Origin of the sequence: uncultured Sphingomonas sp. (assembly GCF_937871615.1) — a bacterium.
Classification (GTDB): Bacteria; Pseudomonadota; Alphaproteobacteria; order Sphingomonadales; family Sphingomonadaceae; genus Sphingomonas.
The window spans coordinates 166,954-278,051 of record NZ_CALMPA010000046.1; the positions used below are offsets into that span (position 1 = coordinate 166,954).

Annotated in this window: 111 protein-coding genes, 2 tRNA genes and 2 pseudogenes (2 of these 115 only partly in view); 75 read left to right on the forward strand and 40 right to left on the reverse strand. The window is 65.8% G+C overall.

Features of this window, described 5'->3' with window-relative positions; translation table 11 throughout:
- The 6 genes from Q0316_RS13735 to Q0316_RS13760 all read left to right on the forward strand — a co-directional run.
- Window positions 1-91 carry the 3' end of an NADH-quinone oxidoreductase subunit M gene (locus Q0316_RS13735; protein WP_298673472.1) on the forward strand. 1,451 nt of this gene lie to the left of the window's left edge, so 91 of the gene's 1,542 nt are visible here — the last part of the coding sequence; its start codon lies beyond the left edge, outside the window; it ends in the stop codon at window positions 89-91.
- Complete coding sequence (nuoN, locus tag Q0316_RS13740) at window positions 91-1,551, forward strand: NADH-quinone oxidoreductase subunit NuoN (RefSeq protein ID WP_298673474.1); 1,461 nt, start codon at window positions 91-93, stop codon at window positions 1,549-1,551. The genes Q0316_RS13735 and nuoN overlap by 1 nt, the downstream gene beginning before the upstream one ends.
- 5 nt (window positions 1,552-1,556) lie before the next feature.
- Window positions 1,557-2,252 carry a biotin--[acetyl-CoA-carboxylase] ligase gene (locus Q0316_RS13745; protein WP_298673955.1) on the forward strand — a complete coding sequence of 232 codons (696 nt, stop codon included), beginning with the start codon at window positions 1,557-1,559 and terminating at the stop codon, window positions 2,250-2,252.
- A gap of 13 nt (window positions 2,253-2,265) precedes the next feature.
- A complete protein-coding gene (locus tag Q0316_RS13750; RefSeq protein WP_298673477.1) occupies window positions 2,266-3,048 on the forward strand; it encodes a type III pantothenate kinase in 783 nt (260 codons plus the stop codon).
- A gap of 74 nt (window positions 3,049-3,122) precedes the next feature.
- Window positions 3,123-4,760, forward strand: coding sequence for a ribonuclease J (locus Q0316_RS13755; protein WP_298673482.1), 1,638 nt, complete (start codon window positions 3,123-3,125; stop codon window positions 4,758-4,760).
- Window positions 4,761-4,764: 4 nt separating this feature from the next.
- Window positions 4,765-5,040, forward strand: coding sequence for a DUF1467 family protein (locus Q0316_RS13760; protein ID WP_298673484.1), 276 nt, complete (start codon window positions 4,765-4,767; stop codon window positions 5,038-5,040).
- Between the two features lie 15 nt (window positions 5,041-5,055).
- Here Q0316_RS13760 and Q0316_RS13765 read toward each other — a convergent pair whose 3' ends face one another.
- Window positions 5,056-7,371 (reverse strand): hypothetical protein, encoded by a 2,316-nt coding sequence (locus Q0316_RS13765; RefSeq protein ID WP_298673487.1) that lies wholly within the window; start codon window positions 7,369-7,371, stop codon window positions 5,056-5,058.
- Window positions 7,372-7,518: 147 nt separating this feature from the next.
- Here Q0316_RS13765 and Q0316_RS13770 point away from each other — a divergent pair, with 147 nt between their 5' ends.
- Genes Q0316_RS13770 through Q0316_RS13780 form a run of 3 tightly spaced genes read left to right on the forward strand, consistent with a single transcriptional unit; the run spans window position 7,519 to window position 11,149 of the window.
- On the forward strand, window positions 7,519-8,724 hold the full coding sequence (locus Q0316_RS13770) for a hypothetical protein (protein ID WP_298673489.1): 1,206 nt from the start codon (window positions 7,519-7,521) through the stop codon (window positions 8,722-8,724).
- Window positions 8,725-8,759: 35 nt separating this feature from the next.
- Window positions 8,760-9,815 carry a DUF2336 domain-containing protein gene (locus Q0316_RS13775; RefSeq protein ID WP_298673491.1) on the forward strand — a complete coding sequence of 352 codons (1,056 nt, stop codon included), beginning with the start codon at window positions 8,760-8,762 and terminating at the stop codon, window positions 9,813-9,815.
- Window positions 9,812-11,149, forward strand: coding sequence for a HAMP domain-containing sensor histidine kinase (locus Q0316_RS13780; protein ID WP_298673493.1), 1,338 nt, complete (start codon window positions 9,812-9,814; stop codon window positions 11,147-11,149). Before Q0316_RS13775 ends, Q0316_RS13780 begins: the two co-directional genes overlap by 4 nt.
- Here Q0316_RS13780 and Q0316_RS13785 read toward each other — a convergent pair.
- From Q0316_RS13785 to gltX, 3 genes are read right to left on the reverse strand one after another with little or no spacing between them, the layout of a single operon-like run.
- The gene (locus Q0316_RS13785) at window positions 11,135-11,341 is read right to left on the reverse strand and encodes a hypothetical protein (protein WP_298673495.1); all 207 of its coding nucleotides are present in this window, start codon (window positions 11,339-11,341) and stop codon (window positions 11,135-11,137) included. The two genes, Q0316_RS13780 and Q0316_RS13785, sit on opposite strands and share 15 nt — an antisense overlap.
- On the reverse strand, window positions 11,341-12,624 hold the full coding sequence (locus Q0316_RS13790; RefSeq protein ID WP_298673498.1) for a citrate synthase: 1,284 nt from the start codon (window positions 12,622-12,624) through the stop codon (window positions 11,341-11,343). Before Q0316_RS13790 ends, Q0316_RS13785 begins: the two co-directional genes overlap by 1 nt.
- 19 nt (window positions 12,625-12,643) lie before the next feature.
- Window positions 12,644-14,071: a glutamate--tRNA ligase gene (gltX, locus tag Q0316_RS13795; RefSeq protein WP_298673500.1), complete on the reverse strand. Its 1,428-nt coding sequence runs from the start codon at window positions 14,069-14,071 to the stop codon at window positions 12,644-12,646.
- 68 nt (window positions 14,072-14,139) lie between these two features.
- Between gltX and Q0316_RS13800 the strand changes: the two genes are divergently transcribed.
- Window positions 14,140-15,891, forward strand: coding sequence for a ComEC/Rec2 family competence protein (locus Q0316_RS13800; protein WP_367179696.1), 1,752 nt, complete (start codon window positions 14,140-14,142; stop codon window positions 15,889-15,891).
- A complete protein-coding gene (locus Q0316_RS19740) occupies window positions 15,785-16,264 on the forward strand; it encodes a hypothetical protein (RefSeq protein WP_367179697.1) in 480 nt (159 codons plus the stop codon). The genes Q0316_RS13800 and Q0316_RS19740 overlap by 107 nt, the downstream gene beginning before the upstream one ends.
- A gap of 14 nt (window positions 16,265-16,278) precedes the next feature.
- On the opposite strand, the gene Q0316_RS13805 is transcribed toward Q0316_RS19740, so the two are convergent.
- The 3 genes from Q0316_RS13805 to Q0316_RS13815 are packed head-to-tail and all read right to left on the reverse strand — an operon-like array spanning window position 16,279 to window position 18,680.
- A complete protein-coding gene (locus Q0316_RS13805; protein ID WP_298673503.1) occupies window positions 16,279-16,743 on the reverse strand; it encodes a PaaI family thioesterase in 465 nt (154 codons plus the stop codon).
- Window positions 16,744-16,773: 30 nt separating this feature from the next.
- Window positions 16,774-17,439, reverse strand: coding sequence for a transcriptional repressor LexA (lexA, locus tag Q0316_RS13810; RefSeq protein ID WP_298673506.1), 666 nt, complete (start codon window positions 17,437-17,439; stop codon window positions 16,774-16,776).
- A 56-nt stretch (window positions 17,440-17,495) separates the two neighbouring features.
- Window positions 17,496-18,680 carry a molybdopterin molybdotransferase MoeA gene (locus tag Q0316_RS13815; RefSeq protein ID WP_298673508.1) on the reverse strand — a complete coding sequence of 395 codons (1,185 nt, stop codon included), beginning with the start codon at window positions 18,678-18,680 and terminating at the stop codon, window positions 17,496-17,498.
- An 82-nt stretch (window positions 18,681-18,762) separates the two neighbouring features.
- Between Q0316_RS13815 and Q0316_RS13820 the strand changes: the two genes are divergently transcribed.
- Complete coding sequence (locus tag Q0316_RS13820) at window positions 18,763-20,172, forward strand: RNB domain-containing ribonuclease (protein ID WP_298673510.1); 1,410 nt, start codon at window positions 18,763-18,765, stop codon at window positions 20,170-20,172.
- Here Q0316_RS13820 and thpR read toward each other — a convergent pair.
- Entirely contained in the window at window positions 20,154-20,699 is a 546-nt protein-coding gene (thpR, locus tag Q0316_RS13825) for an RNA 2',3'-cyclic phosphodiesterase (protein ID WP_298673512.1), read from the reverse strand. The two genes, Q0316_RS13820 and thpR, sit on opposite strands and share 19 nt — an antisense overlap.
- Window positions 20,700-20,820: 121 nt before the next feature.
- Between thpR and Q0316_RS13830 the strand changes: the two genes are divergently transcribed.
- The 5 genes from Q0316_RS13830 to Q0316_RS13850 all read left to right on the forward strand — a co-directional run bounded on the left by Q0316_RS13830 (window position 20,821) and on the right by Q0316_RS13850 (window position 25,937).
- Window positions 20,821-21,567, forward strand: a complete 747-nt coding sequence (locus Q0316_RS13830; protein ID WP_298673513.1) for a Bax inhibitor-1/YccA family protein — start codon at window positions 20,821-20,823, stop codon at window positions 21,565-21,567.
- Window positions 21,568-21,733: 166 nt separating this feature from the next.
- On the forward strand, window positions 21,734-22,042 hold the full coding sequence (locus Q0316_RS13835; RefSeq protein WP_298673514.1) for a PilZ domain-containing protein: 309 nt from the start codon (window positions 21,734-21,736) through the stop codon (window positions 22,040-22,042).
- A 224-nt stretch (window positions 22,043-22,266) separates the two neighbouring features.
- A complete protein-coding gene (locus Q0316_RS13840) occupies window positions 22,267-23,556 on the forward strand; it encodes a 3-methyl-2-oxobutanoate dehydrogenase (2-methylpropanoyl-transferring) subunit alpha (RefSeq protein WP_298673517.1) in 1,290 nt (429 codons plus the stop codon).
- 60 nt (window positions 23,557-23,616) lie between these two features.
- Window positions 23,617-24,621, forward strand: a complete 1,005-nt coding sequence (locus tag Q0316_RS13845; RefSeq protein ID WP_298673957.1) for an alpha-ketoacid dehydrogenase subunit beta — start codon at window positions 23,617-23,619, stop codon at window positions 24,619-24,621.
- 5 nt (window positions 24,622-24,626) lie between these two features.
- Window positions 24,627-25,937, forward strand: coding sequence for a dihydrolipoamide acetyltransferase family protein (locus tag Q0316_RS13850; protein ID WP_298673518.1), 1,311 nt, complete (start codon window positions 24,627-24,629; stop codon window positions 25,935-25,937).
- A 48-nt stretch (window positions 25,938-25,985) separates the two neighbouring features.
- Here the strand turns inward: Q0316_RS13850 and Q0316_RS13855 are convergent, their stop codons facing one another.
- Entirely contained in the window at window positions 25,986-26,129 is a 144-nt protein-coding gene (locus Q0316_RS13855) for a lmo0937 family membrane protein (protein WP_298673519.1), read from the reverse strand.
- Between the two features lie 108 nt (window positions 26,130-26,237).
- Entirely contained in the window at window positions 26,238-26,879 is a 642-nt protein-coding gene (locus tag Q0316_RS13860; RefSeq protein WP_298673521.1) for a DUF2490 domain-containing protein, read from the reverse strand.
- Window positions 26,880-27,020: 141 nt separating this feature from the next.
- Between Q0316_RS13860 and Q0316_RS13865 the strand changes: the two genes are divergently transcribed.
- Both Q0316_RS13865 and Q0316_RS13870 read left to right on the forward strand, forming a co-directional pair.
- Window positions 27,021-27,344, forward strand: a complete 324-nt coding sequence (locus tag Q0316_RS13865; RefSeq protein ID WP_298673522.1) for a helix-turn-helix transcriptional regulator — start codon at window positions 27,021-27,023, stop codon at window positions 27,342-27,344.
- Window positions 27,345-27,401: 57 nt separating this feature from the next.
- A complete protein-coding gene (locus tag Q0316_RS13870) occupies window positions 27,402-27,923 on the forward strand; it encodes an SRPBCC family protein (protein WP_298673523.1) in 522 nt (173 codons plus the stop codon).
- 96 nt (window positions 27,924-28,019) lie between these two features.
- Here the strand turns inward: Q0316_RS13870 and Q0316_RS13875 are convergent, their stop codons facing one another.
- Entirely contained in the window at window positions 28,020-28,715 is a 696-nt protein-coding gene (locus Q0316_RS13875) for an NTP transferase domain-containing protein (protein ID WP_298673525.1), read from the reverse strand.
- Window positions 28,712-29,818: an inositol-3-phosphate synthase gene (locus tag Q0316_RS13880; RefSeq protein ID WP_298673526.1), complete on the reverse strand. Its 1,107-nt coding sequence runs from the start codon at window positions 29,816-29,818 to the stop codon at window positions 28,712-28,714. Before Q0316_RS13880 ends, Q0316_RS13875 begins: the two co-directional genes overlap by 4 nt.
- 136 nt (window positions 29,819-29,954) lie before the next feature.
- On the opposite strand from Q0316_RS13880, the gene Q0316_RS13885 reads away from it, so the two are divergent.
- Both Q0316_RS13885 and Q0316_RS13890 read left to right on the forward strand, forming a co-directional pair.
- Window positions 29,955-30,815: a CDP-alcohol phosphatidyltransferase family protein gene (locus tag Q0316_RS13885; protein ID WP_298673529.1), complete on the forward strand. Its 861-nt coding sequence runs from the start codon at window positions 29,955-29,957 to the stop codon at window positions 30,813-30,815.
- A 63-nt stretch (window positions 30,816-30,878) separates the two neighbouring features.
- Entirely contained in the window at window positions 30,879-31,406 is a 528-nt protein-coding gene (locus Q0316_RS13890) for a superoxide dismutase family protein (protein ID WP_298673532.1), read from the forward strand.
- Between the two features lie 114 nt (window positions 31,407-31,520).
- Here Q0316_RS13890 and Q0316_RS13895 read toward each other — a convergent pair.
- Window positions 31,521-31,594, reverse strand: a tRNA-Cys gene (locus Q0316_RS13895).
- Window positions 31,595-31,742: 148 nt separating this feature from the next.
- Between Q0316_RS13895 and Q0316_RS13900 the strand changes: the two genes are divergently transcribed.
- From Q0316_RS13900 to Q0316_RS13940, 9 genes are all read left to right on the forward strand, one after another.
- Complete coding sequence (locus tag Q0316_RS13900) at window positions 31,743-32,411, forward strand: rRNA adenine N-6-methyltransferase family protein (protein WP_298673534.1); 669 nt, start codon at window positions 31,743-31,745, stop codon at window positions 32,409-32,411.
- 8 nt (window positions 32,412-32,419) lie between these two features.
- Window positions 32,420-33,925, forward strand: coding sequence for a TolC family outer membrane protein (locus Q0316_RS13905; protein ID WP_298673536.1), 1,506 nt, complete (start codon window positions 32,420-32,422; stop codon window positions 33,923-33,925).
- A 36-nt stretch (window positions 33,926-33,961) separates the two neighbouring features.
- Window positions 33,962-34,420: a DUF2497 domain-containing protein gene (locus Q0316_RS13910; protein ID WP_298673537.1), complete on the forward strand. Its 459-nt coding sequence runs from the start codon at window positions 33,962-33,964 to the stop codon at window positions 34,418-34,420.
- Between the two features lie 67 nt (window positions 34,421-34,487).
- Window positions 34,488-36,530 carry a S9 family peptidase gene (locus Q0316_RS13915; RefSeq protein WP_298673539.1) on the forward strand — a complete coding sequence of 681 codons (2,043 nt, stop codon included), beginning with the start codon at window positions 34,488-34,490 and terminating at the stop codon, window positions 36,528-36,530.
- Between the two features lie 60 nt (window positions 36,531-36,590).
- Complete coding sequence (locus Q0316_RS13920) at window positions 36,591-39,338, forward strand: valine--tRNA ligase (RefSeq protein WP_298673542.1); 2,748 nt, start codon at window positions 36,591-36,593, stop codon at window positions 39,336-39,338.
- Between the two features lie 209 nt (window positions 39,339-39,547).
- The gene (locus tag Q0316_RS13925) at window positions 39,548-40,930 is read left to right on the forward strand and encodes an MATE family efflux transporter (protein WP_298673544.1); all 1,383 of its coding nucleotides are present in this window, start codon (window positions 39,548-39,550) and stop codon (window positions 40,928-40,930) included.
- A 103-nt stretch (window positions 40,931-41,033) separates the two neighbouring features.
- Window positions 41,034-42,026, forward strand: a complete 993-nt coding sequence (hemB, locus tag Q0316_RS13930; protein WP_298673961.1) for a porphobilinogen synthase — start codon at window positions 41,034-41,036, stop codon at window positions 42,024-42,026.
- Entirely contained in the window at window positions 42,023-42,544 is a 522-nt protein-coding gene (locus Q0316_RS13935) for a GNAT family N-acetyltransferase (protein ID WP_298673545.1), read from the forward strand. The genes hemB and Q0316_RS13935 overlap by 4 nt, the downstream gene beginning before the upstream one ends.
- Window positions 42,541-43,083, forward strand: coding sequence for a GNAT family N-acetyltransferase (locus Q0316_RS13940; protein WP_298673547.1), 543 nt, complete (start codon window positions 42,541-42,543; stop codon window positions 43,081-43,083). The genes Q0316_RS13935 and Q0316_RS13940 overlap by 4 nt, the downstream gene beginning before the upstream one ends.
- Before the next feature lie 5 nt (window positions 43,084-43,088).
- Here Q0316_RS13940 and Q0316_RS13945 read toward each other — a convergent pair whose 3' ends face one another.
- Window positions 43,089-43,586 carry a hypothetical protein gene (locus Q0316_RS13945; protein ID WP_298673549.1) on the reverse strand — a complete coding sequence of 166 codons (498 nt, stop codon included), beginning with the start codon at window positions 43,584-43,586 and terminating at the stop codon, window positions 43,089-43,091.
- A gap of 84 nt (window positions 43,587-43,670) precedes the next feature.
- Here Q0316_RS13945 and Q0316_RS13950 point away from each other — a divergent pair.
- Window positions 43,671-43,747: transfer RNA gene (locus Q0316_RS13950), tRNA-Arg, on the forward strand.
- Window positions 43,748-44,029: 282 nt separating this feature from the next.
- Window positions 44,030-44,266 carry a hypothetical protein gene (locus Q0316_RS13955; protein WP_298673550.1) on the forward strand — a complete coding sequence of 79 codons (237 nt, stop codon included), beginning with the start codon at window positions 44,030-44,032 and terminating at the stop codon, window positions 44,264-44,266.
- 9 nt (window positions 44,267-44,275) lie between these two features.
- Here Q0316_RS13955 and Q0316_RS13960 read toward each other — a convergent pair.
- The 3 genes and pseudogenes from Q0316_RS13960 to Q0316_RS13970 form a co-directional block, all read right to left on the reverse strand.
- Window positions 44,276-45,400: pseudogene (locus tag Q0316_RS13960) on the reverse strand (recombinase family protein); the annotation flags it as partial.
- 394 nt (window positions 45,401-45,794) lie between these two features.
- A complete protein-coding gene (locus tag Q0316_RS13965; RefSeq protein WP_086129724.1) occupies window positions 45,795-46,088 on the reverse strand; it encodes a type II toxin-antitoxin system RelE/ParE family toxin in 294 nt (97 codons plus the stop codon).
- Entirely contained in the window at window positions 46,085-46,354 is a 270-nt protein-coding gene (locus Q0316_RS13970; protein ID WP_086129725.1) for a CopG family ribbon-helix-helix protein, read from the reverse strand. The genes Q0316_RS13965 and Q0316_RS13970 overlap by 4 nt, the downstream gene beginning before the upstream one ends.
- A gap of 461 nt (window positions 46,355-46,815) precedes the next feature.
- Between Q0316_RS13970 and Q0316_RS13975 the strand changes: the two genes are divergently transcribed.
- Complete coding sequence (locus tag Q0316_RS13975; protein WP_086129726.1) at window positions 46,816-48,855, forward strand: ParB/RepB/Spo0J family partition protein; 2,040 nt, start codon at window positions 46,816-46,818, stop codon at window positions 48,853-48,855.
- A 94-nt stretch (window positions 48,856-48,949) separates the two neighbouring features.
- Here the strand turns inward: Q0316_RS13975 and Q0316_RS13980 are convergent, their stop codons facing one another.
- Both Q0316_RS13980 and Q0316_RS13985 read right to left on the reverse strand, forming a co-directional pair.
- Complete coding sequence (locus tag Q0316_RS13980; protein WP_086129727.1) at window positions 48,950-49,549, reverse strand: hypothetical protein; 600 nt, start codon at window positions 49,547-49,549, stop codon at window positions 48,950-48,952.
- A gap of 108 nt (window positions 49,550-49,657) precedes the next feature.
- The gene (locus tag Q0316_RS13985; protein ID WP_256924155.1) at window positions 49,658-49,780 is read right to left on the reverse strand and encodes a hypothetical protein; all 123 of its coding nucleotides are present in this window, start codon (window positions 49,778-49,780) and stop codon (window positions 49,658-49,660) included.
- A 338-nt stretch (window positions 49,781-50,118) separates the two neighbouring features.
- Here Q0316_RS13985 and Q0316_RS13990 point away from each other — a divergent pair, with 338 nt between their 5' ends.
- The 4 genes from Q0316_RS13990 to Q0316_RS14005 all read left to right on the forward strand — a co-directional run bounded on the left by Q0316_RS13990 (window position 50,119) and on the right by Q0316_RS14005 (window position 53,478).
- Window positions 50,119-50,418, forward strand: a complete 300-nt coding sequence (locus Q0316_RS13990; protein WP_298673560.1) for a DUF736 domain-containing protein — start codon at window positions 50,119-50,121, stop codon at window positions 50,416-50,418.
- 179 nt (window positions 50,419-50,597) lie between these two features.
- On the forward strand, window positions 50,598-51,731 hold the full coding sequence (locus Q0316_RS13995; protein WP_137861103.1) for a hypothetical protein: 1,134 nt from the start codon (window positions 50,598-50,600) through the stop codon (window positions 51,729-51,731).
- A gap of 7 nt (window positions 51,732-51,738) precedes the next feature.
- Complete coding sequence (locus Q0316_RS14000; RefSeq protein WP_086129730.1) at window positions 51,739-52,296, forward strand: hypothetical protein; 558 nt, start codon at window positions 51,739-51,741, stop codon at window positions 52,294-52,296.
- 339 nt (window positions 52,297-52,635) lie between these two features.
- Window positions 52,636-53,478 (forward strand): DUF932 domain-containing protein, encoded by an 843-nt coding sequence (locus Q0316_RS14005; protein ID WP_086129731.1) that lies wholly within the window; start codon window positions 52,636-52,638, stop codon window positions 53,476-53,478.
- Window positions 53,479-53,633: 155 nt separating this feature from the next.
- On the opposite strand, the gene Q0316_RS14010 is transcribed toward Q0316_RS14005, so the two are convergent.
- The gene (locus Q0316_RS14010) at window positions 53,634-53,861 is read right to left on the reverse strand and encodes a helix-turn-helix transcriptional regulator (protein ID WP_086129732.1); all 228 of its coding nucleotides are present in this window, start codon (window positions 53,859-53,861) and stop codon (window positions 53,634-53,636) included.
- Between the two features lie 165 nt (window positions 53,862-54,026).
- Between Q0316_RS14010 and Q0316_RS14015 the strand changes: the two genes are divergently transcribed.
- The 22 genes from Q0316_RS14015 to Q0316_RS14120 all read left to right on the forward strand — a co-directional run bounded on the left by Q0316_RS14015 (window position 54,027) and on the right by Q0316_RS14120 (window position 72,091).
- Window positions 54,027-54,299 (forward strand): DUF2285 domain-containing protein, encoded by a 273-nt coding sequence (locus Q0316_RS14015; protein WP_086129733.1) that lies wholly within the window; start codon window positions 54,027-54,029, stop codon window positions 54,297-54,299.
- Window positions 54,300-54,444: 145 nt separating this feature from the next.
- Entirely contained in the window at window positions 54,445-54,666 is a 222-nt protein-coding gene (locus Q0316_RS14020; protein WP_086129734.1) for a DUF6499 domain-containing protein, read from the forward strand.
- Complete coding sequence (locus tag Q0316_RS14025) at window positions 54,560-55,228, forward strand: DUF2285 domain-containing protein (protein ID WP_200888830.1); 669 nt, start codon at window positions 54,560-54,562, stop codon at window positions 55,226-55,228. The genes Q0316_RS14020 and Q0316_RS14025 overlap by 107 nt, the downstream gene beginning before the upstream one ends.
- A gap of 128 nt (window positions 55,229-55,356) precedes the next feature.
- Window positions 55,357-55,623: a helix-turn-helix domain-containing protein gene (locus Q0316_RS14030; protein ID WP_015459426.1), complete on the forward strand. Its 267-nt coding sequence runs from the start codon at window positions 55,357-55,359 to the stop codon at window positions 55,621-55,623.
- Window positions 55,620-56,126, forward strand: coding sequence for a DUF2840 domain-containing protein (locus Q0316_RS14035; protein ID WP_086129735.1), 507 nt, complete (start codon window positions 55,620-55,622; stop codon window positions 56,124-56,126). The genes Q0316_RS14030 and Q0316_RS14035 overlap by 4 nt, the downstream gene beginning before the upstream one ends.
- Window positions 56,123-56,692 (forward strand): S26 family signal peptidase, encoded by a 570-nt coding sequence (locus Q0316_RS14040; protein ID WP_298673574.1) that lies wholly within the window; start codon window positions 56,123-56,125, stop codon window positions 56,690-56,692. The genes Q0316_RS14035 and Q0316_RS14040 overlap by 4 nt, the downstream gene beginning before the upstream one ends.
- Before the next feature lie 23 nt (window positions 56,693-56,715).
- Window positions 56,716-57,051: a DUF736 domain-containing protein gene (locus Q0316_RS14045; protein ID WP_086129737.1), complete on the forward strand. Its 336-nt coding sequence runs from the start codon at window positions 56,716-56,718 to the stop codon at window positions 57,049-57,051.
- Between the two features lie 4 nt (window positions 57,052-57,055).
- The gene (locus Q0316_RS14050) at window positions 57,056-57,979 is read left to right on the forward strand and encodes a lytic transglycosylase domain-containing protein (RefSeq protein WP_086129738.1); all 924 of its coding nucleotides are present in this window, start codon (window positions 57,056-57,058) and stop codon (window positions 57,977-57,979) included.
- Between the two features lie 238 nt (window positions 57,980-58,217).
- Window positions 58,218-59,975: a DUF3363 domain-containing protein gene (locus Q0316_RS14055; protein ID WP_086129739.1), complete on the forward strand. Its 1,758-nt coding sequence runs from the start codon at window positions 58,218-58,220 to the stop codon at window positions 59,973-59,975.
- 19 nt (window positions 59,976-59,994) lie between these two features.
- The gene (locus tag Q0316_RS14060; RefSeq protein ID WP_086129740.1) at window positions 59,995-61,968 is read left to right on the forward strand and encodes a conjugal transfer protein TraG; all 1,974 of its coding nucleotides are present in this window, start codon (window positions 59,995-59,997) and stop codon (window positions 61,966-61,968) included.
- A gap of 9 nt (window positions 61,969-61,977) precedes the next feature.
- Entirely contained in the window at window positions 61,978-62,403 is a 426-nt protein-coding gene (locus Q0316_RS14065; protein WP_086129741.1) for a CopG family transcriptional regulator, read from the forward strand.
- A gap of 171 nt (window positions 62,404-62,574) precedes the next feature.
- The gene (gene trbB / locus Q0316_RS14070) at window positions 62,575-63,561 is read left to right on the forward strand and encodes a P-type conjugative transfer ATPase TrbB (protein ID WP_086129742.1); all 987 of its coding nucleotides are present in this window, start codon (window positions 62,575-62,577) and stop codon (window positions 63,559-63,561) included.
- The gene (locus Q0316_RS14075; protein WP_086129743.1) at window positions 63,558-63,890 is read left to right on the forward strand and encodes a TrbC/VirB2 family protein; all 333 of its coding nucleotides are present in this window, start codon (window positions 63,558-63,560) and stop codon (window positions 63,888-63,890) included. Before trbB ends, Q0316_RS14075 begins: the two co-directional genes overlap by 4 nt.
- Window positions 63,890-64,159 (forward strand): VirB3 family type IV secretion system protein, encoded by a 270-nt coding sequence (locus tag Q0316_RS14080; protein ID WP_086129744.1) that lies wholly within the window; start codon window positions 63,890-63,892, stop codon window positions 64,157-64,159. Before Q0316_RS14075 ends, Q0316_RS14080 begins: the two co-directional genes overlap by 1 nt.
- Window positions 64,156-66,606 carry a conjugal transfer protein TrbE gene (gene trbE / locus Q0316_RS14085; RefSeq protein ID WP_086130083.1) on the forward strand — a complete coding sequence of 817 codons (2,451 nt, stop codon included), beginning with the start codon at window positions 64,156-64,158 and terminating at the stop codon, window positions 66,604-66,606. The genes Q0316_RS14080 and trbE overlap by 4 nt, the downstream gene beginning before the upstream one ends.
- On the forward strand, window positions 66,603-67,325 hold the full coding sequence (gene trbJ, locus Q0316_RS14090; protein WP_086129745.1) for a P-type conjugative transfer protein TrbJ: 723 nt from the start codon (window positions 66,603-66,605) through the stop codon (window positions 67,323-67,325). The genes trbE and trbJ overlap by 4 nt, the downstream gene beginning before the upstream one ends.
- A gap of 12 nt (window positions 67,326-67,337) precedes the next feature.
- Entirely contained in the window at window positions 67,338-67,655 is a 318-nt protein-coding gene (gene trbK-alt, locus Q0316_RS14095) for a putative entry exclusion protein TrbK-alt (RefSeq protein ID WP_086129746.1), read from the forward strand.
- Window positions 67,652-68,959 carry a P-type conjugative transfer protein TrbL gene (gene trbL / locus Q0316_RS14100; RefSeq protein WP_086129747.1) on the forward strand — a complete coding sequence of 436 codons (1,308 nt, stop codon included), beginning with the start codon at window positions 67,652-67,654 and terminating at the stop codon, window positions 68,957-68,959. Before trbK-alt ends, trbL begins: the two co-directional genes overlap by 4 nt.
- 6 nt (window positions 68,960-68,965) lie before the next feature.
- Complete coding sequence (gene trbF, locus Q0316_RS14105) at window positions 68,966-69,649, forward strand: conjugal transfer protein TrbF (RefSeq protein WP_086129748.1); 684 nt, start codon at window positions 68,966-68,968, stop codon at window positions 69,647-69,649.
- Window positions 69,646-70,662: a P-type conjugative transfer protein TrbG gene (gene trbG, locus Q0316_RS14110; protein WP_086129749.1), complete on the forward strand. Its 1,017-nt coding sequence runs from the start codon at window positions 69,646-69,648 to the stop codon at window positions 70,660-70,662. The genes trbF and trbG overlap by 4 nt, the downstream gene beginning before the upstream one ends.
- Window positions 70,662-71,873 (forward strand): TrbI/VirB10 family protein, encoded by a 1,212-nt coding sequence (locus Q0316_RS14115; RefSeq protein ID WP_086129750.1) that lies wholly within the window; start codon window positions 70,662-70,664, stop codon window positions 71,871-71,873. The genes trbG and Q0316_RS14115 overlap by 1 nt, the downstream gene beginning before the upstream one ends.
- On the forward strand, window positions 71,870-72,091 hold the full coding sequence (locus Q0316_RS14120) for a DUF2274 domain-containing protein (protein ID WP_086129751.1): 222 nt from the start codon (window positions 71,870-71,872) through the stop codon (window positions 72,089-72,091). Before Q0316_RS14115 ends, Q0316_RS14120 begins: the two co-directional genes overlap by 4 nt.
- A 12-nt stretch (window positions 72,092-72,103) precedes the next feature.
- Here Q0316_RS14120 and Q0316_RS14125 read toward each other — a convergent pair whose 3' ends face one another.
- The 13 genes from Q0316_RS14125 to katG form a co-directional block, all read right to left on the reverse strand.
- Window positions 72,104-72,412, reverse strand: coding sequence for a hypothetical protein (locus Q0316_RS14125; protein WP_086129752.1), 309 nt, complete (start codon window positions 72,410-72,412; stop codon window positions 72,104-72,106).
- 23 nt (window positions 72,413-72,435) lie between these two features.
- Entirely contained in the window at window positions 72,436-73,362 is a 927-nt protein-coding gene (locus Q0316_RS14130) for a LysR family transcriptional regulator (protein WP_086129753.1), read from the reverse strand.
- A gap of 187 nt (window positions 73,363-73,549) precedes the next feature.
- Window positions 73,550-74,518 (reverse strand): VacJ family lipoprotein, encoded by a 969-nt coding sequence (locus tag Q0316_RS14135; RefSeq protein WP_086129754.1) that lies wholly within the window; start codon window positions 74,516-74,518, stop codon window positions 73,550-73,552.
- Between the two features lies 1 nt (window position 74,519).
- A complete protein-coding gene (locus Q0316_RS14140) occupies window positions 74,520-75,758 on the reverse strand; it encodes a TolC family protein (RefSeq protein WP_126001287.1) in 1,239 nt (412 codons plus the stop codon).
- Window positions 75,758-76,057, reverse strand: a complete 300-nt coding sequence (locus Q0316_RS14145; RefSeq protein ID WP_086129756.1) for a DUF3240 family protein — start codon at window positions 76,055-76,057, stop codon at window positions 75,758-75,760. The genes Q0316_RS14140 and Q0316_RS14145 overlap by 1 nt, the downstream gene beginning before the upstream one ends.
- The gene (locus Q0316_RS14150; protein ID WP_298673603.1) at window positions 76,050-79,121 is read right to left on the reverse strand and encodes a CusA/CzcA family heavy metal efflux RND transporter; all 3,072 of its coding nucleotides are present in this window, start codon (window positions 79,119-79,121) and stop codon (window positions 76,050-76,052) included. Before Q0316_RS14150 ends, Q0316_RS14145 begins: the two co-directional genes overlap by 8 nt.
- Window positions 79,122-79,130: 9 nt before the next feature.
- Window positions 79,131-80,075 (reverse strand): efflux RND transporter periplasmic adaptor subunit, encoded by a 945-nt coding sequence (locus tag Q0316_RS14155; RefSeq protein WP_241213357.1) that lies wholly within the window; start codon window positions 80,073-80,075, stop codon window positions 79,131-79,133.
- Window positions 80,076-80,304: 229 nt separating this feature from the next.
- A complete protein-coding gene (locus Q0316_RS14160) occupies window positions 80,305-81,321 on the reverse strand; it encodes an ATP-binding protein (RefSeq protein WP_086129759.1) in 1,017 nt (338 codons plus the stop codon).
- Window positions 81,318-81,995: a response regulator transcription factor gene (locus Q0316_RS14165; RefSeq protein ID WP_086129760.1), complete on the reverse strand. Its 678-nt coding sequence runs from the start codon at window positions 81,993-81,995 to the stop codon at window positions 81,318-81,320. Before Q0316_RS14165 ends, Q0316_RS14160 begins: the two co-directional genes overlap by 4 nt.
- Window positions 81,996-82,069: 74 nt before the next feature.
- Window positions 82,070-82,759 (reverse strand): cytochrome b/b6 domain-containing protein, encoded by a 690-nt coding sequence (locus Q0316_RS14170; RefSeq protein WP_086129761.1) that lies wholly within the window; start codon window positions 82,757-82,759, stop codon window positions 82,070-82,072.
- A gap of 67 nt (window positions 82,760-82,826) precedes the next feature.
- Window positions 82,827-83,528 carry a VIT family protein gene (locus Q0316_RS14175; protein WP_086130084.1) on the reverse strand — a complete coding sequence of 234 codons (702 nt, stop codon included), beginning with the start codon at window positions 83,526-83,528 and terminating at the stop codon, window positions 82,827-82,829.
- A 198-nt stretch (window positions 83,529-83,726) separates the two neighbouring features.
- A complete protein-coding gene (locus Q0316_RS14180) occupies window positions 83,727-84,962 on the reverse strand; it encodes a DUF4010 domain-containing protein (protein ID WP_086129762.1) in 1,236 nt (411 codons plus the stop codon).
- A 179-nt stretch (window positions 84,963-85,141) separates the two neighbouring features.
- The gene (gene katG / locus Q0316_RS14185; protein WP_086129763.1) at window positions 85,142-87,343 is read right to left on the reverse strand and encodes a catalase/peroxidase HPI; all 2,202 of its coding nucleotides are present in this window, start codon (window positions 87,341-87,343) and stop codon (window positions 85,142-85,144) included.
- A gap of 395 nt (window positions 87,344-87,738) precedes the next feature.
- Here katG and Q0316_RS14190 point away from each other — a divergent pair, with 395 nt between their 5' ends.
- The 4 genes and pseudogenes from Q0316_RS14190 to Q0316_RS14205 all read left to right on the forward strand — a co-directional run bounded on the left by Q0316_RS14190 (window position 87,739) and on the right by Q0316_RS14205 (window position 89,778).
- A complete protein-coding gene (locus Q0316_RS14190; protein WP_086129764.1) occupies window positions 87,739-88,182 on the forward strand; it encodes a hypothetical protein in 444 nt (147 codons plus the stop codon).
- Window positions 88,164-88,478 (forward strand): annotated as a pseudogene (locus Q0316_RS14195) (YeeE/YedE family protein); the annotation flags it as partial. The gene Q0316_RS14190 and the pseudogene Q0316_RS14195, both read left to right, overlap by 19 nt.
- Window positions 88,475-88,891: a DUF6691 family protein gene (locus Q0316_RS14200; RefSeq protein ID WP_241213353.1), complete on the forward strand. Its 417-nt coding sequence runs from the start codon at window positions 88,475-88,477 to the stop codon at window positions 88,889-88,891. The pseudogene Q0316_RS14195 and the gene Q0316_RS14200, both read left to right, overlap by 4 nt.
- Window positions 88,867-89,778, forward strand: coding sequence for an alpha/beta hydrolase (locus tag Q0316_RS14205; RefSeq protein WP_086129766.1), 912 nt, complete (start codon window positions 88,867-88,869; stop codon window positions 89,776-89,778). Before Q0316_RS14200 ends, Q0316_RS14205 begins: the two co-directional genes overlap by 25 nt.
- A 530-nt stretch (window positions 89,779-90,308) precedes the next feature.
- Here the strand turns inward: Q0316_RS14205 and Q0316_RS14210 are convergent.
- Window positions 90,309-90,674, reverse strand: a complete 366-nt coding sequence (locus tag Q0316_RS14210) for a hypothetical protein (protein ID WP_298673615.1) — start codon at window positions 90,672-90,674, stop codon at window positions 90,309-90,311.
- Between Q0316_RS14210 and Q0316_RS14215 the strand changes: the two genes are divergently transcribed.
- On the forward strand, window positions 90,646-91,629 hold the full coding sequence (locus Q0316_RS14215; RefSeq protein ID WP_298673618.1) for a right-handed parallel beta-helix repeat-containing protein: 984 nt from the start codon (window positions 90,646-90,648) through the stop codon (window positions 91,627-91,629). The two genes, Q0316_RS14210 and Q0316_RS14215, sit on opposite strands and share 29 nt — an antisense overlap.
- Window positions 91,630-91,637: 8 nt before the next feature.
- Here Q0316_RS14215 and Q0316_RS14220 read toward each other — a convergent pair whose 3' ends face one another.
- On the reverse strand, window positions 91,638-92,810 hold the full coding sequence (locus tag Q0316_RS14220) for an aminotransferase (protein ID WP_298673620.1): 1,173 nt from the start codon (window positions 92,808-92,810) through the stop codon (window positions 91,638-91,640).
- Between the two features lie 223 nt (window positions 92,811-93,033).
- On the opposite strand from Q0316_RS14220, the gene Q0316_RS14225 reads away from it, so the two are divergent.
- A complete protein-coding gene (locus Q0316_RS14225) occupies window positions 93,034-94,290 on the forward strand; it encodes an alpha/beta hydrolase (protein ID WP_298673622.1) in 1,257 nt (418 codons plus the stop codon).
- Between the two features lie 88 nt (window positions 94,291-94,378).
- Here Q0316_RS14225 and Q0316_RS14230 read toward each other — a convergent pair whose 3' ends face one another.
- From Q0316_RS14230 to Q0316_RS14245, 4 genes are read right to left on the reverse strand one after another with little or no spacing between them, the layout of a single operon-like run.
- Complete coding sequence (locus Q0316_RS14230) at window positions 94,379-96,007, reverse strand: M28 family metallopeptidase (RefSeq protein ID WP_298673623.1); 1,629 nt, start codon at window positions 96,005-96,007, stop codon at window positions 94,379-94,381.
- A 36-nt stretch (window positions 96,008-96,043) separates the two neighbouring features.
- Entirely contained in the window at window positions 96,044-96,811 is a 768-nt protein-coding gene (locus Q0316_RS14235; RefSeq protein ID WP_298673626.1) for an NYN domain-containing protein, read from the reverse strand.
- A 30-nt stretch (window positions 96,812-96,841) separates the two neighbouring features.
- Complete coding sequence (locus Q0316_RS14240; RefSeq protein WP_298673628.1) at window positions 96,842-97,324, reverse strand: GreA/GreB family elongation factor; 483 nt, start codon at window positions 97,322-97,324, stop codon at window positions 96,842-96,844.
- 3 nt (window positions 97,325-97,327) lie between these two features.
- Complete coding sequence (locus tag Q0316_RS14245; RefSeq protein WP_298673965.1) at window positions 97,328-99,256, reverse strand: lytic transglycosylase domain-containing protein; 1,929 nt, start codon at window positions 99,254-99,256, stop codon at window positions 97,328-97,330.
- A gap of 179 nt (window positions 99,257-99,435) precedes the next feature.
- On the opposite strand from Q0316_RS14245, the gene dapA reads away from it, so the two are divergent.
- The 10 genes from dapA to Q0316_RS14295 are packed head-to-tail and all read left to right on the forward strand — an operon-like array spanning window position 99,436 to window position 111,053.
- Window positions 99,436-100,317, forward strand: coding sequence for a 4-hydroxy-tetrahydrodipicolinate synthase (dapA, locus tag Q0316_RS14250; RefSeq protein ID WP_298673630.1), 882 nt, complete (start codon window positions 99,436-99,438; stop codon window positions 100,315-100,317).
- Between the two features lie 49 nt (window positions 100,318-100,366).
- Complete coding sequence (smpB, locus tag Q0316_RS14255) at window positions 100,367-100,849, forward strand: SsrA-binding protein SmpB (protein ID WP_298673632.1); 483 nt, start codon at window positions 100,367-100,369, stop codon at window positions 100,847-100,849.
- A gap of 20 nt (window positions 100,850-100,869) precedes the next feature.
- Window positions 100,870-101,409, forward strand: coding sequence for a DUF2062 domain-containing protein (locus Q0316_RS14260; RefSeq protein WP_298673634.1), 540 nt, complete (start codon window positions 100,870-100,872; stop codon window positions 101,407-101,409).
- A gap of 59 nt (window positions 101,410-101,468) precedes the next feature.
- Complete coding sequence (locus tag Q0316_RS14265; RefSeq protein WP_298673635.1) at window positions 101,469-103,502, forward strand: M13 family metallopeptidase; 2,034 nt, start codon at window positions 101,469-101,471, stop codon at window positions 103,500-103,502.
- 60 nt (window positions 103,503-103,562) lie between these two features.
- The gene (locus Q0316_RS14270; protein ID WP_298673638.1) at window positions 103,563-105,947 is read left to right on the forward strand and encodes an ATP-binding protein; all 2,385 of its coding nucleotides are present in this window, start codon (window positions 103,563-103,565) and stop codon (window positions 105,945-105,947) included.
- 40 nt (window positions 105,948-105,987) lie between these two features.
- The gene (locus Q0316_RS14275; RefSeq protein ID WP_298673639.1) at window positions 105,988-106,338 is read left to right on the forward strand and encodes a response regulator; all 351 of its coding nucleotides are present in this window, start codon (window positions 105,988-105,990) and stop codon (window positions 106,336-106,338) included.
- A 45-nt stretch (window positions 106,339-106,383) separates the two neighbouring features.
- Window positions 106,384-108,105: a dihydroxy-acid dehydratase gene (ilvD, locus tag Q0316_RS14280; RefSeq protein ID WP_298673640.1), complete on the forward strand. Its 1,722-nt coding sequence runs from the start codon at window positions 106,384-106,386 to the stop codon at window positions 108,103-108,105.
- A complete protein-coding gene (locus tag Q0316_RS14285; RefSeq protein WP_298673641.1) occupies window positions 108,086-108,493 on the forward strand; it encodes a hypothetical protein in 408 nt (135 codons plus the stop codon). Before ilvD ends, Q0316_RS14285 begins: the two co-directional genes overlap by 20 nt.
- Window positions 108,490-109,869 carry an NAD(P)H-hydrate dehydratase gene (locus tag Q0316_RS14290; RefSeq protein WP_298673643.1) on the forward strand — a complete coding sequence of 460 codons (1,380 nt, stop codon included), beginning with the start codon at window positions 108,490-108,492 and terminating at the stop codon, window positions 109,867-109,869. The genes Q0316_RS14285 and Q0316_RS14290 overlap by 4 nt, the downstream gene beginning before the upstream one ends.
- On the forward strand, window positions 109,860-111,053 hold the full coding sequence (locus tag Q0316_RS14295; protein WP_298673646.1) for a class I SAM-dependent RNA methyltransferase: 1,194 nt from the start codon (window positions 109,860-109,862) through the stop codon (window positions 111,051-111,053). The genes Q0316_RS14290 and Q0316_RS14295 overlap by 10 nt, the downstream gene beginning before the upstream one ends.
- On the opposite strand, the gene truA is transcribed toward Q0316_RS14295, so the two are convergent.
- Window positions 111,025-111,098 carry the final stretch of a tRNA pseudouridine(38-40) synthase TruA gene (gene truA, locus Q0316_RS14300; RefSeq protein ID WP_298673648.1) on the reverse strand. It continues 673 nt past the right edge of the window, so 74 of the gene's 747 nt are visible here — the last part of the coding sequence; the start codon falls outside the window, past its right edge; the stop codon is at window positions 111,025-111,027. The two genes, Q0316_RS14295 and truA, sit on opposite strands and share 29 nt — an antisense overlap.

Sequence of the window (111,098 nt, forward strand, 5' to 3'; positions counted from 1 at the left end):
CAGGCCCGCCGGTGATTCGCTGCCGACCAAGGGGACCGGGGTGATCCCGGCTGCCCATGCCGAAACTGCCGCGCATGGGGAGGCGCACTGATGGATTACGCCGCTCAACTTGCGATGACGCTGCCGGAGGTGGTGCTGTCGCTGGGCGCGCTCGCGCTGATGATGGTCGCCGCCTGGACGGGGCCGCAATCGACCCGCGCCGTTTCATGGGCCGCCGTGGCGGTGCTGGCGGGCGCGTGCATCGCGCTTGCGGGGCCTGCCTCGTCGGGGGGCAGCGCGTTCGATGGCATGTATCGCGCGGACGCCTTCGCCGCTTTCTCCAAGGCGCTGATTTATATCTCCGCCGCGATGTCGATCCTGCTCGCGCCGAATTTCTTCCGCCATACCGCGGGAGACGATCTGAAGCCGGAATATCCGGTGCTCATCCTGCTGGCGACCGTCGGCATGGGGATCATCGTGTCGGCGGGCGACATGCTGACGCTCTACATCGGGCTGGAACTGCTGAGCCTCGCCTCATACGTGCTGGCGAGCTTCATGCGGCGCGATGCACGATCGGCGGAAGCTGGCCTCAAATATTTCGTGCTCGGGGCGCTGGCGAGCGGGATTCTGCTCTACGGCATCAGCCTGGTGTACGGCTTCACCGGATCGACGCTGTTCACCCAGATCCACGATGCCTATGCGATGGCGCCGCTTTCGGGCAGCGGCAAGTCGCTCGGGTTGATGTTCGGGCTGGTGTTCGTGTTCGCCGGGATCGCCTTCAAGATCGCCGCCGTCCCGTTCCACATGTGGACGCCGGACGTGTACGAAGGCGCGCCGACCCCGGTGTCGGCGTTCTTCTCCGCCGCGCCCAAGGTGGCGACGATCGGGCTTGCGCTGCGTGTGGCGATCGAGGCGATGGGGCCGGCGAGTGGACAATGGCAGCAGATCGTGATTTTCGCGGCGCTGGCGTCGATCCTGGTCGGCGCGGTCGGCGCGATCGCGCAGCCGAACATCAAGCGCCTGCTGGCCTATTCGTCGATCAACAACATGGGATTCGCGCTGATCGGCCTTGCCGCGGGCACGCCGGAGGGCGCCGCCTCGGTGATGACCTATATGGCGATCTATATCACCATGACGCTCGGCGCGTTCATCGTCGCCCTGCAAATGCGCGGGCCGGATGGCGAGCCGATCGAGACGATCGCGTCGCTTGCCGGCCTGTCGAAGACGCGGCCTGGGCTTGCGCTGGGCATGGCGATCTTCATGTTCAGCCTAGCGGGCATCCCGCCGCTGTTCGGCTTCTACGCCAAGTTCGCGGTATTCTATGCCGCGGTGCAGGCCGGGTTGTTCCCGCTGGCGGTGATCGGCATCGTGCTGAGCGTGCCAAGCGCCTATTATTATATCCGCATTGTCAAGACGATGTACTTCGACGAGCCGGCGGGTGAATATGGGCCGGGCGACAAGCTGGAAGGCGGCCTGATCGCGATCACCGCCGCGATGGTTTCGCCGCTCGGCTATCTCGCCATCCCGCTGCTCGGCGGCTGGACGATGGCGGCGGCGAAGGCGTTGTTCTGACGCATATCATCACCGTCGCGGAGACGGGGTCGACCAACGCCGATCTCCTCCAGCTCGCCGGTGGCGGCGTGGAGGAGGGGTTGTGGCTTCGCGCCGAACGGCAGCTTGCCGGGCGCGGGCGGCAAGGGCGGCCCTGGGCTTCGCCGGAAGGCAATCTTTACGCGAGCACGCTGGTTCACCTGCGTTCCGGCGATCCGCCCGCCGCGTCGCTGGCGCTCGTCACGGCGGTCGCGCTGGAGGAGGTCGTCGCGCGGCTCGTTCCGCGTGGGGCGATGCTCAAATGGCCGAACGATTTGCTCGTTTCGGGCGCGAAGCTCTCCGGCATATTGCTGGAGCGGGCGGGCGACAATGTGGTGATCGGGATCGGCGTGAACATCGCCTGCCATCCCGATCTCGCCGACCGACCGACCACGAGCCTCGCCGCGCATGGCGTGGCGATCACGCCCGCCGCCTTTCTCGATCGGCTGGCGGAGATGCTCGCGGCCTGGCTTGGCATCTGGCGGGGGCAGGGGCTGGCGCCGATCGTCGCGCGCTGGATCGAGCGCGCGCATCCCGTCGGCACGGCGCTCACCGCGCGGCTGGCGGACGGCACCACGCTCGACGGCAGCTTTGACACCATGGCGCCCGATGGCGCGCTGGTGTTGCGCTTGGCGGACGGTTCGCGTCGTGTCATCCACGCGGGCGACGTGTTTCTGGTCTGAAAGGGGAAAGAGGATGCTGTTGGCGGTCGATGCCGGAAACACCAACGTCGTTTTCGCGCTGGTCGAAGACCGGGCGATCAAGGCGCGCTGGCGCATCGCCACCGATCCGCGCCGCACGGCTGACGAATATGCGGTGTGGCTCAATCAGTTGCTGATCCTGGAGGGCTATGATCGCGCGATGATCGACGCGGTGATAATCTCCACGGTCGTGCCGCGCGCGCTCCACAATCTTCAGGTGCTGGCGAGCAAATATTTCGGGCAGGACGCGTTGATCGCGGGCCGCCCGCCAACGGACTGGTGCATCCCGATCGACGTGGACGAGCCGCAATCTCTGGGCGCGGATCGCGCGGTGAACACGATCGCGGCGCACGAATTGCACGATGGCGATCTGATCGTGATAGATTTCGGCACCGCCACCACCTTCGATCATTCGGATTATACCGGCGCATACAAGGGCGGGATCATCGCGCCTGGGATCAACCTGTCGCTCGATGCGCTGTTCAACGCCGCCGCCAAGCTGCCGCGCATCGCGATCGAGGCGCCGCGCGCTGATCTTGGCGTGATCGGTCGCAACACGGTCGATCAGATGAACATCGGCATTTACTGGGGCTATATCTCGATGATCGAGGGCCTTGTCGCGCGGATGAAGGCGGAAGTCGGCCGACCGGTGAAAGTGGTGGCGACCGGCGGGCTTGCCACTTTGTTCGAGCAGCACACCGATGTGTTCGACGTGATCGAGCCCGATCTGACCATTCAGGGGCTGGCGATCATGTGGGAACGCGCCCATACCAATTAGAAACTCGCCCCGGCTGTGCCGGGCGTCCGCCCCGGTGAGGCGCAATGCCACCGGGGCGCCCAGTTAGGATTGCAATGACCCCCCGTAACGAACTTCTTTTTTGCGCGCTCGGCGGATCGGGCGAAATCGGCATGAACGTCAACCTGTATGGCACCCAGGGCAAATGGCTGATGGTGGATATGGGCGTCACGTTCGCCGATCATAGCTACCCCGGCATTGATCTCGTGCTGCCGGATCTGTCCTTCATCGAGGAGCGCAGCGAGGAACTGGCCGGGATCGTCCTTACCCACGGGCATGAGGATCATATCGGCGCGCTTCCCTATCTGGCGCAGGATCTGGGCGTGCCGCTTTATGCGACGCCGTTCACCGCCGGGCTGATCCACGGCAAGCTGGAGGAGGAGGGGATCGCCGATCGCGTCGATCTGCGCGTGATCCAGCCGCGTGAGCGGTTCGCGGTGGGGCCGTTCGACATCCGTTTCGTGCCGCTGGCGCACTCCATCCCCGAAGCGAGCGCGCTGGAGATCGGCACGCCCTATGGCCGCGTTTTCCATACCGGGGACTGGAAGCTCGATCGGGCGCCGGTGATCGGCAAACCCGCGACCGAGCAGGAGCTGCGCGAGATCGGCGATGCCGGGATCGACGTGCTGGTGTGCGATTCGACCAATGTGTTCAATGCCGAGGCGTCCGGCTCCGAAAGCTCGGTGCAGCGAGGGCTGGCCGAGGCGGTGGCGAAGGCGCGCGGGCGCGTGCTGGTGACGAGCTTCGCCTCGAACGCCGCGCGGCTGGCGACGCTGGGCCGGGTGGCGAAGGAAACCGGGCGCAAGCTGTGCGTTACCGGGCGCTCGCTCGATCGGATCATCCGCGTCGCCAAATCATGCGGCTATCTGCGCGATTTTCCCGAGACGATTGATCCCGATACGGCGATGCGCCTGCCGCGAGACGGCGTGCTGATCGTCGCGACGGGCGGGCAGGGCGAGGCGCGCGCCGCGCTTTCACGCGTGGCGGAGGGCTCGCATCCGATCTCGCTCGACGCCGGCGACACGGTGATCTTCTCGTCGAAACAGATCCCCGGCAACGAGGTGGCGATCGGTCGTATCCAGAATATCCTCGCCGGGCGCGGGGTGGAGATGGTGACCGAGAAGCAGGCGCACGTCCATGTATCGGGCCATCCGGGTCGTCCCGAGCTTGCAGCGATGTATGAGTGGATACGCCCCGCGCTGCTCGTTCCGGTGCATGGCGAGATGCGGCACCTGATGGAACATGCGCGCTTCGGGCTGGCGCAGGGCGTGCCGCGCGCGCTGGTGCAGACCGATGGCGAACTGGTGCGGCTGGCGCCCGGCGCGCCGGAGAAGATCGGCCACGCGCCGGTCGGGCGGCTGGTGCTCGACGGGGACGTGATCCTGCCCGCCGATGGCGTGACGATCAACGAGCGGCGCAAGCTTGGCATCAACGGCCAGATGTCGGTCGCGGTGGCGGTTACGCGCGAAGGGCGCCTGGCAGGTAGGCCACAGGTGCGGCTGCAGGGCGTGCCGGTGGAGGAGGAACGCGATCCCTTCGTCGCCGAGGCGGAGGAGGCCGCCGCCGAGGCGGTGCGCGATTCAACCGGCAATGCCGCCCGGCTGCGTGAGGATGTGCGGCTCGCGGTGCGCCGGGTCGCGACGCGCTGGACGGGCAAGAAGCCGATCGTCGATGTGTTGATCGTGGAGGTGTGAGGCGATGCGCTGGACGTCGATGCTGGCGATCTATGTCCTGTTCTGGGCATTTTCGGTGTTTCTGGTGTTGCCGTTCGGCGTCCGCACCGCCGACGAGGCAGGGGTGGAGCGCGTGCCGGGGCAGGCCGATAGCGCGCCGCACGATTTCCGCGTCGGGCGCACCGCGCTGCGCGTCACCATCGTGGCGAGCGCGCTGTTCCTGCTGTTTCTCGCCAATTACGAGTTCGGCTGGCTCACCACCGACATGCTCGACGTGCTCGATATCGCCAACGGGCTGTAAGCACGCTCCGGCCCGTCAGCGCAGCCGTTCGATCGCCTGCGCCAGCGCGACATAGAGCTTGCCCATGTCGGACGAAAGCAGCGTGACGCCGAGCGGCGATCCATCGCGCTGCGCAAGGATGGTGCGCAGCATCGCCTCGAAATCATGGATGTAGCGATTGACCTGATCGCGAAAGGCGAGATCATCGTCATACAGCCGGGCGATATCGCGCTGCTCGTTCGAATCGAGCAGCCGCACCGCGCGCCGGGTGAATACACCGCGGTCACCCTTCAGATAGGCTGACCATGCGCTGTCGGCGATATCCGGCGCGAAGGTGCGGGTGATGTCGATCGACGCGGAATTGAGCGCCTCGATCAGCAGCGACGCGCGCTTGGCGAAGCTTTCGCGCTCATGCTCCTCGCGTTCGCTATGGGCGAGTTCAATCTTTGTTTCGACCAGCGCCGCCTGCTCGTCGATCTTGCGGATTTGCAGATCCAGTTCGCCAGCGGCGCGCGACGTGGCGGCGATGGCGTTTTCGGCGACGCTCGCCAGTTCGGCGATCGTCTTGTCGAAGCCTTGATCGACCGCCTGGCGCAGCGCGATGACACCCGATTTCTCCAGCGCCTCGGCGGCCTCGGGAATGACCTTGGCGAGCGTGTCGCGCGCATGTTCCGCCGCTTGTGTCGCGGTATCGCGGACGCGGAGCAGCGCCTCCAGCAGGCGGGGCGCGGCCTCCTCGGCCAGCCGGTTGGCGCGATCTGCTGCTTCGTCCACCATCTGTCCGATTGCATCCGCCTTGGAGCGCCCGGTGGTGAGCGATTCGAGCAGCGTGCTGGTCAGCGCATCGACGTTGCGGCGCTGGTCGGCGATGACCTGCGCGATCGCCTCGATCGCGTCATGCGTGCTTTCCGCCGCCGTGACGAGCGCGAGCAGTTCGGGCTTGGTCGCGCTCACCGCCGCCCTCGATGCGGCGAATCGGGTGTCGAGCCGTTCGACGGCGGCCGGCATCGTCTCGTCCATCTCGCGCGATGCGGCGTCGAGCGCGGTGAGCAGCGTTTCGGTCGTGCGAATCGCGCGCGTCGCCATTTCCTCGCCGGCGCGCAACGCCTCGGTCATCGCGTCCGCCGATCCGCCGAGCGCGCTGATCGAGGCGGCGAGCAGATGCGATCGCTCCACCCCCTGCTGGTGCAGCGCATCCAGCTTGCGTTCGATTTCGGCGATGCCGCCGTCGAGTGACGTAAGCAATGTGTCGCCCGCGTTGCGCTGGGCGTCGAGCCGGGCGGCGACACGATCAATCACCACCTCGATCAGGCTGATCCGATCGGCGAGCGATTCCGCGCTTTCGCGCGCGGCGGTGTCGAGCGTCGCCTGATTGGCGCTGACCATCGCCAGCATCGCGTCGCCCTGCGCGGCGATGCTCTTGCGCGATTCGTCGATCGCGGTCGCGGTGCGGTCGAGCATCGTGTCGATCGCCGCGGACATTTCCGCCGTGACCGATTCGAGCCGCGAGCCAGCACTTTCGCTGGTCGATTCCATCCGTGCGATATGCGCGGCGAGTTTCTGCGCGGCGCCACCGGCCACCGTTTCGGCATCGCGCCCGCGATCGGCGAGCGCGCTCACCTGCACGTCGAGTGCTGCGGCCTGTTCGCCCGCCGCCAGCCCGGCGCGGTCGATATGGACGACCAGGCCGGCGATTTCCTCCTGCGCGCGCGGCAGGCCGGCCATCAAGATATCGAGATTGTCCTGCGCGGCCTTCGCCGTATCGGCGAGCGCGCGGGCATGGCCGTTCGCCGCCGCGACCTCTGCGGACAGCCCGTTGCCGATCGCGGCGAGACGCGCGGTGGCGGTGTCGCCGAGCGCGGAGAGCGTCTGCGCCTGTTCGTTGAGCTGCGCGCGATTCGCCTCGATCGCCGCCGTCAGCGCGGCGACGGTTTGTTCCAGCATCGCGGCTTCGGCGCGCATTGCCCGTGCCGTCGCGCCGAAGCGCCGGGCCTCCGCCGTGCTGGTCCGCAACGCGATCAGCCACACGATTCCCGCCAGGAGCGGCACCGTCATCAGCGCGGCGGCGAATTGCGCGATCGCCACGGGCGTCATGTCCGGCAGGCTGTTCCACGCGAGCGCGGTCAGTGCGCCGATCCAGGCGAGCGAAAGCACACCGAGCAGCACCGGCCCGATCGTGCGCCACGGTGATGGCGCAGGCTCGTCCTCCACCAGACCAGCGCCGGGGATGGGCGCCAGTTCCCTGACCTCGAATTCGTCGAGGAACAGGGGTTGTTCCCCGTTCGCCGCCGCCGGGTCGGCTGGCGTGTTGACGGCCTCGCGCAGCCCCATCATCGTATTTCCCCCACTCATCGGGCGGGTTTACCACGAATCGCCCGCCAACAAAGCGATTAGCGAGGCCCGGCCTGCTCGTTTCGCCGCATGGCGCCGTCGGCTTGCGTCGTCGCGATCATTTGCGTGGTTGCGTCAGGCCGGCTTTGTCATCGCCTTGCCATCGCCGTGCTGGTCGCTAACAGCGTGGCGATGCTCGCGGGATTATTGTTCGCCGTTCAGGATGCCGAAGACCGTCCGGGGATTCTGGCGGCGACCCTGCCGTTCGCCGGCGTCACCCTGATCGAATATCAGGCACGGCTGCTCGCGGCGGCGGGCGCATCGCAACTGGTGATCGTCGTCTCGCGGCTGACGCCCGAACTGCTTGGCGCGATCGCGCGGATCGGTCGGCACGGGATGAGCGTGGACACGGTGCGCAGCGCGGGTGAGGCGGGCGCGCGGCTGCATCCGCTGGCGCGGATCGTGATGCTCGCGGATGGCCTCATCACCTCAGACGCCGCGATCGCGATGTTCGCGAATCAAGATGGCGATGCGCTGCTCGTGGCGGACGCCGCAAACGCGCCGGCGGATTATGAACGGCTTGGCGGTGGTCTTGCCTGGGCCGGTATCGCTCGGTTCGATCCGCGCCGGCTGGGGGAGGTCGCCGCGCTGCCGAGCGATTATGATGTGCAATCGGCGCTGCTCCACGTCACCGCGCAGGCCGGCGCGCGGCATATCCTGCTGCCGCCGGGAGAAGCGGGCGCGGGGCATGGCGTCGAGCGGCGCGGTGCATCGCTGGAGGAGCGCAGCCGCGCGGTGGTGATGGCCACGCTTGCCACGCGGCCATCATGGTTCGATCGCTGGATCGTCCGCCCGATCGCCGGGATCGTCCTGCCGCCGCTGGTGCGGCGCGCGGCGTCGACCGTCGCGGTCGCGGCGGGCGCGGGCGTGACGGTGCTCGCGGGGCTGGGGATGGTCGCGGGTGGCTATCACGCGATTGGCCTGCTGATCGCGCTCGCCGGGATGATCGCGGCGATGATGGGGGAGCGCGTGGCGTGGCTGCGCGATGAGGCGCGGCTGGCGCGGGGGCTGAACTGGGCGGTCCTCGCGGTGCCGGCGCTGGCGGCGATTTTGCTCGGCTATTCGATAGATTCCTTCGCCGCGAGCGATTCCGCGCTGATCGTGGCGCTTGTGCTGATCGCGGCGGGCGCATTGGGTGAGCGCGCGGCGAGCGCCGCGCCCCGCGCGATATGGTGGGCGACGCCGCCGGCCTATCTGCTGGTGCTCGCGGTGCTGACACTGGTGCGCGTGCCGATGGCTGGGCTGGTGCTGGCGGCGATCTATGCCTTCGCCACTTTGGGCGCCGCGATAGAGTTACTTCGCCGTCAGGCTTAGTATGCTCTTAACGACATTGCCCTAATCCGATTCTCATGCCGGTCGATCAGGACGACCCCTTGCACGCGATCGCCCCCGACGCCGCGCCGATTTTCGCGCGCGCGGCGCGGGCGGACGCGCGGGCCGAGCGGCGGCTGAACGCGGCGATCGACGATTTCTTTCTGGCGGCGCATGAGCGGCTGGACGACCGCACCCGCGCCGCGCTTCACGCCGCGATCGGCGCGTTGCTTGAGCGCATGGAGCGCGAACTTGCCGCCCACGCCACCCGCCTGTTGTCGCGCGGGGCCGGCGGGATCGTGACCGCCGATCCGGCGGAAACGCTGCGGCGGCTGGTCGATGCGGGCTTGCTCCGCGATTCCGATCTGATGGCCGAACTGATCGGGCAGATTCGGTTGGCGCTGCTGGGGCGATCGCTTGTCGCCAATCGCGAGCCGGGCACGCCCGCGATGCTGTTGCCACGGCTCGCGCAGGGCGACGATGCCGTCACCGCGGCGGCGGCGCGCGATTATATTCTGGCCGATGGCCGCCGCGACGCGAGCATCGGGTTGCCGCCCGATCTCCATCGCCGTGTGGTATGGTGGATCGCCGCCGCGCTGCGCGAGGGGCGGCGCGGCATGGCCGATCAGGCGCTGGTCGACGCCGCCGTGCGCAGCATCGACGCGCATGACGAGGGCGCGCGGCTCGATCCGGTCGCGCTACGCCTCGCTGCCGCGATAGACGCGCGCGCGGACGAACTTCCCGAATTGCTGATCGAGGCGCTCGGCGATGGCCGTGCGGAGCTTGCCGCCGCGCTGATCGCCTATATCCAGCGCATCGACCTGCGGGAGGCGCGCGCGCTGCTGCTCGATCCCGATGGGGACCGGCTGTGGCTGGTGCTGCGCGCGCATGGTTTCGCGCGCGATGCGCTCGCGCGGGTGGCGCTGCTGCTGGCGGATGCCGATCCGCGCCGCGATATCGAGGCGTTCGCCGATCTGCTCGATACGATCGCCGCGATCCCGGTCTCCGCCGCGCGTGAGGCGCTCGCGCCGCTTTCGCTCCACGCCGATTTCCGCCGCGCGATCCGCGCGCTCGAACGATCGCGCCGGGCATGAGCGAAAGCATGGCGCTGACCGCGCGGCTCGATCATGCGGATCGGCTGATCTCCGCCGATGCCGATTTCACGATGCTCAACGATCGCGCGGGCGGCGCGCCGGGTGAGTTGCTCGCGGTGCCGCAACTCGCGACGGTGGTACGACTCGCGCGGCGGTTGCGCATTCTCGTCCAGCGATCGGTGGTGATCGCCGATGCGGATGTCGATCTGGAATGCTGGGTGCGCGCGGTGCCGGGCGCCGATGGCGTCACGCTGACGGTGGCGCCGATGCGCGAGCGCCCGGCGTGGCGCAGCGCGGTGGCCGTGGCGCACGTCGTCGCGCCGCCCGCCGGGGCGGATTGGGTGTGGGAAATCGACGCGGCGCTGCGCATCACCCATCTGCCGACAGCCGCGGGCGCGGCGCATGGCCTCGATCCTTCCGCGTTGCTCGGCAAGCCGCTGACCGAATTGTTCACGCTCTTGCCCGATGCCGCCGGAGGGATGGCGCTGCTGGAGGCGGTGGCGGCACAGCGCGATTTCGATGGCCAGCCGGCGACGATTCGCGGCTCCGGCGAAAGCGTGACGCTTGCGGGCAGCGCGCGGCGCAACGCGATGGGCGTATTCGCCGGCTTCGTCGGCGGCGCGTTCTTGCCGGTGCGAAAGACGGAGGACACCGGGCTGACACCGGCGCAGGCGTTCAACACCCGGCTCGACGGCATCCTGCGCGGGCCGCTTGGCCGGATCATCGCCAATGCCGACAGCATCAATGCCGCGAGCGATGGCCCGATCGACCCGCATTACGTCGATTATGCCGCCGATATCGCCAGTGCGGGCCGGCACCTGATGGGGCTGGTGGACGATCTCGCCGATCTCGAAGCGATCGAGCGCGACGATTTCCGCATCGAATTCGAGACGGTCGATCTCGCCGATGTGCTGCGTCGCGCGGCGGGGTTGTTCGCGGTGCGGGCGACCGATGCCGGGGTGTCGATCGACGTGGGCGGTGCGGATGCGCCGCTGCCGGCGATCGGCGAGTTCCGCCGAATCCTGCAGATTCTAGTCAATCTGATCGGCAATGCGCTGCGCTATTCGCCGCGCGGCGGGAACGTGTGGCTGCGCGTCCAGCGCGATGGCGCGCAGGTGGTGGCGATCGTCGCCGATCAGGGCAAGGGGATCGCACCCGAGGATCAGGCGCGCATCTTCGCGAAATTCGCCCGCGTCGATCCGCGTGAGCCTGGCGGCAGCGGCCTCGGCCTCTATATCTCGCGCCGGCTCGCACGCGCGATGGGCGGGGATATCACCGTTGATAGCGCGGCGGGCGAGGGCGCGCGCTTCGTGCTGAGGCTACCGGCGGCCTGATCGCCGCGCCAAGAGCACAAGGCACAGCCCGACGATGGCAACGATCGCGCCGCGATCGGCCCAGGGGCGCTGATCGAGCATGAAGCTCGATTGCGGCCAGTGGATGTAGCCAAGCCCCTGACCGATCCACAAGGCACCGATCAGAAACAGGAGCACGCCCAGCGCGATCAGCGCCGGGCGTGCGATATGCATCAGCGCTTCGCCGCCGGCACGTAGGGCCGCTGCGTCGGGCCGGTGTAGAGCTGGCGCGGACGACCGATCTTCTGATCGGGATCGGTAATCATCTCGTTCCACTGCGCGACCCAGCCGACCGTGCGGGCGAGCGCGAACAGCGCGGTGAACATCGAGGTCGGGAAGCCGATCGCCGACAGAATGACGCCGGAATAGAAATCGACGTTCGGGAACAGCTTCTTCTCGACGAAATAATCGTCGCTCAACGCGATTTCCTCAAGCCGCATCGCGGTTTCAAACACGGGATCGCTGACGTTGAGCGCCTCGAACACCTCACGCACCGTCTTCTGCATCACGGTCGCACGCGGATCATAGTTTTTGTAGACGCGGTGGCCGAAGCCCATCAGGCGGAACGGATCGTTCTTGTCCTTCGCGCGTGCGATAAATTCCGGGATGCGATCCGGCGTGCCGATCTCGTGCAGCATGTTGAGCGCGGCTTCGTTCGCGCCGCCATGCGCCGGGCCCCACAGGCAGGCGATGCCCGCCGCGATGCACGCGAACGGATTGGCGCCCGACGAGCCGGCAAGACGCACGGTGGAGGTGGAGGCGTTCTGCTCGTGATCGGCGTGGAGGATGAAAATCCGGTCCATCGCCTTTTCCACCGCCGGGTGGATTTCATACTGCTCCGCCGGCACGCCGAACGTCATGCGCAGGAAATTGCCGGTGTAGCTCAGCGAATTGTCCGGATAGAGGAACGGCTGGCCGATCGTGTACTTATACGCCATCGCCGCGATCGTCGGCATCTTCGCGATCAGCCGGTGCGACGCGATCATGCGCTGCTGCGGATCGTGGATGTCGGTCGAGTCGTGATAGAATGCCGAAAGTGCGCCGACCACGCCGCACATCACCGCCATCGGGTGTGCGTCGCGGCGGAAACCGCGATAGAAGGTCGCAAGCTGTTCATGCACCATCGTGTGGCGGGTGATGGTGTTCTCAAACTTGGTCAGTTCCGCGGCCTTGGGCAGTTCGCCATTGAGCAGGAGATAGGCGACCTCCATGAAGCTCGAATTTTCGGCCAGATCGCCGATCGCATAGCCGCGGTGAAGGAGCACGCCCTCGTCACCGTCGATATAGGTCAGCGCCGAGCGGCACGACGCGGTCGAGGTGAAGCCGGGATCATAGGTGAACGCACCCGTCGCGCCATACAGCTTGCGGATGTCCATCACGTCCGGGCCGACCGAGCCGGACAGAACGGGATATTCGGAAGTCTTTCCAGCAAGGGAAAGCTGGGCATTCTCGGTCATATGTTCTCCTTCCCCGGCGTCAACGCATGCGGTCCGCGATCCGCGCCAGGCTTTCTTCCCGGCCCAACAGGGCCAGCACGTCGAAGATTCCCGGCGAGGTCTTGCGACCGGTAAGAGCCACGCGGAGCGGCTGCGCGACCTGGCCGAGCTTTACGCCCGCCGCCTCGGCCACTTGCCGTACCGCATCTTCGAGCGCCTCCGTATCCCAGTTGTGCAGCGCGTCAAGAGCGGCGTGCACCTGCGAGAGCAAAGCGGGCGCGTCGCCCTCCAGCAGCGGCTGCGCATTGTCCTCGATGAAGAGTGGGCGCGTGGCGAACAGAAAGGCGGTGCCGTCGGTCAGTTCGTTGAGATTCGCCGCGCGCGGCTTCAGCGCGGGCATCGCGCGCAGCAGCAGATCGCGATGCGGATCGCCCTCCGCCAGCCCAAGCCGCACCGCGACAAGCCCGGCCAGCCGCGCATCATCCGCTTCGCGGATATACAGGCCGTTCAGATGCTCCAGCTTCTTCAGGTCGAAGCGCGAGGGCGATTTGCCGACATTGGCCAGATCGAACCATTCGATCGCCTGTTCGCGGCTGATGATCTCCGCATCGCCGTGCCCCCAGCCGAGCCGCATCAGATAATTGTCGAGCGCCTCGGGCAGGATGCCCAGTTCGTCGCGATAGGCCTCGATCCCCACCGCGCCGTGGCGCTTGGAAAGCTTCGCGCCGTCCGCGCCGTGGATCAGCGGGATATGGGCATAGGCCGGCTCGGGCCAGCCCATCGCGCGATAGATCGGCAACTGGCGGAAGGCATTGTTGAGATGATCGTCGCCGCGGATCACATGCGTCACGCCCATATCGTGATCGTCGACCACCACCGCGAGCATATAGGTCGGCGTGCCGTCGGAGCGGACGAGCACCAGATCGTCCAGCTCGGCGTTCTGCACCGTCACATCGCCCTGCACGCGATCGTGGATCGTCGTGGCGCCTTCAAGCGGCGCCTTCAGGCGGATGACGTGCGGCGCGGTGGGGTCGTTCGGCGTTTTATCGCGCCACGGCGAACGGATGCGCAGCGGCTTCTTCGCGGCTTCCGCCTCGGCGCGCATTCGCGTCAGCTCGTCGGGCGTCAGATAGCAGCGATAGGCGTGGCCGTTCGCCACCATCGCTTCCGCCACCTCGACGTGCCGCCCGGCGCGTTCGAACTGGAACACGGCGTCACCATCCCAGTCCAGCCCGAGCCAGCGCAGCCCGGTGAGGATCGCGTCAATCGCCGGTTGGGTCGAGCGGGCGCGGTCGGTATCCTCGATGCGCAGCAGGAACTTGCCGCCGTGATGGCGCGCGTAAAGCAGGTTGAACAGCGCGGTGCGCGCGCCGCCCAGATGAAGGAAGCCGGTGGGGGAGGGGGCGAAACGAGTGACGACCGTGGTGTCACGCGCGCTCCCTGCGGCGGGATCGGTGGTTGCGCTCAAGCGCGCTTGCTCCCAGACTGAATTATGACATGGCCACATTAGCCGGGGGCGCCCCTAGCACGCGCCTGATGCGGCTTCAAACCTTCGCCATCGAACGATGGCTGGAGGCGGAGCGCGATCAGCTTGCATTGTGGCTGCCGGTGTTTCTCGGCGCAGGGGTCATCCTGTGGTTCGCGCTGCCCGACCCGCGTGGTTGGACGATCGCGATCCTGCTCGCGGCGGGCATTGGTTCATTCGCGATCGCGCTTCAGGGCGGCGGGCGGCTGGGGCGGTGCGTCGCGGTCGCCGGGTTCGCGCTGGCGATCGGGGTTGCGCTGATCTGGTGGCGCGCGGAGCGGGCGGCGGCGCCGGTATTGCCGCGCGCGATGGTGGTGCGGTTCGAGGCGCGGGTGGAGCGTGCGCAGCCGCTGCCGGCACGCGCGCTGGTTCGGCTGACGCTAGCGCCGACGCGCTGGATCGACCGCGCTCCGAAGGCCGCGCCGGCCCGGATCCGCGTCAATCTCGCCGAGGCGGATGCGCCCCCCGGCATCGCGCCCGGCGCGATCGTCGCGATCCGCGCGCGGCTCATGCCGCCCGCGCCGCCGGCGGTGCCGGGGGCTTATGATTTCGCGCGGGTCGCGTGGTTCGACGGGCTGGGCGCGACCGGGCGCGCGCTGCCGCCGCTCACGATCCTCTCCGGCGGCGGCGCGGGAGACGGACTGCGCGTGCGGCTTTCGCGCCATATCCATGCGCAACTGGCCGGGAGCGCGGGCGGCATCGCCGCGGCGCTGGCGACCGGCGATGTCGGCGCGATCACCGATTCGGATGCCGAGGCGATGCGGCGATCGGGGCTGGCGCATCTGCTTTCGGTCAGCGGGCTTCATATCACCGCTGCCGTCGGGATCGCGATGCTGGTTGCGGCGCGGCTGCTCGCGCTCAATCAGCGGCTCGCGCTCACCGGGCGGGTTCCGCTGCTCGCCGGCGCGGTGGGGGCTGTGGCTGCGATCGGCTATACCCTGCTGACGGGCAGCGAAGTGCCGACGATCCGCAGTTGTGTCGCGGCGTTGCTGGTGCTCGGGGCGATGGCGTTGGGGCGGGAAGCGGTGACCTTGCGGCTGGTCGCGGCCGGGGCGTTCGTCGTCGTGCTGTTATGGCCCGAGTCGCTCGTCGGCCCGAGCTTCCAGCTTTCCTTCGCGGCGGTGACGACGATCGTGGCGCTGCACGAGCACCCGGTCGTGCGGCGCTGGTTCATGAAGCGCGAGGAGGGATGGATCGCGCGCGTGCTGCGCGAGGGCGGCTCGCTCCTGCTCACCGGGCTGGTGATCGAATTCGCGCTGATGCCGATCGCCGTTTATCATTTTCACCGCGCGGGGATTTATGGCGCGGTGGCGAATATCGTCGCGATCCCGCTCACCACCTTCATCGTGATGCCGCTGGAGGCGCTGGCGCTGCTGTTCGATGTGGCTGGGCTGGGCGGGCCTTTGTGGTGGCTGGCGGGCAAGGCGCTCGCGCTTTTGCTGTGGATCGCGCGCACCACCGCCGCCGCGCCGGGATCGGTCACCGCGCTCCCGGCGATGCCGGGCGGCGCCTATGCGCTGATGGCGGCGGGCGGGCTGTGGCTCGCGCTGTGGCGGACGCGGTGGCGGCGGCTCGGCTTCATGCCGCTGGTGATCGGCGCGGGTTGGGCGCTGGCGACTCCCGCGCCGGATCTGCTCGTCACCGGCGACGGGCGCCATGTCGCGATCCGCACCGCGCGGCGATCTGGCGGTGCTGCGCGATCGCACCGGCGATTATGTGCGCGGGATGCTCGCGGAAAATGCCGGGTTCGAGGACGATCCTGAGCTTCTGTCGGAGCAGCCCGACGCACGGTGCAGCCGCGACGCGTGCGTGATGATACGAAAGGCGCGCGGGCGGAACTGGCGCATCCTCGCGACGCGCAGCGGCTATCTGCCACCGTGGGAGGAGATGGTGGCGGCCTGTCGCGCCGCCGATATCGTCATCAGCGATCGCCGCCTGCCGCGCGCCTGCGCGCCTCGCTGGCTGCTGCTCGATCGCCCGATGCTGGAAACGACCGGCGGCGTCGCGTTGAGTCTGGCCGCCGGCAGGATCGTTACGGTGCGCAAGCCGGGGGACCGCCATCCATGGGTGGCGACCGTATCATTGTCTCGGCAAGCGCAGCGTTCAGTTTCAGGTGCGTCGATGCGATCACGGTAGCGACGATGCGATTATCAGTATCGCGCGCGCCTTGCTATCCGTCCGCATCGGCGATTAACGGGTTCATGCCCTCGAAAGCCCGGTGGCCGGCACCACGCGGGCAATGCGGTGGCGGTAGCGACGATCCGGTCATCGGTATCGCGCAATTCGCTTTCGAGGAGCGCAATCGTCTTACCGAGTTGTACCAACCGGCCCTCACCGCTCAATCCGCCGGGTTGGGCCGGGACAAGAAAACGTGTGCTAAGCTCGATCGTCGCGCAAATAGGCGTTGCCGTCCGTTTCACCAACACAGTCGGCCCCCGCGTGTCATCGAGCACTGCGGTGAGAAAGCCGCCCTGGATATTGCCACCCGGATTGCGGAAACCCCGATGCGCATCGAACGCGATCCGCACCGCGCCTGTAGCGGGGGCGGTGCTCAGCGACGTCCAGCCGAGCGTCTCCGCGCTTAACGGCTTAGGAAAACGATCGAACCCGCTCATCGCGGGCGCCCTACGATCGTGGCGTCCGGATCAGTCGTAGCGTCGCAGCAGCCCCGCGAGCTTGCCCTGCACGCGCACCTGCGCGGGTGAGTAGCGTTGCGGATCATAGCTGCGGTTGGCGGGATCGAGCCGGACCATCGCGCCTTCGCGGCGGAAATATTTGAGCGTCGCCTCGCTATCGTCGATCAGCGCCACGACGATCTCGCCGTCACGCGCGGTTTCGGTGCGGCGGATGAGCGCGTAATCGCCATCGAGGATGCCTGCCTCGACCATCGAATCGCCGGCCACCTCCAGCGCGAAATGCTCGCCCGATCCCAGCAGCGCCGCCGGCACCGGAAGCGAGGTCGATCCCTCGAACGCCTCGATCGGCATACCCGCCGCGATCCGCCCGTGCAGCGGGATTTCGACCACATCGTTCGCCGGCTCCGGCATGGCGCGTTTCAGCGCCTGCGATTGCGCGGTGGCGCGGCGCGGCTCGATGCGCTCGGGCATCTTCACCACTTCGAGCGCGCGCGCGCGATTGGGCAGGCGGCGCAGGAAGCCGCGTTCCTCCAGCGCGCTGATAAGGCGATGGACGCCCGATTTGGATTTCAGCTCAAGCGCGTCCTTCATTTCCTCGAACGAGGGGGAAACGCCGCTTTCGGCGAGGCGATCATGGATGAAACAGATCAACTCATGCTGTTTCTTCGTAAGCATCGCGATCCTCCGCAGGCGAACAGACGTGGAACCTTTACGGAACAATCAATGGAGGGTCAAGCGATGACGAGGATTTCCGCCGATTCGCCCGTCAACGCTGGCGGTGCATGGGGCTCGCGCACGATCAAGCAGTTCGCGCGGGCGAGCGTTGCCAGCATCGAACTGTCCTGGATCGCGGCGGCGTGGAGCAGGCCGTCGCGCAACTCGGCGCGGATATAATCGGTCCGCTCGCCGTTCGCCGGCAGCGCCTCGCCCAGCAGCGCGCGGGTGGTGTGGGGCAGCGGCGCGCGTGCGCCGGCGATCGCGATGACGAGCGGGAGTACGAACAGCAGGCCCGTGACGAAGGCCGAAACCGGATTGCCCGGCAGCCCGATCACCACGCAATCGCCCCGCCGCCCGGCCATCATCGGCTTGCCGGGGCGAAGCGCGATGCGCCAGAAGTCGATCGTCGCACCCGCCGCCTCCAGCGCGGGGCGGACGAGATCGTGATCGCCCACCGAAGCGCCCCCGGTCGTCACCAGAACGTCCGCCGTGACGGCGGCGAAGGCGTCGCGCATCGGCTCCAGCCGATCGGGCAGGATGCCGAGATCGACGACCTCCACGGGAAGCCCGCCAAGCATTGCGCGCAGCATCAGCCGGTTCGATTCGGGCAGGCCCGGCGCGTCGCTGCCCGGCTCGACCAGTTCGTCCCCGGTCGCGGCGAGGGCGACGCGCACCGGGCGGCTGACGACCACCTCCCGCACGCCGCCGGTCGCGATGAGCGCGAGCCGCGCGGGGGTCAGCGCGTCGCCGGTGGCGGCGAGCGTGTCGCCTTCGTGGAAATCGAGCCCGCGCGCGCGGACGTTCCTGGTGCGAAAGGCGGGGCCATCGCCGGCAAGCCGGAGCGTGGCGCCATCGCGCGCGGCTTCCTCCTGCACTAATATCGTATCCGTGCCGGGGGGAAGCGGCGCGCCGGTGAAGATGCGCACCGCCTCGCCAGCGGCCACCGCGCCGTCGAAGTCATGGCCCGCCGCGCTTTCGCCGATCACGCGCCACGGGCCGGGCATATCGGCAAAGCGGATCGCATAGCCATCCATCGCCGACAGGTCCGCCACCGGCTGGGTGCGGCGCGCGGTCACGGGTTCGCGCAGATAGCGCCCCGCAGCGGCGATCAGCGGCAGGCGCTCGGTCGCGATGGCGGGAGCGAGCGCGAGCAACCGCGCCTGCGCCTCGGGGACCGGCAGGAGGGAGGGACTGGCCATGGCTCATCCATCGCACGCGCGCCCGTCCGGGGCCACCGCGAGATGATCGACAGCGCGGTGACCCGCCGATAACCTGCGCGCGATGAAGACCTTGCACGATCCCGATCGCGAACTGACCGAGGGCCTGGCGGCGATCCGCGCGCAATATGACGTGCCCGCCGGTTTCCCGCCGCAGGTGTTCGCCGCCGCCGAGGCAGCGAAGCGCGCGCCCGACGCGCATATCGACCGCACGGCGATACCGTTCGTGACGCTCGATCCCGCCAGTTCGACCGATCTCGATCAGGCGTTTGCGATCGAGGCAGCGGGGAGCGATCTGCTGCTGCGTTATGCGATCGCCGACGTGGCGTGGTTCGTCGACGAGGGCGGGGCACTTGACGCCGAGGCGTGGCGGCGCGGGGAATCGCTGTATCTGCCCGATGGCAAGGCGGCGCTTTATCCCCCGGCGCTGGGCGAGGGGGCGGCGAGCCTGTTGCCCGATGGCGATCGCCCGGCGGTGATCTTCGCGGTGCGGGTCGCGCCCGATGGCACGGCGGCGCTTGATGGCGTGGAGCGCGCGGTGATTCGCAGCCGCGCGAAGCTGGCGTATGAAACGGTGCAGACCGGGGATTTGCCCGCCGGGTTCGCCGATCTCGCCGCGCGCGTCATCGCGGCGGAAGATCGGCGCGGCGCGGCACGGGTCGATCCGCCCGAGCAGGAACTGGCGCGCAATGGCGATGGCCGGCTGCAACTGCGCTTCCGCCCGCGCGAGGCATCGGAGGATCAGAATGCCGCGATGTCGCTCGCGACCAATCTGGCGGTGGCACAGGCGATGCTGTCGCGCCACACCGGGCTGTTCCGCGTCATGCCGGGGCCGGACGCGCACGCGGTCGCACGGCTGCGCAATGCCGCCGCCGCGCTCGCCATCGGCTGGCCGGCGGATATGTCGCTCGCAGACTTTCAGCGCGGCCTCGACGGGCATGATCCGCGCCACGCGGCGATGATGATCGCGATCCGTCGCGCAGGGGAGGGAGCGAGCTATGCGCCATACCAGCCCGGCATGGTGCCGTGGCACGCGGCGGTCGCGGCGACCTATGCCCATGCCACCGCCCCCTTGCGCCGGCTGGCGGATCGCTATGTCGTGCAGGCCGCGCTGGCGATCGCGAACGGCAAGGCGGTGCCCGATTTCGTCACCGCCGCTTTCGCGCGGCTGCCGGCGGTGATGGCGCATTCCGGCGCGATCGCGGGCGCGGTCGATCGCGCGGTGATCGACATGGCGGAAGCGGTGATGCTCCAGGGACAGGAGGGGCAGGCGTTCGACGCGGTGATCCTCGATCGCGAGGAACGCAGCGCGCGCATTCAGCTTTGCGATCGCCCGGTGGTGGCGCGGGTGACGACGGATGCGGGCGAGCCGGGGGACACGATCGAGGTGCGGCTCGACGAGGCCGATCCGGTGCGCCGCGCGCTGCACTTCTCGCGCATCGCCCCCGTCCAGGCTCAGCCGACGAGCGGATGACGAACGATCGGCGCATAGCGCGCGCCGTCATGCCCGAGGCTGCTTTCATAGAGGATCAGCTCAGCCATGGTGAACGGCGCGCTGGAAAGCGCGGCGTGCTCCGCGATCCAGCGTTCGAGCGCTGCGCCATGCCCTGCGCTGCGCGGTAGCCGGGCGAGCGTGATGTGCGGCAGATAGGCGCGCCGTTCCGGCTCCAGCCCGAGCCGCACCAGCGCATGATCCACCTTGCGATGCAGCGCGGCGAGCGCCTCATGCGGCGTGACGCCCGCCCATAAGGCGTCGGCCCGCCCGCGCTTGTCGAACCGCCCCACCCCGGCGAGCGCGATGGTTGGCGCAGGGGCGGCAATCCCGCCGATCGCGAGCGCGATTTCCTCCGCCAGCGGGCGTTCGACCTCGCCGATGAAGCGCAAGGTGAGATGGAGTTGGGCGTCGTCCTGCCATCGCGCGCCGGGCACGCCACCCATCGTTTGCGCAAGCGTGGCGCGGATCGCGGACGGTGGGCACAGGGCGACGAACAGGCGGTGCATCGGGCGAACCTTTTTGTAACGAAAGATTGCTTCCGGGCGGCTCGCTTGAAAATTTCGCCCGCACGGGCAATATTTCGGCAGTACCGGCTCGTTCATTGCCGGACAAAGGAGCGAACTGACAATGGCTAACTGGTCTGACCCCCGGCCGACCGCCGCCCCCTTCGGGTCGAGCGCCGCCGATACGCGGAGCGCTGCGTATGACGCGGGTCTCCGGTCTTACATGCTCTCGGTGTACAACTACATGGCCTCCGGCGTGTTGTTGACCGGGATCGTGGCGCTGCTGTTCGCCAGCGGTGGCCGCGACAGCCTGGCCGCGCAGGTGTTCATGGCGCCCGGCATCCTGAAATATCTGGTGATGTTCTCGCCGCTCGCCTTCGTGCTGGTGCTGAATTTCGGGCTTAACCGCCTGTCGACGGGCGCCGCGCAGGCGATCTTCTTCGCATTCGCCGCCGTGATGGGCGTGTCGATGTCGACGATCTTCCTCGTCTATACGGGCACGTCGATCGCGATCACCTTCTTCGCCACCGCCGTCGCGTTCCTGTCACTCAGCCTCTATGGCTATTCGACGAAGCGCGATCTGTCCGGCATGGGGACCTTCCTCATCATGGGCGTGGTCGGCATCATCGTCGCCTCGCTGCTCAATCTGTGGTTCAAGTCGCCCGCGATGGCGATGGTAATCAGCGCGATCGGCGTGCTGCTGTTCGCGGGCCTCACGGCCTATGATACGCAGCGGATCAAGAGCATGTATGCTTATGTCGCCGGCACGGACATGATGGGCAAGGCCGTCATCATGGGCGCGCTGTCGCTGTATCTCGATTTCATCAACATGTTCCAGTTCCTGCTGTCCTTCATGGGCCAGCGTGACTGATTGATCGGCCGCTCAAACGGCTGAGATTTTCGAGGCCCGGCGGGAATTCCGCCGGGCCTTTTTCATGCGCGACATGCTCGTCCGGGCGGCGGCGGCGCATGGCGCGGCTACCATCTCTTAACCATCATGGTGGCAGGATGGCGCGACCGGACAGGAAAGACGACAGATGACCGCTCTCGCGAAAACCAGGGACGCTCGCCGCGCGCCGCGCTCGCCGGCGGAATGCCGCGCCACCGCGCGCGTCGCGGTCTCGGTCGAGGTGATCGACGCGTCCGCCAACGGCATCCGCGCGCGCATCTCGATCGCGCTGCCGGTGGGGACGACGCTCAAGATCGGGCTGCCCGGCGCGGTGCAGCGCCACGCGCGCATCATCTGGTCGAACGATGGAGAGATCGGCTGCGAATTCCTCGCCCCGCTGTCCGAGGAGGAGCTTGGCAGCGTCCTTGCCGCCACGCCGGATGCCCGCCCGCGCTAAGGCCGTTTCGAGGCGGGCGCGGCAACTCGACAAACCGCATCGCTCCCACATCTCCACTTCATAAAGCGCCGCCGCAGAGGCTGGATCGCCGCAAGGGATAGCCGGGCGGCCTTCCGCTTTCGGAAAGTTGCCCGAACCTCCCGATTTTCGCCGCTTGAAATTATATTTCAAGCGCGCGAAATGGCCGTGCGCGCCGGACGATGCGGCGCGAGTCTGGAGAGAGCATGGCCGGCGGTCCCGTTCGCAGCAATCTGAAGCCTTTGTCGCTCCATGTGCCGGAGCCGCATTTCCGGCCCGGCGACGCGGTGGATTTCTCGTCGGTGGAGGTGCCCGCGGCGGGCGCCGCGCCGCGCCCCGATACCCATGCGGCGCCCGATAGCTTTCGTGATCTCGCCTATACGATGGTCCGCGTGCTTGACGATCAGGGCAATGCCGTCGGCCCGTGGAATCCGCGCCTGTCGCCCGAAACGGTGCGGCGGATGCTGCGCCACATGGCGCTGGTCCGCGCGTTCGACGAGCGCATGTTCCGCGCCCAGCGGCAGGGCAAGACCAGCTTCTACATGAAGTCGCTAGGCGAGGAGGCGATCGCGGTCGCGGCGGCCCATGCGCTGCATTATGACGATATGTGCTTCCCCTCCTATCGCCAGCAGGGGCTGTTGATCGCGCGTGACTGGTCGATGGTCGATATGATGAACCAGATCTATTCCAATCGGGGCGATCGGTTGCAGGGCAAGCAATTGCCGATCATGTATTCGGTGCGCGAAGCCGGTTTCTTCTCGATCTCGGGGAACCTCACCACGCAATATCCGCAGGCCGTCGGCTGGGCGATGGCCTCCGCCGCGAAGGGCGATACGCGGATCGCGGCGACCTGGTGTGGCGAAGGCTCCACGGCGGAGGGCGATTTCCACTCCGCGCTCACGTTCGCCACGGTCTATCGCGCGCCGGTGATCTTCAACGTGGTCAACAATCAATGGGCGATCTCCAGCTTCTCGGGCTTCGCCGGGGCGGAGGCGACCACCTTCGCGGCGCGCGCGGTCGGCTATGGCATCGCGGGGCTCAGGGTCGATGGCAATGATGCGCTCGCCGTTTACGCCGCGACCATGTGGGCGGCGGAGCGCGCGCGAACCAACGTCGGGCCGACGCTGATCGAGCATTTCACTTATCGCGCCGAGGGTCATTCCACCTCCGACGATCCCAGCGCCTATCGCTCCGCCGGGGAGCCGAACGCATGGCCGCTCGGCGATCCGATCCGGCGCCTGAAGGATCATCTGATCGCGATCGGCGAGTGGGATGAGGAACGGCAGGCCGCGATGGATCGCGAGGTCGCCGAGGAAGTGAAGGCCGCGCAGAAGGAAGCCGAGAAGAACGGCGTCCTCGGCCATGGCCTGCTCCAGCCGCTCGACAGCCTGTTCGACGGCGTGTTCGAGGAAATGCCATGGCATCTGCGCGAACAGCGCCAGATGATGCTGGATGAGGAAGAGGCTTCCGGGCGCCCCTGGGCACGGAAAGGGTAACGATCAGTGGCTGAGATTATCGAGACCGAGCCGGCCGCCGATGCGCCGGAAACCGCGCGGATGAACATGATCCAGGCGATCAATTCCGCGCTCGATGTGATGATGGCGCGCGACGATGCGATCGTCGTGATGGGTGAGGATGTGGGCTATTTCGGCGGCGTGTTCCGCGCGACCGCCGGCTTGCAGAAGAAATACGGCAAGACCCGCGTGTTCGATACGCCGATCACCGAATGCGGCATCATCGGCGTCGCGGTGGGGATGGGGGCCTATGGCCTGCGCCCCGTGCCGGAAATCCAGTTCGCCGATTATATCTATCCCGCGCTCGATCAACTCGTGAGCGAGGCGGCGCGGCTGCGCTATCGCTCCGACGGCGAGTTCATCGCGCCGCTCACCGTGCGGTCGCCGTTCGGCGGCGGGATCTTCGGCGGGCAGACCCATTCGCAATCGCCGGAGGGGATTTTCACGCACGTCGCCGGGCTAAAGACGGTGATCCCCTCGACGCCATATGATGCCAAGGGCCTGCTGATCGCGGCGATCGAGGATAATGATCCGGTGATCTTCTTCGAGCCGAAGCGCATCTATAATGGCCCGTTCAACGGACACTGGGACCGCCCGGCGGAAAACTGGTCGAAACATCCCGCAAGCGCGGTGCCGAGCGGCTATTATCGCATCCCGCTGGGCAAGGCGAACGTGGTTCGCGAGGGCGAAGCGGTGACGATCCTTGCCTATGGCACGATGGTCCATGTCTGCCTTGGCGTCGTGGCGGAAGCCGGGGTCGATGCCGAGGTGATCGACCTGCGCACTCTGGTGCCGCTCGATATCGAGACGATCGAGGCATCGGTGAAGAAGACCGGCCGCTGCATGATCGTGCATGAGGCGACGCGCACCTCCGGCTTCGGTTCGGAACTGTCGGCGCTGGTGCAGGAACGCTGCTTTTATCATCTGGAAGCGCCGATCGAGCGCGTCACCGGATTTGACACGCCATATCCGCACAGCCTGGAATGGGCGTATTTTCCGGGGCCGGTGCGGATCGGGCAGGCGCTCAAGAAAATTCTGAAGGATTGACGACGATGGCGCGTTTCAACTTCCGCTTGCCTGACATTGGCGAAGGCATTTCCGAGGCAGAGATCGTCGCCTGGCATGTCAAGATCGGCGATCGGGTCGAGGAAGACCAGCAGATCGCGGATATGATGACCGACAAGGCGACGGTCGAGATGGAAAGCCCGGTCGCGGGAACGGTTGTCGAACTGGCCGGCGAGGTCGGCGATCAGGTGTCGATCGGCGCAACCCTGGTGGTGATCGAAATCGAGGGCGAGGAACACGCCGCCGCCGAGATCGAGGCGGAAGCGCCGGGCGCCGCAGTGATCGAACCGGCGGTGGTGGAGAGTTTCTCGCATCCTGAGCTTGCGACGAAGCCCGATCCTCTCCCCGTTCGGGCTGAGCCTGTCGAATCGCTGCCTTCTTCCGAAAGGAAGGATAGCTCTTCGGCAAGCTCGGGGCGAACGGAAGAAGTGGCGCGCCATGTCCTCGCATCCCCCGCGGTCCGTGCGCGCGCACGCGATCTCGGGATTGATCTCGCGCAGGTGAAGGCCGCGGAGGGTGATCGCATCCGTCACGCCGATCTCGACGCGTATCTGCGCTATGCCGCCGGGCAGGGCTATCATGCCCCTTACGCTAGCCGCGCGCGCGCCGACGAGCAGATCAAGGTGATCGGGATGCGTCGCCGCATCGCTGAGAATATGGCCGCATCGAAACGCCACATTCCGCATTTCACCTATGTCGACGAAATCGACGTGACCGAACTGGAACGGGTGCGTGCGGATCTCAACGCGACGCGCGGCAGCCGTCCGAAACTCACGATGCTGCCGTTGCTGATCGTCGCGATCTGCCGCACTCTGCCTGATTTCCCGATGCTCAACGCGCGTTATGACGATGAGGCGGGCGTCGTGACCCGCTCGGGCCGGGTGCATCTCGGCATGGCGACGCAGACCGACGCGGGGCTTACTGTCCCCGTGATCCGCGATGCGCAGGATCGCAACGTATGGCAACTCGCCACCGAGATTGCCCGGCTTGCGGAGGCCGCGCGCGCCGCGAAGCTCAAGCCGGAGGAATTGGGTGGTGGCACGATCACCGTCACCAGCCTCGGCCCGCTAGGCGGCATCGCGACCACGCCGGTAATCAACCGGCCGGAAGTGGCGATCATCGGGCCGAACAAGATCGTCGAGCGCCCGGTTTTCCGTGGCGATGATATCGTCCGTGCGAAGCTGATGAACCTTTCGATCAGTTGCGATCATCGCGTGGTCGATGGCTGGGACGCGGCGAGCTATGTTCAGGCGCTCAAGAAGCTGCTTGAAACGCCGGTGCTGCTGTTCGCCGATTGATCGTGGCTAGGGCGGCGCGGGGCATATCCAGCCCTGCGCCGCGTCACTTCATGCTCGACGGTTGGTGAAAAGCTGGACGAGGCCGACGACCAGCGCGACGATCAACAGGATGTGGATCAGGCCGCCGGCGATATGGAGGCTGAAACCAAGCAGCCACAGGATCGCGAGGATGATAACGATCGTCCACAGCATTGCTTTTCTCCGCCGGAAACCCAGGCAAGAACGTGGATCATATCGAATCCGTTCCGGAATGCGACGATCTTTGTCAGCGGCTTGGCAATATTCGGCGGGGTGTGCGCTTTAGCGAAATGCGAAGTTCAAGCTGGCCGTGGCCGCGTGATCGTTTCCGCCGCCGGCAGCGAAGCTATGCTGATTGAGATAGCCCAACTCGATATTCGCGTTCTTTGTCAGCGGGGTGTAAACCGCGATCGTATTGCGCATTCGATCCATGCCGTGAATCGTCTGAAAGGCGGTGCGGTTGAGGTTGACGAAGCTCTCGTGGCTGATCGCCACGCCGGTTGTTCCGTCTGCGTGGAAGGGGAGCGCCAGGCGGGCGAATGGTCGCAGGCGCCAGCCCGTGCCGTTCATCCCCTCGCGCCACCGTTGCTCGCCGCGTAACCGGAAGTTCGCCCGGAGCCTGCCGATTCTGACATTGTCGAAGCTCACCTGTTCGCGCGCGCGATGCTCCATCACGGCGAAGCGGCCCGCGTCGTAGTTCGGATCGTGCGTATAGCCGGCCCACAGCGTCAGGCGGGGGGCGATGCGATAGCCAAGCAATGAATTGCTCTCGATCTCGTACAAGCCGCTGCGCGTGTCGCTGATCCGCGCAATGACTTCCTGCGAGAGGCGCCAGCCGTCGCCCAGTTCCACCGTGCCGGCGGCGGTCAGCCACAATTGCGAGTCGTCGCGGGCGAACGCCGCGTTGGGGCAGAAAGCGGTCATCAGGCAGATTACGCAACAGGCAAGTGTCTTGAGCATCGGAAACGCTGATGCGCAGAAGTGCAACAAATCCGCAACATTTGTCTCGGCTTAAAATTCAACCAATGGGTTTACAATCTGCAGTTGGCATGATAATAAAACCATATGGTTGAAGATTCCCTCGGTCTCACCTTCGCGGCGCTCGCCGATCCTACCCGGCGGGCGATGCTGGCGGACCTGCGCAAGGGTGAGCGGTCGATCGGCGATCTCGCGGCGCCGCACGCGATGACGTTCGCCGGGGCGGCCAAACATATCGGCGTGCTGGCGCGCGCGGGACTGATCGAACGGCGCAAGGCCGGGCGACAGCAATTGTGCCGATTGAAGGCTGATCGTTTTGCCGAAGCGGAGGCATGGCTCGGCGAATGGTCGCGGTTCTGGACCCGCCAACTCGACGCATTGGAAGCTGCGTTGCAGGAAGATCGGGCATGAAGCGTGACGGTTGGACGTTGCTGTTGGAATCACGTTGAAACAGGAGCTTGGATAGGCATGACTGATCTTATCACGACGCAGGAATTGCGTTTCGAACGCCTGCTCACCGCGCCGATCGACAGGGTGTGGCAGTATCTCGTCGATCCCGAGTTGCGCGCGCGCTGGTTCATGGCCGGGCCGGGCGATATCCGCCCCGGCGGCACGATCGGGCTTACCATGGCGCATGAGCGGCTGTCGGACGAGCAGGTGCCGACGCCTGAGCGTTTCGCCGGCGTGATGGGCAAAGCATGGACCGAGCGCGTGTTGCGCGTCGAGCCGCCGCACGTGCTTGCCTTCACCTGGTCGAACGGCGACGCGGGCGAGGTGACGATCACGCTTGCGCCCGAGGGCGATGGCACCCGGCTGGTGCTGCACCATACCGGGTTGCGTGGCGCGGAAGACGCCGCGAACTTCGGTGGCGGTTGGGCGGCCCATCTCAACGCGTTCGAACGCCGCGTCGCCGGGCGGGGCGTGCCGGATTTCTGGAAGCTTCACGCCGAGGCTGAAACGGTGGCGAAACGGGCGGTGGGCCTTATCTGAAACAAGGCCGCTTCCCGCGTTTCGGTCGCGCAGGAAGCGGCAGATTTCGCGTTGGCCGGAGCAGAAATGCGCCCTGCTCACGAACGTGCGCTCGTGTCAGGCGGCCAGTGCCGCTTCCGCCTGCTCCAGCGCCTTTGGATCATCGACATCGAGCCACCATGCGTCGCCGATGTCGGTGATCCGGGCGGCGCGGTTGGTGGCGAGCGCCTGTACTCCCGCGGAAATGGACCCGCCGCCGCCTGCCGCGATGCTGGCGCGCAGCGCGTCGTGGAACCGGCCATCGACCGCGAACACGCCGCAATCGAACGCGTCATAATCGGAAAGATGCTTGCCGATCGCGACGATCGCGTCGCCATCGGTGCGCACGCGCGTCACATCGTCCAGATCCACCAGAGGATTGTCGAGCCGTCGGTCGATCGCCAGCGTCAGTGGCGCATCGGGCGCGGCGATGGCGCATCGGACGATCGCTGGATCGAACAGATGATCCGCCATCATCAACAGGTGGCGCTCCGGCCCGATCGCGTCCGCGCCGCTCAGCACCGAATGGCCATTGGCGAGCGACCAATCAGCGGTGCGCACGCAGGAGATCGCCGGATCGAGCGCGTGGAGATAGCTTTCGACGGCATCCGCCTCATGCCCGGTGACGACGGTGAACCCGGTTGCGCCACCGGCCCGCGCCGCCGAAATGACGCGCGCGATGAGCGGCACGCCGGCAACCGCGGTCAGTGGTTTTGAAGGAGACACCGCGCGCAGCCGGCTGCCGTAGCCGGCTGCGACGATGAGCGCCCTCACTCGGCGGCGAGCCGCGCGTCGGCGTGGATGAAATCGTCGGTCATCTGCGCCGCGATATCGTCGGTATATTGCTCCGGCGGATGCTTGCAGAAGAACGAGGACGGGCCGGTCAGCGCCCCGCCGACACCGCGATCGAGCGCCAGCTTGCAGCAGCGGATCGCGTCGACCACCACCGCGGCGGAATTCGGGCTGTCTTCCACCGACAGGCGCAGTTCGAGGTTCATCGGCACATCGCCGAACAGATTGCCTTCAAGCCGCAGGAAACACAGCTTGTTGTCGTGCAGCCAGGGAATATAGTCCGACGGGCCGACGTGGATATTTTCATCCGCCAGCCGCTCGGCGAGGACCGCCTGAACCGCCTCGGTCTTCGATTCCTTCTTGCTCGACAGGCGATTGCGGTCGAGCATGTTCATGAAATCGGTGTTGCCGCCGGTGTTGAGCTGATAAGTGTGGTCGATCGTCACGCCACGGCTCTTGAACAGGTTCGACAGCACGCGGTGGACGATCGTGGCGCCCACCTGAGCCTTTACATCGTCGCCGACGATCGGAAGCCCGGCCTTGGCGAAACGCGCTTCCCATTCCGGGTTGGACGCGATGAACACCGGCATACAGTTCACCACCGCAATGCCTGCCTCAAGCGCGCATTCCATGTAGAATTCGGTTGCCGCCTGGCTGCCGACCGGCAGGAAGTTCACCAGAACCTCGGCGCCCGTTTCCTTGAGCGTGCGGATGATCGCGGCGCGGTCCGCATCAGGCGTGTCGTCAACTTCGAAACCGCGATCGTTGGCCGCCGTCAGCATATGCCCGGCAACGCCGTCGAGCTTCGCGCCCATCTGAACGACCGTGCCGGTTTTCGGCACATCGGCGTGGAAAACCTTGGTGCAGTTCGGCTTGGCGAAAATCGCCTCGCCCAGATCCAGCCCTACCTTGCGCGAATCGACATCGAACGCGGCGACGAATTCGATGTCGCCGACCTTGTACCCACCGACATCTTCATGGATCAGCCCGTGCGCGGTGTTGCCCGCGCTATAATGATATTTGCCCTGCACCAGGCTGCTCGCGCAATTGCCGACCCCGATGATGGCGACCTTGATCGTTGACATTAAACCCCCGCTTTGTCGGCTATGGCCGACGGATGACCGATTGCTTCAATGTCGTGACAGATGCGACACTCCTGTCAAGCGATCCCGGCACCTGTTATCGAGCGGGAAAGGGGGCTTCACATTGGAATCGAACGAAATGACCGCGAGCACGACGGGAAAGCCGCGTGAATTGCAGGGGTTCCTGAACCACCGAATCTATCACCCGGCGGCCCGCCGACTCGCGATGGCTCTCGCCCGGACCCCCATCACCCCGAACATGGTTTCGGTATTCGGGGCGTTGATGGTGTGCACCACGGGGGTGCTCTATGCGCGGGTCGGCACGCCGCTAGCGATCGGCGTCGGATTCGCGCTGCACCTGTTGTGGCATGTCGTTGACGGGGCGGACGGCGATCTCGCGCGGATGACCGGGCGCGCCAGCCCGTTTGGCGAGGTGGTGGATGGCCTGTGCGATTACGGCGGGCATGTCGTGCTGTACCTGCTGCTCGGCTATACGCTGCAACAGGTGGCCGGGCCGTGGGTGTGGGTGATCGTGGTCGGCGCTGGCGCTTCGCGCATCGTGCAGTCGGTGTTCGCGGAAAGCTCCAGGCGTACCTATCAATGGTGGGTCTATGGCGTGCCGTGGATCCAGCATAATCGCGCCGCGCCGCGTGGCGTTGGGGGCGCGCTTGCGCGTTTCTACCTCACGGTGTCGCACGCGCTGACCGGCCCGACCGAGCGGATCAACGCGCTGGTGACAAGCGCCGAAGCCGATCCGGCGGAGCGCCAGCGCATCGCCCGTCTGGCAAAGGAAACCGGGCGGCGGACGCTGTTGCTGCCCGCCTTGTTGGGCGCCAATCCGCGCACGATCCTGCTCGGCCTCAGCATGATCGCGGGATCGCCCATGTGGTTCTTCCTGATCGAATTGGCCGTGCTGAACGCCGTGCTGCTCGTCGCGATCGTGCAGCAGCGAGCCAATTGCAGCCGCCTCGTGCAATTGATCGCGCGAGGAAGGGATTGACTGGCGGAACCGCGCGGGATCGGGAATGGTTCGTTGCCGGAACGGATTCATGGGAGAAAAGCGATGCGCATGATGGTGATGATGGCCGGGGCGCTGGCGCTGGCCGGATGCAATGAGGGCAAGATGGAAACCGGCGCGCCGATCGCCGGTGGCGCCCATGCGGTGGCGATGCTGAAATCGGCGACGGGCGCTGACGTGGGCCGCGCGACGGCCACGGAGGTGGCGGGCGGTTTGCGCGTGACCGTGGATGCCAGGGGCCTGCCGCCCGGCACGCATGGCGCGCACGTCCACACCACCGGACGCTGCGACCCGCCTGATTTCGCGAGCGCCGGCGGCCACTGGAACCCCACCGGCATGAAGCACGGCTCGATGAATCCGCAAGGCCCGCACGAAGGCGATTTGCCCAATCTGGTGATCGACACCGGCGGTCGCGGGACGGTGGCGCTGACGATTCCTGGCGCAACCATGGCCGGGCTGCTCGATGCCGATGGCGCTGCGCTGGTCATTCACGCCAGTGCTGACGACCTGATGACGGACCCCGCCGGCAATAGTGGCGCGCGGATCGCTTGCGGTGTGTTTCACGCTGGTTGATGCGGATCAGCCGGGGGTGGTGAGCTTCCGGTTGCTCCACATCGGCGCCGGTTCGTAAAAAAATGCGTCGAACCCGACCGGAAAACCGCGAAAGGCCGGAAAACTCTGAAAGGATGGAGGCCCGACCGGGAATCGAACCCGGGTGCAAGGATTTGCAGTCCTCTGCGTCACCACTCCGCCATCGGGCCTCGATATGCGGGAGCGGGCTGATGCGTCGGGAGCGGCGCGCTGTCAAGCGTGGCGCGATGGTTGGCGTGACGACGGGGACGCGATACAAGCCGCCGGCAGACAATAGTGTATTGCACCAGTAAAACAGTTGTGCGACAGGGCATGTTCATGATGGCGACCACTTCCTTGGCGAATGAATTCGACGCGATGCGCACCGCGATGGTGGCAAGCCAGTTGCGCCCCAATGCGGTGAATGACGTTCGCGTCGTGACGGCGATGGCCGGTATCGCGCGCGAGACGTTCGTGCCGGCGGAAGCCGCGTCGCTCGCCTATCGCGATACGGCGATCCCGCTCGGCGGCGGGCGCGCGGCGAATCTGCCGATCGCCACCGGACGGCTGCTGACCGAGGCGCAACTGCGGCCAAGCGATCGCGTGCTGCTCATCGGCGCGGCGACAGGGTATACCGCGACCGTGCTGGCGCGGCTCGTCGCGCACGTCGTCGCGGTGGAGAGCGACCATGATCTCGCCGCCCGCGCGCGCGCCGCGCTGAGCGGCGTCGCCGGGGTGGAACTGATCGAAGGGCCGCTGGAGCAGGGATACGCCGCCGGGGCGCCCTATGACGTGATGGTCATTGATGGCGCGGTGGAGGAATTGCCGGAAGGGCTCGTCGCACAGGTGCGCGCCGATGGCCGGATCGTTACCGGGCTGTTCGATCGGGGCGTGACGCGGCTCGCCGCCGGAAAGCGCACCGAGGGCGGCTTCGGCCTGGCCGATTTCGCCGATATCGAATGTGTGGTGTTGCCCGGCTTCGCGCGCCGGCGCGGGTTCAGCTTCTGAGGTATCCTTTGGGTCGCTATATCTCCTTCGTCGCGCTCGCGGCAGCGCTCGCGGCGCCTGCTTCGGCGGAAACGCTGCGCGATGCGCTGGCCAAGGCTTATCGCGACAACCCGACGATCACCGCCGGTCGTGCCCAGCAGCGCGCCACCGACGAGAATGTGCCGATCGCCAAGGCCTCCGGTCGCCCGAATGTTTCCGCGACCGGCTCGGTAACCGAGAATTTCGTCCGAACCGGGAATAGCTTCACCACGCCCGAGCGCGTGGCGCAGGGCGGCGTTTCGCTCAACGTGCCGCTGTTTTCCGGTGGCGCGGTGCGCAACGCGGTGCGCGCGGCGGAAACGCGGGTGGATGCCGGGCAGGCGGCGCTTCGCGGGACGGAAGCCGCGACCTTCACCAATGTCGTCAGCGCCTATAACAACGTGCTGCGTGACGAGGCGATCGTCAGCCTGAACGCGCAGAACGTGAAAGTGCTGGAAACCAACCTTCAGGCCGCGCGAGATCGCTTCCAGGTGGGGGATCTGACGCGCACCGATGTCGCCCAGTCCGAGGCGCGGCTCAGCGTGGCACGGGCGCAATTGCAGGGTGTGCAGGCGAATCTGATCGGCAGCCGTGAGATTTATGTTCAGTTGGTGGGCGAAGCGCCGCAGGCGCTCGAACCGCCGCCGCCGCTGCCGAATCTGCCGAACACACCCGATACCGCGGTTGATGTAGCGCTTCAGGACAATCCGACGCTGATCGCGGCGCGGCGCCAGCGGGATGCGACCCGCTATGACGTGAAAGTCGCGCAGGCTGCGCGCCTTCCCACTGTCGGCGTTGGCGTGGGGGAGAATTACACCAATTATCTTGGTTCGCTTGGAACCGGCAGCGGGCTTGGCGTGGGGCAGACGGGCGCCTCCACCTCGATCGGGCTGAACGTGTCGCTGCCGCTCTTTCAGGGGGGGCGCCCCGCCGCGCAGATCCGGCAGGCGCAGGCGTTGCGCTCGCAGGCGATCGAGAACGCCACCGCCGCCGAGCGGCAGGTGATCGCGCAGACGCGTTCGGCCTATGCGATCTGGCGTTCCGCGCTGGAGGTGATCCAATCCTCCGAGGCGGCGGTGAGCGCGAATCGACTGTCGCTGGAGGGCGTTCGCGCCGAGAACAGCGTCGGCAATCGCACGATCCTCGATATTCTCAACGCCGAGCAGGAATTGCTCAATAGCCAGGTGACGCTGGTTAGCGCGCGGCGCGACGCTTATGTCGCGGGCTTCGCGCTGCTCGCGGCGATGGGGCGCGCCGAGGCCCGCTATCTGGGGCTCGATGGCGGGCCGCTCTATAATTCGGCGGATAATTATAACGCGGTGAAGAACCGAATCTCCGATTTCGGGAGCGCGCCGTCGCCCTCCGCGATCGCGCCGAGCACCGCGAAAGTGCCGGCGCAGAACGCGACGGTGACGCGCCCGCTCGACCCGGAACTGGATACGAGTGTTGACAGAAGCGCTCCCTTAACCACAGGTGAGCACGCACCGAACCGCTAAACCGGCGTGTTCGCGAAACAATGTGGAACGTCGCTTATGGGGGACGCTAGCGCCGAGCCGTCGATGGAGGACATCCTGTCTTCGATCAAACGGATCATCGCCGAGGAGGGGGAAAGCGCCCAGCGTTCGCGCCGCGCGTCGATTCGCCCCGTTCCGTCGATTGTGCCCGATCCGCCGGCGGACGAGCCGGATGAGGTGCTGGAGTTGAGTCACCCCATGCCGATCGCGCCCGAGCCATCGCCAGCCCCCGCGCCGGTGAAAGCCGCGCCCGAGACGATCGTGTCGCCGGAAACGGCGGACGCGACTCGCGGCGCGCTTGATGCTCTGTCCCGCCTGCTGGTGAAGCCGGAGCCGGATAGTGACGGCACGCTGGAAGGGCTGGTGCGCGAGATGCTGCGCCCGATGTTGCGCGAATGGCTCGATGCGAACCTGCCGGCGATCGTCGAAACGATCGTTGCGCGCGAGATCGCGAAGATCACCAGCACGGGGCGTTAATTCGCCTTGGCGCGAATCGCGCGGGGGAGATTGTTGCGGACGTAACGATCTGCTCTATCGTGCGCCCATGAAAGCGCTTTCCGTCGCGAGTCTGCTCGCCATCGCTGCCGCCGCTGCTCCCGCCGTGGCGCGCCCGCTCACCATCGCCGATGTGACCATGCTGTCGCGCGTCGGCTCGCCCACCGTTTCGGCGAACGGCAAATGGCTCGTCTGGGCGCAGCGCGAAACCGATCTCGCCGCGAACAAGGGGCGGTTCGATCTCTGGAAACTGGACCTGACGAAGCGCGGCGCGCAGCCGGAGAAGCTTGTCGCGGATCCGGGCGTGAACGAGAACGATCCGCAGATCGTGGGCGAGACGGTGTATTTCTCGTCGGACCGTGGCGGCGAGGACGCGATCTGGGCGGTGCCCGTCACCGGCGGCGAGCCGCGCCGGATCACTGATTTCAAGGGCGGTTTCAACGGCTTCAAGGTGGCGCCGACGGGGGATCGGCTGGTCGTCTGGGCCGATCGCAAGCCTGGTGCGCCGTCGCTCGAACCGGCGATGGTGAAGAAGGATCCAGACGGCGGCGAGGCGCGCATCTATGACCAGTTGTTCGTCCGGCATTGGGATACATGGGCGGACGGCAATCGCTCGCAGCTTTTCGTTCTGCCGCTGACGGCCGCCGGCGCGGGCGGCAACGGAAAGGCGATCGTCGGGGCGCTCGTTGGCGACACGCCATCGAAGCCCTTCGGCGGAGGCGAGGAAATCGCCTGGTCACCCGACGGCAGGACGATTTTCTTCGCGATGCGCGAGGCGGGGCGGATCGAGCCATTGTCGACCAATCTCGACATTTTCGAGGTGCCTGCAGACGGCAGCCGCGCGCCGGTGAACCTCACCGCCGACAACAAGGCGACCGATAACCAGCCGGTCGTCTCCCCCGACGGGCGCAAGCTTGCGTGGTTCGCGATGCGGCGCCCCGGTTACGAGGCCGATCGGCAGGTGCTGACCATCCGCGATTTGGCAAGCGGTAAAGTGACCGCGCTGACGCAGAAATGGGATCGTTCGGTGGGCTCGATCGCCTGGGCGCCGGATTCGAAATCACTCTACGTCACCGCCGAGGATACGCAGGAAGTGCCGTTGTGGCGCGTCAGCGCGGAGAATGGATCGGTCACGCGACTGACGCAGCAAGGCAGCGTCTCGTCGGTCAGCGTAACGCCCGGTGGCGTGATCGTGACGATGAACAGCCTGACCGCACCGGATGATTTCTATCGCATCGCCGGCAAGGGCGCGCCCGAACGGCTCACCGCGGTCAACGCGGAGAAGCTCGCGGGCGTCGAGATGCCGGCGGTGACGCGGTTCAACTTCAAGGGCGCGAACAACGATATTGTCTGGGGCTATGCCGTGAAGCCGAACGGGCTGGCGGGCAAGGCGCCAATCGCGTTCATGGTCCATGGCGGGCCGCAGGGATCGTCCAACAATAGCTGGTCGTATCGCTGGAACCCCGCGGTGTTCGCGGGCGCGGGCTTCGGGCTTGTCGCGGTCGATTTCCACGGCTCTACCGGCTACGGGCAGGCGTTCACGGATGCGATCCGCAACAATTGGGGCGGCTGGCCGCTGGAGGATCTGAAGAAGGGCCTCGCCGCCGCGACCGACAAGTTCCAGTGGCTCGACGCGAACAATGCCTGCGCGCTCGGCGCATCCTATGGCGGCTATATGATGAACTGGATCGAGGGCCAGTGGCCCGATCGCTTCAAGTGCATCGTCCAGCATGACGGCGTGTTCGACGCCCGCGCCATGGCTTATGAAACCGAGGAATTGTGGTTCGACGAATGGGAGCACGGCGGCAAGGCCTATTATGAAGACCCCGCCGCGTTCGAGAAATGGAACCCGGTGAATTACGTCGACAAATGGAAAACCCCGATGCTCGTCATCACCGGCGAGAAGGATTTCCGCATTCCCTATACGCAAGGGATCGCCGCCTTCACCGCGCTCCAGCGGCGCGATATCCCCTCGCGGCTGATGGTCAATCCCAACGAAAACCATTGGGTGCTGAAACCGCGCAACTCGCGGCAATGGTATCGCGAGGTGATCGGCTGGATGGATAAATGGACGGGCAAGGGCGCGCAATAACGCGCGCCCGCTCGCTCGCGCCGGCTTTTCTTTTGCCGCTCCGTGGCTAAAGCCGGCGCCATGACCGAACTGCCCAAGACTTTCGATCCCGCCGCCATCGAATCCCGCTGGTACAGCCATTGGGAGGATAACGGACTGTTCCGCCCCGATCGGCCGGGCGCGGAGCCGTGGACGATCGTTAACCCGCCGCCCAACGTCACCGGCTCGTTGCATATCGGGCACGCGCTCGACAATACGTTGCAGGATATCCTTGCCCGACACGCGCGGCTGAAGGGCAAGGACGCCTTGTGGGTGGTCGGCACCGATCACGCCGGCATCGCGACGCAGATGGTGGTCGAGCGCCAGATGGCGGAGCGCCAGCAGAAGCGCACCGATTTCACCCGCGAGGAATTCATCGCGAAGGTGTGGGAGTGGAAAGCGGAGAGCGGCGGCGCGATCACGCGCCAGCTCCGCCGGCTCGGCTGCTCGATGGACTGGGCGAACGAACGCTTCACAATGGATGAGGGCTTCAGCAAGGCGGTGCTGAAGGTGTTCGTCGATTTGCACAAGCAGGGGCTGATCTATCGCGACAAAAGGCTGGTGAACTGGGATCCCGGCCTTGGCACCGCGATCAGCGACCTTGAGGTCGAGACGCGCGAGGTGAACGGCAAGTTCTGGCACCTGCGCTATCCGCTGGCGGATGGCAGCGGCTTCATCTCGGTCGCCACCACGCGGCCCGAGACGATGCTCGCCGATATGGCCGTAGCGGTGAACCCGGAGGATGCGCGCTACACCGCGCTGATCGGCAAGCAGGTGAAGCTGCCGATCACCGGGCGCCTGATCCCGATCATCGCCGACGAACATGCTGATCCGGAACTGGGATCGGGCGCGGTGAAGATCACGCCGGGGCATGATTTCAACGACTTCGAGGTCGGCAAGCGCGCCGGGTTCAAAGCGGCTGAGATGCTCAACATGCTCGATGCCAAGGCGCAGGTGACGCAGACCGCCGATGGCCTGATCCCGGCGGAACTGCTGGGCCTCGATCGCTTCCACGCGCGCAAGCTGGTGGTGGAGCGGCTGGAGGCGGAGGGCTTCCTTGAGCGCGTCGAGGATCGCGTGATCCAGACGCCTTATGGCGATCGTTCCGGCGAGGTGATCGAGCCGTGGCTGACCGATCAATGGTATGTCGACGCGGCGACGCTGGCCAAGCCCGCGATCGAAGCGGTGACCTCGGGCAAGACGCGCATCGTGCCCAAGACGTGGGAAAAGACCTATTTCAACTGGATGGAGAATATCCAGCCGTGGTGCGTCTCGCGACAGCTTTGGTGGGGGCACCGGATTCCGGCCTGGATGTCGTTCGGCAACCCGGAAACTGGAGAGCCGGAACGATGCTATGTTGCGGAGACGGAAGAAGCGGCGTTGCTTCAAGCTCGTCAGGACGCGGGTGATCGCAAGATCATCATTTTTGAAGATTGGAGTTCGGCGCTTCAAGTCGAAGGTAATGGCCCGACCGCCTTCGACTCAGACGTCTATGCGATCGTTCGCGACCCCGATGTCCTCGATACCTGGTTCTCCTCGGCCCTCTGGCCGTTCGCGACGATGGGCTGGCCGGACAACGCCGATCCCACGCTCGCCGGGCGCTACCCGAACAACGTGCTGATTTCCGGTTTCGACATCCTGTTCTTCTGGGATGCGCGGATGATGATGCAGGGCCTGCATTTCATGAAGGACGTGCCGTTCCGCACGCTCTACCTGCACGGCCTCGTCCGCGCCGCTGACGGCGCGAAGATGTCGAAATCCAAGGGCAATACGGTCGATCCGCTTGGGCTGATCGACAAATATGGCGCGGACGCGCTGCGCTTTTTCATGGCGGCGATGGAAAGCCAGGGCCGTGACATCAAGATGGATGAGAAGCGCGTCGAGGGTTATCGCAACTTCGCGACCAAGCTGTGGAATGCCAGCCGCTTCTGCCAGGCGAACGGCATCGGCGGGTCCGCCACGCTGGAGCCGCCGGCGGCCACTTCGGCGGTCAACAAATGGATCGTCGGCGAATGCGTGAAGGCGATCCAGTCGGTCGATCTCGCGCTGGCGGAACTGCGCTTCGATGCGGCGGCCAATGCGATCTACCAGTTTGTGTGGAGCCAGTTTTGCGACTGGTATCTGGAGCTTATCAAGGGCCGGATCGACGATGAGACGCGCGCCGTGGCGGGCTGGGTGCTCGATCAGATACTGGTCGTGCTTCATCCGTTCATGCCGTTCATCACCGAGGAATTGTGGCACGCGCTCAGCCCGCGCGAGCATGAATTGATCGTCGCGAAATGGCCGATGGCGGATGCGCGGGCGATAGATCCGATGGCGAGCGACGAGATCGATTGGGTCATCAAGGTCATCAGTGAGATTCGGTCTGCGCGAACTGAACTCAACATTCCGCCCGGTACGCGAATGGAAAGCTACGTTGCCGGAGCAAACGACCGACAGCAGCAGATGATAAAGCGTAATTGGTCCACCATCAGTAAGCTCGCACGAGTTGAGCAGGTCGATCTAGATCAGGACAAGCTTGGCAGCGCAAATGCGCTTCAAGTCGTCGTCGATGATGTGATTTTCGCGCTTCAACTTGAAGGAGTGATCGACCTCGATGCCGAACGCGCGCGCCTCGCCAAGGCGATCGCGGGGGCGGAGAAGGAACGCGATTCGCTCGCGGCCCGGCTCGGCAATGCCAGCTTCGTCGAACGCGCCAAGCCGGAAGCGGTGGAAAAGGCGCGCGCCGATCATGCGGACAAGGCGGCGGAAGCCGAACGGCTGGCGGCGGCGCTGGCCCGGCTGGGCTAGGGCGGGCGGGCCGGGGGCGCCGATGCGCGAAACCGGCTTTGCTTTGCCGAAAAATGGATGAGAGGGGCGGCTGCATCTTTTTCCGTCCGTGGAGAGAAAGGTCGCCTGTGTCGGATCGTGACGAACCATCGGCGGAACGCGTGGCTTCCGCGCCGCGACATGGGCATTCGCATAACCTGACCTCGGGGCCGATCGGATCGGCGCTGTTGATGTTCGCGCTGCCGACGCTGGCGTCCAATATCCTGCAATCGCTCAACGGCTCGATCAACGCGATCTGGGTCGGGCGATTCCTGGGGGAGGGCGCGCTGGCCGCCACCTCCAACGCGAACATCATCATGTTCCTGACGTTTGGCGCGGTGTTCGGCTTCGGCATGGCGGCGACGATCATGGTCGGGCAGAGCTGGGGCCGCCGCGATGTGGAGGGCGCGCGCCGCGCATTCGGATCGGCGATCGGGCTGGTGTTCTGCACCGCGATCGTGGTGGCGACGCTGGGCTGGATATTCGCGCCGGAAATCCTCCATGCGCTCGCCACGCCGCAGGTGGCGTTCGAGCCTGCGCTTGATTATCTGCGCGTCATCTTCCTCGGGCTGCCGGCATCAATGCTGCTGGTGCTGATGTTCATGGGGCTGCGCGGCACGGGCGATTCGGTGACGCCTTTGTGGTTCATGGGATTGTGCGTGGTGCTCGATGCGGGGCTCAATCCGCTGTTCATCCTTGGCGTGGGGCCGTTGCCGCGCCTGGGAATCGCGGGATCGGCGCTCGCGACGCTGATCGCCAATGTCGTGGCGATGGGGTTGCTGGTCTTCTACATTCAGTATCGCAACCTTCCCTTGCGGCTGAAGGGCGCGGAGTTGCGCTATATGCTGCCGTCGCCCGCGCTTGTCCGCACGATCATTGGCAAGGGGCTGCCGATCGGGGCGCAGATGCTGGTGATGTCCACCTCCTCGCTGGTGATGGTCGGGCTGGTGAACCGCCATGGCATTGATACGATCGCGGCCTATGGCATCACCCAGCAATTGTGGAACTATGTTCAGATGCCGGCGATGGCGATCGGCGCGGCGGTTTCCGCGATGGCGGCGCAGAATATCGGCGCCGGGCGCTGGGATCGGGTGACGCGCATCACGCGGGCCGGGCTTTACTACAATCTGGCGATGACCGGCGCGATGGTGTTGCTGGTGATCGCGTTCGATCGCCCGCTGCTCAGCCTCTTTATCGGCGCGGCCAGCCCGGCAGTCCCTGTCGCGCGACATATCAACCTGATCGTAACCTGGGGGTTGATCCTGTTCGGTGCGACGATGATCCTGTTCGGCACCGTCCGCGCGAACGGCGCGGTATGGGGGCCGCTCATCATCCTTGCCGTTTCGATGTTCCCGGTTCGCCTCGGGCTGGCGCTGGGGCTGGATCCCGTGTGGGGGGCGAATGCGCTGTGGTGGAGCTTTCCGCTCGGCTCGGTCGCCAATCTCGCGCTGGCGGTGCTTTACTATCTGTACGGTCCGTGGCGGCGCGGCGGGCTGCTCGTGCCCGAGAATTTCGTCGACGAGCGCAGCCACGCGGATATCGAGCCTGCGGCCAATCTGAAGCCGGTGAGCTGATACGGATCGACATTCAGCTCGGGCTGGCTGCACACACCTGATTTGCACCGTGCCGCGGCAAGGCTTGCCCGGCGCCGCGCGAAGGCGCATGTCGCCGGGCGTTATGCACGCATCTTTTCCCGCGCTTCGCCTCCGTCGCACCCGTGTCGCCGAATGGAGCCGCCGTCTGCATCGCGAGACGGTGCTCACCCCGGCGGACCTGATCTGGCCATTGTTCATCACGGACGGGAAGGACGTGGAGGAGCCGGTCGCCAGCCTGCCCGGCGTATCGCGCTGGTCGGTCGATCGCATCGTCGCGCGGGCGAAAGAGGCGCGCGATCTTGGCATCCCATGCGTCGCGCTGTTTCCCAATACCCCGGCGAACCTGCGCACCGACGACGGGCGGGAGGCGCTGAACCCCGATAATCTGATGTGCCGGGCGATCCGGGCGATCAAGGATGCGGTGCCCGAGGTGGGCATCCTCACCGATGTCGCGCTCGATCCCTATACCGCGCATGGCCATGACGGGCTGGTCGACGATCACGGCTATGTCCTCAACGATTCCACCGTGGAAATCCTCGTCGGCCAGTCGCTCAATCAGGCGGCGGCGGGCGCGGATATCATCGCGCCGTCGGACATGATGGACGGCCGTATCGGCACGATCCGCGCCGCACTGGAAGGGGCGGGGCATGTCAACGTGCAGATCATGGCCTATGCCGCCAAATATGCCAGCGCCTTTTATGGCCCGTTCCGCGACGCGGTAGGTAGCCGTGGGCTGCTGAAGGGTGACAAGAAGACCTATCAGATGGACCACGCCAATGCCGAGGAGGCGCTGCGCGAGGTGGCGCTGGATCTGGCCGAGGGGGCGGATAGCGTGATGGTGAAGCCGGGGTTGCCCTATCTCGATATCGTGTGGCGGGTGAAGGAGGCATTTTCCGTGCCCGTCTTCGCCTATCAGGTGTCGGGCGAATATGCGATGATCGAGGCTGCCGCTGCCGCCGGGGCGGGGGATCGCGACGCGCTGGTGCTGGAAACCCTGATCGCGATGTGTCGTGCCGGCTGTTCCGGTGTGCTCACCTATCATGCGGCCCATGCCGCGCGGTTGCTCGCCGCATGATCGAGACCGAGCGGCTGATCCTGCGCCGCATCGAGCCGCGCGATCGCGCGCCGCTGCACGCGATGTGGGCCGATCCACGCGTGATGGTCGATCTCGGGCCGGTGAAATCCGCTGAGGATAGCGACGCGGCGCTGGCGCGACATGCCTCCTACGATCCGCTCGGTTTCTTCGTGGTGGAACGGCGCGCGGACGGCGCGACGATCGGTTTTTGCGGGCTCAAGCCCGGCGCGCCCGACACGCCCATCGCGGATATGCTGGAGGTGGGCTGGATGCTCGCGGTGCCTTATTGGGGCGGCGGCTATGCGCGCGAGGCGGCGGCGGCGAGCATCGCATGGGGATGGTCGGCGCGTGATGACGCGGCGATCGTGGCGATCACCTCGCGCCGCAACGCCAAAAGCCGTGGGCTGATGGAGCGGCTGGGGATGGCGCATGTGCCCGCGCTCGATTTCCGGCACCCGTTGTTCGCGGCGGATGACCCGTTGTCGGATACCGTCACCTATCGGATCGAGCGACCGTGATCGAAACCGGGCGTCTTTTGCTGCGCCGGTGGCGAGCCGACGATATCGAGCCCTTCTTCGCGATGGGGCAGGACGCGGAGGTGATGCGTTATCTCGGGCCGCCGACGACGCGTGATGATTGCGAGGCGGTCGTCGTGCGGCAAAACGCGCTGGCGGATGAGACCGGCAGTTGTTTCTGGGCGATCGAGCGGCTTTCGGACGGCGAGTTCCTTGGCTTCTGTGGGATCAAACCCGGTCCTGCTGGTACGCCTGTCGCCGACCAGCCGGAAATCGGCTGGCGGCTGGCGCGTGCGGGTTGGGGGCAGGGTTATGCGCGCGAGGCGGCACAGGCTTCGCTGGACCGCGCCTGGGCGACGACGGACTGGCCGGCGATCGCGGCGATCACGGTGCCGGCCAACGAACGCAGTTGGGGGCTGATGATCCGCCTCGGCATGGTGCGCGATCCGCAGGGCGATTTTGACCATCCGTCGCTTGCCGTGGGCGATCCGTTGCGTCGCCATCTCACCTATCGGATCAGCCGGCCCACCCCGATCGTCTGAGCGCTTCAACCTGCCGGTGAGAGGCGCCGCTGGAGCATTGTGATCCGCGCCATCGACGCGTCCGCCGCCTGCTGGGCCTGCGTGATTGCCTGCTCCAGCGCCGGATAAGCTGGCGCGAGCGCAAGGGCGCGATCGGATGCGAACTGCTCCAGATCAGTCAGCACATCGACCTGGCGGGCATGAGCCGAGTCGAGGTCAGCCATCGCGGTTTGCGCGTCGAGCCAGGCGTCGCTTCCGACCGGAGCATTGCCTGCCGCCCTGGTCAGGCGTTCCGCTCGAATCACAGCGTTATCGAACGCTTCGCCCGCCTGCTTCAGCGAATCGCGCGCCGCGGCGATTCGCGAATCAAGCTCTGGATCGACCACAACCGGCGCCGGCGGCGGCGGGGCCGGCTCGCGAAAATCCAGCCGCTCGCCGGCACGCGGCAGCAGCGAAGGATATTCATGCTCCGCACATGCACCGAGCAGAAGCGCGAGCGCGGCAAGGGGGAGAAGGGGCTTCATTGCCCGCAAGCTGTACGGAGCGAGAAAAGTGTTCGCAACGCTCTTGCGCAACTCAAAACCCCCTTCTAAAGGAGCCCCTCCAAAGCGCCCGTAGCTCAGCTGGATAGAGCATCAGACTACGAATCTGAGGGTCGGACGTTCGAATCGTTCCGGGCGCGCCATTTCGGTTCAAAGGCGCGAACGCCTAGCACCGCCGCCTCTACGCCAGAGGCGGCGGTTAGGGTTCGGAGCAACTCACTGCGCAGGCCGCGAATCCGAACCTCCGTCTTGCTGACCACCTCGACGCGCTGCGCGACCGCCCGGATATGATCGCGGGCAAATGAGCCATCGCCCTGACGCAGCTTCTTGCGCGCCGCCATCGCAAAGGCACGCAGGCTCTCTGGCGTGATCGCAGGACCGATCTTCTCGATATGCGCCACCGCCCGCTCGGCATCGCCCCTGGCTTGATCGCGGGTTGCCGTCAGTTCGGCGATCCGATCCTTGAGCGACGAATCGCTCACGTCGATCACACCATTCTCGATCGCGTCATAGAGTCGCTTGAGCTTCGCTTCGGCCTCGGTCGCGCGGCGCTCCAGATCGGCGACATGGAGCCGCCGCTGATCCACCCATTCGTCGCGGCGTTCGAGAATCTGATCCATCATCTCTTCAAGCCGCTTCGGATCGAGCAGTCGCCACTCTAGATGCCCGACTACGGCTTCGTTCAGCCGATCCATCGGGACCGTGATGCCAGGGCAGCCCTTCGCGCCCTGCCGCGCCTTCGTGGAGCAAGTGTAATAGCGATACTCGCGGCCGACGCTGCTGGTGCCGGTGCGCAGCGTCATTGCGCCGCCGCAGCACGCGCAGAAGCAGATACCCGTGAGCAGCGTTGGGCCGCCCACGGCCATCGGCGGCATCATCTTCGGGCTGCGTGCCTTGAGCGACCGCTGCACGGCCTCGAACTCCGCCTCCGAGACGATGGCGGGCACTTCCATGATCGCGTGCTCGCTCTCGGGCTTGGGGGCTTTGGTGCGATAATCCCGATAGTTGAACTTGTGCTGGCCGATATAGGTCGTGCGGGTGAGCACCTGATGCACGGCTCCAAGCCCCCAGCGCCCGCCGTCGCGGGTGCGGATATTGTTGTCGTTGAGCCAGGTCGCGATTGCCTTGAGGCCCATCGGCCCGTTGTCATCAACGCCGTTCAGCGCCATCCGGTAGATGCGCCGCACCGTCTCGGCCTGGATCGGGTCGATCTCCAGCTTCTTCTTGATCTTCGCGCCGCGGTGGCCAGCCTCGACGATCCGATAGCCGATGGGTGGCCGCGCGCCGTTCCAGAAGCCTTGCCGCGCATTCTCCTTCATCGATCGCAGCGTGTGCTTGCCGTTCTCTTTCGACTGATATTCGTCGAACAGCGTCATGATCTGGCGCATCATCACGCTCATCGGATCGTCGCCCAAATCTTGCGTAATCGAGATCAGCCGCACGCCATTCTTCGCCAGCTTGCGGACGTAGAACTCGAACTGAAACTGGTCGCGGAAGAAGCGCGAGAAGCTGTGGACCAGGATCACGTTGAACGGCGACGGCTTCTGCATCGCTGCGTCGATCATCGCCTGAAATGCCGGCCGACGATCATCGGTCGCGGTGTTGCCCGGTTCGACGAACTCGGCCGCGACCTCCCAGCCGCGCGACAGGCAATAGCCTTCGATCTGGCGGCGCTGGTCGGGGATCGACAGGTCGCTCTCGGCCTGGCGGCCGGTGGAAACGCGCAGATAGAGCGCGGCGCGAGCTATTGCCATGACCGGCGGGGTGTCCTCGACGCGAAGGGCGGCGTCGGTCATGGCCTTATCCTCCTTAGTTCACGGCAGGGGGCCGAACAGGTCGTCCAGCTCCTTGCGCAAATGGCCTTCGATGACGCGCAACTCGGCGTCGCCGATCGGCACCCGCTCGGGCCAATCGTCCGTGACCGCGAATGGCCCGCAATCTTTGATGGCGCGAGCGCGGGACGGCGCGCGCTTCGCTGGCGCCTGCATATAGTCGTGCAGGTCGTCGAGACCGTCCGACCAGCCGCGCGGCGCGCGACGACGACGTTTGCGAGACAGGGCCATGCGCCGATGCTGATGCCCGGCTGGGCTGGGTGCAAACGGTCCGGCCCGGCGTAGCGCAGATAAGTGTTCAGGGCGGCTTTGCCGCCGAACGCCGCGTCGCGGCCCGTGGTCGCCAGCGCCATCGCCGTTACTCCTCCGACTCGAAGCTGCGGTTTTCGCGGCAATGCCAGAGGCGCAGAATGAAGATGGTCGCCGCTACGAGCTCGTAGCGCATCTCGTAATTGCCCACGATGATCCGGCGGACCTCGCGCGGCTCATAGGCTTCCAGCTTCTCGCCGATCCTCGGATAATCGAGCAGCCGATCCGGTGCGTGGGCGAGCTGCTGGACCACGCGCGCTGCCGCTTCGGGCGCGACCGGGCTCAGATGCTCGTGCAGACGCACAAGGTCCGACGACGCCTTGCTGGTCCACTGGATCTTCATTTGATCGGTGAGGGCAGCGGTTTGTCCGTCCCAAGGCTGTCGGCCCATGCCGTGATCGCCTGGTGGTCGATCACCCGTCCGGCATCGACGTCATCAAGGGCTTCGAGCGTCATCCGGTGACGTTCCTCCTCCTGATCGACCCATGCGGCGAGCGCTTGTTTCATCACCCAGCCGCGCGAGCGTTCGAGCCGCGAGGCCATCGCTTCAACCTTTTCCGCGAGCCCCAAGGGGACGTGCGCGGTCAATACCTTCGTCTCAGTCGCCATGTTTATCACCTGCCATCAATCTGATTAAAATATAATCGAAATGACGAGAAAGGCAAGTTGGGCGGGGGGGGCGCCTCCCTGCGGGACCGCCGCTCTATCTCCGCTGCACTCCGACCGAGCCCCTGACGGGTCTCGTCCCTGCCGGGTGACGATCAGCATGGCGGGTTGGCGCTGACGCGCTGGTTGGCAATCCGCATCGCGGATTGTCGCTATTCAATGCTGCGGAGATCGGGCCAGGGCTGCGCCGGCCCGATCGCGCTGCTGTGTCGTTTCACTCCCGCGATGGGGTGGGCGTCGCTTCCCTTTAGGCCCGCCGCGCCGGGCCGCAACGCGCGTGGCCGCGCTTACTTCCTCTTCGTTCCAGCCCTTCGGGTGCGTCCCGGCTCCGTCGGCGGGCCTGCCGGTCGCTTCTTCGCCGCCCACCCCATTCCGGGGTGAGTGCGGTTTTTAGGAGAAGTGTGATGAACGCTGTTACCGAAACCGTTGCTGCCGAGCCTGTATCGGGCGTCGAGATTTTCGTGCCGCTCGCCAAGCTCAAGAAGTCCCCGCGCAACGCCCGTAAGGTGCCGCATGGGGAGGCCGCTATCGAGGCGCTGGCCGCGTCGATCCAGCATAAGGGGCTGATCCAGAACCTTGTCGTGGAGCCGGAAACCAAGGAGGACGGGACGCCGACCGGCTATTATCTCGTTACCGCTGGCGAGGGCCGCAGGCTGGCGATGCTGCTGCGCGCCAAGCGCAAGCAGATCAGGAAATCCGAGCCGGTGCGCTGCTGGCTGGATACCGCCAACGATCCGTCCGAGATCAGTCTGGACGAGAACGTGACCCGGACCCCGATGCACCCCGCCGACCAGTTCGAGCGGTTTGCGGAGCTTTCCAATGATAAAGGCTGGGGCGCGCAGGAGATCGGCGCGCGGTTCGGCGTGTCGGCGGGCGTGGTGAAGCAGCGGCTTCGCCTTGGCGCTGTCAGCCCCAAGCTGTTGCAGGTCTATCGTGAGGATGGGCTGACCTTGGATCAGCTTATGGCCTTCGCCATCACCGAGGACCATGCCCGGCAGGAGCAAGTGTTTGAGGGCCTGCATCACAATCGCGAACCTTGGATCATCCGGCGCGACATGACCGCCGCCAACGTGCCCGCCGATGATCGCCGTGCGGTATTCATCGGGGCCGACGCCTATGTTGAGGCCGGCGGCAATATCATCCGCGACCTGTTCAGCGAGGACCGTGGCGGGTTCTTCGAGGATGTGGGCTTGCTCGATATGCTCGCCGCCGAAAAGCTGCGCGACATTGCGAGCGAGGTGCAGGCCGAGGGCTGGAAATGGGCCGAGGCGCATATCGACTATCCTCATGCCCACGGGATGCGGCGTTTCTATCCGCAGCCCATCGCCCTGTCCGACGAGGACGAGGCGCGGCTGGACGCGCTGTCCGCCGAGTATGATACGCTTGCCGATGGCTATTCGTCCTATGACGAAATGCCCGAGGACGTTGCGGCGAAGCTGGAGGCGGTGTCCGACGAGATCGACACGATTTCGGCCAAGCGTTCGGCCTACGACGCCAATGTGATCGCGCATGGTGGGGCGTTCGTCGTGTTGCACCATGATGGCAGCGTTCGAGTCGAACGTGGTTTCGTGCGGCTCGAGGATGAGGCGCTGGCCGACCCACAGCCCGAGCCGGAAGAAGGCGATGCGACCGTCCCGGAGACCGGGAAGGACGAGCGGCCGGAGGATGGCGATGAGGACGTGCAGGACGTTGAGGAGGAAGAGGAGCCGGGCAAGCCGATTTCCGACAGCCTCACCCGCGACCTGTCCGCGCATCGGACGCTGGCGCTTCGCGTGGCGCTGGCCGATCAGCCCGATACGGCGTTGATCGCGCTGACCCATACCCTGACCGCGCAACTGTTCTACAGCTATGCCGAGGCCGGTTGCCTTGAGGTTCGTCCGACCGTGACCCCCCTGGGAAGCCATGCGGACGGGATCGAAGACACGCCCTTGGCGGCGCGGGCGAGCGCGCAGCATGAGGCATGGGCCGAGCGCATGCCGCGTGACGTGGCTGACCTGTGGGACTTCATCGTCGGACTGGCGGACGAAAAGCGCATTGCGTTGCTGGCGCATTGCGCGGCGCGCACCGTCAACGCACTGCGTCTGCCGTGGGACCGCAAACCCCGCTCGCTGCAAACGGCGAACAGGCTGGCGACCGAGCTGGCACTGGACGTGGCGAGGGACTGGACACCTACCGTGGACAGCTACCTTGGCCGTGTCACCAAGGCGCATATCGTGGAGGCCGTCGCCGAAGGCGTGTCGGAGGATGCCGCCCGCCGTATCGCGGACATGAAGAAGCTGGACATGGCGCAAGCCGCCGAGCAGCTTCTGGCCGGGACCGGCTGGCTGCCCGCGATCCTGCGGACGCCCGAGCCGGAGGCGGAGCAGCCCGCGACCGTCGAGGCCGAGGACGCCGGGACCGTCGGGGAGGACGGCGAAGCGTCCTTTGCCGTCGCCGCCGAATAGCGGCATTGGGCCGGGGCCGCGCGAGCGGCTCCGGCCTTATCCTTCGACCGGAAAAATCGCGGCGGCGCGCTTGTCGCGCGCCGCCGCTGTTCGATCAAGGTGCGTCCTGAAGGCCCAGCAAGGTGCGGTGAGCCTTCTCCAGGCGGTCGGGTTGCCGGCCTTCCTTCATCATGACTTCGAAATAGCGGGTACAGCGAAGCATCGCGTCGAGCGCGAAGGACAGCGCTTTCGGGATCTCCGTTTCGAACGGACCCAGAATATTGGTCACGCCGCCTTTGCCATTTCTCTTCTTCAAGCCATCGAGACTGCTGCTGGACAGATGGCCGTAAAAAGCGCTGACCAAACGATATTCGAGATAACCCGACCGTTTCGGCATGGTCTGGGCGATCTTTTTAACACTGAGGCTCTTTCGTTTGGCTAGCTTCGCAACGTGATGCGCCTCGCGCTTCAGCGACGCCGCGACAACGGCGGCATCCGAGGGATGCTCTTCGCGAAGTAATATCTCCCGTTGGATCGCATTGTCGTGCTCGTCGATCTCCAGCGCTTCGAGCGCCTTGAGTGGATCGGTGGCGAGCAGGCTCAGCCAGAATCCCACTTCGTAGATCGCGCGCACGGCGCCCGCCGCTTCGATGGCCATGGCGCGTTCGGCCAGCATGACAGATGCCGCGAACGCGTTCATCGCGCGCCCATACATGCGCACCGCTGTCGGGGCTTGCGCATCAGCCGGCCCACCATTGCCGGCGTCCTGATGTTCCTGGAAGAGCCAGGTGGCGTAACGATTAACGTCGCGCGCCAGGTCGAATCATGGCGCATAATTCTCGATGTAGATCGCCCGCCAGTCCTCGATCAGGGGCGAGAGCAATCCTTCCTCCGCCAGTCCCTCGCGAGGGTCTTGGTCTTCCCGCTGGTAGTCGTGATTCGTCATCGCACCGGCGTAGCATCTTCGCGGGAATGATGGGCGCTACTGACCTCCTCGTTTCGCGCGTGTGCGCCACGATCGCTTTGTCCCTCTGCTATTCCTAGCCCGGCGCTGCCCAAACAGCCTCCCCAATGGCTGGTCTGCCCGAGGCCGTTCGCCTTCCCGCAATGGCGGATCGCCACTTTTTTCCGCCGCCTGCGGCTTTGCATCGCGAGGCAAAAAAGCGGCGCTCCGCCATCCTCCGCTGCGCTGCGGCCCTTCGGGTGCGCGGTCGATCGTCCCCAGCCGACGAAACGCCATCGAGGCCGCGATGGGCGCGGTCCGAGCAAGCAGGAGAATACGACATGGCTACGATCGGTACCTTCACCGCCAACAGCAAGGGCGAGTTCGCCGGCGTCATCGAGACGCTTACCCTCAACACCAAGGCGACCCTCCGCCCGGTCGACAAGGACGGCGAGAAATCCCCCGACTTCCGCATCAGCACCGCTGACATGGACATCGGCGCGGCCTGGAAGAAGACCAGCCGCGAAGGCCGCGACTACATCTCAGCCAAGCTGGACGACCCGAGCTTCCCGGCTCCGGTCTACGCCACGCTCTCCGAGAGCGACACCGCCGGCGAATACGTCCTCATCTGGTCGCGCTGACCAGCCAATGACGCCCCGCTCCTCGGAGCGGGGCGTCATTCTCGTCGAAACAGCACGCCGTCTTGACGACAAATGCAAAGCCGTCCCAATCGACGATTACGTTCTGCCGAGCTTCTGTTACTGCGGGTCGAGGGGGGATCGTGGCTCATCTATCAGTAACCGCGTTAGCGTCCGAGACGATGGCTGCACTCACACATGCTGCGGTCCAGGCATCGTCGACGCCGTTACCTGTCGCAGCGCCGCCTGCTTCCAGTATGGTCGTGTGGGCGGCGATCATCGGCGCAACCAGCGCGCTACTCGTCTCGATATTAAAGGACTATCTCTTCGAGCGTTTGAAAGAACGGCGCGTCAGGGAGCAATCGGAGGCTACTGTATATCGTCAGTATCTGGCGCCGCTAAGCGAGTCCTGCGAGAAGATCGTCTGGCGATCGAAAGAAATATTTATCGACAAGCGGCATGCGTTTTTGAAGACTTCCACGCTTCCGTTAGATTTCAACGCCTACAAGCGGATCAGCACACTCTACAGGATCGCGACGCTGATCGGGTGGATTCGGGGGATGAACCTTGAGTTGCGTGCCCTGCCGCGTGGAAAAACAAACGTCGCCACGCCGATTTCAAAGCAGATCGCAGCTTTTCAAAAGGCGCTCGCGGACGGACCACACGTTGAACTCCATCGCCTGACGCGACTTAGCGCCCTTTGGGGTATCGATCTCACAAGGCTCGATCAGACCTGCCAAGCAGCCCTAGCCATGCGCTTCGAAGTGGAGGCTCACACAGCCACTGAGGGTAAACTGAAATCAGACCCCGATCACCTTCGGAGTCTTCCCGTCGATAAAAAGTTGGAAATTTGCCGACGTCTTGCCGCGTATCTCGCCAAGGAAACGGGGGGCAAGGCGCCGGATGACGATGTTGTAAGAGAAACCGTAGAGCGCGCCGTCGGCGGATTGTCCTACCGTGAAGCGCTGCTCTATCGCGATTGGCAGGACGCGCTGGGCGACGCGATGATTGAACGAGACCCGGATTCTGTCCGGCGGTTCCGTATCATCGGATATGAGAAATTCACGCGGCTCCTGGAAACCGATGCTCCTTGGTTCGCGGTGCTCTCCAGAAGCATCGACGACATAGACTTTGACGAAATCGACCCCAGTGATTTTCGGTCGCAGCAACTGCGGGATTTGTCGGCTGCCGTCGCTTCCATCCTCATCGGCATCGCCGGAACCAAGGATGCATCTCTAGTCGACGCGACGACCCTTGAAGCCGCGGCCGGATTACAAAAGGCAATTGCGGAAGCCACTCAGACCGCAGGAGCATGATGTAACAATGGAGATGATCAGCGTCCCGATTTCCATAGCGTCGCTCGCCGTTTCGGTCGGTACCTTCTGGTTGGTCCTTCTTCGCCGAGGGCGCTTGGCAATGACGATGCCGACGATCGTGTTTTTCGGCCATGACATCGTGCCAAAACCCACACCTAAGATCTTCCTTCGGACGCTGCTCTACAGCACCGCTGCTCAGGGACAGGTTGTCGAAGGCATGTATGTTAAGGCGCTCAGGAACGGCACCGAACGGACGTTCAGCTTCTGGGGTTATGGCGAAACCGAGAAGCTGTCCGCCGGCAGCGGTCTATATATCAGCCGTGCGGGGCTGGCCGCCAATCATCATTTCGTTCTTTCCGTCCATGAGGACGAATATCGGTTCGAGCCCGGCGATTATGCGATCACTGTCTATGCCCGCGTCGTCGGGCGACGGAAGCCCCTCAAACTTTCCAGCATTTCCATCACGCTCAATGATGAGCTGGCGGCAGAGCTTCGACTACAAAGGGGTGTACTCTTCGAGCGGAATCTGGACGGCCGCTACGAGGGGCACGCCCGCGACAGATGACCTGCCGACCGCGTCTATGATTCCCCACGGCTAAGCGATCGGGCCGAGATCGTTGGGGAACAGAGAAGGATGCGGTTCGAGCCGACTGACATTTTCGGGATATGTGATGTCGAAGCGCTAGCGCCGGGAAGCGCTTGCTTTGACAACAACAAGGGGCTTGGGGCGCTGCCCCTGGCGCCCTTCGGAGCGGCTTCCGCCCAGCTTCCTCCACGCTTCGCGTTCCGTGCAGCCGGTTCCCCGCGAAGCAGCCCACTCCGGTTGCACCCCCGGTCTCGCCGACGGGCAGGGTTTCAGCGCGGCGCTCCGCTGCGCGGAAACCCAAGCCCAAGGAGTCCAGCCATGTATCATCAGCTTGCCACCCGGTTCGGCCGCAATGCCCACCAGATCAGCGGCAGGGAGCCGCTCGACAATGAGGCACTGTATCGGCACGTCCCGTCCATCTTCGCCCGCGAGGCACACGACAGCCGGTCGGATCGCTACGTCTATGTTCCGACCATCGACATCGTGGAGGGGGTGCGCCGGGAAGGATGGTTCCCGTTCTTCGCCGTGCAGTCCGTTCCCCGCGACGGCAGCCGCCACGGCCACGCCAAACATATGCTGCGCCTGCGCCGTGCTGACGGCATCGGCAAGCCCGAGGCCGCCGAGGTCATCATCGTCAACAGCCATGACGGGACCAGCGCCTATCAGATGTTTGCCGGGATGCTGCGGTTCGTCTGCACGAACAGCATGATTGCGGGCGAGCGGTTTGAGGAGGTCCGCGTTCCGCACAAGGGCAATATAGAGCATGACATTATCGAGGGCGTTTATACCGTGGCCGAGGATTTCCCCCGGCTGATCGACGCCAGCGAAACCATGAAGGGGATTCAGCTTTCCGAGGACGAAAGGCGCTTGCTCGGCGAGGTTAGCCTTGTCGCGCGCTATGGCGAGGACGAAAGCCCGTTGCGGCCTGAGCAGATCATCGAGCCGCGCCGCCGCGAGGACACCGACCGCAGCCTGTGGACCACGTTCAACGTGATACAGGAGAATGTCATTCGGGGCGGGTTGCAGGGCCGCAGGCGCAACGCAGAAGGCCGCATCCGCCGCGCCCAGACCCGTGCGATCAACGGTATCGACCAGAATGTGACGCTCAATCGCGCTCTCTGGACCTTGGCCGAGGGAATGCAGCGCCTCAAAGCGGCCTGACCCCCATTACCGCAGGGCCGAAATGTCGGCCCTGCGGTTCCGCCAATTCGCGCCGATCCGCCATGGCGGACCGGCGGCGACCGCGCGTCCCAAGATCCGCGCGGTCGCAATCGCGCTCGCCGGGCAGACGCCCGGCTCGCAAATTCAGATGAAGGTTAGTCGGTCTCGGAGAGATCGGTCGCAGCGACAAGTTCGGCCGGCGTTACGCCGAGTGCCGAGGCCAGGTGAAACAACGTAACGACCGTCGGATTACGTCGACCGCGTTCCAGATCGCTGACATATTGTTGGGTAAAGCCGGACGTCTCGGCAAAGCGCTCCTGGGTAAAGCCCTTCTCCTTCCTCAATCTGGCAAAGTTCAATCCCACGAGGCGCCGCATGTCCATGCGCGGCAAACTGGACGATACAACTTATTCGGTTTATCCCATATAAGGTGTATTCACTGATTGGTGCGCGCTATCTCTGCCATTAGTGCATTCAACGATGCAGGACTTGCGCATAGCCCGGCGGTGTATTTCGGCTAGATTGGCTAACGGGGCGGGACCAACGCCATGAGCAGATGCCAGTTCAAGGATCAGGCGCCGGAGGCTGCAAAGGTGACGGCGTATGACGAAAGCCATGCGCAGGACTATCTGCGCCTGCTCGATGCCGAGGATGGGGGCGCAGACTGGCGCACCGTCGCTGCCGAGATTTTCGGTATCGATGCCGCAATCGAACCCGAACGGGCGAAGGCGGTGCACGCGAGCCACCTCGCGCGCGCAAGGTGGATGACAGAGGTCGGATATGCACATCTGCTAGGTGCGGAACCGCCGTTAAATCGTTAATATTTCGTCCGATTTGGTGCGATTAAGTCGTCAGTCCCGCCGCGCGACAGGCATGGCTGAGCGCAACCTTTGCGCTATCTGGGGGCGATCACGACGCCATCATGACACCCCTGAAGTATGTGCGATACGCACATGGGAGGATGCCATGCCGACGCCGCCACGGCGTCGCCAGCGGCGCGCCGATGGTCTATCCGGCGCGCTCGGGCGCGCCGATCTAGCTGCCGAATTCCTGCGAAGGAACCACACCTACCGCGCCGAACATGCGCAGATGCAGCAAAGCATCGCGAGCGGCGCCGTCGCGAGGAACACCGCCGAGGCGGCATTCGCGCGGCGCTGGGGGTTGTCCTTTCGCGACGGCGCCGGATGACCTGTCGGAGCCGGTCGCCTGGCGCCCCGAACTGACCGCCGTCACGGTCATTCTGGACGCCGCACCGGAGGGATTTGAGGCAGCAGCCCCGGTCGATCCGCGCGCGCTGGGTGCGCTGCTTGCCGACCTCGCCGGGATCGACGGACGCCATGTCATCGTCGCCGACGCTGCGGGCGAGCATCGGCTTTGGTTCCGCGCGCCGACGCCCGGTCAGCCGCTCGCCGCCGTCATCCCGCTCGACAAGGATTTCATCACCCGCATCGCGAGCCTGCTGCGTTTCCACCGCCGGCTGCTCGGGCGAGCGCCAGGGCCACTGCCGCGCGGTTGGCCGCTCACCGCCTATCGGCTTGTCCGGCTCGACCTGATGCTCTGCGCGCTCGACCTACGCGACTCCGGCGCGACCTACCGCGAGATCGCTGCCGAACTGGGCCGCGACGATGCGATCCGGCTATCGGCGAGCGACTGGAAGATGTCGGCCTCACGTTCGTTCGTCGTGCGCCTGGTCCGCGACGGCATCGCAATGATGAACGGCGACTATCGCAAGCTGCTCCGTATCCGCTGACAGATCTTTGCGGGCCTGCCCTGGCGGGGGTGGTCGCATCCGTGCAGCCGCACATCTTCATACCCCACCTGGCCGCCTCCCTTCTGACAATTACGCCTCCTGCCGCCACCGCCCGCAGGAGCCATCATTTGTCCGATACGCCCACCAATTTGCCGCCCCGCTTCCTGCGAACGCCCGAAGCCGCGCGCTTTCTCGGCCTCTCGGGCCGGACCCTTGAGAAGCACCGCTATTTCGGCACCGGCCCGGCCTACCGCCGGATCGGCGGCCGCGTCGTCTATTCGGTCGATGACCTGCGCGCCTGGGCCGACATCGGCATCAAGCATTCGACCTCCGATCCGGGGCAGGACGATCTCATGCCGCGCGCGGACTCCGCCATCGCCCGGAGCCGGCGATGAACGTCCCTCCGTCACCCATGCGCCACCGCCAGCCGTCCGATGACGACATGACCTGCGTCGAGCTGACGTGGATCGAAAAGCGGATCGAGCACTGGATCAGGTTCGGCCGCGTCGCGGCGGACGAGATTGTCGACCGCCGACGCCGCATCGTCCGCTTTCGCCCCGGCGCGATCTTCGCTTTCGTCCGCTGGGCGGCGAACGACTACGGCACGGTCAGCTCGCGCATCGATATCGTGCGCGCGGTCGGCGCGGGCGAGGCGTTCACGACGCTGCCCTTCGTGCGGCCGGGCGGCGACATCCTGCTCAAGATCGAGGGTTGGCCGAAGGTCAGCCAAGTGCTCGCGGCGATCGACGCGACCGAGGCCGCGGGCGTCGATCCCTGCGACGCCGCGCCCGACCATTGGCGGCACGTCGCCAACCGCATCGCCGCCGGACAAGCGCCGCGTCTCTACACGCTTGAGCGCCATCACGCCTGGCTGAAGCGCCGGGAGATCGAGGGATGACGCGCCGCTTCTATGTCCGCGCCACTGTCGCTGCCGCAACCGGGTTCACGGCTGCTTTCGCTGCGATCGCCGCCATTCATCCCGTGCCGCGCGTGCTGTGGAACGCCAGCGCCAGCGCGCCGCTCGGGCTCTACCGGATCGAGCCCGAGCGCGACCCGCCGCCCGGCGCGCTGGTCGCCGTCACGCCGCCCCAGCGTCTCGCGCGCTGGATGGCCGAGCGCCATTACCTGGGCGAAGGCGTGCCGCTGCTGAAGCATGTCGCCGGCAAGGCAGGACAGCGCATCTGCCGGCTGGGCGACAGCGTGAGCGTCGATCGGCGGCCCGTCGCTGTTGCGCGCAAGCGCGACCGGCTCGGCCGTCCACTGCCCGTCTGGCAGGGCTGTCGCACACTGGCGACCGGCGAACTGCTGCTGCTCAATCCTGCCGTCCCCGACAGCCTGGACGGCCGGAATTTCGGCTCGCTGCCGGCCTCAACCGTGATCGGCCGCGCAATCCCGATCCTCACCCGCGATGCCCCCGGCGCGCCGCTGACGTGGCGCGGCTGGAGCCGTGAACCCCGCACCTAGCCGCCAACTGAAAGGACCATCCCATGCAAATCGGCATGTTCACCCGCACCCCCAAAGGTTTTCAGGGCCGGATCGAGACGATGACGCTCGACGTGGCGCTCCGCATCGTTCCGGCAGAGCCGCAGGACGGCGAGAACGCGCCCGACTGGCGTGTCCATCTTGGCAAGACCGACAATGGCCCGGAGGTGGGCGCAGGCTGGAACGAGACCGGCGAGCGCGCTGGCGACTACGTCTCGCTGCGCCTCGACGATCCCGGCTTCTCGCAGCCGATCCGCGCCGCGCTGTTTCGCATCGGCGATGAGGATAGCGCCTGGGCGCTGCGCTGGAACCGGCCGCAAAAGCGCCGCGAGGAGGATTGAAGCGGTGCGCGTCTCGATCATCCCCTGGTTCGCGGGAAAACCGTCTCATCCCTTCGTCCCGCTCGGTCGCGGGTCGGCCGGCGCGCGCAGCGAAGGTCAAGGGCGGTCAACGGCCGGCGCTCTGCGCGCACCCTTTACCGCAGCGAGCACGCTGGCAGGTTGGCGTAGAAGCGGAGTCGGATCGGCTCTGGCGCTGACGATCCTGCTGTTTTTGCCCGGCGTCGGGCCGGTCGCGGCATCGGCGCAGGATGTCTCCGCCGATCGCGCGCCGGCCCATCATCCCTATGCCGGATATGTCGCCGACGCCGCGCGGCGGTTCGGCATTCCCGAGGCGTGGATTTGGGCCGTGATGCGCGTCGAGAGCAACGGCGACGCGCGCGCGGTTTCGACGGCCGGCGCGATGGGGCTGATGCAGATCATGCCCGCGACTTGGGGCCGTCTGCGCGCACGCTACGGGTTCGGCGCCGACCCCTTCGACGTGCGCGACAACATCATGGCGGGGACGGCTTATCTGCGCGAGATGCACGACCGCTACGGCGATGCCACCGCGATGCTCGCAGCCTATAACGCCGGGACCGGACGCACCGACGATTACCTGTCGCGCGGCCGTCCACTGCCCGCTGAAACCCGCGCCTATCTCGGAAGGCTGGCGTCGATCACGGGCGGGGGCGGCGATACTCGGCTTGCCGCCGCGTCGCTTCCCGATCCGTTGGCCTGGCGTCGCGCCGCGCTGTTCGTGCGCGTGGCGAGTGCGCAGGATGCGATGTCCGGCGTCCAGTCCGGTGGCGGGTTCACGGCGTCCGCATCGGCACCTGAGCCGCCGTCTGTCAGCCCCGCGACCGACAGCTCGCAGGCCGTTCCGCAGCGTGAAGCTGCTCCGGCCGACACGCTGTTCGTTCCCCGCGCCCGCGCGGGCCGACCGCAATGACCGGCGGCCTCCTTCGATCGTTTGCCCCCCTCGGTTTGAAGGGCGAAGGGGCAGGAAGAAGTCGGAGGGGACGAGGGCAAGATACAAGCCGCACCCCGTTTCGCCGAAAAGCCGAGGCTTTTCATGTGGCTAACGTGGGGGCGTCGGTCGGCGAGCGTGCCGCTCGGAAGGAAAAAGCTAGGCATTTCAACGCGCCGAACGGCACCACGGCCGGTTTTCGGCGGAAAGCGGCCCGACCATGAGCGACGAGCGCGAGTTTCGCGTTCGGCCGGGCAAGGCCAAGCGCAGCAAGGCGCAGGGCCGCAATGCCCGCGGGCTGGTCGCCGAGGTGCTGCGCGTCGCGGCAACGAGCGGCGGCAGCCAGCGCGGGGGCTGGGGCGGACCCAGCCGGCGCGGCCAATCGAGCTTCGGGAAGGGACGCACGGCGTTTGCGCGCAGTCGCCTGTTCGGCTCCGGCCGCCGCGTGCTGGTGAAGGCGCTGCCGGTGCGCCACCGCATCGGCGGCCGGCGCATGGCGCCGCTGTCCGCGCACATCGCCTATCTCAAGCGCGAAGGCGTGACCCGCGATGGCTCGCCGACGCGCATGTTCGACGCCGAGTCCGACCGCGCCGATGATCGCGCGTTTGCGGATCGGTGCAGGGACGACCGACATCATTTCCGCATCATCGTATCGCCCGAAGATGCGAGCGAGCTGACCGACCTTCGCGAATACACCCGCGACCTTGTGCGCCAGATGGAGGCGGACCTGGGAACGCGGCTCGATTGGGTCGCGGTCGATCACTGGAACACCGACAACCCGCACGTCCATCTGCTGGTGCGCGGGCAGACCGACCAGGGTGCCGATCTCGTCATGGCCCGCGACTATATCAGCCACGGCCTGCGCTCGCGCGCCGAGGAGCTGGCCTTCGCCGAGTTGGGGCCGAAGCCCGAGCATGAAATCAGCCAAGCGCTCGACCGCGAGGTAACGGCGGAGCGCTGGACCCGGCTCGACACCGAGATCGGCCGCGTTGCCGACGAGCTGGGCGTCATCGACCTGCGCCCGGAGCGACCAGGCCCGGACGATCCGTGGCTCCGCCGCCTGATGGTCGGGCGCTTGCAGCACCTTGAGACGATGGGGCTCGCCGCCGAGGGCGAGCCGGGCCAATGGGCGGTCGCCGAAGGCGCGCAGGCGAAGTTGCGCGAGCTAGCCGCGCGCGGCGACATCATCCGCACCATCGGCCACGCGCTCAAGGATCACGGACAAGACCGATCGCTCGACAGCTATGCGGTTCTGAGCGACACGCCCGAGAAGCCGATCGTGGGTCGGTTGATCGGCAAGGGGCTGCACGATGAACTGACCGGCGCCGCCTATGCCGTGATCGACGGCACGGACGGCCGCGCGCATCATGTCCGCTTGCCCGGCATCGAGGGGCTGGAGCACAGCCCCAAGCTCGGCGGCATCGTCGAGCTGCGCGCGGTCGGCAAGCCCGGCGAGCCGAAGCCGAGCCTGATCCTCGCAACGCGATCGGACCTCGACCTGTCGGCGCAGGTCAAGGCGCCCGGTGCGACCTGGCTGGACCATCGCCTGATCGAGCGCGGCGTGGGCGTCGCGGACGGCGGGTTCGGCGCCGAGGTGCGCCGCGCGATGGACGCGCGCACCGACCATCTGGTCAAGGAAGGGCTGGCGCGCCGGTTCGGCGAGCGAACGGTGTTCGAGCGCGGTCTGATCGACACGCTGCGGCGGCACGAGCTGGACTCGGTTGGCGCGAAGATCGCGGGCGAGACGGGCCTTGCCTATCGGCCGACGCAAGCGGGCGAGAAGATCGCCGGCGTCGTTCGCCAGCGGCTCGCGCTCGCGTCCGGCCGCTTCGCCCTGATCGACGATGGCCTCGGCTTCCGCCTCGTACCCTGGGCAAGCGCCCTCGAACAGCAGCTCGGCCGTCAGGTGTCCGGCGTGATCCGCGACGGCGGCGGGCTCGACCTGATGATGGGCCGCAAGCGCGGCCTCGGCCTCTAGCCAGCGCAAGGAGACAAGCATGTCCGCGACCAAGATATTGTGGGGCCAGGTCATCACCGTGTTCCTGATCGTGCTCGCCGGTGTGTGGGGCGCGACGCAGTGGACTGCGGCCGCGCTCGCCTATCAGCCCGAGCTTGGGCCGCCCTGGTTCATGGCTTTCGGCTGGCGGGTCTATCCGCCGCCGGCCTTCTTCTGGTGGTGGTTCTCGTTCGATGCCTATGCGCCAGCCATATTCCAGACCGGGGCATTCATCGCCGCGTCGGGCGGGTTCGTGTCGATCGCTGTCGCAATCGGCATGTCCGTGTGGCGCGCGCGCGAGCTGAAGAACGCGGAGACATACGGCTCGGCGCGCTGGGCCAGCGAGAAGGAAATTCGCGGCGCAGGGTTGCTGGGGCCGAACGGCGTCGTGCTCGGCAAGCTCGCGCGCGATTATCTGCGTCACGATGGCCCCGAGCATGTGCTGTGCTTCGCGCCGACGCGGAGCGGCAAAGGCGTCGGTCTGGTCGTGCCGTCGCTGCTGACCTGGCCGGGATCTGCGATCGTCCATGACATCAAGGGTGAGAACTGGCAGCTCACCGCCGGCTTCCGGTCGCGGCATGGGCGCGTGCTGCTGTTCGATCCGACCAACGCTGCATCAGCCGCCTACAATCCGTTGCTCGAAGTGCGGCGCGGCCAGTGGGAGGTGCGCGACGTGCAGAATGTCGCCGACGTGCTGGTCGATCCAGAAGGCAGTCTCGAGCGTCGAAACCACTGGGAAAAAACTTCGCACTCGCTGCTAGTCGGCGCGATCCTCCACGTCCTCTATGCCGAAGCCGACAAGACGCTGGCCGGCGTGGCGTCGATTCTCTCCGATCCGTCACGCACAATCGAGCAGACGCTAGCCGCGATGATGGCGACGCCGCACCTGGGTGAAGCGGGCGTGCATCCTGTCGTCGCCTCGGCCGCGCGCGAACTGCTGAACAAATCCGACAACGAGCGGTCAGGCGTGCTCTCGACCGCCATGTCGTTCCTCGGGCTCTATCGCGATCCTGTCGTGGCGCAGGTCACGCGGGCGTGCCATTGGCGCATATCGGATCTGGTCGAAGGCGAGACGCCGGCGACGCTCTATCTGGTCGTGCCGCCCAGCGACATCTCGCGGACCAAGCCGCTAATCCGCCTGATCCTCAACCAGATCGGACGCCGGCTGACCGAGGAGCTGACACCAAAGGGCAACCGCCAGCGCGTGCTCCTGATGCTTGACGAGTTCCCGGCTCTCGGCCGGCTCGACTTCTTCGAGTCCGCGCTGGCGTTCATGGCGGGCTATGGCTTGAAAGCGTTCCTGATCGCACAGTCGCTCAACCAGATCGAGAAGGCATACGGGCCGAACAACGCGATCCTCGACAACTGTCATGTCCGGGTGAGCTTCGCCACCAACGACGAGCGCACCGCCAAGCGCGTGTCGGACGCGCTCGGCACCGCGACCGAGATGCGGGCGATGAAGAACTACGCCGGGCATCGCCTGTCGCCGTGGCTGGGGCATTTGATGGTGTCGCGCTCCGAGACCGCTCGCCAGCTCCTCACGCCCGGCGAGGTGATGCAACTTCCGCCCGGCGACGAGATCGTGATGGTAGCGGGTGTCCATCCGATCCGCGCGAAGAAGGCGCGCTACTTTCAGGATCGCCGCCTGTCCGAGCGGATCATGGACGCGCCCAAACCGAGTGCGGGCGCGGCGCGGGCCGACGACTGGACCGGCCGTGCCGCCGCCGCCGATCCGGCCGACGTGGCGCGGATCGTGCGGGCGCAGGAGGACGCCGCCAATGGCGGGCTCCGCCGTGAACCCGAGCTGCCCGAGCATGTCGCCATCGCGCCGGAGGCATCACCACCGCCCGCGCAGGAGTTTGCAATCGTCGATGACGAGCAGGACGATGTGGCGCGGCAGGCGGCCGTCCGTCGCCGGATGCAGGGGCTCGCACGTCAAGCGTCGCTCGCCCCCGGCGACGGCATCGAGTTGTAGGCAGCGGTCATGCGCGTTCGGCTCAACGTCTATTTTCCGCCCATGCTCGCCAAGCAGATCGACGAGTTGGCGATCCGGCGACGCATCTCGCGATCGGCGATCGTGGAGGCGGCGGTCACGTCCTATCTGTCGCCGGACGGCGCAGATCGGATGGAGGCGGCATTTGCCCGGCGGCTCGACCGCCTATCGCGCCAGGTCCAGCGGCTTGAACGCAATACGGGCCTTTCGACAGAGGCGTTGGCACTGTTTGTTCGCTTCTGGCTGTCGGTGACGCCGCCGCTGCCGGACGAGGATCAAGCCGCCGCCCAAGTGAAGGGTCGCAAGCGCTATGAGGGCTTCGTCGAAACGCTCGGCCGGCGCTATGCGAGCGGCAAGAGCCTGCTCGACGAGATCCCCGAAGATGTGCGGCCCAAATCCGCGACCGATTCGGAGTAAACGCGGGCCGATTGCAGGAACGGCCAGCGGGCCGATCCGCCATCGGTAAGTTTCTGCCGCCGCCTCTACTACGCCTTCAGCTATCTGTTGCTTAGGCCCCGTTTCTGCCTCTCTTGATGTGCCCCGACAGCCGGGCGGCGGTTCGCCCGGCCCTTATGAGGGGCCAGTTCCTTGACCGTTCACCCGATCCGATCCGAGGCGAAGTCACGCGGCGCGAGAATGCTGCGGACGGCTCTCGGATCGTCGATTGCAGCCTGGCTCGACGATCCGGCTGTGATCGAGGTCATGTTGAACCCAGACGGGCGGCTGTGGGTCGATCGCCTCGGCGACGGGATCAGCGACACCGGCGAGCTGCTGTGCGCCGCCGATGGCGAACGCATCGTCCGCCTAGTTGCGCATCATGTCGGCGTCGAAGTTCACGCCAAGTCCCCGCGCGTTTCGGCCGAATTGCCCGAAGGTGGTGAACGGTTCGAGGGACTGCTTCCGCCTGTCGTCGCAGCCCCGGCTTTCGCGATCCGTAAGCCCGCCGTCGCGGTGTTCACGCTCGACGATTATGGGGCGGCCGGGATCATGTCGGCGGCCGAGGCGGCGGCGCTGCGCGATGGTGTTGCGGCCCGCGCCAACATCCTGGTCGCGGGCGGCACCGGCAGCGGCAAGACCACCCTGGTCAACGCGCTCTTGGCCGAGGTCGCCAAGACCGCCGACCGTATCGTCTTGATCGAAGATACGCGCGAGCTGCAATGCGCCGCGCCCAACCTCGTCGCCATGCGGACCAAGGATGGCGTCGTTTCGCTTTCCGATCTCGTCCGGTCCTCGCTCCGCCTGCGGCCCGATCGCATCCCGATCGGCGAGGTGCGCGGCGCTGAAGCGCTCGACCTGCTTAAAGCCTGGGGGACCGGGCACCCCGGCGGCATTGGCACCATCCACGCTGGAACCGCGCTCGGCGCGCTGCGCCGTATGGAACAGCTCATTCAGGAAGCCGTCGTCACGGTCCCCCGCGCGCTGCTCGCCGAGACCATCGACCTGATCGCCGTCCTGGTCCGCGATGGGCATGGCCGCCGTCTCGCCGAGCTGGCGCGTGTCGAGGGGCTGGACCCCATCACCGGCGACTACCGCATCGCTTCGCTTTCCCAACCCCAGCCAGGAGACGTCAAATGATCCATGCCCTTCGGCATGGCGCACACCGCGCCATGCTCGCCGCCACCGCCAGCGTGATCGCGCTGACTGCTGCTGTTCCCGCTTATGCGTCGGGATCATCGATGCCGTGGGAAGCGCCCCTTCAATCCATCCTCCAATCGATCGAGGGGCCGGTCGCAAAGATTATCGCGGTCATCATCATCATCGTGACCGGCCTGACCCTCGCGTTCGGCGACACATCGGGCGGCTTCCGGCGGCTGATCCAGATCGTGTTCGGCCTGTCGATCGCCTTCGCCGCGTCGAGCTTCTTCCTGTCGTTCTTCAGCTTCGGCGGCGGGGCGCTCGTCTGATGGAAGCGAGCGAGCCGATCGCGGGCTTCTCCGCTCCCGTCCACCGGGCGCTGACCGAGCCGATATTGCTCGGCGGCGCACCGCGGGCGCTCGCCATCGTCAACGGGACGCTGGCGGGCGCGATCGGTCTCGGCCTGCGTCTCTGGATCGCGGGCCTCGTCATCTGGGCGATCGGCCATGCGCTCTCGGTCTGGGCTGCGCGCCGCGACCCGCAGTTCGTGGACGTCGCCCGCCGCCACCTCCGTTACCCGACATGGATGCAGCCATGATGAGCCTTCGCGAATACCGTGGGCATGCGGCCCATCTCGCCGACTTCCTGCCTTGGGCCGCACTGGTCGGCGCGGGCGTTGTTCTGAACAAGGACGGCAGCTTTCAGCGCACAGCCCGTTTCCGCGGCCCCGATCTCGACAGCGCCACGCCGGCCGAGCTGGTCGCCACGACCGCACGACTGAACAGCGCGCTGCGCCGGCTCGGATCAGGCTGGGCGATCTTCGTCGAAGCCCAGCGCACACCCGCGCTCGACTACCCGGAGTCGGAATTTCCCGATCCCGTCTCAGCGCTGGTCGATCTGGAGCGGCGCGAACAGTTCAGCGAGGAGGGCGCACACTTCGAGAGCCTCTATTTCCTGACGTTGCTGTGGATGCCGCCGGCCGAGGAAAGGGCACGCGCCGAAGGCTGGCTCTATGAAGGGAAGTCCACCAACGGCGTCGATCCGTGGGAGCTGCTCAAGGGCTTCACCGATCGCAGCGACCGTGTGCTGAATCTGGTCGAGGGCTTCGTGCCCGAAGTCCGCTGGCTCGATGACGCCGAGACGCTGACCTACCTGCACAGCACCATTTCTACCCGACGCCAGCGTGTGCGTGTTCCCGAAACGCCCATGCACCTCGACGCGCTGCTCGCCGACGAGCCGCTGACGGGCGGGCTGGAGCCGCGCCTGGGCGACCATCACCTCCGCACACTCACCATCGTCGGATTCCCGAGCGTCACATTCCCCGGTCTGCTCGACGAACTGAACCGGCTCGCCTTCGAGTATCGCTGGTCCACCCGCGCGGTCATGCTCGACAAGACCGATGCGACCAGGCTGCTGACCAAGATCCGGCGGCAATGGTTCGCCAAGCGCAAGTCGGTCGCCGCCATATTGAAAGAGGTGATGACCAACGAGGCATCGACGCTGCTCGACAGCGACGCCTCTAACAAGGCGGCCGATGCCGACATCGCTCTGCAGGAGCTGGGCGCCGACTATGCCGGCATGGCTTATGTCACCGCGACGGTGACGGTGTGGGACCGCGATCCCGCCATTGCCGCCGAAAAGCTGCGGCTCGCCGAGAAGGTCATCCAGGGCCGCGACTTCACGGTCATCCCCGAGGGCATGAACGCGATCGAGGCGTGGCTGGGAAGCCTCCCCGGTCACACTTACGCCAACGTCCGCCAGCCCCCGATCTCCACTATCAATCTCGCCCACCTGATCCCCCTGTCAGCAGTATGGGCGGGGCCGGAACGGGACGAGCATTTTGGTGCTCCCCCCTTGCTCTATGGCAAGACCGAAGGCTCGACCCCGTTCCGGTTTTCCCTTCACGTCGGCGACGTCGGCCACATGCTGATCGTCGGTCCGACCGGCGCGGGCAAATCCGTGCTGCTTGCGCTGATGGCGATGCAGTTCCGCCGCTATGGGCGTGCGCAGGTCTTCGCCTTCGACTTCGGCGGTTCGATCCGCGCCGCCGCGCTCGGCATGGGCGGCGACTGGCAGGATTTGGGCGGGACGCTCGCCGACGAGGCCGGCGACGGCGTGCAGCTCCAGCCGCTCGCCCATATCGACGCGCCTGCCGAGCGGGCATGGGCGGCCGAATGGCTGGCGGCGATCTTCGCGTCCGAGGGCGTCGCGGTCGATCCGCAGGCCAAGGAGCATATCTGGTCGGCGCTTGGTTCGCTGGCGTCGGCGCCGATCGGCGAACGCACGCTCACGGGTCTTGCTGTCCTGCTACAATCGCAGCAGCTCAAGCAAGCGCTCGCCTCCTACTGCATCGGCGGGCCGTGGGGCCGGCTGCTCGACGCCGAAGCTGAACGGCTCGGCGAAGCCTCGGTGCAGGCGTTCGAGACCGAGGGCCTGGTCGGCGCCGGCTCGGCCGCAGCCGTCCTGTCCTACCTGTTCCACCGGATCGAAGGCCGGCTCGACGGCTCGCCAACGCTCATCATCATCGACGAAGGCTGGCTGGTACTCGACAGCCCGGACTTCGCCGCCCAGCTCCGCGAATGGCTGAAGACGCTCAGGAAGAAGAACGCCAGCGTCATCTTCGCCACCCAGAGCCTCGCTGACATCGAAACGTCGAGCATCGCCCCGGCCATCATCGAAAGCTGCCCGACGCGTATCTTCCTGCCCAACGAACGCGCGGCCGAGCCGCAGATCGCGGCCATCTATGAGCGCTTCGGCCTCAATGTCCGCCAGATCGAAATCCTCAGTCGGGCGACGCCGAAGCGCGACTATTACTGCCAGTCACGGCGGGGAAATCGCCTGTTCGAGCTGGGCTTGGGCGAGGTCGCGCTGGCCTTCGCCGCCGCGTCCTCGAAAACCGACCAGCTCCGCATCGCCGAATTGATCGAAACCCACGGGCAATCCGCTTTCGCGGCCGAATGGCTGCGCCATCGCGGCTCTGCCTGGGCCGTCGAGCTTCTTCCCCCCGATCCTCGGCATCAACCTCAGCAGGAGTTACCGCTATGACCAGAATGAATCTTCGCCCCGCCGTCCTGGCCGGCGTGCTCGCTGCCACGGCCATCGCGCCGGTGGCCGCTCCGATGCCGGCTTACGCGCAGTTCGGTTTTGGTGGGATCGTCTATGACCCGACCAATTATGCGCAGAACGTGCTGACGGCGGCTCGCTCGCTCCAACAGATCAACAACCAGATCCAGCAAATCCAGCAGCAGGCGACGAGCCTCATCAACGAGGCGAAGAACCTTGCCTCGCTGCCGTTCAGCCAGCTCCAGCAGTTGCAGCAGCAGGTTCAGCGTACCCAGCAGTTTCTCGGCCAGGCGCAGCGCATCGCCTATGATGTGCAGAACATCCAGCAGGCGTTCACCAGCCGCTACACCGGCTCGGCGCTGACCGGCACGCAGGCGCAGATGGTCGCCAACGCGAATGCGCGTTGGCAGGATAGTGTCGGCGCGTTCGAGGACTCGCTGAAGGTACAGGCGGGTGTCGTCGGCAACATCGACGGCGCGCGCACGACGATGACCGGCCTGGTCTCGGCCAGTCAGTCGGCGACCGGCGCGCTTCAGGCCGCGCAGGCTGGCAATCAGCTTCTCGCGCTGCAATCGCAGCAGCTCGCCGACCTGACCGCCGCCGTCGCGGCGCAGGGCCGCGCGCAAGCGCTCGAATCCGCGCGGCATACGGCCGAGGAGGCGGAGGGCCGCGAACGGTTCCGCCGCTTCATGGGCAACTGAGGATCGCGTCCGATGCTGCACGCATCCTCGCGCACGGCCAAGATCGCGGGCGTCGCCGCGCTGGCGGGCTTGATGATGGCGGTGGCGATCGTCGCCGCCGTCCACAAGCCTGAACCCGCACAAGCCCCGCCCGTCGCCGTGCGCGGGGAGGCGCGCCAGGACCGGCTCGCCCGCGAACTCGAACGCTGCGCGACGCTCACCATGCCAGACTCGGGCTGCGAAGCGGCCTGGGCCGAGAACCGCCGCCGCTTCTTCCGTCAAGATGCTCCCACGCCCGCGGTGGATGCCAGCAAACCCGCAGCTCCCGCAACCGAGACCCCCGCGCCATGAACGACACCAGCGTCATCGACACGTTCCTCAATGTCTTCACCCGCTACATCGACAGCGGGTTCGGCCTGCTCGGCGGCGAGGTCAGCTTCCTCTCGACCACATTGATCGCCATCGACGTGACGCTCGCCGGGCTGTTCTGGGCCTGGGGCGCCGACGAGGACGTGCTTCAGCGCCTCGTCAAGAAGACGCTCTACATCGGCGTCTTCGCGTTCATCATCGGCAATTTCTCCAACCTCGCCAACATCGTGTTCCAGTCCTTCGCCGGCCTCGGCCTCAAGGCGAGCGGCGGGGCGATGTCGCTGGGCGATTTCATGAAACCCGGCACGATCGCGGCGACAGGGTTGCAAGCCGCCAAGCCGCTGATGGATGCGGCAGGGCAATTCTCGAACCTGTGGGCGGTGTTCTCGAACCTCGCTTTGATCCTCGTGCTGTTGCTCGCCTGGGTCATTGTGGTGCTCGCCTTCTTCATCATCGCGGTGCAGGTCTTCATCACGCTGATCGAGTTCAAGCTGGTGACGCTGGCCGGCTTCGTGCTGCTGCCCTTCGCCTTCTTCAACAAGACCGCCTTCATGGCCGAACGTGTGCTCGGCCATATCGTCTCCACGGGCATCAAGGTGCTGGTGCTCGCGGTCATCACCGGCATCGGCACGACGCTGTTCAGCCAGTTCACTAGCGCAAACCTCGGCACGGCGCCCGACATCAATCAGGTCATGGCGATCGCGCTCGCTGCCCTGTCGCTGTTCGGCCTCGCCATCTTCGGCCCCGGTATCGCCAACGGCATCGTCTCGGGTGGTCCCGCACTTGGCGCGGGCGCCGCGGCCGGAACCGCGCTTGCCGCCGGCGGGGCGCTCGTCGGTGGCGCAGCCGCCGCCCGTCTTGGGGTCGGGGCGGCTGCCGGCGTGATCGGCGGCGCTGCCAGAGGTGGTGCGTTCGCATCGGGTGCGGCGAGCAGCGCCTATGCGCTCGGCTCAGCTGGCAAGACCGGCGGAGCGGCGGTTGCGGGCGGTGCGGCGGGCGTTGGCCGAGCGACCGCAGGCGCGGCCATGTCGCCGCTTCGCAAGGCCGCAGCATCCCTAAAAGATAGCTATCGCTCGGGCGGCCGCGCGGCCGTGACCGCAACGGGCGGCACGATCTCGGGGGGCACGTCGTCGCCCGCGCCGTCGGCTGATGGGCCGCCCACCTGGGCAGCGAACATGAAACGCCGCCAGACCATGACCCACGGCGCCACCGTCGCCGCCCACACGCTGCGCTCCGGCGACGGTGGCGGCAGCGGTGCGTCCGTCGACCTCAGCCAGAAGGACTAACCGCCCATGTTCCGACGCCCAACCATCCGCTACGGCCAGACCCCCGAGCCGATCACACCCTATCAGCGCGCCGCCCAAGCCTGGGACGACAGGATCGGCTCGGCCCGCGTGCAGGCGAAGAACTGGCGGCTCGCCTTCTTCGGCGCGTTGGCGCTCTCGGGCGGACTTGCAGGGGGCCTCGTCTGGCAATCCGCGCGAGGCCATATCGTGCCGTGGGTCGTGCAGGTCGACAAGCTCGGCGAGGCACAAGCCGTCGCGCCTGCAGAGGCCGACTATCGTCCGACCGATCCGCAGATCGCGTTTCATCTCGCGCGCTTCATCGAGCAGGTGCGCAGCATCCCTGCCGATCCGATCATCGTCCGCCAGAATTGGCTTCGCGCCTACGACTTCACCACCGACAAAGGCGCGCTGTTCCTCAACGACTATGCACGGGCGAACGACCCCTTCGCTCAGATCGGCAAGGTCCAGGTCGCGGTGGACGTGTCGAGCGTGATCCGTGCTTCGCCCGACAGCTTCCGGGTGGCCTGGACCGAACGGCGCTATCAGGACGGCAGCCTTGCCGCCACCGAGCGCTGGTCGGCCATCCTCACCGTTGTTTTCGTGGCCCCGCGCACGCCCGACGCCCTGCGCAAGAACCCGCTCGGGGTCTTCGTCAACGCCCTCAACTGGTCAAAGGAGCTGTCGCAATGAGACGCCCAATGCTTCGTCGCGCCGCCTCGGCGGTCCTGCTCGCCACAACCTCCGTGCTCGCCGCTTGCGCCACCACGTCAGCCAAGCCGCCGGCCATAGCCTATGACAATCCGCCGCCGGCCGAGATCGCGGCCACTCCGGCGCCCGAGCCGCCCAAGCCGGTCGAGGTGGTGGCGATCCCCGAGCCGCTGCCGCTTCCCGGCCAGTTGAAGCCAGTCGGCGAAAGCCCGCGTCCGCCGGAATCCGCCGATCCGCGCAACCGTGTCGGCGCGGCTAACGCGGCTGCCCGCATGCAGCCGGTGCGCGACGGCTTCCTCAATGCGATCCAGCAATATCCGTGGACGGACGGTGCGCTCTATCAGGTCTATGCCGCGCCCGGCCAGGTGACGGACATCGCGCTTCAGGAAGGCGAGCAGCTCGTCGGGGCCGGGCCGGTTGCGGCGGGCGATACCGTGCGCTGGATCATCGGCGATACGACCAGCGGCGCGGGCGCGACAGCTCGGGTGCATATCCTCGTTAAACCAACCCGGCCCGACCTTTCGACCAACCTCGTCATCAACACCGACCGGCGCACCTATCATTTGGAACTGCGCGCGGGTGCAGCAACCTACATGGCGTCGGTGAGCTGGACCTATCCGCGAGATGCGCTGATCGCCTTGCAGGGCCGCAACGCTGCTGCCGCAGCCACCGTGCCGGTCGCGGCTGGCGTGGACCTGACAGCGCTCAATTTCCACTATCGGATCGATGGCGATCGTGCGCCGTGGCGGCCGGCCCGTGCGTTCGATGATGGTCGGCAGGTGTTTATCGAATTTCCGGCGGGGATCTCGCAGGGCGAGATGCCGCCGCTGTTCGTGACCGGTGCGGCCGGCGACGCCGAACTGGTCAATTACCGCGTGCAGGGCCGTTACATGGTTGTCGATCGCCTGTTCGCCGCCGCCGAGCTGCGCCTGGGCGACAAGCGCAGCGAGCAGCGCGTGCGGATCGTGCGCGACGATGGCCGGGAGCGGCGCTGATGAGCGATCCTTCCGACATTCCCGCCGCCGAAGCGGTCGCGGCTCCGGCCGACCGCCAGGCCTTCCAGCTCCGGGGCGATCCGCCGCGCGTCATGCGGCTTTCGCGAAAGGCGCTGGCTATGGTGGGCATCGCCGCCGGTCTCGGCATCGGCGGCTCGCTGATCTATGCCTTGCGGTCAGTCGGTCCGCACGAAGCGAAGGAACTCTACAACACCGACAGTCGCGCGGGCGAGGCGATCACATCCGGTCCCAAGGATTACGGCCAGGCTCCAAAGCTCGGGCCGCCGCTCCCGGGTGATCTCGGTCGTCCGATTGTGTCCGCGCAGCAGCGCGGGGAGGCTGTTCCCGTGCCGCCGATCGGCGCGCAAGCCGGTCAGCCCGATGCCGCCGCCCGAGCCGAGGAAGCAGCGCGCCAGCGCATCAGCCAAGAGCGTGACGCAGCGCGGACCAGTTCGGTCTTCCTGGGCGGCCGCACGGCCACCGTAGCCGGAGCGGCAGCGCAGCCCATCGCCGCCGTGCCATCGGACGCGCCGGCCCCCGCACAGCAGGCCGCCAGCCAGGGCGACCAGGCCGCAAAGCGGGCCTTCATGGCGCAGGCGTCCAACCAGCGCACGGTCAGCGTCGAGCGGCTGACCGCTCCGGCATCACCCAACATCGTCCAGGCTGGCAGTATCATCCCGGCCGCGCTCATCACCGGCATCCGGTCGGACCTTCCCGGCCAGATCACCGCTCAGGTGACGCAGAACGTCTATGACAGCATCACCGGCCGAATCCTGCTCATCCCGCAAGGCGCACGGCTGATCGGCGAATATGATAGTCAGATCACCGCCGGGCAGACCCGCGTGCTGCTCGCCTGGGATCGGCTGATCCTGCCGGATGGCCGCTCGATCGTTCTCGAACGCCAGCCAAGCGCTGATGCCGCCGGATATGCAGGCTTGCAGGATCGCGTCGACCAGCATTGGGGCAACATGCTCAAGGCCGCCGCGATCTCCACCCTGCTCGGCATCGGGGCCGAGATGACGACGAACAACAACAACTCGCTGGTGCAGGCGCTTCGCTACGGGACGCAGGATACCGTCAATCAGACAGGGCAGCAGATCGTGCGCCGCCAACTCGGCGTGCCGCCGACGCTCACCATCCGGCCGGGCTATCCCCTTCGCATTGTCATCACCCGCGATCTTGTCCTCGAACCCATCGGAGGAACGCGATGACCAAGTTGAAGCTGGGGCCGCTGGCCGACGACAGGCCGATCAAGCTCACGATAGAGTTGCCGGCTGCCGTGCATCGTGACTTGCAAGCCTATGCCGCGGCGCTGGCGGCCGAGACAGGCGGCTCGCCTGCCGCACCCGAAAAGCTGATCGGGCCGATGGTCACGCGGTTCATGGACACAGATCGCGGTTTTCGGCGGCGGCGCGCAAAAAGCGATTGAAGCTTGCGGGCCTCAGTGGCCCATGAATTTCTTGAAGCGATCCCGACCCTCGGCTTCCGTCACCGCCTGCTGGGCGTTGGCGCATTCGTCGCCGCGCACCGAGCCGTCTCGGCATCCGGCGACCACGCGCCGCGCTTCATCGAGGTTGGCGGTGAAATACTGCATCCCACGCGCCGCCCCTGGTTCGGCGATCACGGGGGCAGGACTGACGGCCATCGCCGACGTGGCAGGCGGCATGATGATCGGACGCAGCACGAATCCCGCGCCAAATCCGATGGCGAGCATGGCGAGAGCGACGATGAATATCTTTCCTTGCATCATGATGTTTAGCTCCCAAGCGAATATTATTCCGCCGGATTCTCCGAGATGTTGAAGGATAGCGCGTAGCGGGTCTTTATGAAATGGAGGAAGCGCCGAAGTGCGGGATTACTATTGTCGTCGTGCCAGTATCCCGAATATCCGATCAGCATCGGCCCTTGCTCGGCATGAACGGGCCGATAAACCACGTCGGGATAGCGCGCCCCGGTGCTACCTTCGCAGACAATGGTGAGGCCAAGTCCATCGCCTAGCAGGTTCAAGATTGTCTCGCGGCTGCATTGGTGCATTCTGACGTTTGCTTGCATTCCTAAGACGGACAAGCGGCCGAGTAGCATGTGGCGGATTTCCGGGCCGGGGTCCGTTGCGGGGAGAAGAAAACGCTCACCGCGCAGATCGGTCCAATGCACTGTCTCGCGTTCGGCCAAGGGATGGCTGGCAGGTAATGCGACCAGTACGCGCTCGCTCCAGAACGGCTCACGTCGATAGCCGTCGTGGTCCGCTTCCCCCGCCAGAATGGCGATATCTATCTCCCCAATATCAAGGCCAGCAAGCAGGACGGCTCGTTCTGCTTCTACTCCATCCAAGTCGACGTCTGGATGAGCACCGCGCCAGCCAATCACAGTGGCCCGCAGATTACCGGCCGACAATGAACAATAATGTCCGATCATCAACCCGCCAGCGCGACCCTGACCAGCGGCGCGCGTCACGGCGATCAGTTTATCTGCACCAGCGACCATCGGCCTGGCGCCCCGAATAAAGTCTTTTCCTGCGATGGTTGCGCTAACTCCCGAGCGAGACCGCTCAAAAATCTGGACTCCGATTACTCGCTCTAACCTGGCGACGTTTCGACTCAGCGTGGATTGTTCCACGCCCAATGCCCGCGCTGCTTTGTAGAAGCTACCATGATCGGCGGCGGCGATGGCATGGCGGAGCAGGCGGATATCGAAGGGCATTCATTTGCTGCCAGATTCGATAATATTGGGGCGAGGACATATCTCCAGATATCTCCCCGCCCCGCTCGCCAGCGGTTTGTTCTTATTGCTAGCGAGCCCTGACCGTCCAGCTTTCCTCTGGGGGCGAGGAGATGGCAATAGGCGGTCGGTCAATGTTTCGATGTGGTTTAGACGATCAGCGCGCATTTCAGTGCTTTCGTAGCTCATCAATGCTTTTATGAGTGTCCGGCGTGGGGGCAGCCATTTTGCGTTTCCCGCGCAGCACATCGATTTCATCCTGCCGGCGTCGCAGATAATATTCGCGCGCTGTGACATAGGGTTGTGCCTGTGCTCGTTGCTCGCGAAGATCTGCGTCAAACCGGATGCGCCGGTCGAGCGCCCGCGGCACACCGGTCCCTGCGCTGTAGGCCAATCGGTTAAACGGAACGCCGATGGCGGTGGGCAGCACCATGCGATCCATCAGGCCGCCAATCAGGTCCCGGACTGTCGTCGGCCCAACCACTGGCAAAAACAGAAATGCTCCGGGCTTCACGCCATAGAATCCGAAGCTATCGGCGAACCCATTGGGACGATGCGGGAGGCGGAACGGTTTTCGCTTGGCAATATCGAATAGGCCCGCCGCGCCAAGCGTCGTGTTGACCGCGAAGCGGCCGACGGTCTCGGCGGCCTTGCCGACCTTGTGCTGGATCAGGAAATTCAAAAAAACGACAGGTTCGTCGAGATTGGCGAACGCGTTGTGCAGGCCATCACGTATTGGTCCAGGGACGATATGCCGATAGCCCATGGCCACTGGCGCCACCACGGCATGATCGACAGACTGCGTGATTTCAAACGACTTGAGGTTGGCTGGTTCCAGCGGGTCGACGTGGGCTGAGCGCGACGAGGCTGTGACGACAATTGTGTCTTTTGCGTCCGCTGTACCATTCTGGCTTGATGCGTCCTGGCTTGCTGGGCCTTCTTGCTCAACGGGAGACTGTGGGGCCGATGGCGCCAGTTCGAACGCCGGTGGCGTGATGGCGGGCCGTGTCGCGTCTGATGCGGGGCGCGCTACGGCCGAATTTGGCTGCGCCGGCACCGACGCGACTTGATCTGGTCCGAGAAATGGCGGCGGTGAAGAAACTTCGCTCGCGACCGAGGCAAGGAGCAAGCACAGCATCTTATCTTTTCTCCTCGTCCGGCGCCCAGATGCTGTGTGAATCGATCTGAAGCTTCAGGAGCGCCCGGTCGGCTTCCGACCGGGCATCAATTTCCAGGCGGTGCGCCTCCTGCGCCTGCCGCCGGACATAAAGAAGATCGGTCAGATCGATCTGGCCGAGTTGATATCCTCGCGCCATCTTGGCGGCCGCGTCGGCGGCGCTGTGCATCGATAGATCGGCGTTGCGCCAGGCATCGTAGCGGGTGCGGGCGTTGGAAAGGTCCGCATTGGCGATGGCCTGGATATTGCGTTGTATCGCCGCCAATTCCATGCGCGCGGCGTTGGCCTCGGCTGAGGCTTGATCGGCCGCCGCCCGGCGATAGCCACCGCCGAGGGGGATCGAGGCGACGATACCCGCGCCCTTTTCCATTCCGCCGCGCTCGCTGAACAAACGGACTCCGAACGATGGATCAGCGATACGATCCGCCCGAACCCGCTGAGCCGTGACGCCGAGGCGCTGCGCTTCCTTGTCCGCTGCACGAATCTCGTGGCTGCGCTCGATCACGAGATCGCGCATCGTCTCCAGCCCCACATCGGGAAGCGTCGGGGACGCAAGTTCCGGGGGCTCGGATGGCAAGGGAATGTCGGGGAAGGCCGCGGCGAGGGTGACACGCGCCTGCTCGCGGATAGAGAGGGACGATGCCGCCTGTGCGCGGGCCTGAGCGAGCGCTGCTTGCGCCTGGTCAAGATCGAGCTGGGCGGCGTCACGCAGCGCGACTCGCCGTTTCACCGCCGCGATCGATTCTTCCAGCCCCCTGACCGTGTCCATATCGTTTCGATAATGAGTCCCGGCAGTCAGCCAGTCGTGCCAGAGGCTCGACAGGATCAGCGCCGTCTGGTGACGGACATCCTCCATCTGGTTCTCGGCCACCTCGATCCCCAGGGCGCCAGCCTTGCGGTCCAGCGCGGCCTTGCCCGGCAGGCGGAAAGGGCGGCTGATCGTCGTGTCGAACTCGTCGAAACCGCCCTCGCGATCCACCGTGCGGCGGATGTAGCTACCGCTCACCGTCACTTCATGCGGGCCTTTGCGAAGCATGTCGCCGCGCGCTCGCGCAGCCTCGATACGGGCAAGCGCGGCGGCAACGCTGGGATGACTGTCCAGCGCCTCGTTGACCTTCTCTGCCGGCGGCAGGTCGGCGCGCTGGGCGAGCGCAGGCGTTGCGCCAAATGCAAGGCAACAGGCAAAGGCGACGACCCGCATCAGGCGATCCTTCCCTGATCGACGAGCGGAACGGTTCGCCAACGCACTGGCAGATCGTGCCGTGCTTCTTTCACTGCGCGAAGCAAATCCGGCACCATGTCCTCACCGACGATCAGTTCGATAGTCGTGCGCTTGAGTTCGCCGGAGACCCGCTCTGCTGTCCCGGCATCGTCGAAGTCACGACCACGCACATTCTCCGCCCGGATATGAATCGGCGCCCGGGAGATCGCGCGGATGGAGTCGATTAGCCCTTCGGCGTCCGGGACAGCGCAATGCAGGGTGAACAGGAGATCAGGCATTTTCGGGTTCTCCCGCGCTTTCGCCGAAGCGCTCGAACAGGATCGGCAGCAGGATCAGCGTCAGCAGGGTGGAAGTGATGAGGCCGCCGATGACGACGATGGCGAGCGGACGCTGGATCTCCGATCCAGGCCCGCTGGCGAACAAGAGCGGCACCAGGCCGAAGGCGGTGATGCTGGCGGTCATCAGCACGGGCCGCAGTCGCCGCTGCGCGCCGAGCCGTACCGCCTCGGCCATGCCTAGCCCTTCCGTGCGGAGCTGCCGGAAATAGGCGACGAGCACCAGCCCGTTGAGCACCGCGATGCCGAGTAGGGCGATGAATCCGACCGAAGCAGGCACGGAGAGATATTCGCCCGACACCCAGAGCGAGACCAGACCACCGACCATGGCGAAGGGGATATTGGCGAGGATCAGCAGCGACGCGCGGAGCGAGCGCAGTGTCGCCAACAGCACGAGGAAGATCAGTCCCAGCGCGATCGGGATCACCGTCATCAGCCGTGCCGAGGCGCGCTGCTGATTTTCGAACTGGCCGCCCCAGACGATGCTGTACCCTGCCGGAAGCCGTACCTTCGTCGCCACCGCAGCCTTCGCCTCATCGACATAGCCGACCAGATCGCGCCCGGAGACGAATGCCTGCACCAAGGCGAAGCGTGAACCATTCTCATGGTCGAGCTTGACCGGCCCCTGCGTGCGCGCGACCCGCGCCATGTCGCTGACGCGCGCGAGCGTGCCATCAGGCGTGCGCAATTGCAGATCGGCGAAGCGCGCGGCGTCTTTCCGAAGGCTCTCATCGCCTCGGATGACGATCGGCGTCCGCTTCTGCCCTTCCGCCACGACACCCGCGCGCATCCCCTCGACCTGAGCGCGCAAGGCATCCTGCATTTGGTCGACCGGCATTCCGAACCGCCCGGCCGCTGCGCGGTCGATGTCGAGTTGAAGATAGTCCACGCTGTCGTCGGCGACCGTCAGCACTTCCGAGGCACCGCGAACGCCCGACAGCGTGTGCTGGATCTGGCCGGCGAGATCGGCAAGCGTATTGAGGTCGGGGCCGAAGATCTTGACCGCGAGATCGCCGCGCGCACCGGTCAGCATCTCTGAGACGCGCATCTCGATCGGCTGGGTGTAGCTGGGAGTGATGCCGGGAAGCCCCTCCAGCGCCTTGCGGATTTCCTCGATCACAAAATCCTTGTTGCCGCGCCATTCGGAGCGTGGCTTCAATCGGACGAAGCTGTCGGTCTCGTTGAGGCCCATCGGATCGAGGCCGATTTCGTCCGAACCGACGCGGGCGATCACGTCCTCGACCTCGGGCACGGCCCGGAGCGCGCGTTGCACGGCCAGATCACCGGCAACCGACTGGTCGAGGTTGATCGAAGGCAGCTTGGTGAGTTGGACGATGACCGAGCCCTCGTCCATCGTCGGCATGAAGGTCTTGCCAACCGCGCCATAGGCTATGCCAGCCAGCACCAGTCCCAGAGCAGAGAGGCCATAGACCAGCCTTTTGCGCGCGAACGCGCCGTCCAGCAGCACGCGGTAGCGCGGGCCAAGCTGGCGCATGATCCACGGCTCGCCATGGTGGCCGCTTTTGAGGCCGAAGGAGGACAGTACCGGCACCAGCGTCAGCGCCAGCAGGAGAGAGCCTGCGAGCGCGAAGACGATGGTGAGCGCGACAGGGGCGAACAATTTGCCCTCCAACCCTTGCAATGAGAGCAACGGCAGGAACACCAGCGCGATGATGAGGATGCCGGCCGAGACCGGGACGATCACTTCGCTGGTCGCACGAAACACATGGTTGAGCCGGGGCGTATCTCCATCGTGATCGCGGCCGAGCCGTTCGACCACATTCTCGACCACCACCACCGCGCCATCGACCAGCATCCCGATCGCGATCGCAAGCCCGCCAAGGCTCATCAGATTGGCGGAGAGGCCCATGCCGCGCATGAAGAGGAAGGTGATGAGCGCCGCCATCGGCAAGGTCGCGGCGACGATCGCAGCAGCGCGCCAGTCGCCCAGGAACAGGATCAGCAGCACGACGACGAGGACGGTCGCCTCGATCAGCGCTTCTTCGACCGTGCCCACCGCCCGTTCGATCAGGTCGGAGCGATCGTAGAACACATTGATACGCGTGCCAGCGGGCAAGCCGCGCTCGACCTCGGCGAGGCGCGTGCGAACGCCGTCCACCACCTGCCGGGCGTCCGCCCCGCGCAGCGCGATCACCAGCCCTTCGACCGCTTCGGCGTTGCCGTTCTTCGTCACCGCGCCATAGCGAGTGAGGCTGCCGCTGCCGACCGAGGCGACATCGCCCAGCCGTACGATGCGCCCATCACGGCTGGCGATGACGAGCGATTGCAGGTCTTCGGCATTGCGGATCGCGCCAACCGCGCGGACGATCAGCGCTTCCTCGCCATTGGCGAGGCGTCCCGCGCCATCGTTGCGATTGCCGCTTTCGATTGCCGCACGCAGATCGGCAATCGAAAGCTTCGCGGAGGCCAACGCCACCGGATCGGGCCTCACTTCGAAGGTGCGGACATAGCCGCCGAGCGCGTTGACGTCCGCGACGCCGGGCACGGTGCGCAGCGCCGGGCGGATCGTCCAGTCGAGTAGCTCACGCTTCTGCTGGAGCGATAGCGGCCCTTCGATCGTAAACATGTAAACGTCGGAAAGCGGCGTGGAGATCGGCGCCAGACCGCCCGTCACCGATGCGGGTAGATCGCCCATTACGCCCGACAACCGCTCGGCGACCTGTTGGCGCGCCCAATAGATGTCGGTGCCATCGGTGAAATCGATGGTGATGTCGGCGATGGCGTATTTGGCCGCTGAGCGCAGGATCGCCTGATTGGGGATGCCCAGCATCTCCTGTTCGATCGGCGTGATAACGCGGCTTTCTACCTCCTCCGGCGTCATGCCGGGGGCTTTCAGGATTAGCTTCACCTGTGTCTGGGCGATGTTTGGATAGGCGTCGACCGGCAAGTTGACGAAGGCCCATATCCCTAGCCCTGCCGTCACAGCGGCGAGCAGCAGGACGAGCAGGCGATAGGAGAGCGCTGTGGCGACGAGCGAACGCAGCATCGGCCGGGCCTAGCGCGCCGCGGCGAGCGCCTTGAGCGCGCTCGTGCCGGAGGTCACCACCTGTTCACCGGGCTTTACGCCTGAGAGCAGAACGATCCGGCCGTTGCTGGCCGTTCCGCTCGTCACGGGGCGAACCGCGTAACCGCCCTGCGCTGCCACGAACACGGCCGACCTGCCGTCGATCATTGTGACGGCGGTCTCCGGCACGCTGACCGCGCCCGCCGGTGCGGGACCGGAAATCACGATGCTGGTCGCCCGGCCCGCGACGACGCCTGGCCCTGCCGGGATTTCCGCCTTGAGGCTGGCCGAGCGCGTTGCGGGATCGATCGTCGAACCGACGGCGATAATCCGGCCGGAAATGTCAGGTGGCAGATGCACGGTCATACCAAGCCGCACCTGACCGACCAGCCGTTCGGGCAGTTGCCCGATGACTTCATAGCGGTTTGCGGCATCGATCACATAAGGCGCGGTGGTGCCGTCGACCGGATTGCCTGTCTGGATGGCCGCGCTGGTCACGCGGCCCGCGATCGGCGCGGTCAGCGTATAGGAGCCGCTGCCGCCATGGCCGCCCACCATGCGCAGGATACGCGCCTTTTCCGATACGTCCGCATTGCTCTCGGCGGCGATGGCGCGCGCCTCGTCCGCGCGGGCTGGAGCGATGATGCCCTCCCGGCTGAGCTGCGACAGGCGCGCCGCATTGGACTGCGCAACGCCCGCACGCGCATGGGCGCGGGTGAGGTCCGAGCCGAGCGTCAGCACTTCGCGACTGGCGACGGTTGCAAGCGCCTGTCCCTGCCGCACGCTGTCGCCTTCCACCACATACGTCCGGGTGACGACACCGGGGAAGGTCGCGGCCACCGCCACGCGGGCGTTGGCTGGAGGCTGGATCACCGCTGGAATAGTGACGAGCGGGGCTTCCTCGGCAACGGTCGCGGCGGTTAGACGAATGCCCATTTGCGCCGCGCGCTTTGCATCAACGACCAACACCCCCGCGGCAGTCTGCGCTTTATCGGCAGGCGCTTTCGCGGCGGTGGGTTCGGAATGCGGCGCAAGCCACCAAAAGGCCGCCAAAGCGAGCGGAACGGCCACGCCTGCAATCGGATAATATCGTCTGGACATGCCATCCGGCTAGGCGGCGAGTCTGACGGAACCCTGACGAGACAGGCGACAGGTCAATCGGCAGTCAGGGTTCGGGGAAGCGCAGTATCAAATCATGGCGATCGGGATCGGTCTCGAGCGTGCCTTCGTGCGCGGCCATGATCCGCTCGACGATGGCGAGGCCAAGCCCAGCGCCGTCCTTGCTGGCATGATCGGCGCGGCGATGGCGTTGCACGAGATTGCGTAGCCGGTCTGGCGGCAGGCCAGGCCCTTCGTCACGCACGCTGATGCTTGCACCCGGACCAACAAGCACCTGGATGGCGCCGCCGGCCGGAGTCACCCGCACGGCGTTCTCGATGAGGTTGCGCAGCGCCGCCGAAATCGCCTCGCGCCGACCCCGCGTGACGGGCGCGTGAATGCCAGTCACGAGTTCAATGGTCTTGCCTCCGGCAATGATGGCCGGCGCGGCCGCCCCGACGACATCGCTTGCCACATCGCTCAGCGATATCTGCGCCAGCGGGATCTGGGCGACTGCATCGGCATCGATCTGCGCCAGCAGCATGAGCTGATCGATCAGCCGACGCATTGCCGCGACATCCTTTTTGAGCCGCTCCGCATCGTCATGCTCCAACCGATCGAGTTCGAGGGACAGCAAGGCGAGCGGTGTGCGCAGTTCGTGCGCGACATCGGCGGCGAAGGCTTCCTGGCGCTTCGCCGCTTCGTCGAGGCGCGCGAGCAGGTCGTTGACGGCGCTAGTGAAAGGCAGCGCTTCGGTAGGCATCTGCGAATTGTCGATACGGAAGCCGCGCTCATGGCCTTGCACCGCCTCGATCTCCGCCGCTACCTCTTCGAGCGGTCGGAATGCCTGGCGGATCACGCGAAGCACAAGCACGGTAACGGGGATCATCAGAATCGCCACCGGCAGCGCAACATGCTCAAGCATTTCGCGGCTGGCGCGCGCCATCGCCGCTTGCGCATCGAGATGGGCGAAGGTGAAACTGTAGAAGAAGACGACAGCAGCCAGCAGCAGGAAGGTGCCGACCAGACCGATCAGGCCCAGGCCGCGTTTGAGGCGTCGCGATACGGATCGGCGATCGGTCACGCGCCATTGTCCTTCAGCATATAGCCAACGCCTCGAACGGTATGGAGCGCGCCGGTGACGTGGGCATCCTCCAGCTTGCGCCGCACCCGCGAGATCGTGGCCTCGATAGCATTGGGCGTCACAGGATCGCTGAAACTATAAAGGGCATTCTCAATCACGGCGCGATGCACGACCGTTCCCGCGTGCCGCATCAACAATTCCAGCAGATCGGCTTCGCGGCGCGACAGATCGATCTCCTGATCGCCAGCGCGGGCGGTGCGGTTGGCGACGTCGAAATATAGTCGTCCTACCTCGATCACCGGCTGTATCCGCACGCCGGGGCGACGTAGCAGCGCGCGGATGCGCGCTGCAAGTTCATCGATCTCGACCGGCTTCACGAGATAGTCATCCGCTCCGGCATCGAGGCCCGTGATGCGATCCTCCAATGCCCCGCGCGCGGTCAGCATGATCGCGGGCGGCATCTCGTGATATTTTCGGCGGCTCGTAAGCCAGTCGGTTCCGTCGCCATCGGGTAGCCCAAGGTCGAGCACGATCGCGTCATAGGTTGCGCCGCCCATCGCATCCTCGGCCGCTGCAAGGCTATGGGCGACATCACACACGAAGTTCCGGCGCTGGAGGCCGTCTGCGACCAGCGCTGCCATTCGCGCATTATCTTCGATGACGAGAAGACGCATGAATCACTGGAACCTTCGAGGGAGATGATGATCGCTGGCCATGATCCGTTCTAGCAGGGGGCCGTCAGAAGTCTTCAATCCTTGTCCTCGTGATGTTCATGGGCGCCATCGCGCATATGCGGTGTGAACGCGGTCGGCTCGCTCCGAAGGATCAGGATCACCGCCAGGATGATGGTGGCGCTGCCGACCAGCAGCGCAAGTGCTCCGGGCGCCCGCGCGTCACGAGTATCAGGATGAAGACCGGCTCTCTTGCGGCCGGTGACCATCGCGCGAACCAGATTTTCACGAGTGAGAAACGACATCAGGACAACGGCGCCGACATGGAGGGCGACGAGCGCCAGCAAGCCATAGGCAAGCGTTTCGTGGAAATCCTTGTCGAGCTTGTGCGCCGCGACGCTAACACCGCTCCAAAGGACGATTCCGGTCAGGCCAAGCAGGGCGAGGACGGCGATCGCTCCGAGCGGATTGTGTCCGACGGAGCGTTCCGGACGGCCGGCGAACAGCTCGCGCACATGCGAGCCGATCGCCGTCGGTTTGATGAAACGCGCAAAGCGGGCATGTTCGCCGCCGACCAGGCCCCAGACCAAGCGAAACGCCAGCAGCACAGCGGCGCACCATCCTGCCACCATATGCCAACTGGCGATCGGGCTGTCGTCTTCGGACGATAGAAAAGCCACCAGAATGGCCAGAACGAGCAGCCAATGGAACAATCGCAGCGGCGCGTCCCAGACCTTCAACGTGTCCGCCTGAGCGAGATTTGTCATACAATTCTTCCTTCCCGAAGGAAGGGCTAGGCAGATTGTCTGACCGAATCCTGACGAGAACGAGGGGCTATACGACCGTCCCGAACAGCCGCCCGATCCCTGCTGTTGCCGCCATGGCGAGCGCCCCCCAGAATGTCACCCGCAAGACCGAGCGCACCGGCTGCGCGCCACCGGCCCATGCGCCGAGCGTACCGAGCAGTATGAGGAACAGCAATGTCGCGGCGATCTCGATCGGCACGAGACTGGCGCGCGGCGCGACAGCGACCAGTGCCAGCGGCATGAGCGCGCCTGTACTGAAGGTCGCCGCGGAGGTGAGCGCCGCCTGGAGTGGACGGGCGGTCACGACTTCGGAAATGCCAAGTTCATCGCGCGCATGGGCGCCCAGCGCGTCGCTGGCCATAAGCTGATCAGCGACGCGAAGCGCCAAGTCCTTGTCGAGCCCGCGCGCCACGTAAATCTCGGCCAGTTCATTGCGCTCAAGGTCTGGTTGACCGGCCAACTCGCCGCCTTCTCGGGCGAGATCGGCTTTCTCCGTATCGGCCTGCGAACTCACCGACACATATTCCCCGGCGGCCATGGACATCGCGCCTGCGACCAGCGCTGCTGCGCCAGCCACCAATATCCCCGACTTTTCGGCGCCTGAAGCGGCAACGCCGACGATCAGGCTGGCCGTCGACACGATCCCGTCGTTGGCGCCGAGTACAGCGGCACGCAACCAACCGATGCGTGACACCGCATGACGCTCAGGATGGGTTCGCAATCTGCTCATAATGTCCTCGCAAAGCATAGGGTGGTTGTCAGCCTTTTCTGACGAAACCCTGACGGCCGGCATCGCGCACTGGCATGGATGATATAGACCGCCGGCGCGGCAGCCCTGGCCGCCATCTCACCGGGGCCGCGGCTCTCGTTTGACTGGCGCTGGGAAGTGCGCGCGCATGGACCAACCCCTCCGACGTGGTGCATTGTGTCAGCCAACAAAGACCGTCAGCCATGCCGCGCCGATGATCAGTAACTGGGCTGGAATGACACGGGCGGCAAAGGCGCGCGTTCCCACCGTTGCGGAAAAGAAAATCTTGGCGAGGGTACTGGTGGTGCAGGCGGTCAGGATAGGAAGGATGGCTTGCGGCGCGGCCATCGTGCCGTCGGCGACCTGTGCCGCTAATGAAATCACCGCGGCATGAACGTCCAGCACCCCGCCGATCGCGGCTACGGCGATAAGCCCAGCATCCCCGAACCAGGCTCTGAGGGCCGCTGCGGACATCAGCATGATCGCCACCGTGGCGGCAAAGGTCAGTGCCATCAGCAGATTGAAGGACCTGCTCATTCTCGGCGGTTCAGCCGTAACCTCGCGCCAGGCCGCGAGGGTCAACCATCCGCCCGACAAAAGTGCGGCCAGTCCGGCTGCGCCCACCGGCAGGATGGTAGCAAGAAAGGTACGATGGTCCGTTGCCTCGATCACCACGGCCATCTGCGCATAATTGGCGACGGTCGATAGAACCGCCGCTGCCGCACCCGCCGCGGCGGAGGCGGGATTGGCGCGAACCCAGGCACCCATGGCCCCGATAGTTGCCGAGCTGGAAACGAGCCCCGAGATGAGGCCTAGTGCGGGCACCCCCAGGCGCGCACCCAATAGCCGCGTCGCCACCTGGCCCAGCGCGTTGATCCCGAGGATCATGACAACGACCATCCAGATCGAATGCGGATTGAGCGCGTCGAATGGCCCCATCTGCCGGTCCGGCAACATCGGCAGCACGATCAGCGTGGCGCCGGCGATCAGCAGGATATCCGCAATCTCGTCCGCGCTGATCGTCTGTCCGACGAAGCGATGGAGCGGATCGCGGGCTGCCAGCACGATCGCGATCAGCACCGCAAGAGCCCCCGCCAGCAACGGCGCAGTTACGGCAAGCGCCCCAAGCAGCGTAGTGGCGACGAGGCTAACTTCCGTGGTGATGCCGGGGTCGGTTGTATTGCGCCTGCGCCAACTGCTCAGCAGGGCCAGCGCGGTCATGCACAGCATCACGATCGCGATCATCCACTGCTGCGGCATCAGAGCTGCACCACAGCCCAGTAAGGCAGCGATCGTGAAGGTGCGCAGCCCCGCTGCGGCCGGACGGTGGACCTTGCGCCGCTCGCGCTCCGCTCCGATCAACAGGCCGATGCCCAGCGCAACCGGGAGGTGGTGAATGAGGCCGACGTCGTCCATGGACAGGGTTCTGTGCTCCTACGCGCCGAGCTAGAGGCAAGCACTTCAAAACCCCTCGCCACGATGCACTGACAATCAACTCGGACCACTCGGTGGCGGCTGGCCACGGGAGGATCGGGAGCGGCGGCTCCAGGGGGCAACGCCGCCGCTCCACGTCCAACCAATAGCTAGAAGGTCGCCTAACTACGGTCGGCGTTCATGACCTTGGTCCAGGCCCGCACGAAGTCGTCCACAAACTTCTGCTTCGCATCGTCCGAGGCATAGACTTCGGACACCGCGCGCAGCTCTGAATTGGAGCCGAACACGAGATCGACCGGGGTGGCCGTCCACTTCGCGGCGCCGGACGCGCGGTCCTTGCCTTCGTAGAGCCCCGGCGAGCCGACCGACTTCACCCAGACCGTGTTCATCGACAGCAGGTTGACAAAGAAGTCGTTGGACAGGTTGCCGGGGCGAGCGGTGAAGACACCATGTCGAGTGTTTCCGGCATTGGCGCCGAGCGAGCGCATACCACCGACGAGCACCGTCATTTCGGCGACCGTCAGGCCAAGGCTATCGGCCTTGTCGACCAGCGATTCAGCCGGGCCGAGATCGGCCCTAGCCGAATAGTAGTTGCGGAATCCATCGGCCTTCGGTTCGAGGAAGGCGAAGGAGGCAACGTCGGTCTGTGTCTGCAATGCATCGACCCGGCCCGGCGTGAAGGGGACCGAAACCCGCTGTCCTGCCCGATCCGCCGCCTGCTCGACAGCGGTGTTCCCGCCCAGCACGATGAGATCAGCCAGCGACACTTGCTTACCGTCCTTGCGGCCCTTGATGAAGTCCGCCTGGATGCGCGTGTAAGCCGCCAGCACCTTCTTCAGCTCTGCCGGATCGTTGACCACCCAATTGCGTTGCGGGTCGAGGCCGACGCGAGCGCCATTGGCGCCACCGCGGCCATCTGTGTCCCGGTAGGTCGAGGCCGAGGCCCAAGCCGCACGCACCAGTTCGCCGGTGGAGAGGCCGGAAGCGACGATCTTGGCCTTGAGCTGCGCGACGTCGTTGTTGTCGATCATCGCATAGTCAGCCTTGGGCAGCGGGTCTTGCCAGACGAAGGTCTGGTTCGGGACGTCCTTTCCGAGATAGCGGGTCTGCGGCCCGACGTCGCGGTGGGTCAGCTTGAACCAGGCGCGAGCGAAGGCGACGGCGAATTCTTCCGGATGCTCGCGCCAGCGCGAGGTGATCTTCCGGAAGCCCGGATCTTCCCGCATCGCGATGTCGGTGGTGAACATGATCGGCGCGTGCGTTTTGCCCGCGACATGGGCGTCGGGCACCAGGGCCGTCGCTGCCGGGTCGCTGGGCACCCACTGCACCGCGCCGGCGGGGCTCTTGGTCTTCACCCAGGTGAAGCCGTAGAGGTTGTCGAGATACTGCGTGGTGAAGGTGATCGGATTGGCCGACCATGCGCCTTCCAGGCCGCTGGAGACCGTATCTTCCGCATTGCCCTTACCGCATTTGTTGGCCCAGCCGAGGCCCTGCTGTTCGATCGGCGCGACGCCGGGATCGCCGCCGACGCAATCATCGGGTTTATGCGCGCCATGCGCTTTGCCGAAGGTATGGCCACCAGCGATCAGCGCGGCGGTTTCCTCGTCGCTCATTGCCATGGCTCCGAAGGCACGGCGAATATCAGCCGCCGCCGCCAACGGATCGGGATTACCGCTCGGACCTTCGGGATTGACGTAGATAAGACCCATCTGTGTCGCTGCCAGCGGTCCGCGAAGATTACCCTTCTCGTCCCGCCGTTCGTCCATCATCATCTTGGTTTCCGGTCCCCAGAAGACGAGGTCCGGCTGCCAGGCATCGACGCGGCCGCCCGCGAAGCCGATGGTCTTGAAGCCCATATCCTCTAGGGCGACGTTGCCGGTCAGAACCATCAGGTCGCCCCAGGAGAGCTTGCGGCCATATTTCTGCTTGATCGGCCAGATTAGCCGGCGCGCCTTGTCGAGGCTCACATTGTCGGGCCAGCTATTCAGCGGCTCGAAACGCTGCTCGCCACCACCGGCGCCGCCGCGGCCGTCCCCGGTGCGATAGGTGCCCGCACCATGCCAGGCCATGCGGATGAAGAAGGGGCCATAATGCCCATAATCCGCAGGCCACCACGGCTGCGAAGTGGTCAAAACCTTGCGGATGTCGGCTTTGACCGCATCGAGATCAAGCGAGGCGAATTCCTTCGCATAGTCATAGTCCGCACCATAGGGATTGGATTGCGCTTCGTGCTGACGCAACGACCTCAGATCGAGGCTTTTGGGATACCATTCCTTGGCCGTCGGTGCCGCGCTTTGGGCGAAGGCGGCCGGCGAGATCGCCATGACGGCTATCGCCAATAAAGATATTGTTGTCCTACGCATTATGTCCTCCTGTTGTGGTTGAAGAAGTGGGAGTCCCGTGGACGGTTGGGCCGCCCGTGCCGCCCGTGCCGCCCGTGCCGCCCGTGCCGCACGACAGCAGGCGCCGCCATACAAAATCGGAATTAGGGGAGGGGATGACGCGACCGTTCATTGGGCCGGGGATTTCAGGTAGGCGGTCAGCGCCGCGCGATCGGCGGGTTTCGACGGACCTATGATGGGATCGCAGTTTGCTCATCATGTCCTCACAAGGCGGCATGGGGATTCCAAACTTTCCTGACGGAACCCTGACGAGCCGTATCGTTCAATCATGTGGGCAACATTCGGGATGTAAGCCGACTTCTTGTCGGTCAGCATCGGAGCTTGAATTGGCGGGGATTGCCAATTCTAGCCGGATCATGACTTCCTTCCTCCTCTTGTTCCTGATCGTTTTGGGCATCAACCTCCTGCCTGCCTTCGGACCACCCACCTGGTCGATCATCGTCTTCTATGGTCTAAACAGTGATCTGCCGATCGCATCGATCGTCATCGTTAGCGCGCTTGCCGCCGCCTTGGGGCGGCTGTTGCTCGCCCATAGCTTCCGGTTTCTCGGCGGCCGCCTACCGGAAAAACAGAAGCGCAATCTCGGCGCTGCGCGCGAAGCGCTAGAAGCGCGGCCGCGCAATATGATCCTCGGGCTTGGTTTGTTTGCTCTGTCGCCCTTGCCATCAGCGCAATTGTTTGCCGCGGCGGGACTGGCAAAGGTACGCCTTCTTCACTTCACTGCCGCGTTTTTCGCAGGCCGCCTCGTCTCCTATTCGATCTACGCGGCGACCGCTAAGGGGCGCGTGCCATCGGACTAGCCGACAACGGCGCGCCGCGTGGAATCGCGACCGCGTTCATCCTCGGCCTGCCGCTCGGCGCGCTGATCGTTTCGCTGCGGGGGGCTATCGACGCCAGCTTTCCCGGACCCAGCCTGCTCGTGGTCGCTGGTCTTCTGGTCGGCTTCGGCACGCGTCTCGGTTCGGGTTGCACCAGCGGTCACGGCGTCTGCGGGGTCTCGCGCCTGTCGCTGCGCTCTGTGCTTGCGACTGCTCTTTTCATGGCCAGCGGCTTTGCCACGGTCGCCATCATGCGTTTGGCCGGTTGGGTCGCATGAAGGCGATCCTGGCCTTGATCTCGGGCATGCTGTTCGGTGCCGGGCTTGCCATCTCAGGTATGGCCGATCCGGCGCGCGTTCATAGCTTCCTAGACCTGTTCGGACGCTGGGACCCGACGCTGGCATTCGTCATGGGTGGCGCGATCATTCCGATGGCGATCGCATGGATAATCCAGCGACGTCTGGAACGCCCTTTGGCCGACGCTGCCTTCAATCTGCCCGAGACGCGCGAGTTGAACGGAAAGCTTGCGCTTGGAGCGATCCTGTTCGGCATGGGCTGGGGCGTGGGCGGGCTATGTCCTGGCCCCGCATCCTTAAGCGCCGCCGCGGCATCCACCTTGCCATCGTGGAGCCGAGCGCGGACCACTACTATCAGCCGGGCTGGACGATGGTGGGCGCAAGGGGAGCGGTGATCCCGCTCTATCCCAAGGGTAGCATTCCGGCGCTGGGCGTGCCCGAAGCTCGGGACACGCAACCGGACGGCGAAACGCTGATCTATGATGTCAGCGAACCAGCATTGGAACTGTTCCGGCCAGCGCCGGGGCAGGCGAACGGCACTGCCGTCATCGTCGCGCCAGGGGGCGGATTCGTGGCGCTGGGCTATACGCGCGGCGGAACGGAAATAGCGCAAGCGCTGGCCCGTCACGGCTTCACCGCGTTCGTTCTCAAATACCGGACGATCCGGAGCGGCGACGGCCCGATGCGGATGCCCGATGCCCATATGCGCGAGATGGACATGGTCATGGCGCGGGCGAAAGGCGGCGAGCCCGTCGAGATGCCGGCGTTCGCAGGCGAACCCCATGCGATCGAAGACGGCGCGCGCGGGGTAGCCATCGTGCGCCAACGCGCCGCCGAATGGGGCATCGATCCGCACAAGGTCGGCGTGATCGGTTTCTCGGCGGGGGCCTATCTCGCGGCCGATCTAGCGATCGGCGCGAAGCCGTCGCGCCCTGACTTCGTCGGGCTGATCTATGGCGGTTTGCGCACCCCTGTCCCAGCAGATGCGCCCCCGGCGTTCATCGCCGGCGCTGCCGACGATGAGTATCAGCCGAACGATCCCATATTGCTCTATTCGGCTTGGCGACGAGCCGGAGCAGCCGCAGAGCTGCATCTGTACGAGCGCGGCGGGCACGGGTTCGATCTGCGTCCTCAGGGCACGACAAGCGACCACTGGTTCGATGAACTGATCTGGTGGTTGCAGGCACGCGGCCTCGTGACGCCGACGGGTAGCCCGGCTGACGCTCTTCGCACTACTATCGGCGGCGCACGGCGACACGCTGCATCAGCTGACGTGGAGTGACGGCGCTATAGTAGGGCAAACGGCGAGATATATTCGTTATGTTTATCCGGTGCGGGGCGCCATTAAAAGCCCTGCCAAGTCAATAGCTTGGCAGGGCTTTTATGTTTTGCGGCTTTGATGCGTTCTGATTGAGGGCCGCTCGCCAGTTTGCTTGCCCGTTGGTAGTTCAGCCTCGGCACGCGCCGGGCGAATATGATGTGAGCCAGAGCAGCAGCCCGTGGTGCAGTGCGTCGACGGCGTCGCCCGGAGGTTCGCGGATTTCCTCTATGAGATCGCCGCCATCCGTTAGGCGCACAAGCGTTTCGCCCCGGCTCTGTGATGTTGCCGCAGCGGTCGCTTTGATATTCTGCGGATGGCGCAGGGGGACCGGCTTAGGCGAGGGCGACCATCCGAGAGATTCGAATCACACCCGGCGCGACAGCGCAATGAAACCCGCCGCTGATCCATGATTCGAAGGATCAGCGGGAACGACACAATCCTGTAGTCTCCGACGATGCCTTTCGCATCGTCCTCGCGGCGGTGACCGCGAGTTAACGACTCGTCCTTAAAAAGAGCTGCATGAAGCACAGGCTATACACGGCGCTTGTGGCGCTGATTCCGCTGGCTGGCTGCGGCGGCACGAACGCTGCCACCGATACTGGCTCCATTATATCAATCGCGGCGCCCCCCGCGGGGAACGGGCCGAATAAATCGCCCATACCGATACCCCCGACAACACCCACGACGACGCAACCCTCAACGCCGGCGCCGACAACGCCGGCGCCGACAACGCCGCCAACAACAACAACAACAACAACGCCGCCGGCGGATGTCACCCCTTCGCCCGCTGCGCCCGGCACGCCGGTCAGCGCGGCGGAATGGATCGCGATGCTGAAGGCGGCGAAACCCGGCAGCACGATCGATCTTGGCAACCGGCCCGTGACGTTCGAGCGCTACAGGGGGCTTGCGAATGTCACCATCAAAGGGGGCATTTTCGGCGCGATCACGCTCGATCAGTGGCAGAATGTCACTTTTTCGGGGACTCGCTTTACCCCCGGCGCGACCGACGATCCTCGCGGCCCGCTGGTGCTGACGTATCAGCCCGACGGCCTGCACTTCATCAATACGACATGGGTTGGGCGGAACACCCCGGACGGGCAGTTGGCCTATGCCTCGATCAGCGCGCGCGGCGGCAACAATGTTACTGTCCGGAAATCGACGTTCACCAATATGGCGAACTTCATGGCGTTCCTCCGCACGACCAACGTGGAAGTATCGGACAGCGTGTTCCAGAACGTGCGCGAGGGTGTTCAACTCGTGGGGGGAACCACCGCGCTGATAACGCGGAATCACTTCGGCCCCTATCGACCGGCGCCTGGCGACCATGCGGACGCGGTGCAGCTATTTACCGCCGGTTTGACGCTCGCGGACGATCACGGCGCGCGCGATGTGCTGATCGAGGACAATTTCATTGATCCAGGCCCCGATTTTCACACGCAGGGCGTTTTCATGCGCGACGAGGCGGGACTCTACAACTTCGGGCGCGGCTATTCGAACATCACGGTTCGCAACAATCTCCTGATTGGCACGGGATGGCACGGCATCAGCGCGCAGGATCCGGTCCAGAATCTGCTGATCGACAGCAACAAACTGCTGATCCGCATCAATGGCGACGGCGTGACCGACAATTGGATCATGGTTAAGGCCGGCGGAGGCATTGTGCGTAACAATTACGCGGGCAGCTTTTTGCTGTCAGCGAGCGTAACGTCGAGCGGCAATACAGTCGTTGCGAGAGCGGCAACAGTCTCGGAGATATCCTCCGCGATAGCCGCGTATACACAAAGGGTGCAGGCGGCAGCGGCCAAGCAGTAAATGCCGCGTCAGGCGTGGCTGGCGGCTCTCTGATCCGCCAGCCATTTCCCGAGCCTGCCCCCGGCTTCGGCCAGAACGTCGTCCGGCTTGGCGAAGCAAAGGCGGACAAGGCCGGGTGGCGCAAGGCTGCTTATGTAGAATGGCGAGAGCGGGATGCTGGCGACCCCGGCTTCGTGCACCATGCGGCGGGCAAGCGCATCGCCATCGCCGCATATCCCGGAGGCATTGAGATCGACCGTCACGAAATAGGTGCCCTGGCTCGGCAAGGTCGTGAAGCCGGCCCTTGTCAGCAAGGCGACGAGATAGTCGCGCGAGCGTTCGAGCGCGGCGCGGGAGTGGATGAAGAAATCATCATCGAGGCCGAGGCCATGCGCCACCGCGATCTGCAGGCACGGCGGGGTGGTGAAGGTAAGGAACTGATGCGCGCGGGCGATCGGTTGCAGCAGCCCCGGCGATGCGATGACGAAACCCACCTTCCAGCCGGTCAGGCCGAAGATCTTGCCCGCCGATCCGATTTTCACCGCGCGTTCCGCCATGCCGGGTAAGCCGATCATCGGCACATGCGCCGCCTGATCGAATATCACATGTTCCCAAACCTCGTCGCAGATCGCGATGAGATCGTGCGCGACACATAAGGCGGCGAGCGCTTGCAGTTCCTCCCGAGTGAACACGCGGGCGGCGGGATTGTTGGGGTTGTTCAGGACGATCGCGCGCGTGCGTGGCCCGATCGCCGCCGCGACATCGCCGATCGGCAAACGCCAGTCGGGCGGTTGCAGTGTAACGGCGCGCGCCACGCCGCCGGCGCGCTCGATCAGTGGCCGGTACGCATCGTACATCGGCTCGAACAGGATCACTTCGTCCCCCGCCGAGACGATCGCGAGCAGCGCCGCCGCGATCGCCTCGGTCGCGCCTGAGGTGACGAGCACATTCTGCGCGCCGATATCGAGTGATTGAAAGCGGCGGTAATGCGCGGCCACCGCCTCGCGCAGTATCGGCAGGCCGGACGAGGGCGGATATTGGTTCGGCCCCGCCAGCACCGCCTCCGCCGCGGCTTGCAGCAATTCCGTCGGCCCGACCGAGTCCGGGAAGCCCTGGCCGAGGTTGATCGCCCCGGTCTCTCGGGCAAGCGCTGACATTTCCTCGAAGATCGTCGTGGCCATCGTGGCGTAAACCGGATTCACCGTGTCGATCCTTGAGGTGGAGCGGGGCAATCCCGATCGCGTAGCAGAATTCAGCGCCCGGCGGGCCGATTCGATATTTGGAGGAATGACCGATCGTTACCGTTGCGTAGCGATGCGATCCTCCGCAATAACGCCGATCCGTTTTTGGCCGGGGTGATTGTCCGAGGTGCGGGAGGGGATGAAGGAATTGGTGGCGCGAAGGGGCGCAGGTTGGCGTGTGTCGTTGGCGCTGATCCTTGGTTCGATGATCTCCGGCACGGCGTCGGCAGCTTGTGCTCCGGGCGCTTACGGCGACGGGCCTGACGATTTCGTCGTGCTTGGCGGGCCGGCGTCCGCGCCCGCGTCGGGGCAGCGATATATCTTCCGGGACGGGCGGCGCGGAGCCACGGGCGATGCGCTGTCCCCGGTCAAATGCGTTGGCGACAGCGCCGCTTATACCGCGCCGGACGGGCAGGTGAAGCAATGGCCCCGGATGGCGACGCGCGAGACCGATGCGAGCTTCAACAGCGCGGCAACGCGGTTGACCGGCCAGTTGATCGAGCCGCCGGGGCCGCCCGATCCAAAGCGACCGCTGGTCGTGCTGGTCCATGGATCGGAGCGGACGATGGCGGTGGCGGCGATCTATGGCCACATGCTGGCGGCGCAGGGCATTTCGGTCTTCGCCTATAACAAGCGAGGAACCGGCACCTCGGAAGGCGAATATACGCAGAATTTCGAATTGCTTGCCGACGATGCCGCCGCCGCGCTGGGGCAGGCGCGGCGCATGGCGGCGGGGCGCTTCGGGCGCGCGGGGTTTTTTGGTGGCAGCCAGGGCGGCTGGGTCGCGCCGCTCGCGGCCACGCGCTCTCAGGCAGATTTCGTCGCGGTCGGCTTCGGGCTTGTCGTCTCGCCGATCGAGGAGGATCGCGAGCAATTGCTCGACGAGGCTCGCGCACTGCACCTCGATGCGGGCGCGACGGCACAGGTGGAGCGTCTTTCGCGGGCGACCGCGCGCTTGATGCGGACGCATTTCGCGGATGGTTTCGATGGTCTTGCGCAAGTCCGGCGCGAGATCGGCGATGCGCCATGGGCAAAGACCATCGCGGGCGAATATAGCGGCGACATGCTCCGTATGAGCGATGCCGATTTGCGCCGCATCGGCCGCGCGCGCTTCGACAATCTCGAACTGATCTGGGACTATCCGGCGGAGGTGGCGCTGCGGAAGCTCAAGGTGCCGTTGCTGTGGGTTCTCGCGGCGGAAGATCGTGAGGCGCCGATCGCCGCAACGCGGGCCGTGCTATCGCATCTCCGTGCAGCCAGGCAGCCGATTGACACCTATCTCTTTCCCGATACCGATCACGGCATGGTCGAATTCCGCAGCAACCCCGATGGAACCCGGACATATACCCGGATCACCGATGGTTATCTGAAGCTTCTCGCCGACTGGATCAAAGGCGATGTCCACGGCGGATACGGTCGCGCCGAAAAGCTCGCGCGCTGACCGCATCGGTCCGCGTGGCAGCGGGATAGCGATCGCCGACGAAGCGGCATCCCGACAAGCGATCGGGTGCCGCTTCGTCCGGGCGCGTTTACCGGCGCTCGCCCGCGCTCCGGTTGCGTAGCGCGAGGAATTCGCTGCCCGCGCTCCACGTCGGCCATACGCCCGCCTTCGATAATTGCTTGCCCATCGTGAAGAACAGATCGACGTCCTGCGCCGCGCCGCTCAGGTTCCAGTCGGCAGACCAGGTGTCGCAGGTCTTGTGGTAGCAGGCCATATAGGCATCGAGCCACTTCTGCCCGGCGGAAAGGCCACCCGTCTTCAGGTCCGGTGCGCCGCCCAACGCCATCAGGATCATCGAGGGCACGCCGTGCCGCACGACGGAGAAATGGTCCGCACGATAGAACAGCCCGCGCTCGCTCGCGGTTTCGGGGGTGATCGTCCGCCCCTGCGCCCTGGCGGCGGAGGCGAGCAGCGTGTCGAGCGACGAATTGCCAGCGCCCACCAACGTCACATCCTTCGCCGGCCCCGCGGTCTGAAGGATATCGAGAGTGAGGTTCGCGGCGGTTTTTGCCAGCGGATAGATCGGATGCGCGGCATAATATTCGGAGCCGAGCAGCCCGCGTTCCTCGCCAGTCCACAAGGCGAAGACGAGCGTGCGCTCCGGCTTCGGCGCGGCCTTGAACAGGCGCGCCAGTTCCAGCACGCCGGCGGTGCCGAGCGCATCATCGTTCGCACCGGGGCGAAGCGTTTTGCCGCTGGCATCCGGCGGCCCCTCGCCATAGGCATCCCAGTGCGCGCCGAACATCACGGTTTCGTCAGGCCGCTTCGTGCCGGGGATTTTCGCCAGCACGTTGGCGCTCTCGATCCGCTCCGCCGTTACGGCGAGGTCGGCGGAGAAACGCGGCTTCATCTCGACCGGGCGGAACGACGCCGAGCGCGCCGCGACGCGCAGCTTGGCGAGATCGAGCCCGGCGGCCGCGAACAGCCGATCCGCCGCGTCATGCGCGAGCCAGCCCTGCAACGGCACGCGCTGATCGTCCGCCCCGCGCACGATATCGTAATTCTCGCCGTTTGAGGCATTGGCGGTAGACCAGGGATAGCCCGCCGCATCGGTATCGTGGACGATCAGCGCCGCCACCGCGCCGCGCCGCGCCGCTTCCTCATATTTATATGTCCAGCGACCGTAATAGGTCATCCGCTTGCCGCCGAAGCGCCCCGCCGCGTCTTCGCCGGGTTTCGCGACGAAATCGGGGTCGTTGACGAGGAACACTGCGACCTTGCCGCGCACATCGACGCCCTTGAAATCGTCCCACTTCGCCTCGGGCGCGGAAACGCCGTAACCGACGAATACCATAGGCGCGTCCTTGATCGCGATATGGGGATTGTCGCGCACGGTGGTCATCGCCACGTCCGTCCCCTGCACCAGCGGCATATCGCCCGCGCTGATCGTGCCGCCCGTGATTCGCGTGTGGATCAGCGGCACCTGCTGCACCCAGCGGCCATCGCTCGCGCCGGGTTCGAGGCCGAGCGTCTTGAACTGCTGCACCAGCCAGTCGATCGTGGTTTTCTCGCCGGGGGTGCCGGGCGCGCGACCGCCGAATTCAGGCGAGGCGAGCGTTCGAACCATGTCCGACAGGTGTTGCGGATCGGTCTGCGCCGCGGCTGGAATAGCCAGCGTCAGCGCGGTGGAAAGGGCGAGGAGGGGAAGAACGCGCATGATAACTCCCAGGGGGCACAAGCCCGATCAGAATGGTTAGCGAAGGCGGCGGACGAAGACGCGGCCATCATCCCGACGCTCCGTCGCGAAATTGGGGACCGACTGGATCAGGTCCGACAGGCGCTTGAAGCCGTAATTGCGCACGTCGAAGCTCGATCGGTTGGCGGCGAGCTGGCCCATGGCGGAAAGGCTGACGAAGCCGCGCTCGTCACGCTTCACATTGTCATATGCGTCGATCAGCAGCTTCACCAGTTCGGGATCGACATCAACCTTGCGCCCGCCGTTGCTGGATTGGGCCGGCGATGCGGCGGTTGCCGGCGCGCTGCTGGCCGAGGCGGGGGGCGCGGCGGGGGCAGGGGCCGCCATCAGCTTGTCTACGTCGATGAACCGGGTGCACGCTTTCTGGAATGCCTCCGGCGTCTTGCTCGATCCGAAGCCGTACACGTCGTGCCCGTCCTGCCGGATGCGCATCGCCAGCGGCATGAAATCGCTGTCGGAAGACATGATGCCGAACGCCTGCACCCGCCCACGATAGAGCAGGTCCATCGCGTCGATCGTCATCTTCATGTCCGTGGCGTTCTTGCCTTTGGTGAGATCGAACTGCTGCTGCGGCTCGATGCCGTATTTCACGGTCATGTCGCGCCAGCCCTTCAGCCCCGGCTTGGTCCAGTTGCCATAGACGCGGCGGATGTTGACGCTGCCCAATTCCGCAAGAACGGTGAGCACCGGGTCGATCGCGTGCCACGATGCGTTGTCGGCGTCGATCAGCAGCGCGACATTATGATTGGGGTTCTCATCGGCCATATCGCCTGATCGACTTCGCGGCGGCGATCGTCAACCGTTCGGGTAAGCGATCGCCATCACCTCATATTCGCGCTCGCCGGCGGGCAGCGACACGCGGCGCAAATCGCCGATCGCGGCACCGCGCAGCGCACGCGAGAGCGGGGCGTTCCAGCCGATCCTGCCCGCGCCCGCATCCGCTTCGTCATCGCCCACCAACGTGAGCGTGCGGTGATTGTCGTCCTCGTCGGCGATCGTCACCGTGGCGCCGAAGAACACCCGGTCGCGATCGGGCGCCCGCGCGGGATCGACCACCTTGGCCGCCTTCATCCGGCGGGACAGCCAGCCCAGCCGGCGGTCGATCTCGCGCAGGCGCTTGCGGCCATAGATATAGTCGCCATTTTCCGATCGGTCGCCGTTCCCCGCCGCCCAGGCGATCGTATCGAGCAGCGCGAGGCGCTCCTTGCCGAACAGATCGTCATATTCGGCGCGCAGCGTGGCATAGCCGGCGGGCGTGATGTAATTGGGGCGATCCATGGTTCAGCCTCGCCGCGACCGCCCGAGATACCAGCTCAAATTCGCCGGCCCCCGGCTGCGCGCGCGCGGCGGGTTCATCAGATCATAGACCACCGCATTTTCCAGCACACGCTGGACATAGTTGCGCGTCTCGCTGAACGGGATCGCCTCCACCCAATCGACCATATCGACCGATCCGGTGCGCGGATCGCCGTTCGCCGCGAGCCATTTGTTCACATTGCCGGGGCCGGCGTTATAGGCCGCGATCGCCAGCGGATAGCTGCCGAACCGGGCGAAAATACGCTGGAAATAACTCGATCCGAGCTGGATGTTATATCCAGTGTCGGTGGTCAGCGCGCCGACGTTATAGGCCAGCCCCATTTTCGCGGCCTGTTCGCGCGCGGTGCCGGGCATCAACTGCATCAGCCCGCGCGCGCCCGCGCCCGACACCGCCATGCGATCGAAATTGCTCTCCTGCCGCGCGATCGCGTGGATCATCGTCCATTCGTCTTCATAACCCGCGGGCACCGCGACGATCGGGAAGCCGGTGGCGCTATATTCGGTCAGCCCGTTCTGCATCGCGCTGCGCCCGACCAGCACGCCAAGATCCGGGCGGCCAAGCGAGCGGGACAGTTCGTCCGCCAGCAGGTGATCGGAATCGCTCGTCGCATCGAGGGCGATCTGCTTCAGAAACTGGGTCTGATCCTGCCACGCGTTGATCGAGCCAAGGAATTGCGCGGCGCGCACCACTTCCTTGTTGTAGAAGGCGGCGCGGGCCGTCGGGTTGATCGGCGTGGTATCATAAGCGGGAGGGGCGACCAGCGCCCGCCCGAGATGTTCGTTGGCGAGCTGGCCGTAATATTGATCGCGAAAACCCGCGGCATGATTGAACAGCGCGCCGGCATCGCCCGCGCGACCGGCCTTTTCCGCCGCGCGGGCGGCCCAGTAGAATCCCTTGGCGCGGGTTTGCGGCGCCACGCTGCCACGACCGTAACGCTCGAACAGCGGCATCGCGTCCGCCGGGCGGTTCAGCTTGTTGAGCGCGGTCTGGCCGGCGAGCCACACCAGATTGGTATATTGGTCGCGCTCGCCATAGGATTTGGTCGAAACGTCGGTGCCCGCCGGATAGGCATCATCCACCTGCCGCGCGATGTCATAAGCGGTCTGCCATTGGCCGTCGTTCGCCGCGCCGCGGGCGTTCGCGTAAAGAACGAGGTAGAATTTCTCGGGGTTTCCCGGTCGGTTCATCCCCGGCGCGCGGGTGCGGGCAAGCCATGCGCGCGCGTCGATCGGGGAGGTGCGCCCGAGCCAGGTGGCCTTGTCGGCGATATAGCCCGCGTCGCGCTCTCCGATCGGATCATATTGCCGGGCGAGGTCGGCGGCACTGGCCGCGCCGCTGCGGAAGGCGAGCCGCGCCTCGAACAGCGGGCGTTGCGACGAGGAGGTGAGATTGATCTGGCGCGCCGCCGCGCTGGTGGCGCCTTGCCACAGCAGCGCATCCATTCGCGCATCCTGATCCTCTGCCCGCAGCGCACCGCCGAATTGCTGGACAAGCGCGCTCTCGTCGCTCGGCGACAGCACGCCGCGCCGCCATGCCAGCCGCGCCGCCTCATTCGCCTGGGCCATCGCGCCGGTCGACGCGAGCGCCTTGGCATAAGCGAGGCCGCCGGCGGCGGATTGCGGCGGGAAGCGGCGGAAATAGGCGACCAGCGCGCTAGCGGACCCGGTGCCGGCTGCGGCCTGCCGCTCCGCCGCGCGTCGGTTCGCGGCTTCGCCGGGCCAGCCGGGGTGCGCGAGCAGGAAAGAGGCGTAACTATCGAAAGGCAGCGCGTCGGTCTGTTGCAGCGCCTTCCATTGCGCGATCGGCTGCGCCAGCCCGGCGGGGTTGACGCTCACTGGCGGCGGGACGACGACGGGGCGCGTCTCCACCTGCGCCGTGCGCGCATTGGCCATGCGCGTGGCGTGAGAGTCATCCTGATCCTGCGCGAGCACGAGGGCCGCGCCGGCCGCTGCGAACAATCCGATCAAAGCACCTGCCTTCAATCCAGTCACCGTTATGGACAGACTAAAGGGTAAACCCGTATCTGTCCTGAACGAACCTACCATCTTCGCGCATTCAGGAACGCAAAATCATGTTTTCCGGCTCAATTCCGGCGCTCGTCACGCCGTTCGACGCGCATGGCGAATTCATCGAATCAGCTTATCGTGATCTTGTCGAATGGCAGATCGCCGAAGGATCGGCGGCACTGGTGCCGTGCGGCACGACCGGCGAGGCCGCGACTCTCACCAAGGACGAGCAATTCGCGATTGTCCGCATCTGTGTCGATCAGGCGAAGGGGCGCGTGCCGGTGATCGCGGGCGCGGGATCGAACGACACGCGCGTCGCCGCCGCCAATATCGCCGCCGCGAAAGAAGCCGGTGCTGATGCCGCGCTGATGGTGCCGCCATATTACAACCGCCCGTCGCAGGAAGGCATCTATCAGCATTTCGCGGCGCTGGCGCCGCAGGCGGGCTTGCCGATCGTGCTCTACAACGTGCCTGCGCGCACGGTGACCGATATCCAGCCGGAAACCCTGATCCGTATCGTTGCCGATTTCCCGAAGGTGTTCGTCGCGGTGAAGGACGCGTCCGGCGTGCTCCAGCGGGTGTCGCAGCACCGCGCCGCGCTGGGTGAGGGATTCTGCCAGCTTTCGGGCAATGATGATCTGGCGCTCGGCTATAATGCGATGGGCGGCGTGGGGTGCATTTCCGTCACCGCCAATGTCGTGCCCCGGCTGTGCGCCGATTTTCAGGCGGCCTGCGCTGCCGGAAATGCCGCCAAGGCGCTGGAACTGCACGACAGGCTGTTCGCGCTCCATGTCTCACTGTTCACCGATGCCTCGCCCGGCCCGGTGAAATATGCGATGACGAGGGTACGCCCCGGCTTCCCCGATGGTTTGCGCCTGCCGATGACCTGGCCGGGCGAGGCTTCGCGAAAAGCGGTCGACGCGGGGCTGGCGCGGGCGGGGCTGTAAGCTTCGCCCCTTGCCGCCGGGGGCTTCGCCACCCTACATCGCGCGTCTTATGTCCCGTCCCAAGCCCGCCACCTTCGACAAGAAGAAGATCGTCGCCGAGAACCGGCGCGCCCGGTTCGAATATTCGATCGAGGACAAGTTCGAGGCGGGGATCGTGCTGACGGGCACGGAGGTGAAGTCGCTGCGTTTCGGCGAAGGCTCGATCGCGGAAAGCTATGCCGAGGTGAATGAAGGCGGCGTGTGGCTGATTAATTCGAACGTGCCCGAATTCAGCCACGGCAACCGTTTCAATCACGAGCCGCGCCGCCCGCGCAAACTGCTGCTGCACGAGCGCGAGATCAACAAGCTGCACGGCGCGGTGGCGCGTCAGGGCATGACGCTTGTGCCGCTCTCGGTTTATTTCAACGGGCAGGGGCGCGCGAAGGTCGAGCTTGCGCTCGCCAAGGGCCGCAAGGATCATGACAAGCGCGCGGCGATCAAGGAACGCGAATGGAAGCGTGAGGCCGGGCGCGTGCTGCGCGAGCGCGGCTGATGGCATCGCGAGCACCGGGCATGTGGCAGCGGTTCGCCGCATGGTGCCAGCGCAATCTGCCGACCCGCGAATCGATGGAGAACAGCCGATTGCTGCGCCCGGTGGCGCACCGCGTGCTGGCCCCGCATCTCTGGCGGTTCACCCGCCGCTCGGTGCCGCGTGGCGTGGCGCTCGGGATGGTGACGGGCGTCCTTTTTCCCGTCGCGCAGATTCCGTTTTCCGCGCTGCTCGCGCTGCCGCTGCGCGCCAATATTCCCGCCGCCGCGCTCACCACGTTCGTGACCAATCCGATCACCACGCCGCCCTTGTGGGTCGCCGCTTACTGGATCGGGAAATGGGCGCTCCATATCGACAGCGCGTTGCCCGGAGATCCGGTGCGCGATGCGGTCGAATCGGGCTGGATGCAGTGGCTGTTGTCCGATGCGGCCCCGGCCACCGCCACGGGGCTGCTGATCGTGACGGCGACGTTCGCGATCGGCGGCTATTTCCTGTCGGCGCTTGGCTGGCGGCTGTGGATCGGGCGCAAGTGGAGCAATCGTCGCATTCGTAACCAAGATTGACGAGGCGTGTTATCGGCGTAAATCACGGGGCATTCTGAAAGATTGAAGGGCTTCCCCAGATGCGTTCGATCATCCTTGCCTCCATGCTTGTCTCGGTTGGGGCCGCTGCGGTCGCGCAGACCGCGCCGCAATCAGCGCCCGCCGATCAATCCCGCCCGCAGATCGGCGATTTCGGTTTCGACATGAGCGGTCGCGATCCGTCCGTCCCGCCGGGGAAGGATTTCTACGATTACGCGAACGGCGATTGGCAGAAGGTGACGCAGATTCCGGCTGATCGCGCCGCTTATGGCATGTTCCACAAGCTGCAGGATCTGTCGCAACAGCGCCTGCGCACGTTGCTGGAGGAGGTGTCGAAGCAGCCGGGTAACAAGTCGGGCGATTTCTACGCGAGCTTCATGGACGAAGCGACCGTCAACGCGAAGGGCGCGGCGCCGATCAAGCCGTGGCTGGCCGCGATCAGGGCGGTGAAGGACAAAAGCGGCCTCGCCGTCGAGGCGGCGCGGATGCAGCGCAATGGCGTGTCGGGCCTGTTTCAGGTCTATGTCGGGCAGGACGACAAGAACCCGGATAACTATATCGTCAGCCTCGCGCAGGGCGGGTTGGGGCTGCCCGACCGGGATTATTATCTGAAGGACGATCCAAAGCTCGCCGAAGCGCGCGCCGCCTATCAGGTGTATCTCGCGAAGATGCTGACGCTGGCTGGCGAGTCCGACGCGGAAAAACGCGCAGCGGCGGTATTCGCATTCGAGAAGGCGCTCGCGAACGCGCATTGGACGCGGATCGAAAGCCGCGACGCGGACAAGACGTATAACAAGTTCGCTTTCGCCGATCTCGCAACGCGCGCGCCGGGCTTCGCCTGGGGCGATTTCGCCAAAGCGGCGGGGATGCCGGCCACCGGGGATTATCTCGTCGCCCAGCCGAGCGCGCTGACCGGCGAGGCGAAACTATGGGCGACGACGCCGCTCGCGGTGCTGAAGGATCATCTGATGCTGCGCACGATCAGCAGCTATGCGCGGTTCCTTTCATCCGATTTCGACAAGGCGCGCTTCGCATTCTACGGAACCACGCTGTCCGGCACGCCGGAGCAGCCGGCGCGGTGGAAACGCGGCAGCGATCTCATCAAGGATGAACTCGGCGAGGATATCGGGCGCGCCTATGTCGCGAGATATTTCCCGCCCGAGGCGAAGGCGGCGGCTGACGAACTGGTGAAGAATCTGATCGGGGCGATGGGCGCCCGGCTCAGCAAGCTCGAATGGATGGCGCCGGAGACGAAGGAGAAGGCGCTCGCCAAGCTCGCCGCCTTCCGCCCCAAGATCGGCTACCCGGCGAAATGGCGTGATTATTCGAAGCTTCAGGTGGTGCGCGGTGATCTGTTCGGGAATGTCGCGCGCGCTAATGCGTTCGATTTTCAGCGCGATCTCGATAAGCTCGGCAAGCCGGTGGACCGTGACGAATGGTTCATGACGCCGATGGAGATCAACGCATATTACAACCCGGCGATGAACGAGATCGTCTTCCCCGCGGCGATCCTCCAGCCGCCGTTCTTCGATCCCAAGGCCGATCCGGCGGTGAATTACGGCGCGATCGGCGCGGTGATCGGGCATGAGATCAGCCACGGCTTCGACGATCAGGGCCGCAAATACGATGCGACGGGCAAGCTGACCGACTGGTGGACGCCGCGCGATGTGGAGCGGTTCAAGAGCTTCACCGACAAGCTTGTGGCGCAATATGACGCGTATGAGCCGCTGCCGGGCCAGCATATCCAGGGCGGCCTGACGCTGGGTGAAAACATCGCCGATCTCGCCGGGCTGACCGTCGCGATCGACGCCTATCACAAGACGCTCGGCGGCAATCCCGCGCCGGTGCTGGATGGCACGAGCGGCGATCAGCGCTTCTATCTCGGCTGGGCGCAGGTATGGCGGATCAAGGAGCGGGAGCCGGCGTTGCGCCAGGCGCTGCTGTCCGATCCGCACGCGCCGGGCCATTGGCGGGTGCTTACCGTGCGCAATCTCGATCCGTGGTATTCGGCGTATGATGTGAAGGCGGGTGACGCGCTTTACCTCTCGCCTGAGGCCCGCGTTCGTATCTGGTGATCCTCTCCGCCGCCCGCACGCGCTTGACGTGTGGCGGGCGGCGAAGGATCACCCACGATCATGGCATCCCGATCGCTCGCCCCGCAGATATTGCTCACCCCGCGCGCAGCGTTGCTGATCGCGGTGGCGGCTGGCGTGCTCGCTGCGCTTCTCGTGCTGTGGCTGGTCGGGGATCGCGCGTTCGCGGGCGCCTTTCTCGCCACCGCGATCGTGGCGGGCGGGGCGGCTGTCGCGTGGCGCTCGCTTGCCGGCGCACGCGGCGATATCGTGCACGAAGTCGATTGGGGGCTGGCGCGCGCGATCGCGCAAACCTCTGGCGAGGCGATCGCGGTTACGGATCGCACCGGGCGGCTGGTATGCGCGAACGATCTGTATGAGGCGCTGTTCGACGGTTTCCCGACCCCGCCGGCACTGTCGCTGAGGGAGGAGGATGACGCATCGCTTGCCGTCGCCGGGCGGGCGGCGTGGCGCGACGGGGAGGCGCGTGCCGAACATATCCGGCTGGAGCATCAGGCCGTCAACGTCGCTATCGTCCGCGCTGGCGAGCGGCAGGACATGTTGATCTGGCGCTTCGAGCGTGCGGCGGATGCGAGCCGCGCCGATCGCCTGATCCATGCGCTCGATGGCGAACTCGGCGACCGGCTTGGCGCGGCGGGCATCATGGCGGCGATGATCGCCCCGGACGGGCGCATTCTCTCCGCCAATCCGGTGTTTCGCCATCGTGCGCTCGGCGGCGGCGGGGGAAGTGCCGCCGGCATGGATTTCGCGCGCTTCCTGATTACCGACAGCCGCGGGCTGGTCCGTTTCGAGCGCGAAGGGCTGGACGGAAACCCGCTGCGCCTGGTGCAGGTGCCGTTCGCTGACGGCGACAATGGCCCGATCCTGATCGCGATGCTCGATGACGAGGATCTACCGGCCACCGATGGCGCGACCGCGACGAGCCATATCAACACGCTCGTCTCGCTGATGCCCGTGGGGATCGCGCTGGTCGATCGCGAGGGGCGCTTCGTTCAGATGAATGACGTGTTCACCCGCGCCGCCGGAATCGATCCCGCCGCTCCGCCGCTCTATCCCGGCGATCTCGTGGTGCGCGAGGACAAGGCGGCTGTGGCCGATGCGGTGCGGCGCTTCGCAAACGGCGCGGCCCAGTCCAGCGACATGGCGGTGCGGCTGCGCGATCACCCGGACGAGCCGATCGCGTTGACGATCGCCGGTGCGCGCGGCCTTGGCGCGGCTGCCGTCGTGCTGAGCCTGAAGGACAATAGCGAGGAATCGCGCCTCAAACGCGAGGTGGCGCAGGTCACCAAGATGCAGGCGGTGGGCCAGCTCGCCGGGGGCGTGGCGCATGATTTCAACAATATCCTGACCGCGATCCTCGGACATTGCGATCTGATGCTGATGCGTCATTCGCCGGGCGACAGCGATTATGACGACATTCAGCAAATCCGCAGCAATTCCAATCGGGCCGCGGGGTTGACGCGGCAGCTGCTCGCCTTTTCGCGCCAGCAGACGCTTCGCCCGCAAATCCTGCAATTGCCCGATGTGGTTTCGGAAGTGTCGAACCTGCTCAAGCGGTTGCTGGGCGAAACGGTGACGCTGAACGTCAGCCACGGTCGCGATCTCGGCCCGGTGCGCGCCGATCCGGGGCAGCTCGAACAGGTCGTCGTCAATCTCGCGGTGAATGCGCGCGATGCGATGCTCTCGCGCAATCCGCACGGCGGCGGCACGCTGACGATCCGCACCCGCGCGGTCAGCGTCGCGGAGGTGCGCGCGCGGGGCAGCGACATCATGCCGGCGGCCGATTATACCGCGCTCGAAATCTCCGATACCGGCACCGGGATTCCGCCTGAGGTTTTGCCCAAGATTTTCGAGCCGTTCTTCACCACGAAGGAAGTCGGCAAGGGAACCGGGCTTGGGCTTTCCACCGTTTATGGCATCGTCAAACAATCCGGTGGCTATATCTTCGCGGATTCGAAGCCGGGGCAGGGCGCCACTTTCACGATCTATCTGCCGGTGCACAACAGCGGGACGGTGGCGCCCGTTCGCGCCGCGCCGCGCCCGCGCCAGGCCGATCTGTGGGGAACGGGCACCGTGTTGCTGGTGGAGGACGAAGCGATGGTGCGCGCGGTGGCGGAACGCGCGCTGTCGCGGCAGGGCTATACGGTGCTCAGCGCCGAAAACGGGGAGGTGGCGCTGGAACTGCTCGAAACCTGCCAAGCGCCCGATCTGCTGATATCGGACGTTGTGATGCCGACGATGGACGGGCCGACGATGGCGCGCCACGCGCGTGAGCGATATCCGCAGCTCCCGATCCTGTTCATGTCGGGCTATGCCGAAGAGCAGCTTCGTCGGTCGATCGATCTGGAGAATGTATCCTTCCTGCCGAAGCCCTTTTCGGTGCAGCAGCTTGCAGAGGCGGCGCGCGACGCGCTGACACAGGCATGACGAGCTTGCGTCGCGGGTTGTGCTTGTTATGGCCCGGCGCATGACCCAGCAAATCCTGATCGTCGAGGATGAACCGCTCATCGCGATGATGCTGGAGGATTTTCTCGATGCATTGGGAAAAGGCTGCGCGGGCACCGCGGATTGCAGCGCGGAGGCACTGCCGCTGATCGAGGCCGGCGCGGTCGATTGCGCGATTCTCGATGTGAATCTGCGCGGCGGGGAAAAGAGCTGGGCGATCGCGGACGCGCTGGCCACCGCCGATATCCCGTTCGTGTTCGCGACGGGCGGCGGCGAGGAAACGATCGTCAATCGCCATCGCGAACGCCCGCGCCTGATGAAACCGTTCACGATGGAGGGCGTGGAACAGGCGCTGAACCGGCTTCTTGCCTGATGCAAAGGGTTGCGCGGGTGCGGCACGCGGCCTAGCGAAGCCGGCATGACGCATCAATTCGACAAGTCTCGCCTGCCCAGTCGGCATGTTTCGGTGGGTCCGGAGCGTGCTCCGCATCGCAGTTATTACTATGCGATGGGTTTGACCGAGGAGGAAATCGCCCGCCCGTTCGTGGCGCTCGCCTCCGCCGGTAACGACAGCGCGCCGTGCAACACCACGCTCGATGCACAGGCGGATGCCGCGCGTCGCGGGGTGGAGCAGGGCGGCGGCACCCCGCGCCGCTTCAACACGATCACCGTGACGGACGGGATCGCGATGGGCCATCAGGGCATGAAGTCCAGCCTCGTCAGCCGCGAGGTGATCGCCGATTCGGTCGAACTTTCGGTGCGCGGCCATTGTTATGACGCGCTGGTCGGCTTCGCCGGGTGCGACAAATCTCTGCCGGGCATGATGATGTCGATGCTGCGGCTCAATATCCCGTCGATCTTCGTTTATGGCGGGTCGATCCTGCCCGGTCGCTATCAGGGCCGCGATGTGACGGTGGTGGACGTGTTCGAGGTGGTCGGCAAATATGCCGCGCACGCCTGCCCGATCGAGGAAGTCCACGCGCTGGAAAAGGTCGCCTGCCCAGGCCATGGCGCGTGCGGCGGCCAATATACCGCTAACACCATGGCATGCGTCGGCGAGGCGATCGGATTGTCGTTACCGAACAGCAACATGGTTCCGGCACCTTATACGTCGCGTGAACAGATTGCGGTGGCGGCGGGCGCGCAGGTGATGGAGCTTCTGGCGAAAAACATCCGCCCGCGCGACATCTGCACCCGCGAGGCGTTCGAGAATGCCGCGCGCATCGTGGCCGCGACTGGCGGCTCCACTAATGGCGCGCTCCACTTGCCGGCGATGGCGAACGAAGCGGGGATTGATTTCGACCTGTTCGACGTGGCCGAACTTTTCAAGACCACGCCATATTGCGCGGATCTAAAGCCCGGCGGGAAATATGTCGCCAAGGATATGTATGAGGCGGGCGGCGTGTACATGCTGATGAAGACGCTGCTGGCGGAGGGGCTGTTGCACGGCAATTGCCTGACCGTCACCGGGCGAACGCTGGGCGAGAATATCGACGAAGTGACGTGGAACCCCGATCAGAAGGTGATCTATGACGCGAAGGCGCCGATCACCCCCACTGGCGGCGTCGTCGGGCTGAAGGGCAGCCTCGCTCCGGAGGGCGCGATCGTGAAGGTCGCGGGGATGCACCGCCTGCAGTTCGAGGGGCCGGCGCGCTGCTTCGATTGCGAGGAAGAAGCGTTCGAGGCGGTCGAGAAGCGGGAGATCGTCGACGGGCAGGTGGTGGTGATCCGCTACGAAGGGCCAAAGGGCGGCCCCGGTATGCGGGAAATGCTTTCCACCACGGCTGCGCTCTATGGCCTTGGCATGGGTGAAAAGGTGGCACTGATTACCGATGGCCGTTTCTCAGGCGCGACGCGCGGTTTCTGCATCGGCCATGTCGGCCCGGAGGCCGCCGAATGCGGCCCGATCGCGCTGGTCGAGGATGGCGATACGATCCGCATCGACGCCGAGGCGGGCACGATCGACCTGCTGGTCGACGAGGCGGTGCTCGCGGAACGCCGCGCGCGCTGGAAGCCACGCGAGAACGATTATGGCTCGGGCGCGCTATGGCGCTACGCGCAGAATGTCGGCCCGGCGCGCAAGGGCGCGCTGACCCATCCCGGCGCGACAGCGGAGCGCCATGTTTACGCGGATATCTGATCGCCGCGCCGCTGCGATCATTCTCGCTGCGCTCCTGACGGGGTGCGGCGCGCGCGGTGGCGATGGCAATGCCTTCGCCGCGATTGAGCGGGAACATCGCGACCTGACCGGCGGCAAGGGCGATCTCGATTGCGCGACGGCCGACGCTCACGCCTTTACGCGATCCTGCGTGCTGGAGCGGGAGCAGGGCGACCGCGGGTTGATCCTCACCATGCGCCATGCGGATGGCGGTTTCCGGCGCCTGCTGGTGACGAAGGACGGGCGTGGTGTCGTCGCGGCGGACGGGGCGATTCCAGCGGAAGTGACGATCACCGGCGCGAATCAGATCGAGGTAAGGCTTGGCGAGGATCGCTATCGCCTGCCCGCGACGATCGGCGCCAAACCATGACGCCGCTTGACGGCAAGGCGATCCTGACCGCTGCGGAGATGCGCGCGGCGGAGGATCGCGCCATCGCGGCGGGTACGATAGTCGAGGCATTGATGGAGCGCGCCGGCGCGGCGGTGGCGGAGCAAGTCCGCCGGCTCGCGGGTGATCGGGGCGTGCTCATCCTGTGCGGCCCCGGCAATAACGGCGGCGACGGCTATGTCGCGGCGCGGATATTGGCGGCTGGCGGCCACGCGGTTCGGGTGGCCGCCAGCGGCGAGCCGCGCAGCCCGGCGGCGATTGCCGCGCGCCGCCGCTGGCAAGGCCCGGTCGAGCCGCTCGTTTCCGCGGAACCGGCGCCGGTGCTGGTCGATGCGTTGTTCGGCACCGGCCTGACGCGCGGGCTGGAGTGCGAAACCGCCGCGGCGCTTGCCCGGCTGGCGGCGGCGGCATCGCTGTCGATCGCGGTCGATCTGCCGAGCGGGGCTGCGACCGATGACGGGCGGTTGCTATCCGCTACGCCGGTTTATGATCTCACGCTCGCGCTGGGGGCGCTCAAGCCATCACATATGCTGCTTCCGGCGGCGGCCCGATCAGGCAGTCTCATGGTGCTCGACATTGGTGTTTCGGTGGCGAGCGCCGCGACCGTGCTTGTGCGCCCGAAGCTGGCGGGGCCAACGCCTCAGGCGCACAAGTACAGCCGCGGCATGGTCGCGATTATCGCTGGAGCGATGCCGGGTGCCGCTACGCTGGCGGCGATTTCGGCGGCGCGCGGCGGGGCGGGATATGTGCTGCTGCTCGGCGGCGCGACCGATCTTTTGCCCCATGCCGTGGTGCGGCGGCGTTACGACGCGGCCTCGCTGGCGGATGTGCGCATCGGCGCATTGGTGATCGGGCCGGGGCTGGGCCGCGACGATCGTGCGCGTGAGCGGCTGAGCGATGCCCTTGCCTCGGATCGGCCATTGGTTATCGACGGCGATGCGCTCCGGCTTGTAAGGGCGGAGGAGATCGCCGCGCGCACCGCGCCGACGATCCTCACCCCACATGCGGGCGAATTCGATGCGTTGTTCGGAAAGAGCGGCGCGAGCAAGATTGAACGTGCGCGTGACGCGGCGAGAGCCAGCGGCGCGGCGATTGTTTTCAAAGGGGCCGATACAGTGATTGCAGCACCCGATGGCGCGGCACAGGTTGCCCCTGCTGCGCCGGCGTGGCTTTCCACCGCCGGCACCGGCGATGTGCTCGCCGGGGTGATCGCCGCGCGGCTCGCCGTCGGTGGCGATGCCATGGCGGCGGGCGAGGGTGTGTGGCTTCATGGCGAGGCCGCGCGCCGCGCGGGCGCCGCGTTCATCGCCGACGATCTCGCGCGGCATTTGCCGGAAGCGATCGCGACATGCCTGTGAGCGAGATCGTTCGCATCGGCGCGCGCGGCGACGGCGTCACGGTGGACGGCAGGCATGTCGCGTTCACCGCGCCGGGCGATGTGGTGCGGGAGGACGGCGCGATCATTCCCGGTCCGCATCGCGCGACACCGCCCTGCCGCCACTTTCCGGCGTGCGGCGGGTGCCAGCTTCAGCATCTCGACGATATTGCCTGGGCGGGGTTCATCACCGATCGCGTCTCATCCGCGCTCGCGGCACAGGGGCTGACGACAGAGATTCGCCCGCCCGCGCTTTCCCCGCCGCGCACTCGTCGACGTGCCACCTTGCATTGGGAGCCGGCGGGGCGTTTCGGCTTCACGGGCGAGAAAAGCCACGCGATCGTCGATCTTGCGGAATGCCATGTGCTGGCGCCCGAACTGTTCGCGATCGTCGCGCCGCTCAAGCGATTGCTCGGGCGGCTGCGCTTGCGGCGGCGGCTCGATATCCACCTCGCGCTCGCCGATCAGGGCGTTGACGTGCTGATTTCGGGTGTGGTGCCCGAGGGGCTGGAGGCGGCGGAGGCGATCACCGGCTTTGCCGAGCAGCACGGATTGGCGCGGCTGGCCTTCGATGCCGGCTTCGGTCCCGAGGTGCGGTGGGAGCCGGATGCGGTAACGGTCACGCTGGGCGATCTGGCGGTCCCGCTGCCCCCGGCGGGGTTCCTTCAGGCGACGCGTGAGGGGGAGGCGGCGCTGGTCGCGGCGGTGCGTGAGACGATCGGAACCGCGCCGACCATCGCGGATCTGTTCGCGGGCCTGGGCACGTTCGCGCTGGCATTTCCGGCGAAGGTCTATGCGGCGGAAGGGGGGCGGGATGCGGTGCTGTCGCTGAAGGCCGCCGCCGGGCGGGCGCAACGCCCGGTGTTCGTCGAGCACCGCGATCTCTATCGTCGACCGCTGACACCCGCCGAACTGGATCGCTTCACCGCCGTGGTGCTCGATCCGCCGCGTGCGGGTGCGCGCGAACAGGCCGAGGCTCTGGCGGCGTGCAGCGTGCCGGTGATCGGCTATGTTTCATGCAATCCCAGCAGCTTCGCGCGTGATGCAAAGATGATTTGCGAGGGCGGCTACACGCTCGAATGGGTGCAGCCGGTCGGCCAGTTCCGCTGGTCAACGCATGTCGAACTTGCAGCCTGCTTCACGCGGGCGGATAATCAGCGCCGATGAAATAAAGCCCGTCGGGCGGCGCGTTATAGCCAAGCGCCGCGCGGT

Bases quoted from the DNA above. Each gene is read 5' to 3' on its own strand.
- nuoN (WP_298673474.1), top strand. From the start codon at position 91: ATGGATTACGCCGCTCAACTTGCGATGACGCTGCCGGAGGTGGTGCTG.
- Q0316_RS13750 (WP_298673477.1), top strand. From the start codon at position 2,266: ATGCTGTTGGCGGTCGATGCCGGAAACACCAACGTCGTTTTCGCGCTG.
- Q0316_RS13755 (WP_298673482.1), top strand. From the start codon at position 3,123: ATGACCCCCCGTAACGAACTTCTTTTTTGCGCGCTCGGCGGATCGGGC.
- Q0316_RS13760 (WP_298673484.1), top strand. From the start codon at position 4,765: ATGCGCTGGACGTCGATGCTGGCGATCTATGTCCTGTTCTGGGCATTT.
- Q0316_RS13765 (WP_298673487.1), bottom strand. From the start codon at position 7,371: ATGAGTGGGGGAAATACGATGATGGGGCTGCGCGAGGCCGTCAACACG.
- Q0316_RS13775 (WP_298673491.1), top strand. From the start codon at position 8,760: ATGCCGGTCGATCAGGACGACCCCTTGCACGCGATCGCCCCCGACGCC.
- Q0316_RS13780 (WP_298673493.1), top strand. From the start codon at position 9,812: ATGAGCGAAAGCATGGCGCTGACCGCGCGGCTCGATCATGCGGATCGG.
- Q0316_RS13785 (WP_298673495.1), bottom strand. From the start codon at position 11,341: ATGCATATCGCACGCCCGGCGCTGATCGCGCTGGGCGTGCTCCTGTTT.
- Q0316_RS13790 (WP_298673498.1), bottom strand. From the start codon at position 12,624: ATGACCGAGAATGCCCAGCTTTCCCTTGCTGGAAAGACTTCCGAATAT.
- Q0316_RS13800 (WP_367179696.1), top strand. From the start codon at position 14,140: ATGCGGCTTCAAACCTTCGCCATCGAACGATGGCTGGAGGCGGAGCGC.
- Q0316_RS19740 (WP_367179697.1), top strand. From the start codon at position 15,785: ATGTCGCGATCCGCACCGCGCGGCGATCTGGCGGTGCTGCGCGATCGC.
- Q0316_RS13805 (WP_298673503.1), bottom strand. From the start codon at position 16,743: ATGAGCGGGTTCGATCGTTTTCCTAAGCCGTTAAGCGCGGAGACGCTC.
- lexA (WP_298673506.1), bottom strand. From the start codon at position 17,439: ATGCTTACGAAGAAACAGCATGAGTTGATCTGTTTCATCCATGATCGC.
- Q0316_RS13815 (WP_298673508.1), bottom strand. From the start codon at position 18,680: ATGGCCAGTCCCTCCCTCCTGCCGGTCCCCGAGGCGCAGGCGCGGTTG.
- Q0316_RS13820 (WP_298673510.1), top strand. From the start codon at position 18,763: ATGAAGACCTTGCACGATCCCGATCGCGAACTGACCGAGGGCCTGGCG.
- thpR (WP_298673512.1), bottom strand. From the start codon at position 20,699: ATGCACCGCCTGTTCGTCGCCCTGTGCCCACCGTCCGCGATCCGCGCC.
- Q0316_RS13830 (WP_298673513.1), top strand. From the start codon at position 20,821: ATGGCTAACTGGTCTGACCCCCGGCCGACCGCCGCCCCCTTCGGGTCG.
- Q0316_RS13835 (WP_298673514.1), top strand. From the start codon at position 21,734: ATGACCGCTCTCGCGAAAACCAGGGACGCTCGCCGCGCGCCGCGCTCG.
- Q0316_RS13840 (WP_298673517.1), top strand. From the start codon at position 22,267: ATGGCCGGCGGTCCCGTTCGCAGCAATCTGAAGCCTTTGTCGCTCCAT.
- Q0316_RS13845 (WP_298673957.1), top strand. From the start codon at position 23,617: ATGAACATGATCCAGGCGATCAATTCCGCGCTCGATGTGATGATGGCG.
- Q0316_RS13850 (WP_298673518.1), top strand. From the start codon at position 24,627: ATGGCGCGTTTCAACTTCCGCTTGCCTGACATTGGCGAAGGCATTTCC.
- Q0316_RS13855 (WP_298673519.1), bottom strand. From the start codon at position 26,129: ATGCTGTGGACGATCGTTATCATCCTCGCGATCCTGTGGCTGCTTGGT.
- Q0316_RS13860 (WP_298673521.1), bottom strand. From the start codon at position 26,879: ATGACCGCTTTCTGCCCCAACGCGGCGTTCGCCCGCGACGACTCGCAA.
- Q0316_RS13865 (WP_298673522.1), top strand. From the start codon at position 27,021: ATGGTTGAAGATTCCCTCGGTCTCACCTTCGCGGCGCTCGCCGATCCT.
- Q0316_RS13870 (WP_298673523.1), top strand. From the start codon at position 27,402: ATGACTGATCTTATCACGACGCAGGAATTGCGTTTCGAACGCCTGCTC.
- Q0316_RS13880 (WP_298673526.1), bottom strand. From the start codon at position 29,818: ATGTCAACGATCAAGGTCGCCATCATCGGGGTCGGCAATTGCGCGAGC.
- Q0316_RS13885 (WP_298673529.1), top strand. From the start codon at position 29,955: ATGACCGCGAGCACGACGGGAAAGCCGCGTGAATTGCAGGGGTTCCTG.
- Q0316_RS13890 (WP_298673532.1), top strand. From the start codon at position 30,879: ATGCGCATGATGGTGATGATGGCCGGGGCGCTGGCGCTGGCCGGATGC.
- Q0316_RS13900 (WP_298673534.1), top strand. From the start codon at position 31,743: ATGATGGCGACCACTTCCTTGGCGAATGAATTCGACGCGATGCGCACC.
- Q0316_RS13910 (WP_298673537.1), top strand. From the start codon at position 33,962: ATGGGGGACGCTAGCGCCGAGCCGTCGATGGAGGACATCCTGTCTTCG.
- Q0316_RS13915 (WP_298673539.1), top strand. From the start codon at position 34,488: ATGAAAGCGCTTTCCGTCGCGAGTCTGCTCGCCATCGCTGCCGCCGCT.
- Q0316_RS13920 (WP_298673542.1), top strand. From the start codon at position 36,591: ATGACCGAACTGCCCAAGACTTTCGATCCCGCCGCCATCGAATCCCGC.
- Q0316_RS13925 (WP_298673544.1), top strand. From the start codon at position 39,548: ATGTTCGCGCTGCCGACGCTGGCGTCCAATATCCTGCAATCGCTCAAC.
- hemB (WP_298673961.1), top strand. From the start codon at position 41,034: ATGCACGCATCTTTTCCCGCGCTTCGCCTCCGTCGCACCCGTGTCGCC.
- Q0316_RS13935 (WP_298673545.1), top strand. From the start codon at position 42,023: ATGATCGAGACCGAGCGGCTGATCCTGCGCCGCATCGAGCCGCGCGAT.
- Q0316_RS13945 (WP_298673549.1), bottom strand. From the start codon at position 43,586: ATGAAGCCCCTTCTCCCCCTTGCCGCGCTCGCGCTTCTGCTCGGTGCA.
- Q0316_RS13965 (WP_086129724.1), bottom strand. From the start codon at position 46,088: ATGAAGATCCAGTGGACCAGCAAGGCGTCGTCGGACCTTGTGCGTCTG.
- Q0316_RS13970 (WP_086129725.1), bottom strand. From the start codon at position 46,354: ATGGCGACTGAGACGAAGGTATTGACCGCGCACGTCCCCTTGGGGCTC.
- Q0316_RS13975 (WP_086129726.1), top strand. From the start codon at position 46,816: ATGAACGCTGTTACCGAAACCGTTGCTGCCGAGCCTGTATCGGGCGTC.
- Q0316_RS13980 (WP_086129727.1), bottom strand. From the start codon at position 49,549: ATGTATGGGCGCGCGATGAACGCGTTCGCGGCATCTGTCATGCTGGCC.
- Q0316_RS13985 (WP_256924155.1), bottom strand. From the start codon at position 49,780: ATGACGAATCACGACTACCAGCGGGAAGACCAAGACCCTCGCGAGGGA.
- Q0316_RS13990 (WP_298673560.1), top strand. From the start codon at position 50,119: ATGGCTACGATCGGTACCTTCACCGCCAACAGCAAGGGCGAGTTCGCC.
- Q0316_RS13995 (WP_137861103.1), top strand. From the start codon at position 50,598: ATGGCTGCACTCACACATGCTGCGGTCCAGGCATCGTCGACGCCGTTA.
- Q0316_RS14000 (WP_086129730.1), top strand. From the start codon at position 51,739: ATGGAGATGATCAGCGTCCCGATTTCCATAGCGTCGCTCGCCGTTTCG.
- Q0316_RS14005 (WP_086129731.1), top strand. From the start codon at position 52,636: ATGTATCATCAGCTTGCCACCCGGTTCGGCCGCAATGCCCACCAGATC.
- Q0316_RS14010 (WP_086129732.1), bottom strand. From the start codon at position 53,861: ATGGACATGCGGCGCCTCGTGGGATTGAACTTTGCCAGATTGAGGAAG.
- Q0316_RS14015 (WP_086129733.1), top strand. From the start codon at position 54,027: ATGAGCAGATGCCAGTTCAAGGATCAGGCGCCGGAGGCTGCAAAGGTG.
- Q0316_RS14020 (WP_086129734.1), top strand. From the start codon at position 54,445: ATGCCGACGCCGCCACGGCGTCGCCAGCGGCGCGCCGATGGTCTATCC.
- Q0316_RS14025 (WP_200888830.1), top strand. From the start codon at position 54,560: ATGCGCAGATGCAGCAAAGCATCGCGAGCGGCGCCGTCGCGAGGAACA.
- Q0316_RS14035 (WP_086129735.1), top strand. From the start codon at position 55,620: ATGAACGTCCCTCCGTCACCCATGCGCCACCGCCAGCCGTCCGATGAC.
- Q0316_RS14040 (WP_298673574.1), top strand. From the start codon at position 56,123: ATGACGCGCCGCTTCTATGTCCGCGCCACTGTCGCTGCCGCAACCGGG.
- Q0316_RS14045 (WP_086129737.1), top strand. From the start codon at position 56,716: ATGCAAATCGGCATGTTCACCCGCACCCCCAAAGGTTTTCAGGGCCGG.
- Q0316_RS14055 (WP_086129739.1), top strand. From the start codon at position 58,218: ATGAGCGACGAGCGCGAGTTTCGCGTTCGGCCGGGCAAGGCCAAGCGC.
- Q0316_RS14060 (WP_086129740.1), top strand. From the start codon at position 59,995: ATGTCCGCGACCAAGATATTGTGGGGCCAGGTCATCACCGTGTTCCTG.
- Q0316_RS14065 (WP_086129741.1), top strand. From the start codon at position 61,978: ATGCGCGTTCGGCTCAACGTCTATTTTCCGCCCATGCTCGCCAAGCAG.
- Q0316_RS14075 (WP_086129743.1), top strand. From the start codon at position 63,558: ATGATCCATGCCCTTCGGCATGGCGCACACCGCGCCATGCTCGCCGCC.
- Q0316_RS14080 (WP_086129744.1), top strand. From the start codon at position 63,890: ATGGAAGCGAGCGAGCCGATCGCGGGCTTCTCCGCTCCCGTCCACCGG.
- trbE (WP_086130083.1), top strand. From the start codon at position 64,156: ATGATGAGCCTTCGCGAATACCGTGGGCATGCGGCCCATCTCGCCGAC.
- trbJ (WP_086129745.1), top strand. From the start codon at position 66,603: ATGACCAGAATGAATCTTCGCCCCGCCGTCCTGGCCGGCGTGCTCGCT.
- trbK-alt (WP_086129746.1), top strand. From the start codon at position 67,338: ATGCTGCACGCATCCTCGCGCACGGCCAAGATCGCGGGCGTCGCCGCG.
- trbL (WP_086129747.1), top strand. From the start codon at position 67,652: ATGAACGACACCAGCGTCATCGACACGTTCCTCAATGTCTTCACCCGC.
- trbF (WP_086129748.1), top strand. From the start codon at position 68,966: ATGTTCCGACGCCCAACCATCCGCTACGGCCAGACCCCCGAGCCGATC.
- trbG (WP_086129749.1), top strand. From the start codon at position 69,646: ATGAGACGCCCAATGCTTCGTCGCGCCGCCTCGGCGGTCCTGCTCGCC.
- Q0316_RS14115 (WP_086129750.1), top strand. From the start codon at position 70,662: ATGAGCGATCCTTCCGACATTCCCGCCGCCGAAGCGGTCGCGGCTCCG.
- Q0316_RS14120 (WP_086129751.1), top strand. From the start codon at position 71,870: ATGACCAAGTTGAAGCTGGGGCCGCTGGCCGACGACAGGCCGATCAAG.
- Q0316_RS14125 (WP_086129752.1), bottom strand. From the start codon at position 72,412: ATGATGCAAGGAAAGATATTCATCGTCGCTCTCGCCATGCTCGCCATC.
- Q0316_RS14130 (WP_086129753.1), bottom strand. From the start codon at position 73,362: ATGCCCTTCGATATCCGCCTGCTCCGCCATGCCATCGCCGCCGCCGAT.
- Q0316_RS14135 (WP_086129754.1), bottom strand. From the start codon at position 74,518: ATGCTGTGCTTGCTCCTTGCCTCGGTCGCGAGCGAAGTTTCTTCACCG.
- Q0316_RS14140 (WP_126001287.1), bottom strand. From the start codon at position 75,758: ATGCGGGTCGTCGCCTTTGCCTGTTGCCTTGCATTTGGCGCAACGCCT.
- Q0316_RS14145 (WP_086129756.1), bottom strand. From the start codon at position 76,057: ATGCCTGATCTCCTGTTCACCCTGCATTGCGCTGTCCCGGACGCCGAA.
- Q0316_RS14150 (WP_298673603.1), bottom strand. From the start codon at position 79,121: ATGCTGCGTTCGCTCGTCGCCACAGCGCTCTCCTATCGCCTGCTCGTC.
- Q0316_RS14155 (WP_241213357.1), bottom strand. From the start codon at position 80,075: ATGGGCATTCGTCTAACCGCCGCGACCGTTGCCGAGGAAGCCCCGCTC.
- Q0316_RS14165 (WP_086129760.1), bottom strand. From the start codon at position 81,995: ATGCGTCTTCTCGTCATCGAAGATAATGCGCGAATGGCAGCGCTGGTC.
- Q0316_RS14170 (WP_086129761.1), bottom strand. From the start codon at position 82,759: ATGACAAATCTCGCTCAGGCGGACACGTTGAAGGTCTGGGACGCGCCG.
- Q0316_RS14175 (WP_086130084.1), bottom strand. From the start codon at position 83,528: ATGAGCAGATTGCGAACCCATCCTGAGCGTCATGCGGTGTCACGCATC.
- Q0316_RS14180 (WP_086129762.1), bottom strand. From the start codon at position 84,962: ATGGACGACGTCGGCCTCATTCACCACCTCCCGGTTGCGCTGGGCATC.
- katG (WP_086129763.1), bottom strand. From the start codon at position 87,343: ATGCGTAGGACAACAATATCTTTATTGGCGATAGCCGTCATGGCGATC.
- Q0316_RS14190 (WP_086129764.1), top strand. From the start codon at position 87,739: ATGACTTCCTTCCTCCTCTTGTTCCTGATCGTTTTGGGCATCAACCTC.
- Q0316_RS14200 (WP_241213353.1), top strand. From the start codon at position 88,475: ATGAAGGCGATCCTGGCCTTGATCTCGGGCATGCTGTTCGGTGCCGGG.
- Q0316_RS14205 (WP_086129766.1), top strand. From the start codon at position 88,867: ATGGTGGGCGCAAGGGGAGCGGTGATCCCGCTCTATCCCAAGGGTAGC.
- Q0316_RS14215 (WP_298673618.1), top strand. From the start codon at position 90,646: ATGCTGAAGGCGGCGAAACCCGGCAGCACGATCGATCTTGGCAACCGG.
- Q0316_RS14230 (WP_298673623.1), bottom strand. From the start codon at position 96,007: ATGCGCGTTCTTCCCCTCCTCGCCCTTTCCACCGCGCTGACGCTGGCT.
- Q0316_RS14235 (WP_298673626.1), bottom strand. From the start codon at position 96,811: ATGGCCGATGAGAACCCCAATCATAATGTCGCGCTGCTGATCGACGCC.
- Q0316_RS14240 (WP_298673628.1), bottom strand. From the start codon at position 97,324: ATGGATCGCCCCAATTACATCACGCCCGCCGGCTATGCCACGCTGCGC.
- Q0316_RS14245 (WP_298673965.1), bottom strand. From the start codon at position 99,256: ATGGCCAATGCGCGCACGGCGCAGGTGGAGACGCGCCCCGTCGTCGTC.
- dapA (WP_298673630.1), top strand. From the start codon at position 99,436: ATGTTTTCCGGCTCAATTCCGGCGCTCGTCACGCCGTTCGACGCGCAT.
- smpB (WP_298673632.1), top strand. From the start codon at position 100,367: ATGTCCCGTCCCAAGCCCGCCACCTTCGACAAGAAGAAGATCGTCGCC.
- Q0316_RS14260 (WP_298673634.1), top strand. From the start codon at position 100,870: ATGTGGCAGCGGTTCGCCGCATGGTGCCAGCGCAATCTGCCGACCCGC.
- Q0316_RS14265 (WP_298673635.1), top strand. From the start codon at position 101,469: ATGCGTTCGATCATCCTTGCCTCCATGCTTGTCTCGGTTGGGGCCGCT.
- Q0316_RS14270 (WP_298673638.1), top strand. From the start codon at position 103,563: ATGGCATCCCGATCGCTCGCCCCGCAGATATTGCTCACCCCGCGCGCA.
- Q0316_RS14275 (WP_298673639.1), top strand. From the start codon at position 105,988: ATGACCCAGCAAATCCTGATCGTCGAGGATGAACCGCTCATCGCGATG.
- ilvD (WP_298673640.1), top strand. From the start codon at position 106,384: ATGACGCATCAATTCGACAAGTCTCGCCTGCCCAGTCGGCATGTTTCG.
- Q0316_RS14285 (WP_298673641.1), top strand. From the start codon at position 108,086: ATGTTTACGCGGATATCTGATCGCCGCGCCGCTGCGATCATTCTCGCT.
- Q0316_RS14290 (WP_298673643.1), top strand. From the start codon at position 108,490: ATGACGCCGCTTGACGGCAAGGCGATCCTGACCGCTGCGGAGATGCGC.
- Q0316_RS14295 (WP_298673646.1), top strand. From the start codon at position 109,860: ATGCCTGTGAGCGAGATCGTTCGCATCGGCGCGCGCGGCGACGGCGTC.